Origin of the sequence: Providencia hangzhouensis (genome assembly GCF_029193595.2) — a bacterium.
Lineage (GTDB): Bacteria > Pseudomonadota > Gammaproteobacteria > Enterobacterales > Enterobacteriaceae > Providencia > Providencia hangzhouensis.
Window position 1 is genome coordinate 3,229,603 of record NZ_CP135052.1, and the last position, 115,343, is coordinate 3,344,945.

Annotated in this window: 103 protein-coding genes, 3 tRNA genes and 1 riboswitch (2 of these 107 only partly in view); of the genes, 34 read left to right on the forward strand and 72 right to left on the reverse strand. The window is 39.1% G+C overall.

Translation table 11 applies throughout. The annotated features are described in order from the left end of the window. Nucleotides 1–1,983, reverse strand: partial view of a TonB-dependent receptor gene (locus PZ638_RS14675; protein ID WP_164455852.1) — the 5' portion only. Its footprint begins 195 nt before the window's first position; the window shows 1,983 of its 2,178 coding nt (coding positions 1–1,983); its start codon is at nt 1,981–1,983; its stop codon lies off the left edge, out of view. Nucleotides 1,984–2,335: 352 nt separating this feature from the next. Here PZ638_RS14675 and PZ638_RS14680 point away from each other — a divergent pair, with 352 nt between their 5' ends. Further along, nucleotides 2,336–2,812: a YbaK/prolyl-tRNA synthetase associated domain-containing protein gene (locus PZ638_RS14680; protein ID WP_144141057.1), complete on the forward strand. Its 477-nt coding sequence runs from the start codon at nt 2,336–2,338 to the stop codon at nt 2,810–2,812. Nucleotides 2,813–2,861: 49 nt separating this feature from the next. Here the strand turns inward: PZ638_RS14680 and PZ638_RS14685 are convergent, their stop codons facing one another. Continuing rightward, entirely contained in the window at nt 2,862–3,503 is a 642-nt protein-coding gene (locus tag PZ638_RS14685) for a CatB-related O-acetyltransferase (RefSeq protein ID WP_164455853.1), read from the reverse strand. 301 nt (nt 3,504–3,804) lie between these two features. Between PZ638_RS14685 and PZ638_RS14690 the strand changes: the two genes are divergently transcribed. After that, complete coding sequence (locus tag PZ638_RS14690) at nt 3,805–6,957, forward strand: M66 family metalloprotease (protein ID WP_272674697.1); 3,153 nt, start codon at nt 3,805–3,807, stop codon at nt 6,955–6,957. Between the two features lie 87 nt (nt 6,958–7,044). On the opposite strand, the gene PZ638_RS14695 is transcribed toward PZ638_RS14690, so the two are convergent. Together PZ638_RS14695 and gndA are read right to left on the reverse strand one after the other, a co-directional pair. Further along, complete coding sequence (locus PZ638_RS14695) at nt 7,045–8,226, reverse strand: multidrug effflux MFS transporter (RefSeq protein WP_144141049.1); 1,182 nt, start codon at nt 8,224–8,226, stop codon at nt 7,045–7,047. A gap of 190 nt (nt 8,227–8,416) precedes the next feature. Beyond that, nucleotides 8,417–9,823 carry an NADP-dependent phosphogluconate dehydrogenase gene (gene gndA, locus PZ638_RS14700; protein WP_004256481.1) on the reverse strand — a complete coding sequence of 469 codons (1,407 nt, stop codon included), beginning with the start codon at nt 9,821–9,823 and terminating at the stop codon, nt 8,417–8,419. Nucleotides 9,824–10,065: 242 nt separating this feature from the next. Here gndA and PZ638_RS14705 point away from each other — a divergent pair, with 242 nt between their 5' ends. Next, complete coding sequence (locus PZ638_RS14705; RefSeq protein ID WP_094960641.1) at nt 10,066–11,649, forward strand: TerC family protein; 1,584 nt, start codon at nt 10,066–10,068, stop codon at nt 11,647–11,649. Between the two features lie 183 nt (nt 11,650–11,832). Further along, nucleotides 11,833–12,366, forward strand: a complete 534-nt coding sequence (locus tag PZ638_RS14710) for a hypothetical protein (RefSeq protein ID WP_094960640.1) — start codon at nt 11,833–11,835, stop codon at nt 12,364–12,366. Nucleotides 12,367–12,416: 50 nt separating this feature from the next. Here the strand turns inward: PZ638_RS14710 and asmA are convergent, their stop codons facing one another. From asmA to apbC, 6 genes are all read right to left on the reverse strand, one after another. Beyond that, nucleotides 12,417–14,255, reverse strand: coding sequence for an outer membrane assembly protein AsmA (gene asmA / locus PZ638_RS14715; RefSeq protein ID WP_144141051.1), 1,839 nt, complete (start codon nt 14,253–14,255; stop codon nt 12,417–12,419). A 127-nt stretch (nt 14,256–14,382) separates the two neighbouring features. Then, nucleotides 14,383–14,964: a dCTP deaminase gene (gene dcd / locus PZ638_RS14720; RefSeq protein ID WP_004909269.1), complete on the reverse strand. Its 582-nt coding sequence runs from the start codon at nt 14,962–14,964 to the stop codon at nt 14,383–14,385. A gap of 38 nt (nt 14,965–15,002) precedes the next feature. Then, nucleotides 15,003–15,647 carry a uridine kinase gene (gene udk, locus PZ638_RS14725; RefSeq protein WP_004256495.1) on the reverse strand — a complete coding sequence of 215 codons (645 nt, stop codon included), beginning with the start codon at nt 15,645–15,647 and terminating at the stop codon, nt 15,003–15,005. Nucleotides 15,648–15,825: 178 nt separating this feature from the next. After that, nucleotides 15,826–16,782 (reverse strand): zinc metalloprotease HtpX, encoded by a 957-nt coding sequence (gene htpX / locus PZ638_RS14730; protein WP_136134429.1) that lies wholly within the window; start codon nt 16,780–16,782, stop codon nt 15,826–15,828. An 86-nt stretch (nt 16,783–16,868) separates the two neighbouring features. Beyond that, complete coding sequence (locus PZ638_RS14735) at nt 16,869–17,429, reverse strand: LemA family protein (RefSeq protein WP_004256501.1); 561 nt, start codon at nt 17,427–17,429, stop codon at nt 16,869–16,871. A gap of 207 nt (nt 17,430–17,636) precedes the next feature. Then, nucleotides 17,637–18,749 (reverse strand): iron-sulfur cluster carrier protein ApbC, encoded by a 1,113-nt coding sequence (gene apbC, locus PZ638_RS14740; RefSeq protein ID WP_004256506.1) that lies wholly within the window; start codon nt 18,747–18,749, stop codon nt 17,637–17,639. Between the two features lie 259 nt (nt 18,750–19,008). Between apbC and metG the strand changes: the two genes are divergently transcribed. The 4 genes from metG (at nt 19,009) to cdd (ending at nt 23,436) form a co-directional block, all read left to right on the forward strand. Further along, a complete protein-coding gene (gene metG / locus PZ638_RS14745) occupies nt 19,009–21,036 on the forward strand; it encodes a methionine--tRNA ligase (protein ID WP_144141053.1) in 2,028 nt (675 codons plus the stop codon). 143 nt (nt 21,037–21,179) lie between these two features. Next, nucleotides 21,180–21,647 carry a CidA/LrgA family protein gene (locus PZ638_RS14750; RefSeq protein WP_004256512.1) on the forward strand — a complete coding sequence of 156 codons (468 nt, stop codon included), beginning with the start codon at nt 21,180–21,182 and terminating at the stop codon, nt 21,645–21,647. Further along, nucleotides 21,647–22,342, forward strand: a complete 696-nt coding sequence (locus PZ638_RS14755; RefSeq protein WP_004256514.1) for a CidB/LrgB family autolysis modulator — start codon at nt 21,647–21,649, stop codon at nt 22,340–22,342. The genes PZ638_RS14750 and PZ638_RS14755 overlap by 1 nt, the downstream gene beginning before the upstream one ends. 206 nt (nt 22,343–22,548) lie before the next feature. After that, on the forward strand, nt 22,549–23,436 hold the full coding sequence (cdd, locus tag PZ638_RS14760) for a cytidine deaminase (protein ID WP_096864137.1): 888 nt from the start codon (nt 22,549–22,551) through the stop codon (nt 23,434–23,436). 157 nt (nt 23,437–23,593) lie between these two features. Here the strand turns inward: cdd and PZ638_RS14765 are convergent, their stop codons facing one another. The 9 genes from PZ638_RS14765 to PZ638_RS14805 all read right to left on the reverse strand — a co-directional run bounded on the left by PZ638_RS14765 (nt 23,594) and on the right by PZ638_RS14805 (nt 29,618). Beyond that, nucleotides 23,594–24,250, reverse strand: a complete 657-nt coding sequence (locus tag PZ638_RS14765; protein ID WP_272674695.1) for a hypothetical protein — start codon at nt 24,248–24,250, stop codon at nt 23,594–23,596. Next, on the reverse strand, nt 24,237–24,905 hold the full coding sequence (locus PZ638_RS14770; RefSeq protein ID WP_272674692.1) for a hypothetical protein: 669 nt from the start codon (nt 24,903–24,905) through the stop codon (nt 24,237–24,239). The genes PZ638_RS14765 and PZ638_RS14770 overlap by 14 nt, the downstream gene beginning before the upstream one ends. Nucleotides 24,906–25,060: 155 nt before the next feature. After that, on the reverse strand, nt 25,061–26,017 hold the full coding sequence (locus PZ638_RS14775; RefSeq protein ID WP_272674690.1) for a hypothetical protein: 957 nt from the start codon (nt 26,015–26,017) through the stop codon (nt 25,061–25,063). Between the two features lie 14 nt (nt 26,018–26,031). After that, nucleotides 26,032–26,445 carry a hypothetical protein gene (locus PZ638_RS14780; protein ID WP_272674688.1) on the reverse strand — a complete coding sequence of 138 codons (414 nt, stop codon included), beginning with the start codon at nt 26,443–26,445 and terminating at the stop codon, nt 26,032–26,034. An 8-nt stretch (nt 26,446–26,453) separates the two neighbouring features. Next, the gene (locus PZ638_RS14785) at nt 26,454–27,176 is read right to left on the reverse strand and encodes a hypothetical protein (protein ID WP_272674687.1); all 723 of its coding nucleotides are present in this window, start codon (nt 27,174–27,176) and stop codon (nt 26,454–26,456) included. Nucleotides 27,177–27,207: 31 nt separating this feature from the next. Then, complete coding sequence (locus PZ638_RS14790; protein WP_153673646.1) at nt 27,208–27,351, reverse strand: hypothetical protein; 144 nt, start codon at nt 27,349–27,351, stop codon at nt 27,208–27,210. Continuing rightward, nucleotides 27,344–28,093 carry a hypothetical protein gene (locus tag PZ638_RS14795; protein WP_180359466.1) on the reverse strand — a complete coding sequence of 250 codons (750 nt, stop codon included), beginning with the start codon at nt 28,091–28,093 and terminating at the stop codon, nt 27,344–27,346. The genes PZ638_RS14790 and PZ638_RS14795 overlap by 8 nt, the downstream gene beginning before the upstream one ends. Before the next feature lie 143 nt (nt 28,094–28,236). Next, a complete protein-coding gene (locus PZ638_RS14800; RefSeq protein ID WP_094960631.1) occupies nt 28,237–28,935 on the reverse strand; it encodes a hypothetical protein in 699 nt (232 codons plus the stop codon). Between the two features lie 59 nt (nt 28,936–28,994). Then, nucleotides 28,995–29,618, reverse strand: coding sequence for a hypothetical protein (locus tag PZ638_RS14805; RefSeq protein ID WP_272674685.1), 624 nt, complete (start codon nt 29,616–29,618; stop codon nt 28,995–28,997). A 425-nt stretch (nt 29,619–30,043) separates the two neighbouring features. On the opposite strand from PZ638_RS14805, the gene PZ638_RS14810 reads away from it, so the two are divergent. Then, the gene (locus PZ638_RS14810; protein ID WP_004256541.1) at nt 30,044–31,741 is read left to right on the forward strand and encodes an NAD-dependent malic enzyme; all 1,698 of its coding nucleotides are present in this window, start codon (nt 30,044–30,046) and stop codon (nt 31,739–31,741) included. Between the two features lie 162 nt (nt 31,742–31,903). Beyond that, nucleotides 31,904–32,785: a rhomboid family intramembrane serine protease gene (locus PZ638_RS14815; RefSeq protein ID WP_196731829.1), complete on the forward strand. Its 882-nt coding sequence runs from the start codon at nt 31,904–31,906 to the stop codon at nt 32,783–32,785. A 65-nt stretch (nt 32,786–32,850) separates the two neighbouring features. Here PZ638_RS14815 and PZ638_RS14820 read toward each other — a convergent pair whose 3' ends face one another. The 5 genes from PZ638_RS14820 to PZ638_RS14840 all read right to left on the reverse strand — a co-directional run bounded on the left by PZ638_RS14820 (nt 32,851) and on the right by PZ638_RS14840 (nt 37,695). Beyond that, nucleotides 32,851–33,633, reverse strand: coding sequence for a sulfite exporter TauE/SafE family protein (locus PZ638_RS14820; protein ID WP_004256546.1), 783 nt, complete (start codon nt 33,631–33,633; stop codon nt 32,851–32,853). Next, nucleotides 33,633–34,478 carry a MurR/RpiR family transcriptional regulator gene (locus PZ638_RS14825; RefSeq protein ID WP_004256548.1) on the reverse strand — a complete coding sequence of 282 codons (846 nt, stop codon included), beginning with the start codon at nt 34,476–34,478 and terminating at the stop codon, nt 33,633–33,635. Before PZ638_RS14825 ends, PZ638_RS14820 begins: the two co-directional genes overlap by 1 nt. A 15-nt stretch (nt 34,479–34,493) precedes the next feature. Further along, a complete protein-coding gene (locus tag PZ638_RS14830; RefSeq protein WP_004256550.1) occupies nt 34,494–35,855 on the reverse strand; it encodes a PTS transporter subunit EIIC in 1,362 nt (453 codons plus the stop codon). A 56-nt stretch (nt 35,856–35,911) separates the two neighbouring features. Then, complete coding sequence (murQ, locus tag PZ638_RS14835) at nt 35,912–36,832, reverse strand: N-acetylmuramic acid 6-phosphate etherase (RefSeq protein ID WP_004256554.1); 921 nt, start codon at nt 36,830–36,832, stop codon at nt 35,912–35,914. Between the two features lie 167 nt (nt 36,833–36,999). Beyond that, nucleotides 37,000–37,695, reverse strand: coding sequence for a sugar-binding protein (locus PZ638_RS14840; RefSeq protein ID WP_144140383.1), 696 nt, complete (start codon nt 37,693–37,695; stop codon nt 37,000–37,002). 367 nt (nt 37,696–38,062) lie between these two features. Here PZ638_RS14840 and sanA point away from each other — a divergent pair, with 367 nt between their 5' ends. Further along, nucleotides 38,063–38,767, forward strand: coding sequence for an outer membrane permeability protein SanA (gene sanA / locus PZ638_RS14845; protein ID WP_094962438.1), 705 nt, complete (start codon nt 38,063–38,065; stop codon nt 38,765–38,767). A gap of 192 nt (nt 38,768–38,959) precedes the next feature. On the opposite strand, the gene yeiB is transcribed toward sanA, so the two are convergent. Both yeiB and folE read right to left on the reverse strand, forming a co-directional pair. Then, nucleotides 38,960–40,105 (reverse strand): DUF418 domain-containing protein YeiB, encoded by a 1,146-nt coding sequence (gene yeiB, locus PZ638_RS14850; RefSeq protein ID WP_165879245.1) that lies wholly within the window; start codon nt 40,103–40,105, stop codon nt 38,960–38,962. 3 nt (nt 40,106–40,108) lie between these two features. Next, on the reverse strand, nt 40,109–40,768 hold the full coding sequence (folE, locus tag PZ638_RS14855; protein ID WP_004256561.1) for a GTP cyclohydrolase I FolE: 660 nt from the start codon (nt 40,766–40,768) through the stop codon (nt 40,109–40,111). 449 nt (nt 40,769–41,217) lie between these two features. Here folE and moeA point away from each other — a divergent pair, with 449 nt between their 5' ends. The 3 genes from moeA to PZ638_RS14870 all read left to right on the forward strand — a co-directional run bounded on the left by moeA (nt 41,218) and on the right by PZ638_RS14870 (nt 43,762). Beyond that, entirely contained in the window at nt 41,218–42,459 is a 1,242-nt protein-coding gene (moeA, locus tag PZ638_RS14860; RefSeq protein WP_094962436.1) for a molybdopterin molybdotransferase MoeA, read from the forward strand. A gap of 29 nt (nt 42,460–42,488) precedes the next feature. Then, entirely contained in the window at nt 42,489–43,217 is a 729-nt protein-coding gene (gene moeB, locus PZ638_RS14865) for a molybdopterin-synthase adenylyltransferase MoeB (protein WP_207951426.1), read from the forward strand. A 209-nt stretch (nt 43,218–43,426) separates the two neighbouring features. Further along, a complete protein-coding gene (locus tag PZ638_RS14870) occupies nt 43,427–43,762 on the forward strand; it encodes a zinc ribbon domain-containing protein YjdM (protein ID WP_004909208.1) in 336 nt (111 codons plus the stop codon). 67 nt (nt 43,763–43,829) lie between these two features. Here PZ638_RS14870 and PZ638_RS14875 read toward each other — a convergent pair whose 3' ends face one another. The 3 genes from PZ638_RS14875 to PZ638_RS14885 all read right to left on the reverse strand — a co-directional run bounded on the left by PZ638_RS14875 (nt 43,830) and on the right by PZ638_RS14885 (nt 46,727). Continuing rightward, nucleotides 43,830–45,404, reverse strand: a complete 1,575-nt coding sequence (locus PZ638_RS14875) for an ABC-F family ATPase (protein WP_004256567.1) — start codon at nt 45,402–45,404, stop codon at nt 43,830–43,832. A 258-nt stretch (nt 45,405–45,662) separates the two neighbouring features. Continuing rightward, a complete protein-coding gene (locus tag PZ638_RS14880; protein ID WP_144140389.1) occupies nt 45,663–46,121 on the reverse strand; it encodes a GNAT family N-acetyltransferase in 459 nt (152 codons plus the stop codon). 30 nt (nt 46,122–46,151) lie between these two features. Next, on the reverse strand, nt 46,152–46,727 hold the full coding sequence (locus PZ638_RS14885; RefSeq protein ID WP_094962433.1) for an LOG family protein: 576 nt from the start codon (nt 46,725–46,727) through the stop codon (nt 46,152–46,154). A gap of 323 nt (nt 46,728–47,050) precedes the next feature. Here PZ638_RS14885 and rhtA point away from each other — a divergent pair, with 323 nt between their 5' ends. Both rhtA and dps read left to right on the forward strand, forming a co-directional pair. Next, the gene (gene rhtA / locus PZ638_RS14890) at nt 47,051–47,938 is read left to right on the forward strand and encodes a threonine/homoserine exporter RhtA (protein ID WP_004256572.1); all 888 of its coding nucleotides are present in this window, start codon (nt 47,051–47,053) and stop codon (nt 47,936–47,938) included. Between the two features lie 338 nt (nt 47,939–48,276). Then, entirely contained in the window at nt 48,277–48,780 is a 504-nt protein-coding gene (dps, locus tag PZ638_RS14895) for a DNA starvation/stationary phase protection protein Dps (protein WP_004256573.1), read from the forward strand. Between the two features lie 123 nt (nt 48,781–48,903). Here dps and dinG read toward each other — a convergent pair whose 3' ends face one another. Beyond that, a complete protein-coding gene (gene dinG, locus PZ638_RS14900) occupies nt 48,904–51,015 on the reverse strand; it encodes an ATP-dependent DNA helicase DinG (protein WP_094962432.1) in 2,112 nt (703 codons plus the stop codon). A gap of 257 nt (nt 51,016–51,272) precedes the next feature. Here dinG and PZ638_RS14905 point away from each other — a divergent pair, with 257 nt between their 5' ends. Together PZ638_RS14905 and sseA are read left to right on the forward strand one after the other, a co-directional pair. Beyond that, nucleotides 51,273–51,434 (forward strand): hypothetical protein, encoded by a 162-nt coding sequence (locus tag PZ638_RS14905; RefSeq protein ID WP_004256593.1) that lies wholly within the window; start codon nt 51,273–51,275, stop codon nt 51,432–51,434. 38 nt (nt 51,435–51,472) lie between these two features. Continuing rightward, the gene (sseA, locus tag PZ638_RS14910) at nt 51,473–52,312 is read left to right on the forward strand and encodes a 3-mercaptopyruvate sulfurtransferase (RefSeq protein ID WP_094962431.1); all 840 of its coding nucleotides are present in this window, start codon (nt 51,473–51,475) and stop codon (nt 52,310–52,312) included. An 80-nt stretch (nt 52,313–52,392) separates the two neighbouring features. Here the strand turns inward: sseA and PZ638_RS14915 are convergent, their stop codons facing one another. The 3 genes from PZ638_RS14915 to rhlE all read right to left on the reverse strand — a co-directional run bounded on the left by PZ638_RS14915 (nt 52,393) and on the right by rhlE (nt 55,239). Then, nucleotides 52,393–52,641: a GlsB/YeaQ/YmgE family stress response membrane protein gene (locus PZ638_RS14915; RefSeq protein ID WP_004256598.1), complete on the reverse strand. Its 249-nt coding sequence runs from the start codon at nt 52,639–52,641 to the stop codon at nt 52,393–52,395. Nucleotides 52,642–52,800: 159 nt separating this feature from the next. Beyond that, complete coding sequence (dusC, locus tag PZ638_RS14920) at nt 52,801–53,742, reverse strand: tRNA dihydrouridine(16) synthase DusC (protein WP_094962430.1); 942 nt, start codon at nt 53,740–53,742, stop codon at nt 52,801–52,803. Nucleotides 53,743–53,910: 168 nt separating this feature from the next. Beyond that, complete coding sequence (gene rhlE, locus PZ638_RS14925; RefSeq protein ID WP_094962429.1) at nt 53,911–55,239, reverse strand: ATP-dependent RNA helicase RhlE; 1,329 nt, start codon at nt 55,237–55,239, stop codon at nt 53,911–53,913. A gap of 285 nt (nt 55,240–55,524) precedes the next feature. Here rhlE and PZ638_RS14930 point away from each other — a divergent pair, with 285 nt between their 5' ends. The 5 genes from PZ638_RS14930 (at nt 55,525) to PZ638_RS14950 (ending at nt 61,373) form a co-directional block, all read left to right on the forward strand. Then, nucleotides 55,525–56,223, forward strand: a complete 699-nt coding sequence (locus PZ638_RS14930) for a CerR family C-terminal domain-containing protein (protein ID WP_004256610.1) — start codon at nt 55,525–55,527, stop codon at nt 56,221–56,223. A 153-nt stretch (nt 56,224–56,376) separates the two neighbouring features. Then, nucleotides 56,377–57,372, forward strand: coding sequence for a secretion protein HlyD (gene hlyD, locus PZ638_RS14935; RefSeq protein ID WP_094962428.1), 996 nt, complete (start codon nt 56,377–56,379; stop codon nt 57,370–57,372). A 9-nt stretch (nt 57,373–57,381) separates the two neighbouring features. Then, nucleotides 57,382–59,121 carry an ATP-binding cassette domain-containing protein gene (locus PZ638_RS14940; protein WP_164455861.1) on the forward strand — a complete coding sequence of 580 codons (1,740 nt, stop codon included), beginning with the start codon at nt 57,382–57,384 and terminating at the stop codon, nt 59,119–59,121. Continuing rightward, nucleotides 59,118–60,257 carry an ABC transporter permease gene (locus PZ638_RS14945; RefSeq protein WP_094962426.1) on the forward strand — a complete coding sequence of 380 codons (1,140 nt, stop codon included), beginning with the start codon at nt 59,118–59,120 and terminating at the stop codon, nt 60,255–60,257. Before PZ638_RS14940 ends, PZ638_RS14945 begins: the two co-directional genes overlap by 4 nt. Before the next feature lie 9 nt (nt 60,258–60,266). Beyond that, nucleotides 60,267–61,373 (forward strand): ABC transporter permease, encoded by a 1,107-nt coding sequence (locus PZ638_RS14950; protein ID WP_112307671.1) that lies wholly within the window; start codon nt 60,267–60,269, stop codon nt 61,371–61,373. Between the two features lie 210 nt (nt 61,374–61,583). On the opposite strand, the gene PZ638_RS14955 is transcribed toward PZ638_RS14950, so the two are convergent. The 5 genes from PZ638_RS14955 to moaA all read right to left on the reverse strand — a co-directional run bounded on the left by PZ638_RS14955 (nt 61,584) and on the right by moaA (nt 64,605). Further along, nucleotides 61,584–62,291 (reverse strand): Bax inhibitor-1/YccA family protein, encoded by a 708-nt coding sequence (locus tag PZ638_RS14955; protein ID WP_004256664.1) that lies wholly within the window; start codon nt 62,289–62,291, stop codon nt 61,584–61,586. A 133-nt stretch (nt 62,292–62,424) separates the two neighbouring features. Beyond that, nucleotides 62,425–62,877, reverse strand: a complete 453-nt coding sequence (gene moaE / locus PZ638_RS14960; RefSeq protein WP_004256668.1) for a molybdopterin synthase catalytic subunit MoaE — start codon at nt 62,875–62,877, stop codon at nt 62,425–62,427. Nucleotide 62,878: 1 nt separating this feature from the next. Beyond that, nucleotides 62,879–63,124 carry a molybdopterin synthase sulfur carrier subunit gene (gene moaD / locus PZ638_RS14965; RefSeq protein WP_004256672.1) on the reverse strand — a complete coding sequence of 82 codons (246 nt, stop codon included), beginning with the start codon at nt 63,122–63,124 and terminating at the stop codon, nt 62,879–62,881. Further along, entirely contained in the window at nt 63,124–63,600 is a 477-nt protein-coding gene (moaC, locus tag PZ638_RS14970; RefSeq protein WP_094962424.1) for a cyclic pyranopterin monophosphate synthase MoaC, read from the reverse strand. Before moaC ends, moaD begins: the two co-directional genes overlap by 1 nt. Nucleotides 63,601–63,624: 24 nt before the next feature. Then, nucleotides 63,625–64,605 carry a GTP 3',8-cyclase MoaA gene (moaA, locus tag PZ638_RS14975; RefSeq protein WP_206277441.1) on the reverse strand — a complete coding sequence of 327 codons (981 nt, stop codon included), beginning with the start codon at nt 64,603–64,605 and terminating at the stop codon, nt 63,625–63,627. Next, nucleotides 64,595–64,734: riboswitch (molybdenum cofactor riboswitch) on the reverse strand. Its footprint overlaps the gene before it by 11 nt. A gap of 657 nt (nt 64,735–65,391) precedes the next feature. Here moaA and PZ638_RS14980 point away from each other — a divergent pair. Continuing rightward, a complete protein-coding gene (locus tag PZ638_RS14980; RefSeq protein ID WP_094962422.1) occupies nt 65,392–66,300 on the forward strand; it encodes a gluconeogenesis factor YvcK family protein in 909 nt (302 codons plus the stop codon). Between the two features lie 208 nt (nt 66,301–66,508). On the opposite strand, the gene uvrB is transcribed toward PZ638_RS14980, so the two are convergent. The 5 genes from uvrB to bioB all read right to left on the reverse strand — a co-directional run bounded on the left by uvrB (nt 66,509) and on the right by bioB (nt 72,782). Continuing rightward, nucleotides 66,509–68,527, reverse strand: coding sequence for an excinuclease ABC subunit UvrB (gene uvrB / locus PZ638_RS14985; RefSeq protein ID WP_004256681.1), 2,019 nt, complete (start codon nt 68,525–68,527; stop codon nt 66,509–66,511). A 627-nt stretch (nt 68,528–69,154) separates the two neighbouring features. Beyond that, nucleotides 69,155–69,832, reverse strand: a complete 678-nt coding sequence (gene bioD / locus PZ638_RS14990) for a dethiobiotin synthase (protein ID WP_272674681.1) — start codon at nt 69,830–69,832, stop codon at nt 69,155–69,157. Then, on the reverse strand, nt 69,825–70,610 hold the full coding sequence (gene bioC, locus PZ638_RS14995) for a malonyl-ACP O-methyltransferase BioC (RefSeq protein WP_094962421.1): 786 nt from the start codon (nt 70,608–70,610) through the stop codon (nt 69,825–69,827). The genes bioD and bioC overlap by 8 nt, the downstream gene beginning before the upstream one ends. Further along, nucleotides 70,588–71,745, reverse strand: a complete 1,158-nt coding sequence (bioF, locus tag PZ638_RS15000) for an 8-amino-7-oxononanoate synthase (protein WP_094962420.1) — start codon at nt 71,743–71,745, stop codon at nt 70,588–70,590. Before bioF ends, bioC begins: the two co-directional genes overlap by 23 nt. Further along, entirely contained in the window at nt 71,745–72,782 is a 1,038-nt protein-coding gene (gene bioB, locus PZ638_RS15005) for a biotin synthase BioB (protein ID WP_180312068.1), read from the reverse strand. Before bioB ends, bioF begins: the two co-directional genes overlap by 1 nt. A gap of 93 nt (nt 72,783–72,875) precedes the next feature. Between bioB and bioA the strand changes: the two genes are divergently transcribed. Continuing rightward, nucleotides 72,876–74,144 (forward strand): adenosylmethionine--8-amino-7-oxononanoate transaminase, encoded by a 1,269-nt coding sequence (gene bioA / locus PZ638_RS15010; protein WP_272674679.1) that lies wholly within the window; start codon nt 72,876–72,878, stop codon nt 74,142–74,144. A gap of 163 nt (nt 74,145–74,307) precedes the next feature. On the opposite strand, the gene pgl is transcribed toward bioA, so the two are convergent. Further along, nucleotides 74,308–75,294, reverse strand: a complete 987-nt coding sequence (gene pgl, locus PZ638_RS15015; RefSeq protein ID WP_094962417.1) for a 6-phosphogluconolactonase — start codon at nt 75,292–75,294, stop codon at nt 74,308–74,310. A 299-nt stretch (nt 75,295–75,593) separates the two neighbouring features. Here pgl and PZ638_RS15020 point away from each other — a divergent pair, with 299 nt between their 5' ends. Beyond that, nucleotides 75,594–76,412 carry a pyridoxal phosphatase gene (locus PZ638_RS15020; RefSeq protein WP_004256692.1) on the forward strand — a complete coding sequence of 273 codons (819 nt, stop codon included), beginning with the start codon at nt 75,594–75,596 and terminating at the stop codon, nt 76,410–76,412. A 121-nt stretch (nt 76,413–76,533) separates the two neighbouring features. On the opposite strand, the gene PZ638_RS15025 is transcribed toward PZ638_RS15020, so the two are convergent. The 4 genes from PZ638_RS15025 to PZ638_RS15040 form a co-directional block, all read right to left on the reverse strand. Beyond that, a complete protein-coding gene (locus tag PZ638_RS15025; protein ID WP_094962416.1) occupies nt 76,534–77,709 on the reverse strand; it encodes an ROK family protein in 1,176 nt (391 codons plus the stop codon). A gap of 229 nt (nt 77,710–77,938) precedes the next feature. Further along, nucleotides 77,939–78,970: an N-acetylglucosamine-6-phosphate deacetylase gene (locus PZ638_RS15030; protein ID WP_004256698.1), complete on the reverse strand. Its 1,032-nt coding sequence runs from the start codon at nt 78,968–78,970 to the stop codon at nt 77,939–77,941. 24 nt (nt 78,971–78,994) lie between these two features. Next, on the reverse strand, nt 78,995–79,738 hold the full coding sequence (locus PZ638_RS15035) for a glucosamine-6-phosphate deaminase (protein WP_004256714.1): 744 nt from the start codon (nt 79,736–79,738) through the stop codon (nt 78,995–78,997). Between the two features lie 40 nt (nt 79,739–79,778). Then, entirely contained in the window at nt 79,779–81,116 is a 1,338-nt protein-coding gene (locus tag PZ638_RS15040; RefSeq protein ID WP_004256715.1) for an MFS transporter, read from the reverse strand. Nucleotides 81,117–81,583: 467 nt separating this feature from the next. Here PZ638_RS15040 and PZ638_RS15045 point away from each other — a divergent pair, with 467 nt between their 5' ends. Next, nucleotides 81,584–83,068 carry a mannitol dehydrogenase family protein gene (locus PZ638_RS15045; protein WP_094962415.1) on the forward strand — a complete coding sequence of 495 codons (1,485 nt, stop codon included), beginning with the start codon at nt 81,584–81,586 and terminating at the stop codon, nt 83,066–83,068. 118 nt (nt 83,069–83,186) lie between these two features. Here the strand turns inward: PZ638_RS15045 and modC are convergent, their stop codons facing one another. Genes modC through modA form a run of 3 tightly spaced genes read right to left on the reverse strand, consistent with a single transcriptional unit; the run spans nt 83,187 to nt 85,747 of the window. Then, nucleotides 83,187–84,254 carry a molybdenum ABC transporter ATP-binding protein ModC gene (gene modC, locus PZ638_RS15050; RefSeq protein WP_094962414.1) on the reverse strand — a complete coding sequence of 356 codons (1,068 nt, stop codon included), beginning with the start codon at nt 84,252–84,254 and terminating at the stop codon, nt 83,187–83,189. 1 nt (nt 84,255) lies between these two features. Continuing rightward, complete coding sequence (modB, locus tag PZ638_RS15055) at nt 84,256–84,945, reverse strand: molybdate ABC transporter permease subunit (protein WP_094962413.1); 690 nt, start codon at nt 84,943–84,945, stop codon at nt 84,256–84,258. 25 nt (nt 84,946–84,970) lie between these two features. Further along, the gene (gene modA / locus PZ638_RS15060) at nt 84,971–85,747 is read right to left on the reverse strand and encodes a molybdate ABC transporter substrate-binding protein (protein ID WP_096864111.1); all 777 of its coding nucleotides are present in this window, start codon (nt 85,745–85,747) and stop codon (nt 84,971–84,973) included. A gap of 276 nt (nt 85,748–86,023) precedes the next feature. Here modA and PZ638_RS15065 point away from each other — a divergent pair, with 276 nt between their 5' ends. After that, complete coding sequence (locus PZ638_RS15065; protein WP_180312070.1) at nt 86,024–87,067, forward strand: ElaD/SseL family deubiquitinase; 1,044 nt, start codon at nt 86,024–86,026, stop codon at nt 87,065–87,067. Nucleotides 87,068–87,151: 84 nt separating this feature from the next. Here the strand turns inward: PZ638_RS15065 and PZ638_RS15070 are convergent, their stop codons facing one another. Further along, nucleotides 87,152–87,304 carry an AcrZ family multidrug efflux pump-associated protein gene (locus PZ638_RS15070; protein WP_004256731.1) on the reverse strand — a complete coding sequence of 51 codons (153 nt, stop codon included), beginning with the start codon at nt 87,302–87,304 and terminating at the stop codon, nt 87,152–87,154. 218 nt (nt 87,305–87,522) lie between these two features. On the opposite strand from PZ638_RS15070, the gene modE reads away from it, so the two are divergent. The 3 genes from modE to PZ638_RS15085 all read left to right on the forward strand — a co-directional run bounded on the left by modE (nt 87,523) and on the right by PZ638_RS15085 (nt 90,958). Further along, nucleotides 87,523–88,311 (forward strand): molybdenum-dependent transcriptional regulator, encoded by a 789-nt coding sequence (gene modE / locus PZ638_RS15075; protein WP_180312071.1) that lies wholly within the window; start codon nt 87,523–87,525, stop codon nt 88,309–88,311. A 146-nt stretch (nt 88,312–88,457) separates the two neighbouring features. Further along, nucleotides 88,458–89,927, forward strand: a complete 1,470-nt coding sequence (gene modF, locus PZ638_RS15080; RefSeq protein ID WP_004256733.1) for a molybdate ABC transporter ATP-binding protein ModF — start codon at nt 88,458–88,460, stop codon at nt 89,925–89,927. Nucleotides 89,928–90,130: 203 nt separating this feature from the next. After that, nucleotides 90,131–90,958: a CPBP family intramembrane glutamic endopeptidase gene (locus PZ638_RS15085; protein WP_180312072.1), complete on the forward strand. Its 828-nt coding sequence runs from the start codon at nt 90,131–90,133 to the stop codon at nt 90,956–90,958. A gap of 120 nt (nt 90,959–91,078) precedes the next feature. Here PZ638_RS15085 and PZ638_RS15090 read toward each other — a convergent pair whose 3' ends face one another. The 7 genes from PZ638_RS15090 to PZ638_RS15120 form a co-directional block, all read right to left on the reverse strand. Continuing rightward, nucleotides 91,079–93,196, reverse strand: coding sequence for a metallophosphoesterase family protein (locus PZ638_RS15090; protein WP_180312073.1), 2,118 nt, complete (start codon nt 93,194–93,196; stop codon nt 91,079–91,081). 32 nt (nt 93,197–93,228) lie between these two features. After that, nucleotides 93,229–93,936: an oligogalacturonate-specific porin KdgM family protein gene (locus PZ638_RS15095; RefSeq protein WP_180312074.1), complete on the reverse strand. Its 708-nt coding sequence runs from the start codon at nt 93,934–93,936 to the stop codon at nt 93,229–93,231. A 176-nt stretch (nt 93,937–94,112) separates the two neighbouring features. Then, on the reverse strand, nt 94,113–95,663 hold the full coding sequence (locus PZ638_RS15100) for a fructose PTS transporter subunit IIA (RefSeq protein ID WP_094962406.1): 1,551 nt from the start codon (nt 95,661–95,663) through the stop codon (nt 94,113–94,115). A gap of 17 nt (nt 95,664–95,680) precedes the next feature. Next, entirely contained in the window at nt 95,681–98,266 is a 2,586-nt protein-coding gene (locus PZ638_RS15105; RefSeq protein ID WP_094962405.1) for a glycoside hydrolase family 38 N-terminal domain-containing protein, read from the reverse strand. A gap of 91 nt (nt 98,267–98,357) precedes the next feature. Then, complete coding sequence (locus PZ638_RS15110) at nt 98,358–99,476, reverse strand: PTS fructose transporter subunit IIC (protein WP_272674673.1); 1,119 nt, start codon at nt 99,474–99,476, stop codon at nt 98,358–98,360. Then, a complete protein-coding gene (locus PZ638_RS15115) occupies nt 99,463–99,783 on the reverse strand; it encodes a PTS fructose transporter subunit IIB (RefSeq protein WP_004256746.1) in 321 nt (106 codons plus the stop codon). The genes PZ638_RS15110 and PZ638_RS15115 overlap by 14 nt, the downstream gene beginning before the upstream one ends. Nucleotides 99,784–99,804: 21 nt before the next feature. Continuing rightward, entirely contained in the window at nt 99,805–100,251 is a 447-nt protein-coding gene (locus PZ638_RS15120) for a hypothetical protein (RefSeq protein ID WP_004256749.1), read from the reverse strand. A 931-nt stretch (nt 100,252–101,182) separates the two neighbouring features. Here PZ638_RS15120 and gpmA point away from each other — a divergent pair. After that, nucleotides 101,183–101,935 (forward strand): 2,3-diphosphoglycerate-dependent phosphoglycerate mutase, encoded by a 753-nt coding sequence (gene gpmA, locus PZ638_RS15125; RefSeq protein WP_004256752.1) that lies wholly within the window; start codon nt 101,183–101,185, stop codon nt 101,933–101,935. Between the two features lie 164 nt (nt 101,936–102,099). Beyond that, nucleotides 102,100–102,846: a hypothetical protein gene (locus PZ638_RS15130; RefSeq protein ID WP_004256754.1), complete on the forward strand. Its 747-nt coding sequence runs from the start codon at nt 102,100–102,102 to the stop codon at nt 102,844–102,846. A gap of 47 nt (nt 102,847–102,893) precedes the next feature. Here PZ638_RS15130 and PZ638_RS15135 read toward each other — a convergent pair whose 3' ends face one another. From PZ638_RS15135 to PZ638_RS15155, 5 genes are all read right to left on the reverse strand, one after another. Beyond that, a complete protein-coding gene (locus PZ638_RS15135) occupies nt 102,894–103,838 on the reverse strand; it encodes a hypothetical protein (RefSeq protein ID WP_144140406.1) in 945 nt (314 codons plus the stop codon). 203 nt (nt 103,839–104,041) lie between these two features. Further along, entirely contained in the window at nt 104,042–105,097 is a 1,056-nt protein-coding gene (gene aroG, locus PZ638_RS15140; RefSeq protein ID WP_036957937.1) for a 3-deoxy-7-phosphoheptulonate synthase AroG, read from the reverse strand. Between the two features lie 353 nt (nt 105,098–105,450). After that, nucleotides 105,451–106,173: a nicotinamide riboside transporter PnuC gene (pnuC, locus tag PZ638_RS15145; RefSeq protein WP_094962402.1), complete on the reverse strand. Its 723-nt coding sequence runs from the start codon at nt 106,171–106,173 to the stop codon at nt 105,451–105,453. Between the two features lie 66 nt (nt 106,174–106,239). Beyond that, on the reverse strand, nt 106,240–107,280 hold the full coding sequence (gene nadA / locus PZ638_RS15150; RefSeq protein ID WP_094962401.1) for a quinolinate synthase NadA: 1,041 nt from the start codon (nt 107,278–107,280) through the stop codon (nt 106,240–106,242). 503 nt (nt 107,281–107,783) lie between these two features. After that, entirely contained in the window at nt 107,784–108,635 is an 852-nt protein-coding gene (locus PZ638_RS15155; RefSeq protein WP_112307260.1) for a hypothetical protein, read from the reverse strand. A gap of 419 nt (nt 108,636–109,054) precedes the next feature. On the opposite strand from PZ638_RS15155, the gene PZ638_RS15160 reads away from it, so the two are divergent. Further along, nucleotides 109,055–109,924 carry an aminoglycoside 6-adenylyltransferase gene (locus PZ638_RS15160; protein WP_094962399.1) on the forward strand — a complete coding sequence of 290 codons (870 nt, stop codon included), beginning with the start codon at nt 109,055–109,057 and terminating at the stop codon, nt 109,922–109,924. Nucleotides 109,925–110,706: 782 nt separating this feature from the next. Here the strand turns inward: PZ638_RS15160 and PZ638_RS15165 are convergent. The 8 genes from PZ638_RS15165 to tolR form a co-directional block, all read right to left on the reverse strand. Beyond that, nucleotides 110,707–110,782: transfer RNA gene (locus PZ638_RS15165), tRNA-Lys, on the reverse strand. Nucleotides 110,783–110,819: 37 nt separating this feature from the next. After that, nucleotides 110,820–110,895: transfer RNA gene (locus PZ638_RS15170), tRNA-Lys, on the reverse strand. A 36-nt stretch (nt 110,896–110,931) separates the two neighbouring features. Beyond that, a tRNA-Lys gene (locus PZ638_RS15175) sits at nt 110,932–111,007 on the reverse strand. A 184-nt stretch (nt 111,008–111,191) separates the two neighbouring features. Further along, nucleotides 111,192–111,983, reverse strand: a complete 792-nt coding sequence (gene cpoB, locus PZ638_RS15180) for a cell division protein CpoB (protein WP_206277827.1) — start codon at nt 111,981–111,983, stop codon at nt 111,192–111,194. A 22-nt stretch (nt 111,984–112,005) separates the two neighbouring features. Next, nucleotides 112,006–112,503, reverse strand: coding sequence for a peptidoglycan-associated lipoprotein Pal (gene pal, locus PZ638_RS15185; protein ID WP_004909091.1), 498 nt, complete (start codon nt 112,501–112,503; stop codon nt 112,006–112,008). 44 nt (nt 112,504–112,547) lie between these two features. After that, nucleotides 112,548–113,840 (reverse strand): Tol-Pal system beta propeller repeat protein TolB, encoded by a 1,293-nt coding sequence (gene tolB, locus PZ638_RS15190; protein WP_004256782.1) that lies wholly within the window; start codon nt 113,838–113,840, stop codon nt 112,548–112,550. A 146-nt stretch (nt 113,841–113,986) separates the two neighbouring features. After that, nucleotides 113,987–115,105, reverse strand: coding sequence for a cell envelope integrity protein TolA (tolA, locus tag PZ638_RS15195; protein WP_004256784.1), 1,119 nt, complete (start codon nt 115,103–115,105; stop codon nt 113,987–113,989). A gap of 51 nt (nt 115,106–115,156) precedes the next feature. Continuing rightward, nucleotides 115,157–115,343 carry the 3' end of a colicin uptake protein TolR gene (tolR, locus tag PZ638_RS15200; protein ID WP_004256786.1) on the reverse strand. It continues 236 nt past the right edge of the window, so the window shows 187 of its 423 coding nt (coding positions 237–423); its start codon lies off the right edge, out of view; the stop codon is at nt 115,157–115,159.

Genomic DNA, 115,343 nt, shown 5'->3' on the forward strand with positions numbered 1-115,343 from the left:
TGTTGTGTAGCTACCTGCCCAACTAGTATTGGTGTCATTAGCAGCTCGTTTTCCTGTATAGTGCACATTAGCGCTGTACACCAGTTCTGGCATTGTCGGTAAACTGTATTCCACTAACATATTGGCTTGAACTTTCGGCACACCAACGACACGTTTATCACGCGTTGTCGTGAACTTGGTATCTTTGAGTTTTGGATCTAAGAAAGTCACGCCGCTATAGACATTTAGCCCTTGCCAAACATGGCCGGTTGCCGTGAGCTCTAGCCCTCGGTTTACTTGTTCACCTTGTTTGCGGAACACGTTGTCATCCCCCGCGTAGGCAAATGGCCGCTCCAAATGGAATACCGCAGCACTAAGGTTTAAATCTGCTACATCGGCTTTAATACCCAATTCATATTGTTTGCTACGATAAGGGTCTAAAGTCTGCCCTTCATTTTTCAGGTTTTGATTCATCGGCGCGGTATCCCCCTCTTCTAACGAATCAGCATAGCTAATATAAGTCATCACCTGAGGGGTAATTTTATACATCAATGCTGCTTGAGGGCTGAGGCCATGGTCATTGGTCTGGCTGGTTTTGTGGTTTTGTTTATCAAAGCTACGGCTTTCAATCCAACTTTGGCTGAGATAAAACATGGCTGACCATTGTGGACCAAATGTGATTGTGTCACCGATAGTGATACTTTGTTGGCTGTTTTCAGCTGATTTATAACGAGAACCTCCCGTATGAATTTTGCCATCAGATGGCTCTTCCATTGGCGAAGGACGGTACATATTGGTTTGCCCTAAATCACGTCTCACACTCTTGTCTTTTGCACTATAAATCGACCAAACATAACCATTCGTCGCTAATGATAAATCATGACCAATAGAGCCCGTGTCTACATGACCATTAATTACCACTGAATTACTCAACACACGAAAACGTCCCGATGCGGGGGAATCACTTAATGAGCGGCTAATGGTTCCATTGTTATCTTGAATGGCACTCGTCACCGTACGCATCGCCCTATCCGCTTGCTGATAACCAATTGCCGCTTTTAGTGTCCAATCCTCATTAAAATCATGAATTAATCGAGTACTAACGGTATCAGTGGTTAAATCATTTCCTGCGGTATGCAATGCTAAATTTTTATCTTGTGGATTAGGTGATTTTGGTAATTTGATAGCAGAGCCATAACTAAAACTACCCACATAACCTTTTTGCACAAAATTATAGTGGCTGGCATTAAACTGAAGCTGTGTACCCGGTTGAATATTCCAATCAAGCGCCACAGAGGCTAACTTACGGCGTAATGTGCTCTCTTTAAGGCTGCCTGTTCCCTCTTCATCCAACAAATTAAGGCGATATCCAAAACGTTTATCAGCATCAAAATAACCACCTAAATCAGCATGGCCACTATAGGCATTACGGCTTTGGTAACCTAAAGAAAAACGCTGAATATCTTCAGGGCGTTTTGTGGTGAAATTAAACTGCCCTGCGGGACTTGCAGGGCCATACAATGCCCCCGTCAAGCTATTAATAATGTCCACTCTATCCAACATTTCCACGGGGAATGCCGTTGTTGACACCATATACAGGTCATCAAGCCGGCTATTCGTCACCACGCCACCTTGCATGCCTCGGCTTTGTGGACGCCCGACATCCATCCCTCCACGGGCTTGCATTTGTGTACTTGGCGCATATTTCAATAACTCACTCAAACTTTTAACTTGTTGATTATTAATTATTTCGCGGCTAATCGTGGTTGTAGAATATGGCGTATCAATCCACTCACGGTTGCCTAATGGACCAATATCAATTTGCGATGTGAAAAAGCCAGCGCCAGCCTGTGCTTCCATGGTTACATCACTTGGCGCTGCGGTGACTAACATTCTATCTTGCTTAGGTTTAGCCAGTTGCTCAGAAACTTGTGCTGCAGCAATAGACGGTGCGATCCCTGCAATAAGCGGCATAATGAGATATAAATTAAATTTACGAGTCATATTATCTTTTCGTTATATAAAATTTTATATTACCGATAATAAAATGCAGCGTAAATGATCAATCTCAACTCTTAACAAGATGCATTCTCAGCCAGAATAAAGAAAATAAAAAAAATAACTCATTGATTTTATTATAGATAACTGACTCACCAGAAGATATGATAATAAAACCCAAAAATAGATTAACAATATAGTTAAAAACCGCATCTGATATGAAATTTATAATATTTCCCAAATTTATAGTTTTTAGTTCGCTATATTTCGCAGTTGTATCTCTTAATTAACTTGTTATCATTCCTTGTCATTGATGTGGTTTTAAAGGGAAAAAACAGTGTCTGAAAATTCTATTTTTATGCAACTCACACAGTTACTTGATAAAAATAATGCAAAATATCGTGTGATGGAGCACCCCACAGCAGGGAAATCGGAAGAAGTGGCAAAAATACGTGGCACGCAGCTTGGGCAAGGGGCAAAAGGACTAGTATGCCATGTAAAAGGAAATGGGATCCGCCAACACGTACTGGCAATTTTACCTGCTGATAAACAGGCTGATTTAAGTAAGGTTGCCATAGCCATTGGTGGAACCCGCGCATCTTTAGCAAGCCCAAAGGAAGTCGATGAGCTCACGCAATGTGTGTTCGGGGCTATTCCGCCTTTTAGTTTTCACCCTAATTTAAAGTTAATTGCTGACCCACTATTATTTGAACGTTTTGAGGAACTCGCCTTTAATGCAGGTACATTAGAGCGCTCTATTATTTTAAATACCGAAGATTATCAAAGAATAGCCGCGCCGACTTTAGTTGAGTTTATTCGCATAGAAGAAAATTAGTTTTGTATTAAAAAAGGGTATTCCACAGAATACCCATCAATAAGTAAAACTAACTCATCAATCGCTGATCATATTCCTGACTGGCATTTTTTAATGCCACAAAATCGGAATCACAAATAAACCGCTTTAGTGCGATAAATTTTTCCTCTGGCCAATCATAAATTTTCAATGCGAGTAGTTCAGTAATAATATCTGGCGGAAAACGATATTTTATTACCTTAGCGGGATTTCCGCCTACAATACAATAAGGCTCAACGTCTTTAATTACCACGCTATTCGTTGCAATAACTGCGCCTTCACCAATTTTAACACCCGGCATGATAAAGGCACGCATGCCAACCCAGGCTCCGTCGCCAATCACTGTGTCGCCTTTTCCTACATAAGCTTCTTCAATAAATTCAAGAAAAGGATATAAGCAAAACCAATCCATTCGGTGAGTATGGTTCCCTCCCATTAATATCACAGCTTCGCTACCAATACAGACATAATCACCGATATAAAGTTGGTCAACATTCCATGCTAGCTGCCAGTCTCGGCTTTGTTCATCACCTTGTAAATAACGCACAACTGACTGCTCAAAACCGTTATCCCAACAGTCGCTGTAATAACTATGCCTACCTTTGATATGGATATTGGGGTTTTGTACAACCTCATGAAGTAGCTCATATTTCGACCAATGCTTTTGATTCATGGCACTAAACCTTTTAATTCGTTTATATTTACCATAGAACGCATTCTATGGTGATGTATCCGCGTTCAAAATACATCACACTAAGTAATCATTGGCTTTTTTAGTAATGAGTTATTCATTTTAACCTCACTAATTCAAATAATATTAATTTCCTCACTCATGGTGAGCACTCCAATACTTAGAGTAGCATTTAGGAGTAACTATTAAACCATTCATCTTTTTTTAAAAGATATTTTATCTTACCATCAAATAAAAATTTGACTAGGATCTACGAAACAACAAATAGAGAAGATGATATTTTATGCCAAATAAAAACTTAAGTACAACTTCACCATCATTATTGATTAACAGCTTCAAAAACCATATTTTATCAATAGGAAACAATGATTATTATATAGATGCTATAAATAAGTCCAACTCCATTCTAGATTATTGGCATTTAATAACAGAAATAAACAAATCCTTCGGTAATCTCTCATTTTTTGAAAATGGGAAAACCAATCATTACTTTAATAACAACCAGCACTCTAGTGATGTAGATGGTGAATTAAAAGGAAATGTATTTTTCGCCCAAGCTAATATTATTCCATCTAAACTCCATATAGATGGAGATAGTAAGCCTAAACTAGTTAAGGAACGTAAGACTTTAATTATGTTTAAACCGCATACTCATATCCCAGAAGAAAATCCAATTCAATTAAACATTTATGATAAAAATCATAATTTAATCATGCAAAAATCGCTATCTCCCGCATCTAAACTACCAAAAATTGCAGATAATAGTATAAGAGAAACTAATTTATTACCTCGTGATTTCAAATCACCGGTAAATTTCGACCTTGTCATGAGATCTAATAGTGAATTAATTGAAATATCCAAAAATCAAAATTACTTACACGAAACAATTTTAGATAATAACAAAATAAATTTAAAACTTAATCATAACAATATAAAAACACCTTTCATTCTAAATAATAGCATCAAATATAAAGGTAAAACTATAAAATTACACAACACTGACAATAACGATATTGAAGTTAATTATGGCAATAACACTTCTATATTACCGTCAAAATCATCCACCCTTTTTATATGTGATGAAAATGGACATTGGCTAACAAAAAATGATGCTAAACAAATAAAATATTACAGCCCCCCTAGAAAAGCACCCTCAAATACTCTTCCAATTATTTATTTTGAAATTGGAAACCTGCCAGATATCGATATAAATAAAATAGACGCAGATTTTTTTGAGAAAAATCTAGAAGAAAACCCCACCTTAAAAATAATGAAAATGGATTATGACAGAGTCAAAAAATTCACGCTAAAAAAAAATAAAAAATTCACATCTAAAAAAATAATTTTCACATCAGAAGCTAAAGAGTCAACATTCATCCACACTACAAATAAAGTTTTCGAGCTAAAAAAAGACAGTGTATTATTATTCCATTGTAATTCAGATGGCAAATGGGAAAACATTCCTATTTCTTCTAGTAACACATCAAAAATCAACAACTCATACCCTAATAAATTTGATCTAACTTTAGATGAAAATGAATTAATCATTGAGGCTTCGAAAAAAAGAAATTATTTAAATAATCTAATAAAGAATAATGACTCAATAAAAATATTGACTAGTGATGGTAATTGGAGTCGTGACTTCACATTAAATAAAAATGATGCATTCCATAATAAGAAAATACTGTTTAGCTCTAATGCATCGTATAACAGTTACATTCATTATGGAAAAAACACTATAAAGTTACAAACAGGTGAAAACGTCCTTTTTGTCTATGATTTAGATAAAAAATGGATCCCTATTAATCAGAATAACAAAGAAAATTTCATTAGCAACTTGGAATATATAGATAAAACATGGTCTACTACAATCCCAAAAGAATATATCCATCCAGAAATAAAACTTGAATTTAATTATCAAGGTCAGAAAAGTACATTATCTAACATTGATGTAGGTGCCCCAAATGAATTACTCATTAATACTTTTGATATCGGGTTACTTACACCACCAAGAAATGAACATCTTTTCCTAAATAAATTCGAACTAAATCGCCAATATTATCAAACGATCCCGGTAAAAAAATTAATTGTCTCCCGCTACGAACCTATCCATTTGTTAAAAGTGGTCATGCCTAATGGCCAAGTATTTACAGATAATGCACCGGATGAAGGAGGAGGCCATAGTGGCAGCATGCGAGAGTGGATCACTAAATCTTTTTATGCTAATGGTGTTAACACCGCAAATTATGGCATAAATAGTTCAGCTCCAGATGCTGATTCCTTTGTTCCAACCTCCCAGATAACTGCCTATAACTCTGTCGGAATGTATAAAAATGGTAGAGTCGTCCACGGCTGGTCTGGTGGTGGAGGTAAAGCAACATTAAATAGGACAGATAGTAATGAGCTTAGCCATGAATTCGGTCACAATTTTGGTTTAGGTGATTATCATGGGGGAGATGAAGGCGGCTCCCATGCAGTTGCAAATAAAAAAAATTCAACCTGGCTATGGGATTCAGATAATAACTATTTTATTCCCAATATATACCAAGATGGTAAATTAAATCATGACGCAATGAGTGGAGGCGAATTTTATGATACTCGTTACAACGCTTATACTGCTTATACGCCTAACTCTTTCATTGCAATTCAAAATAGATTAGAAAGTAAATATGTATTTAGTACAGAATCAAAAACAGGATATAAAAAATGGGATCCAAAAACAAAAGAGATGGTAGATGCATATTTAGAACTATCACAATTCAATACCGTCGAGTTTACTGCAATAAATGGCTCAGATATTACAACTAACGATTTAAATTCACTATTTAAAAAAAATAAAAATATTATTATTTATAATGGAAATGGTTATCACGCCCCAAAAATCAACATTCCATTAGCAAATGAAAATAATAAAAATGCTATTTTAAGAATAGAATCAGTCGCGGATTACAATAGTGAGCTTCATGTTAACAACAAGATTAAATTAATCAAAAAAAATGATTCAATTTGTTATATTTCAGATGGCTACACTTGGAATCGAAAAGATAACAATGAAACAATCCTCTATAAAGTTCCCTATAAACAAGGAGTGCCTGTTGTGACCTTAATGGGGTTCTATGACCCTAAAGACGTAATCGATAGCTATATCTACCCTTCTTTATATGGTTCTTATGGTATGGTTTATAGCCATGATAAAAAAATAGACACTCAAATGCCATATTTAGAGGTTATTTTTGAAGATGGGACAATAAGCCAGTACCAACTTCATAACTTCCGTTCAAATGAAGAGATGATGAATAAATTTCATGTTAATATTGAGCGAAGTTTAAACCCCATAAAAGCTAATCTTTATATTAATAATAAAATTGTCCATTCTAGAGAAGTTGAAATAAAGAAGAATAGACTCCTAACAACGATTAATGGTGATATTGCATAATTTTATCTAAGTTATCACTAATTACTAAATTAATTAGTGATAACTATATACGACATAATGAAAAATAAAATCTTCAAACGGTCTACTCTATATTGATTTAACAAGAGATAAGCTCTTTTTTCTTGCAAGCAATCCAAACAAACAGCCAACTAGCATAACTAATGCTAATGACATTTTTGGTGCGATAGGCAAACCGATTGCACAAAGTCCGAGAGTTGCTCCCCCTGCCATTTGAACAAACCCCACTAAGGCAGATGCGGTGCCTGCTTCATTACCAAAAGGTTCTAAAGCGTAACTGGTTGCCGTTCCCATCATAAAGGCCAGCCCTGTACAAGCACAAGCGACAGGCAACATATAGACTAACCAATGGCTTTGTATTTCTATCGGTAATACGACAAAACCTAGCAATAATCCTAAACAGCCAACTGCCATCATTGAACTACCAACCAATAAACAGGTTGGCCGCCCTATTTTATGAATAAAATAATTAGCGATATAACTGGCAAACATGATCCAAAAACCATTAACACCAAATACTATAGAAAACGCGAGCGGGCTTAATTGGGCATCCCCCATCAGCACAGTTGGTGCAAGTGACACATATGTTAATGCCATACCCATCGTGCCTGCGTTTACTAAGGCAAAAATAATAAATTGAGGATTCCCCAAAATTCGCCAATAAGTTTTCAGCGGAATAACTTTTACTTTAGGTAAATTAGCGGGGCGTGTTTCGGGTAAAAAAACCACAATTAGCACTAATATGACCAATGCATACAAAGCAAGAAACCAAAACGGTGCCCGCCAGCCCCATGCCTCAGCCAGCAAGCCTCCAAGTAATGGCGCTAACGCAGGAACAATATTCAATGTTCCATTTAAAAAACCAAAAGCGCGGGCCGCTTCTGTGCCATTCATTCGGTCACGTACACAGCTAAATGCCACCACCGAAGTACAACAGACTGCAACCCCTTGCAATAAACGCGAGGCAATAAATACTGTGGGTGTTGTTGCTACAATGGCAACACCAGCACCAATGATGTACAACACCATGCCCAAAATCGCGATAGGTTTTCGTCCATATCTATCGACTAATGGGCCCGAAATCAATTGCCCTAGCCCCAGAACAAGAATGAACAATGCTATCGTTGACTGGATCACCGACTCACTGCTTCCTAAATCCTTCGCAATATCAGGTATTGTTGGTAAATATAAATCAATCCCTAATGGACCAAGTAATACCAATAAAAGTAATAAGATAAGAAAATTACGCATAAACCATGCCCAGACTCGATAAAGTTAATTTTTAAAATATGAGATGCAATAAATTATAGAAAAGCTAAAGCCACCGTCGAATTAATGATTTACTTATAATAATAAATTAAATATTTTACGGCTCTTCAAAGTCAAAAAAGGCGCTAAACCTAGCGCCTTTTGTGTTATCAAAAATTAATGATAACGAATTTTATTCCATCCACTCAGTGTGGAAAACACCGTCTTTATCTGTACGTTTATAAGTGTGAGCACCGAAGTAGTCACGTTGCGCTTGGATCAAGTTTGCAGGCAATACTGCTGAACGGTAGCTATCATAATAAGAGATAGCCGCTGAGAATGTCGGTGTTGGGATACCATTTTGTACGCCATAGCAGACAACATCACGCAGTGCTTGCTGATATTCGTCAGCAATTTGCTTGAAATATGGCGCTAGCAGTAAGTTTGCAATTTTCGCATCTTGGTTATACGCATCAGTAATTTTTTGCAGGAACTGCGCACGAATGATACAACCTGCACGGAAGATTTTTGCGATTTCACCATAGTTTAAATCCCAATTATATTCTTCTGATGCTGCTTTCAGTTGTTGGAAGCCTTGCGCATAAGACACAATTTTACCTAAATACAGTGCACGGCGAACTTTTTCAATAAAGTCTTTTTTATCACCTTCAACAGCTTTTAGGGTTGGACCGGTTAATACTTTAGATGCCGCAACGCGCTGGTCTTTTAAGAAAGAAATATAACGCGCAAATACAGATTCAGTAATTAAAGTCAGAGGGATACCTAAATCCAGCGCACTCTGGCTAGTCCATTTACCTGTACCTTTATTAGCCGCTTCATCGAGGATCACATCAACGAGATATTTACCATCTTCATCTTTTTTCTTGAAAATATCAGCTGTAATTTCAATTAAATAGCTGCTCAGCTCACCTTTGTTCCACTCAGCAAAGATACCTGCTAACTCTTCGTTGCTCAGGTTCAAAGAACCTTTTAATAATGAATAGGCTTCTGCGATTAATTGCATATCACCGTATTCAATACCGTTGTGAACCATTTTCACATAGTGGCCCGCACCATCTGCACCAATATAGGTCACACAAGGTTCGCCTTCAGCCTGTGCTGCGATTTCTTTTAAGATTGGCGCAACTAATTCATAAGCTTCTTTTTGCCCGCCCGGCATAATTGAAGGGCCTTTCAGTGCGCCTTCTTCACCACCTGAAACACCAGTACCGATGAAATTAAAACCTTGCTCGGATAATTCACGATTACGACGGATAGTATCAGTGAATAAGGTATTACCGCCGTCAATTAAGATATCCCCTTTGTCCAGATGAGGAGTCAGCGAGGCAATGGTTTTGTCCGTCGCTTCACCCGCTTTAACCATCAACAAGATGCGGCGAGGTTTTTCCAGAGAGTCAACAAACTCTTCAATTGTATAGTTGGGAACTAATTTTTTCCCTGGATTTTCGGCAATCACTTCGTCTGTTTTATCTTTAGAACGGTTAAAGATAGACACTGAGTAACCGCGGCTTTCAATATTGAGCGCAAGGTTACGCCCCATGACTGCCATTCCGACAACACCAATCTGCTGCTTTGACATGAACAACTCCTGTCTGATTAGGACCAAGTCAGCCTCGACCGTGCTGACATTCTGTTAACGGGATCACATATTAACCTAGGATTGGGCAGCATGGTAGTTATTGATGCAATCGATGACGTATACAAGGCCATTTTTGTCAAGAATTGTCCAATTAGCGTGATTTTTTATTGATATTTCATTCAACAAACCGCATTATTCATTCGTCGGTATAAGCCGTCATATCAGAAGGTAAAACAAACTGTATGGAATGGATCGCAGATCCTTCGATTTGGGCGGGCCTCGCTACCCTTATCGTTCTAGAAATCGTTCTTGGTATTGATAACCTCGTTTTCATCGCCATTCTGGCAGATAAGCTCCCGCCAAAGCTGCGTGATAGAGCCCGTGTAACTGGACTTTTATTAGCCCTGATTATGCGTGTTGTGCTTCTATTTAGCTTGTCATGGCTCATTACCCTCACGAAACCAATATTAACCCTCTTTGAGCATCCTTTTAGTGCTCGAGATTTAATCATGTTGGTGGGTGGTCTATTCCTCTTGTTTAAAGCCACAATGGAACTAAACGAGCGGTTGGAGGGGAAAGACGAACACACCAATACTCAAAGAAAGACATCGAATTTCTGGGCTGTTGTTGCACAAATTATTGTTCTTGATGCCGTATTCTCACTGGACTCCGTGATCACCGCTGTCGGCATGGTTGACCATATCGGCGTAATGATTGCCGCTGTAACCATTGCTATGGTATTAATGATTTGGGCAAGTAAACCGTTAACTAGCTTTGTTAACCAGCACCCAACCATTGTCATACTGTGTTTAAGCTTCTTACTGATGATTGGTTTCAGCTTAGTTGCCGAAGGGTTTGGCTATGCCATACCGAAAGGTTACTTATACGCTGCAATTGGCTTCTCTATCATGATTGAAGTCCTAAATCAATTTGCCCAATTTAACCGTCGTAAGTTCCTTAAAGGCTCACGTCCACTACGTGAACGTACGGCAGAAGCGGTCTTACGTATTCTTAGCGGTAATAATGAGCGTGGGGAATTAGACCCGCACACTTCTGACCTTATCGCTGATAATCAATCGGTTTTTGACCCACAAGAGCGCTTGATGATTGCTCGTGTGTTAGGTATGGCACAACGTAACGTAGAAAGCATCATGACATCACGCCATGATGTGGATTACCTTGACATTAATAAGTCTTCTGCGGATTTACTGCAATTAATGGAGAAAAACCCACACTCACGTTTAGTTGTCATTGATGAAACGATTAGTGATGAACCTGTTGGGGTGGTACATGTAATGGATTTGGTTAAACAGCAATTAAAAGGCCAGCCATTAAACTTACGAGCACTGATTACCCAGCCATTGATATTCCCTGAAGGGCTATCTCTGTTAAAAGCGTTAGAGCAGTTCCGTAAGGCGCATACTCACTTTGCCTTTGTTGTGGACGAGTTTGGTTCTATCGAAGGTATAGTGACATTGACCGACGTAATGGAAACCATCGCGGGTAATTTACCCGTTGGTGATGAAGAAAATGACTCTCGCCACGACATTCAAAAACTCGATGATGGTACTTGGATTGCCAACGGCTTTATGCCACTTGAAGACCTGATCATGTTTATCCCTATGGAATTAGACGATAAACGTGAATATGAAACGATTGCAGGCCTTTTAATGGAGCACTTGCAGCGTGTTCCTGAAGTGGGAGAGCAAGTCACTATCAATGGTTGTATTTTCCAACCATTGGAAGTCAATAGCCACCGAGTCAATAAAGTGTTAATCACGCCACCTGCCCCTGAAGGTGATGGCTATGAATTTGAAGATGATTAATTAGTTTTATTTCTTTACTACAATACCGGCCTATAGAGTCGGTATTTTTTTGTCTAAAAACCGCAGATGTTATCTCTTTACCCGTTAACAATAAAAACAGTAGCGTTTTATTAAAGAAAATAGCATTGAAACACTGAATAATTCGACCAATAAAATACAATTAACTTTAATAAAGGTCATATTATGTATATCAATAGCAATCAACCAAATAATACTAGTCAGAATGTAAAAATAAATAACTCATCAAAAGGTGTAAGTGGAAACACGAGTAGCGTTAGTAATCATAATCAAAAATGCCCTGTGGCAACTTCAGAAAAAATAGTCCATAAAAAAGAGATTACTAAGCTGAATAAAGATATTACTACTGGATTAAGTCACATTAAATCGAAGCTAAGTAATATTCTAAGTGACAAAGCATCAGGACCTTTCCAAAATGATTCTATCAAAGAGTTAAAGTCACAGCTAGATAGACTAACGGCATCCGTTAAATCGTATCAGGATAAACTAGATTCCTCATCATATAAACACAATAGTTCAAAGCAAAAAACAATCACTAAGCTAGAGACTAAATTATCAACAATCACTGAAAAGATGAGTAAGGCAGAAAGTAACAATAAGTTTAATGTTAGTAGAGGTAACCAAGCTCATCTTGATAATATGCAAAAAGCGGCTGATTTAAGGAAGGGGAACAAAGCCCCATCCAAATTTGAACCATAAATATTAAGTGGAGTCACCTGTTTTAGGTGGCTCCATGATGACATATATCGTTACAATGCATTCAATAAATCATTAAGCCCTTTATTTTCTTCTTTCTTTAAAAAATTACCAAGGGCTTCTTTGGCTTGAGTCCGTAACTCATCACGCAGTAGTTTTTCCACATCTAATTGGTATTTTAAATTATTCCAACTACCATAAATACGCAGTGGAATAGTCATTGCTTGCAATTGCTGGACTAAACGTGAATCACCGCCCCAGCCGTTAGCAATATTAACCCCTAAATTGACATCAATAGTTTCATTAGGGATATTTATACGACCTTGCCCACTAATGTTAACTAAGGATGACGTTGCATTCATAGAGGAAATATTCAAATTACCTTTATTTAATTTACCTGCCACAATGAAAGAATCAACCTCAGTGACGTTACCCGTATTCACTGGTGCATTAATTTTATTGGTTACTCTGGAAACGGATTGCTGAATTAATAAAGGAATATTCAACCCCTGCAATTTTGCATTTCTTAACTCAAAATTAACAGGCCCCTGCCATTGATTTTTTACTGCATGGTCATCATAACCTACACCCGATAATGTGCTATTTAACGAAATTACCCCACTTAATTTTTGTGGCATATTGAAGGCTTTTAATAGTGGTGTTAGGTCGATATTTTTAAAATCCGGCCTTGCGGAAACGTATGCCGGCGTTGAACTGTAATTAAATGTCACTGGTAATGAGAAGGCACCACCAAATGCCTTACCCTGTAATTTTGAAACCGTCAAACGAGGTGTTTGGTTTTGTGCCTCAAAAACTACGTCACTAACCATCATTCCACGATAGATTAACTGGTTAATGGCTAAATTGATATTGGCGGAAAATGCCTGCAAGCCAGATAAATCATATTGTTGAGGATTTGCACCAGAAATAACCGGTTTAACACCAACACGGTTATTATTCACCTCTGATTCGATATGGGTACTGCTAGGCATAGTCCCCAGTAAGTTATCTAAATCTAATTTTTCGGCCACTAAATTGACCATTACTTTGGGGGTATCGGCTAATTGTATACTGGCATCGCCTGACAGGGCACTTTCATTAGCCGTTATCACCAAATGGCTTAAACTGGCACTTTCTACTTTCCCTTTGGTGTATAGAAAATCACTTGTTATTTGCCCTTCAATTCCACTTTCAGGCAAATCAACACCACTCAATTTATAATCAAATTGCGTTAATTGCCCACTAATCTTTTGATTTACATCCGATAAATCGATATCTGCACGTAAATTAAATACAAACTCTTGTTGGTTTTTATTTAGATTTCCACTGAATTTAACGGCGACCTGTTTTTTATCACTTTTCTTCAGTGATAAATCAATGTTACGTAGGTTAAACTCATCTTTAGATGTTTGCCAAATCACTAAGCTATTGGAAATATTAATTTTTTCTATATCTAATAACCAGCTATTTTTCTCTGGTAAAGGGGAGGATGTAGGCACACCACCTGGCGCGACAGGAGCATTACGGTGAGTTTGGATTTCGCTATCCGGTGTTTTGCGGATAACAGCACCATCAATCACAATTTGCTCAACAGAAAGCTTATGGGAAATAAGTGGCCATAATTCAACATCTAAGCGCATATTATCTGCACTCAGTATGGGTTTAGCGGCATTCGGTGCAGTAAGGGAAACAGGGCCAGTAATAATGCTTAAAGTTGGCCATACATGCCAACGCATATCACCGTTGAATTCAAGTTGATAACCGCTTTTTTTCTCTACCTGTTCAACAATATAATGACGAAAATCATTCGGGTTCACCAACATTACAAGTGTGGTTAACCCTGCAACAATTACCACGAGTAAAATAATCAGTGTCGTCAAAAAACGTTTCATCCTTCCCTCTCTTAAATTCCGCTTGCGCTCGCCACAAAAATGAACTCACACCTATCCCTGAAAATGGGCGGAAATTACCTGTTTAATCTCCATTAAACGCCGCAATTTCCGCAAAGTTCACCGGTTATCAGTCTTCGCTGATACGGCTACCAACAGCACCTTGTTGGTTTTTATATTTAGCGTCTTGTCGGCTATTATAAGGGCGATCAGCACTACCAGATAACGGCTCAAAACTTAATGCGCCAATCACCATGCCAGGACGCAACGCTAACGGTAATTTACCTGAATTGTAGAATTCTAGCACGATTTGCCCATGCCAACCGGGGTCAATTCGATGTGCTGTTACGTGCACCATCAAACCTAACCGCGCTAATGAAGAGCGCCCGTCTAGCCAACCGACAAGGTTATCAGGGAGCGTAACAGACTCAAGCGTCACTGCAAGTGCTAATTCACCTGGATGTAGGAAAAAGGGCTCATCTTCATCAAGCACAATTTCATCACTCATGACGCGATCTAATGCGGCATTAACCTCATCTTTAGGGCCACTAAGGTCAATAAATGCAGCCGTGTGTCCTCGAAAAACACGGAATTGATTTCCTAAACGAACATCTGCAGTTGCACCATTGATTCGTTCAACTGGTGGGCGTGGGCTAATAACTAATTTACCATCATCCATCCATTGAATAATATCGCGGTCACAAAGACGCATGGTTGTTTCCCCCTTCATTATTTTAATTTCTGCGCGGTTTAATCTTGACAGAATTCGCCAATTTTCGCTTTCAAGATATCAATCGCAACACGGTTTTTTCCCCCGCGAGGTACTATAATATCGGCATATTGCTTTGATGGCTCAATAAATTGCAAAAACATTGGGCGAACCGTTTTATTATATTGGTCAATAACGGAGTCGAGCGTTCTGCCCCTTTCATTTACATCACGTTTAATACGGCGCATCAAGCAAATATCAAGTGGCGTATCGACAAAAATAGAAAAATCCATTTCACCACGTAAGCGCTTATCTGTTAATAATAAAATACCTTCAATGATAATAACTTTTTTAGGTTTAAACGTGATGGTTTTCTGTTTACGGGTATGAGCGACATAGTCGTATTGCGGAATTTCTACTGCTTGGCCACTTTTCAGTGATTTGAGATGTTCATAAAGCAAGCTGTGGTCCATCGAGTTAGGATGGTCATAATTTACTTTAAGACGCTCTTCCATTGGGACATCGGCTTGGTCTTTGTAATAACAATCTTCTGGAATAACACCGATATTATGATCACCAACCTGTTCCCTTAATTCACGGTATAACGTGCTGGCAATTAAGCTTTTGCCAGATGCAGAGGCTCCCGATATACCTACAATGGTACAGTGATGCGCTATGTCAGTCATAAAATGATAACCTGGTTAAATATTAGAAATGAAAATACACAACAACAAAATGTTATGTTGGCGGAATTATAGGGGGTAATGGCGTGTTGTTCCAGCATACCTCAACAAAGTTCGCTAAAAAAACACCCATTAGATAGGAAATGCCGTAAATCAAAGCGTACAAAATGTCATTTATACACTAAAACTGTTTTTTTCCTTCTAATACCGCGATGCGATTTTCAATCGAAGGGTGAGTTGAAAACACAGAATCGCCCTTATTAAAAATATAAGCGGCCTTACGGTAAGCTTGGCCTGTACTCGTTTCATCATAATCATGGGTTTCATGCTTCCCTGATATTTTTTTCAATGCGCTGATCATCGCTTGGTTATCAGAAGTCAGATCAACCGCTGCGGCATCCGCCATATATTCACGGGTACGCGATAAATAAAAATAGAGAATTTGTGTTATCCACGGTAAAACAAAATTCAGAACTAATAGGATCATTTGCGCTTTGTTCGCCGCATTATTGCGACTGCGCCCTGCTGTTCGAATAAAAATCTGACTAAATAAATTGGTCACGGTTAAAATCACATTCGCCAAAATCCCCACGTACAGAGTTAATTTTGAATCACCGTGAATAATGTGCCCAACTTCATGAGCAAGAACGGCTTGAACCTCTTGCCGATTAAGTGTCTGTAATAAGCCTCTTGTCACCCCCACAAGTGCATTACGATTATTCCACCCTGCTGCGAAAGCATTAGGCTCGTCCGTTTCTAAAATATATAAGCGAGGAATATAGCCTAAGCTGGCACTTAAACTTAATTCTTCAATAATATTAAAAAGTTGCTTTTCTTGGGGGATATTCGCATTTTCTTGGGTGATTTCTCTGGCATTCATCCCAGCTAACATCATTTTATGGCCTCTAAAATGAATATAAATTAGCCCAAGGAAGGTTAAACCTAAAACAATGAAAGTGGCGATAGGTAATTCATGAAGTGTCACAAACATCATCGCATTGTCGACCAAATCCAATTGTTCATTTGGATGTGTTGCAATATCCGCCAGTAATCCAATGATTAGCATTAAAACAATATAGCTCATCACCACCAAACGTGTGCGAATATTATTTTTACGAATGACGTTTCTAAAATCCATAATGTAACCTGTTATCTACTACTCATAAAATATCGGAACACCATAAGGCATCCCGATGATTTATCACTTCAAAGGTTTAAAGGCTTTTAATCAAAATTAATTCGACGTGATTCCTCAGTCTTAATGGTTTCTTCATCAAGACGCCAATATTCCTTTGAAATTTTTAAGCTAGGAATAATGCCAACAATGAGTGCCGCAGGCATAGAAGCGATATACGCATTATAAGTTTCTAATGAACGGTTATAACCACGTTTAGCAAATGACAATTTATTTTCTGAAGAAACGATTTCTTCTTGTAAATTTGCCATAATTGCATCGGATTTTAGCTCAGGATAAGCTTCAACCGCGACATTAATTGCCCCACTTGTTACCATTTTTGATAACGCATCTTCGGCTTCACGGGCTTTATCCCCAGTCGCCGTTTGTGCTTGCGTCCGTAGCTCAGTAATTTTACTGAACACCTCGCTTTCATGGCTTAAATATTTTTTAACTGTTGCCAATAAGCTATCAAATACTTTTCCACGACGATCTAATTGAACTGAAATTTCTGTTTCACTCGAAATAACAGCTTCTCGCAATGCGACGATACGGTTATAAAAATAAATAACGATCAGCACCACGACAACAATAAAAATTAAAAATTTCATAGTCACCTTTTCGGGTTGCCCGTAGAAAGAAAACTGATTAAATAAAAGATGTGGTTATTCTACGCGAACATGACTCAATAAAGAAATGTTCCGCAAACAATTCAGAAAAATAGAAGATTAAAAAAACACGTTTAGTAAAGAAAAGTATCAACAATAAATAAGGCTATCTAGTGAATAAACTAAATAGCCTTTTTTCTCTATAACCGATTAAACGGCGCGGAAAGAAATCTCTGTTGGGATTTTATCCCCTTCCCAATACATCAAGGCTGAAATACCCGAAGCAATTTCACGGTAGATATCTGCAAATTCACCTTCAGGATCACGCATAACAGTAGGTTGGCCACGGTCAAGGTCTTCACGTAAAGAAATATGCAGAGGAACCTGCCCCAATAATTTAGTATGGTATTTTTCGGCTAATTTCTCAGCACCACCGGTACCGAAAATTGGCTCAACATGGCCACAATTACTGCAAATATGTGCGCTCATGTTTTCAACAACACCCAGTACAGGGACATTGACTTTCTTAAACATCACAATGCCTTTCATGGCATCGACCAAGGCAATATCTTGTGGTGTTGTCACAACCACCGCCCCTGTTACAGGGATATTTTGGGAAAGTGTTAGCTGGATATCACCTGTTCCCGGTGGCATATCGATGACTAAATAATCCAAATCTGGCCATAACGTATCTTGCAACATTTGCATCAACGCTTTGCTTGCCATTGGGCCACGCCAGACCATCGCGTTATCATCAGTCACTAAGTAACCGATTGAGTTTGTCGCCAAGCCATACGCCATAATTGGCGCCATGTGCTGACCATCTGGGGAGGTTGGGCGCTCTAAAGTTGTGCCTAACATATTTGGAATTGATGGGCCGTAAATATCCGCATCAAGGATCCCCACTTTCGCCCCTTCTTGTGCCAGTGCTAGCGCTAAGTTCACAGAAGTACTGGATTTACCGACACCACCTTTACCCGAACTGACGGCTAAGATATTACGAACACCATTAATACCCGGCAAATCATTTGCACGTTTTAATGTAGTGATGTCATGGCGCAGTTTCCATTCAACAGCATGAGCCCCTGTTTGTTGCTTTAATTCAGCAGTTTTTTCGCTAATTAAAGTTTGAAACGGCCCTTTCCAAACGAATGGCATAACTAATTCGACATGCAGCACGTTGTCCAACATTGCACAATGATGTAACGCTTTGATAGAAATCAAATTACGTTGCAGTGTTGGGTGTGTAAATGAAGCCAAAACTTTGGAGACTTGTTCAGTCAGCAGTTCTGGTTTGTTCTGCTCGGGGGATTTATCGTTCATCCCGGCTCCTTTATTTATATTTTTGAACTATGTATATCCTAGAATAAGTTACAGAAAATTGGGCGGATATACTTTGACTGAGATTAATCATAACAGAGAACAGGAAGAAAGTTATTATATCGAGATAGGAAAAGCCACGAAGAGGTAAAAATTCTTTTTCAAACAAATTTCCAATTAATATTTTATACCCCTAGCAGCGATGGTTTTGATCGGTTAACATCAAAGACCCTTTTCAAATAATGGAAGTAAGAAAGTTACTATGTCTCAAGTCGCGAATAAATTACTGGTAACCTGTGCGTTACCCTATGCTAACGGTTCAATCCATCTTGGTCATATCCTGGAACACATTCAGGCTGATATTTGGGTCCGTTATCAGCGAATGCGCGGCAAAGAGGTTCACTTTATCTGTGCCGATGACGCGCACGGAACTCCAATCATGCTTAAAGCTCAACAACTTGGCGTAACGCCAGAAGAGATGATTGCGGCAGTGAACCAAGAGCATCAGAACGATTTTGCTGGTTTCGCCATTAGTTATGATAACTACCACTCCACACACAGTGAAGAAAACAAAGTTTTATCAGAGCTGATTTACGGGAAACTAAAAAATAACGGTTTTATTAAGAACCGTACTATTTCACAGCTTTTCGACCCAGAAAAAGGCATGTTCTTACCGGATCGCTTCGTTAAAGGCACTTGTCCAAAATGTAAAGCCGAAGACCAATATGGTGATAACTGTGAAGTCTGTAGCGCAACCTATAGCCCAACAGAACTGATTAACCCACGTTCAGTGATTTCTGGCGCCACACCTGTAATGCGTGATTCAGAACACTTTTTCTTTGATCTTCCTGCATTTAGCGACATGCTTCAAGCGTGGACTCGCTCTGGCGCATTACAAGAACAAGTCGCCAACAAAATGCAAGAATGGTTCGAATCAGGCCTACAACAATGGGATATTACCCGTGATGCGCCTTATTTCGGTTTTGAAATTCCTGATGCGCCGGGTAAATATTTCTATGTTTGGTTAGATGCGCCTATCGGTTACATGGGCTCCTTTAAAAACCTGTGTGACAAACGCGGTGATCTTGATTTTGATGAGTTTTGGAATAAAGATTCGAAAACCGACCTTTACCACTTCATTGGTAAAGATATCGTCTATTTCCACAGCCTGTTTTGGCCTGCCATGTTAGAAGGTAGCCAGTACCGTAAACCAACAAACCTGTTTGTTCATGGCTATGTCACGGTTAACGGGGCAAAAATGTCTAAGTCGCGCGGAACATTTATTACTGCGCGTTCGTATTTAGATCATTTAGATGCTGACTGCTTGCGCTATTACTATGCAGCAAAACTGTCTTCGCGTATTGATGACATCGATTTTAATTTGGAAGATTTCGTCCAGCGCGTCAACAGCGACATCGTCAATAAAGTGGTTAACTTGGCATCACGTAATGCGGGCTTTATTGCTAAACGCTTTGATGGCAAATTATCAGCAAACCTTGCTGAGCCAGAGTTATACCAACAATTTGTTGATGCCGCTAAAGTTATCGGTGAGGATTATAACAACCGTGAATATAACAAAGCGATCCGTGAAATCATGGCATTAGCCGATATCGCAAACCGCTATGTTGATGAAAAAGCACCTTGGGTTGTCGCCAAACAAGAAGGTAAAGATCAAGAACTGCAAGATATTTGCTCGATGGGCATCAACTTATTCCGCGTTCTGATGACGTACCTGAAACCTGTTTTACCAGGCCTTACTAAGCGTGCTGAAGCCTTCTTAAATAGTGAATTATCATGGGATGCGATTAACACCCCATTACTGAACCACAGCGTCGCACCGTTCAAAGCGCTATTTAACCGCATTGAAATAGCGAAAGTTGATGCAATGGTTGAAGCCTCAAAAGAGAGCATCAAACCCGTTCAGCAACTTACGGGGCCACTTGCCGATGACCCAATTCAAGAAACCATCACTTTTGATGATTTTGCGAAAATTGACCTGCGAATTGCGTTAATCAAGCAAGCTGATTTTGTTGAAGGCTCAGACAAGCTACTGAAATTGCAATTGGATATCGGTGGTGAAACGCGCCAAGTATTTTCTGGTATTCGCTCCGCTTATCCAGACCCTAAAGCTTTAGAAGGCCGTTTGACGGTGATGGTTGCCAACCTCGCGCCACGTAAAATGCGTTTCGGTGTTTCTGAAGGCATGGTAATGGCTGCTGGCCCTGGCGGTAAAGATATCTTCTTACTCAGCCCAGACAGTGGTGCACAACCCGGTATGCAAGTTAAATAACCCATACTTGCTCTAGTCTGTTATTCATCAAAAGTGGGAAGCTAAATACTTCCCACTTTTTTATTGGCTTTTTATTGTGATCGGTAGCACAATAATAAAGTTAATTGTATGATGAATAGATATTACATTACAGGACCAGTCTCATGTCATTTAAACAGGTACTGATAACGGGATGGCAATATTTGCGAGCTTTCGCAATACTCTACCTTTGCCTGATTATTGGAAACCTTATCTCAACACTACTTCCATTCTCCATCCCTGGCAGCATTGTCGGCATGTTAATTTTATTCATATTGCTTGCGTTACAAATTATCCCCGCGAAGTGGGCACAACCCGGTTGCAGCATTTTGTTGAAAAATATGACCATCCTGTTTGTTCCTATTGGTGTTGGCATAATGAATTACTATGAATTACTCAGCCAACAAATGGTTCCTATCATCGTTTCCTGTGTAGTTAGTACCTTAATCGTTATGGTGGTTGTCGCCATCAGTTCCAACTATATTCATAAGGAACGCCCTGTCGTTGGGGCTCAACCTGATGACGTTCCTTTACCCCCCGAAGACCCAATTTCTTCGGTCATTAATAATGATAAAACTAAGGGGAATGAATAATGTTAGAACATATTTGGTGGTCATTACCGCTGACCATTGTGGTGTTTTATTTAGCGCGTAAGTTGTCGACCACATTTAAGTTACCGATTTTAAACCCACTATTAATTACTATTGCGGTATTGATTGCACTACTAGTGATCACGAATACCTCTTATGAGCACTATTTTGCAGGTAGCAAAATACTCAATGATTTACTACAACCCGCAGTCGTTGCGCTCGCTTTTCCACTTTACGAACAAATGCACCAAATTCGTGCCCAGTGGAAATCTTTATTAAGCATTTGTTTTGCAGGTAGTTTAGTGGCCATGTTCAGCGGTGCTGCCATCGCACTATGGTTGGGGGCAACCCCAGATATCGCGGGTTCTATTTTACCTAAATCAGTAACTACTCCTATTGCGATGGCTGTCGCTGATTCTGTTGGTGGGATCCCTGCGATTAGTGCCGCTTGCGTGTTGTTTGTTGGGATCTTAGGCGCCATGTTTGGCCATAGCTTATTTGATGTACTGCGTGTACGAACCCATGCTTCAAGAGGGCTCGCGATGGGAACTGCTTCCCACGCCCTAGGCACTGCCCGCTGTGCCGAAGTGAATTACATTGAAGGTGCTTATAGCTCTCTTGCATTAATGACCTGTGGGGTTATCACCTCGCTTATTGCCCCGTTTATATTCCCTGTCATTTTACATCTTTTTAGCTAAGCTTAATTCATTAAGCCAATAACCAAATATATGAGTAAGAGGAGTTCACTAGCCTCTTGCTCATACGCACACTGATAAAATATGAGATATATCTCACAACAAAAGAATATGTTTCATGTATTACATCCAAAATAGTGATAACTATCACACATAGCTCTACGTATTATTGAATAGAATAAAAACAATTAAAATAGGGAGAGTAACTCATGCATTCAAGATTTAAGGCCGCTTGGGCCGAGCTTCCAGAAAAGTTACAGTCAGTACTTAGACCTATCATTGATAAATCTGATTTTCAAGGCATGTTAACGGCGGAACAAGTTGAACAGATTAAAGCTGAAACAAGTGTAGACGACGCTGAGTTAGCCTTTGCATTATTGCCTTTTGCTGCTGCCTATGCCCTCACTCCTATTTCCCATTTTAACGTGGGTGCAATCGCACGTGGAGCAAGTGGTAACTTGTATTTTGGTGCCAATATGGAATTTAGCCATGTATCAATGGGCCAAGTGATCCATGCAGAACAGTGTGCAGTGACACACTCTTGGATGAAAGGTGAAACGCAGATTACCTCAATTACTGTAAATTACACACCTTGTGGCCACTGCCGCCAATTTATGAATGAATTACGTGAAGGTGGTAAAATTATGGTGAATTTACCAGGTCGCACACCTGCGGTACTACACCACTATTTACCCGACTCATTTGGGCCGTCTGACCTCAATATTACCACTTTACTGCTAGACCCTGTTGACCATGGCTATAAAAACCAAAGCCGTGACCGGTTATTAAGTGCAGCAATTGAGGCTGCAAACCAATCCCATGCACCTTATAGCCAATCCCATTCAGGAATTGCGTTACAATTAAAAGATGGCTCACTGTTTACCGGACGCTACGCAGAAAATGCCGCATTCAACCCAAGTTTACCGCCACTACAAGCCGCTTTAATTATGATTAACCTTGCAGGTAAAGATATTCACGCCATCGACCAAGCTAAGTTTGTTGAAAAGCAAGATGCAATTATCAAACATTGGTATGTTACCGAAAATACATTACAGGCATTGGGTTGCCAAAATATTGAATTAGCTTATTTGGATTAATTTTATATTTATTTAAATATAACGGTTATTGCTGGGAGCTTGAATAAACAGCAATAACCGTATAGTTGCTATTAGAACTTTAATCTTGTTCACAAAACCATTTACCTGCAAAGTGGCCATCCATAATAGAACTCACTAGTTTTGACTAATATATGCCCTAGTAAGTGAATTCATTAAACAATTTTTCTGTTTCATTTATCGTCTCTTCTAATGTAATAACTAAAGGGATCTTTCGCATTTTTTCTAGCCAAGCTTGGCTTTGTTGCTGTTTTATCGATGCAGATTGTGCGGCTTCTTCTTTCATGTCTAGCCAAATGCTAGCAAATAACGCTGATTCACCATTACGTGATTTATTAGAAAAGCTATTTAATAGTTCCCCTATAATTTTATTCTGTTTATCTATAGATAATACTTCAAATACATCTTTAAATAACCAACCTTCATAAGGAATTCCTGTATTTAACATCGCTTCTTTTTTTATTTTAATAAATTCTTGATGTGTAATATCACCAATTGGAATGTTATCACTTTCTTTGCGATTTTTCATAATTCGTCCATATGCTAATTTTACTTCTTTTTGATACCGACTCCGTTTTTCACTGGTAAATGACTCACCCCGTGCCTTCATATGATTATTTAAAAATTCTTTTTCTAGATAAATAAAAATACTAAAATATTTATCATCCGAATTATTAACCTTTTGAATATTGTCTTTATCAGTAAAAGCATAACCTTTATTTAAAAGACTTAAACATGATAAAATTATAAAAATAAAAATTAATGTAATAATAGATTTGTATTTAAATGATATCATTAGAACCCCTTCGATTTTTATTATAAAACTTTGAATCATCAATCATTTCTTCAAACATAAAATCTAACTTTCTCTCTAGCTTATTGACTAAAGCAATCCGCCTCATCTTCTCCAGCCATCTTTTGCTTTTAATTTGCTTGTCTGATGGTAGTTTGGAAGCCTCCCTTACCATTGCATACCAAAGCATCATGAATAATTTAGCTTCCTTCGCAGGATCGTTGTTATTCATCACAAAAACGAACTGTTGCCATAGTGCCTCTCGGTTTCTCTCATTAATAATATCTAAAACATCTGCTAAAATCCAAGCATGATAAGACATTCCCATTTCATTTAAATTCTCACGATAAAAATCCATTGCCTGTTCATGGCTTAATTTTTTAATAAATGCTTCTTTTGGATACTTTAAAAATTCTAACATTGGGTTATTATCTTTTCCCCCCTTGAAAATAACTAATTTTTTTCTATCAAATATTAAATCCTTAGATTCAGAAAAATATAACATCTGTAGCATAAAGAAAAGACGTGGCGTTTTAACACCTTTTTTTTCACAAAAATTAGTTATATTTTTTTTATTATATTTTACATTATTTCCTTGAGGATTTTGGCAAGCACCGAGAAGAAAAACTGAAAGCACAGCTATTAATTTATAATTCATATACATCCTTGTTATTCATAAAGTTAGAAACCAACAATCTTAAAAAGCAATTATGTAAAAAACACATTGCCCACATAAAAACAAACATCAGTAATCACCATTCGTTTACTAATAACTAAAATAATTTATTTTATTATAAGTAGACTTTTTAAATATTAATTAAAACTAAAAGATCCTCCAGAAGAATAACCACTATAACTAAATTCAGGTATACTTGGCATTGAGGGTATTGAGTATTTATCTTCAAATGAGTCCATTGAATTGTTCATTGATGACATATTGTCTCTTAACTGGCCAATCATATTTTCAAAATGAGGGTTATTTCTTATGGTATCTGTAGGGAAGTCTTTAAATCCTGGCGTTTCCGGAAGAACAACACTCGGGCGTTCTAGATAATAATTTGTTGGTGTTTCATTATCCTTAAACCTATCAAGTAGGTTTGTTGTACGAGGTGCTAATTGTCTATTCGGTTCGGATTTTGGATAAGTGCTTTCCAATATCGATTTATCTACCATATTGTGTGGATACTTAATTGGAGGTGTTGACTTGTTGTTTATTGATGGCATATTTCCCCTTAAATCATCAATCATACGATCATAATGAGCAACATCTGGTTGATAATTAACTGATGGTGAATCAAATAAGCCTGTTTCTGGTAATATATAGTCAGGTCTTTCTAAATAATATTCAGACAATAGATTTTTATGTGTAAATTCCGTTTGGCCACGCCAATCTGTTTGTACTTGAAATGATTCTAAATGTTGTGAAGGATAATCCCAAAATGAAAAACGCTCTGTTCCTCTATCAATTAAAGGGTTTCCTGTATTATAAATAATTGTATTTATTCTATCCATATTATCTTCTTCTATATGAGATATAATATTTTGATAAGATTTCTTGGCTGTAACCACCACGCCATCTACTACATTATCAATATCCAGAACTCGTTTAGTCCAACTATGTATTTTAGGCTGCATATGCGCTGGAGCTTCATATAATGCTCTAAACATTATATCTTTAGTATTTATACTTAATAATATTTCACTTTCTATATCACCTACAGAATTTAAAGCTCTCTGCCAATAACTCTCTCTTTGTTCTCTAGGTAACACAAAAAATACAGGTTCTAAAGTCCATGCATCAGAAGGAAGATTATAATAAGAAAATACACTACTATGAAATAATTTAGCTCTATGTGATTTATATCACCATAGATTACATCCTTTCCATCTTCAAATCTATTTTTTAGGGTTTGAACATAAGCTATTGCCATATCATAGCGAATACGCTCAATTATAAACTCATCTTGCACTCCAATATGCTCTAAAATAGCTTCATCTAAATAATTAAGCGCAAAAGCACCTGAAAGAGAATCACCTTTAACCACACTATTAGCTAATTTAGCATATCGGTCTCCTTTACTTTCCAAATATTCATACATCAACTTTGGTTCTTTGGTTACGTATAAAATTTTAATTGCATTAGAAACATCACTACGAGTTAACTTTAAATCACCCTTTCTAATTTCTTGAGTTCTCATATTATCTCCTAATTTTTAACATGGTCGAGTAAAAAAATGCGTATTTCTTCCCTCATTATATTGCTATTAGATAATTCTTTAGCATCAAAATAAAATTTAACCTTAGTTCCTATTTCTGGAATCAAAAAATATTGAAAACATTTATGATACTTCTCATCAATTGGTAACCATTCACACTCAATTAAAAAAATTACTTCATTATTAATTTCCTTCCAATAATATCCTTTTTTATTAAAATACATATCATCTTTATGACCAATACTTCTTCGTATTGTTACAGTCACTTCAGTAAAATAAAGATCCAACTCTTCATCATAATATAACTCCCCCTTTCTTTTGAGGTACCCCATATCTAAATACACGTGTTTTCTATAACTCAAATATTTTTCAGGGTTTCCTTTTAATGGTTCAGCATAAACTTCTATAATTTTAACATCATTACTTACCTCATTAGATGGTTTCAAATCAGACCAAGACATTCGCATTGGCAGCACTCTAAAATTAGCCTCACACCCTTTTTTATTTTCAATAAACCTTGGGTCAAAATAGCTATATCCTTCATATTCAGCAAATGGAAAAACATACTCGCCAGGAACTTCTATAATATTCTTATTAAACTGCCCACAGACAAAACCGGGGCGATTATCAGCGAAACTATTTATGGAAATCAATAACACAAGACAATTAACTGTAAATTTAATTAGATAATTAATTATCATTTCAAATTTCATACTTGCACCTGTTGAAATAAATCAATATGTTTTAAATTATAAAAACATCCTCACTAGGTATACTTGAAAAATTTTCTTCGCCCATAGAATTTGCAAATTTACTTTCTAATAAAATAACATTTAAACTTGCGATATCATTATAATTAATTGAAAAACTAGCCATATCTTTACTCATAATATTCATCCTTAATAAAACCGAAGACAAAAACCTTAGCTTCATTCATTATATCTCTCCATTGATTATACTTATCAAAACTAAATTTAATCTCTGCAAGTATACCTATTTCTGATATTGAAAAAATCATATTACAACTTGAATATTTATTTTCCAATGGTAGCCATAAGCATTCTAAGATAGCAATAACTTCATTTTCATTTTCGAACCAAAAAAAAGTTCTTTTCTTTTGAGTTCTTTTTCCACTATATAGTTTTTCAGATACATTATATTCATCAAAATAGTCAACATATTGAAGTTCGGAATCATCGTCATAAAATATTTGACTTCGCTTTCCTAAATATGATGCATTTAGATAATTTTTCATTTTTTGTGTTAATGAATAATCTTTCTCTCTAATTGGTCTCAATATAATTCTTATCGTTTTTTCATCTATTTCAAGATGAAATTTTTTTTGGGGATCAACACTTGTCATATAAGGCCAATGCGTTATTAATGTTAACTCTCTAAAATTAGCATCACATCCTTCTTTATTTTCAATAAACCTTGGATCAAAATAGCTATACCCTTCATATTCAGCAAATGGAAAAGCATACTTGTCAGGAACTTCTATAACCGTTCCGTTAAACTGCCCACAGACAAAATCGGGACGATTATCAGCGTAACTATTTATTGAGATTAATAGCATAAGACAATTAACTGTAAATTTAATTAGATAACTAATTATTAGTTCAAATCTCATACTTACACCTATTAAAATAAACTAATCATACATAAGCTCTGGATTTTTACTAACTATTAAAATTCGGGTAACATTAGATAAATCTATTGATATTAATTCTAAGTCTCCCTGCCTACGATCACGACCATTCATATTTTTAGCCCCTAATTTTTAATATATTCAGATAAAAATAGCCTTACCTTGTCTTGAATAGCTTCCCAATTAACAAGATTTGAAAATTCAAATGAAACACTATATTTAAGACCAAATTCAGGCATTAATGATAATAATTTACAACGCCGATAACTATCATCTAACTGTCTCCATGAACACTCCATTAAAACATTAACTTCACCATTATCTTCATCCCAATAGTAACCATACTTTATTATATTGACATAAACTTTATTACCATTAATATGTTTAGACTCAATAAAAACCTCATTAAAATACAACTCTAATTCTTCATCATAATATAGTTCACCTTTCCTTTTAATAACCCCCATATTTAGATATATATTTTTCTTATGACTAAAATATTTTTCAGTGTCTCCATTTAATGGCTCAACATAGACTTCTATCATTCTAACATCATGACTGACTTCACTAAATGGTTTTAAGTCTGGCCATGACATCCTCATTGGCAGAATTCTAAAATTAGCCTCACACCCTTTTTTGTTTTCAACAAACCTTGGGTCAAAATAGCTATATCCTTCATATTCAGCAAATGGAAAAACATACTTACTAGGAACTTCGATAATATTCCTATTAAACTGTCCACAAACAAAACCGGGGCGGTTCTCGCCATTAACAATGCAGGAAAATAATAATAACGGTAGAATTAAACAAAAATATAATTTCATAATAATTGACACCTTAATACTTATATAACATTTAGTTTTCAAACTTATTTAAATGAAAACTATGATTTAGCAGAAGCTAATGTTTTACTCATACGTTCATACCATTTATTAATAATGATTTTCTGTTTTTTAGTGGCCTTCTTTTCCTTTTCTAACATCACTTTCATCAAGCTGTATATTACCGATAATTCATGGCCACGGTCTCCGGAAGCTGCCATAATTTTTTGCCAATAAAATTCTTTTTCTTTTTCATCTAATACAGAAAATACCACACCTAAAACCCAATCTTCTTCGGGTATTTTATTACGTAACATGACCAGATAGTGTATTTCATCTGCTTCTTTATAAGTCATATCATGAGAGACTTTTTCACCTGTACTCTGTTTCTTCGCTTTTCGCTTCAATACTTGAAGCATTTCTAATGCATGGTCATAATTTATTTTGTCTATCAATGTTTTATTAATTGTTTTGTTTTTTTCTTTCATCACCAAATAAAAATAATCTGTTATAACTCGACCAAAAATTGATGAACCATATTTGTTTTCATAGAAATAGCTGTCAATATTCCTTAGTGTTTCGATTGGGTTATAGTCTGCTCTTGAATGATTCATTCCTCCTAGAAATGCCATAATAAGTAATATATAAATACGCTTATTTCTTAACACCCCATTAATTAAATTCATAAAACTCCTTAGTGAAAAATGAAATATAAAATAAAATTCAACTTATATAAATTTAAAACTTGCAGCAATATATGATATTTAAAAATATAATTTAACTTTCAGTGAATCCGTTTTTTCTCTCTGTAACTGACTAAAAATAAGAAAAAACATGAAAAAATTGAACCCGCAGCAAAGCTAAACTAACGTTTGAAAACGTAAAAATAACGATGAGACATTCATTATTTGCCTAAGCGTGATCTACCTACCGTAATGCGTATGCCGTTATCGGCTTTCATTCCCTTCCGCGCATAAACTCCTTATCATATGCACAATATTTTTCAGTAAATTTTTTAACGCTTTTTTATCATTATTTACTGTACATATTTGCTGTTTAGCTTAGGATCTACCCTGACTTTGTTGATTAATCGTCCGAAGAGTGATATTTCATGGAACATGAGTACGAAACAAAACGCCCTCTCTATATACCCTACGCTGGCCCAATTTTGCTTGAATTCCCTTTGCTGAATAAAGGAAGCGCCTTCACCGAAGAAGAGCGTGCAAATTTTAACTTGCATGGTTTACTTCCTGAACAAGTAGAAACCATCGAAGAACAAGTTGAACGTGCCTACCGCCAATTAATTGATTTTAAATCAGATATTGATAAACACATTTATCTGCGAAATATTCAAGACACCAACGAAACCTTATTTTATCGCCTTATCGATGCTCACCTCACTGAAGTAATGCCTATTATCTATACCCCAACCGTGGGTGAAGCTTGTGAGCATTTCTCTGACATTTATCGTCGTGCACGTGGTTTATTTATTTCTTATCCAAATCGTGAATACATCGACGACATGCTACAAAACGCCACCAAACAAAATGTGAAAGTGATTGTTGTTACTGATGGCGAACGTATTTTAGGCCTTGGTGACCAAGGTATCGGTGGTATGGGCATCCCAATTGGGAAACTCTCTCTCTATACCGCGTGCGGGGGTATCAGCCCTGCTTATACCTTACCTATTGTTATTGACGTAGGAACCAACAACCCACAGCGTCTGAATGACCCTCTATATATGGGATGGCGTCACCCACGTATTACGGGTGATGAATACAACGAGTTCCTTGATGAATTTGTTCAGGCAGTTAAACGCCGCTGGCCAAATGTATTATTACAATTTGAAGATTTCGCACAGAAAAATGCGATGCCTTTATTAACCCGTTACCGTGATGAGCTATGCTGTTTCAATGATGATATTCAAGGCACCGCATCGGTTGCATTAGGTAGCTTAATTGCCGCCAGCCATGCCGCAGGCAGTAAGCTAAGCGACCAACGCGTGACTTTCTTGGGTGCAGGCTCAGCAGGCTGCGGTATTGCAGAACAAATCATCGCCCAGATGAAATCCGAAGGCTTGAGTGACGAAGAAGCGCGTTCACGTATTTATATGGTTGACCGCTTTGGTTTATTAACCGATAAACTACCTAACTTACTCGATTTCCAAGCCAAATTAACCCAAAACAGTGGGAATTTAACCGACTGGGATGTTAACAGTGACTCAATTTCACTGTTAGATGTGGTACGCAATGCCAAACCAACCATATTGATTGGTGTGTCTGGCCAAGCTGGGTTATTCACAGAAGAAATCATTAAAGAGATGCATAAGCACTGTGAACGCCCTATCGTGATGCCGTTATCTAACCCAACATCACGTGTTGAAGCTCGCCCTGAAGACATTATCAATTGGACTGATGGCAAAGCCTTAGTCGCAACAGGAAGTCCATTTAGCCCAGTATCTTACAAAGACCAAGTGTTCCCAATTGCACAATGTAACAACTCCTATATCTTCCCGGGTATCGGTCTTGGTGTGATTGCCTCTGGTGCTAAACGCGTTACTGATGGCATGTTAATGGCCGCCAGCCGCGCTCTCGCCAGCTGTTCACCTCTTGCTAAAAATGGTGAAGGTGCGCTATTGCCTCTGCTGTCTGATATTCAAGATGTCTCTCGCATTATTGCTAAACAAGTGGCAAAAGAAGCACAAATTCAAGGTGTGGCAACGGTCACCTCTGATAGCGCATTGGATGAAGCCATTGAGCGTAATTTCTGGAAACCAGAGTACCGTACCTATAAACGGACTTCGTTTTAATTTGTCATAACGGTATTGATTGAAAGGGGCTCTTTAGAGCTCCTTTTTTTGTTTTTTATAGATCCGAAAAAACGAATGTCTGTTTTCTCAGATAATGATAAATTGCGCTAAACAAATCACTTATTTAAGATAACAGCCATGACTGATTAATAGGATATTGACATGACTGGCGACCTCAATACTGCTATTCCACAAAAACCTAAGTTTTCCCTATGGGCAATAGCCCTAACGCTTTTTATTGCGGTGCTAAATATTGTTGTTTATTTTTACCAGCTCAATTATGCCGCCCCACTCGGTTCCCAAGAAAATAACTTATTATTATTTGGTGCCAATGTTTACCAACTTTCATTAACGGGGGATTGGTGGCGTTATCCAGTCAGTATGGTATTGCACTCAGGTGGTATGCACCTTGCTTTAAATACATTGGCCTTGTTTGTTATTGGGATTGAATGCGAGCGCACCTATGGAAAATTTAGGATGCTCGCAATATACCTATTTTCAGGTATTGGCGCGGCATTTTTTAGCGCTTATTGGCAATACAGTGAAGCCATTAACGCCGCAGCAAACCGCGCGTCAATGAATGCATGGAATAGTTTATATTTACCTGATAACACGGTATATATTACCGTTGGTATTGGCGCATCTGGAGCCATTATGGGGTTAGCTGCCGCTTCCGTAATTTATTTATTAAAAGGGATAAATAACCCAAACCTCTCTCTTGAAGAGCGCAACCAATTAAAACGCCCGCTATATAATATTATTGGAATGATTGCGCTAACTCTCATCAATGGTTTGCAGTCAGGTATTGATAACGCTGCTCATATTGGTGGCGCAGTACTTGGCGCTGTTATTAGTGGCGCTTTTGTACTTGCGCCCCAAGCAACCGCCCGGGCAAAACTACTCTCTAGCGGTGTCATTGTACTTATAGCTGCCGCCTTACTCGCTATTACACTCAGCCAGTTTTCTTCCTTACAAGACGAAGACTTGAACTATGAACGCCAGTTTATTTACCAAGAAATGGCAAAAGAACTTAATCAGCGATAAAAATACCGTTTTTTCGTAAGAGATTAGTCCTATTATTGATACCGTCAATAATAGGACGCGTAAATCTAGAAAGTGAATAAATTCATTGTCATCATTACTGCACTACAGATAATTAATAACAATGTAATGTATTGGAAAGTACGTTCAGATAAACGGACCAGTAAATATTTAGCTAATGGCATCACAATCAATGCCCCTGCACACAATATCAGCGCCAGTTTTAAATCCGTATAGCCATCTTGCGCATAAGCTAAAGCAGAGGAACCAGACAACACGGTTGTTACAAAAATCGATGTACCAATTGCTTGCTTAATATTCAGTTGCATATAGCGCAGCAACATAGGGAGAACAACCACCCCACCACCAACTCCAGTTGCACCAAGTACAACACCCGCTAGGATAGCCGGCACAGCCATGGATTTTAGCTGATCCCCTTTTGCCGCTTCTTGCTTGATGATCGAAACAAAAAACATTCGCTGAACAAATAAATATAGCGAAAAAATAATGGCAGCAGCCACTAACAGGTTAATACCCCACTCGACTTGTTTTTCATACCCCGGTAATCCCCCCAACCATGTAACAAACAGACTTGAGAGAAATGTGCTCGGCAACATAATCGCTAATACAATCATAGCGCCTTTAAAGGGGATATTGCCTAATCGAAAATGCATATAAGAAGAAGAAACCTTCATTAGCATCGAAAGGAAATTGGCAGTGGCTACTGCCGCTAGTGCATTTAGCCCAAAAAAATAGGTCAGTATCGGTAAGACAATCACACCACCACCGACACCCGTTGTGCTGATAATCAGCCCAATAAGTGCGCCTATCGCTAACTCCGTTACAATCATTAACTCTTGCCTTGTATCAGTGCTCGTCGCCCTTTTTGTAATGCTTCATTTGCATCACTATCTGCTAACGTGAGGTATTTAAAAAATAATGTATCGAAAGTAATCATCTGTAACACTTGGGGGGTGATGATGCCTAATTGGGAATGTTGCTCATCATAAAAATAAGGCAAGGCGAAGTCCGCTAACTTTATCGCTTCATCTTGACCAAAACGTGTCAGTGCGACTGTCGGGCAACCTGTTTCTTTTGCAGCACGAAGCATGCTATTGATTTCTTGAGTGTTTCCACGCGCCGTTACTGCAATAGCAAGGTCCTCCGGCCCTAAGTTTGCCGAGTAACTTAGCTGAACATGCAAATCATAACTAAACAGTGCGTGTTTATTAATGCGAATTAATTTATGGAAAATATCACTGGCAACAATGGCTGAAGACCCGACACCAAACAGCACGATACGTTTGGCCTGAAACATTTTTTGCGCGATGGTATCTACGACAGAGGGCTCAAGTAAATCCAGTGATTTTTCAATAGCCGAAATAAACATTTGCCCTGTTTTGGCGATAATCTGAGAGGTATCATCGTGACGACTCAGATTACCGTATAAACTTTCTGCTTTGTGTTGCTTCTCATCCGACAAATAATCAACTTTAAATTCAGGATAGCCACGGTACCCCATTTGGCGTGAAAAGCGGATAACAGATGCACTACTGACCCCAGCCGCCTGTGCCAATTCCGCTGCATTCATCGCGATAAGACTTTCGCGGTTATCCAGCAAAAATGTGGCAATACGTTGTTCTGTGCCTTTACCGCGTGTCTGCAAGCTTTCCAGTTTTACCGTCAGTGTCGACATGGCTTTTCCTTCTAATTATTTTTCTGGATCAGTGAAGCCTATTATCATACTGGCAATGAACCCGACAATCCATGCACCTGCAACAGCAATTAAGAAATCCAATATTTGGCCATCACCCACTAATGGAATTAATGATAACCCTGCTGTTCCAAAAGGAATGATGATCCCGACATGGAAGAACGCCATTAATGCCCCGCCCGCAGCTCCGCCAATGCAACCTGCAATGAATGGTTTACCTAATGGTAATGACACACCAAATAAAAGCGGTTCACCAACACCAAAAATACCCACAGGTAACGCACCGACTAAGGTTTTCTTCAAGCGTTGGTTTTTGGTTTTTAAATAAACCCAGAAACACGAACCCACTTGCCCCATTCCCCCCATCGCTAAAATTGGGAACAAGTAATTCAGACCAAAAGTTTGTAAAATTTCAGCGTGAATTGGGATCAAACCTTGATGTAAACCCGTTAGTAATAAGAATAAGAAGCTTCCCCCCAAGATACCGCCAGTCGCCACGGCACCACCGCCACTATTTAATAAAGCGACAGAAACACCTTGAGCCAAAATTTGGTTTAAGTAATGTCCTGCGGGTTGGAACACCACAATTGCGACCATCGCAGAGACTAAAATGGTCACAAATGGCGTCACGATAAGGTCTAAGCTTTCTTTAATAATGCTCCTAAACCACACTTCAAATTTAGAAGAGAAAACGACCACCATGAGCACTGCAAAAATACCCCCGCTACCCGGGACTAATTTCGAACCAAATAAGGTGATATCCGCTAACCCCGGCATCGAAAGTAACCCAGCCATGACCGCACCAATTGAGGTAGATGCACCAAGCTCTTTCGCGGTATTCACCCCAATCATAATTGAAAGATAAACAAAGACTGCGCTACCAATCAATTTTAATAACTTAAATAACTCAGGGAATTGGTCGACAACCCCCGGAGCAACCAAGCGGACGATATTGATTAGCCCCATAATTAGACCACAACCAATCAACGCTGGAATAGTAGGAACAAATATAGCGGCTAACGTATTCAACGTACGGCGAATGGAAAACGCTTTTTTCTCCGCCGGTGCTGCATTTTCTGATGTCGTAGAGGTGCTACCTTGCATACGTTTGTTCATCACCGAAAAAACTTTCGCTGCGGTTCCCATCCCAACAATCACTTGTTGCTGTTCACCATTAAAAATAACACCTTTTACGCCCTCAATTTGTTTCAAGGACTCAGCATCAAATTTACTGTTATCTTTTAAAACTAAACGAATACGCGTCATACAATGAGTTAATGTTGCCACGTTCTCAAAGCCGCCCGCATATTTTTCTATTTCTCTGGCGAGTACTTCCAGATGTTCTATCTTATTAGCCATATGATCCCCCTGATGTTGACTGAGCCAATAAACCCGCTCTTCAACATGCTATCCCATTACTTAACGGTAATTGCTAACATGCTATCCAAGGTGGTATTTGGATGTTGTTGAACGATATCCGTCGCTTGCTGTGCATTAATTTGTAGCTCATGCATTAAAATTGCGCGTCGTGGATGATAATCCACTTGCGCTAATAACCCTGCCGCGGTGTGTTCATCAATACCGCAGACTTCACTCACAATCCGTTCTGCGCGGCGCAGTAATTTGATATTACTGGCAACAACATCAACCATTAAATTAGTATGAATACGGCCTAGTCTCCCCATCACACAAGTACTTAGCATGCCTAAAATCATTTTTTGCGCAGTACCACTTTTCATACGAGTCGAACCCGATAACACTTCAGGGCCAACATCGGGGGCAATTGCCAATTTTGCTACGTCACTTAATAACCCTCTTCCTCGCGTGGTGATAGCCACCGTTAACGCACCGATTTCATTAGCGTATTCAATACCCGCTAAGGTAAATGGTGTACGTCCACTCGCGGCAATGCCCACCACGACATCTTTGGCACAAAGTTGGCGTTTTTTTAGCTCAGCAATCGCTGATTCTGCTGAATCCTCAATATTTTCAACCGCTTTTAGCATTGCATCTTGGCCACCCGCAATAATCGATTGCACCATTTCAGGTGAAGTACCAAATGTGGGTGGACATTCTGCACTATCTAATACGGCTAACCTACCGCTAGTACCCGCGCCAATGTAAAACAAACGTCCACCTTGCTTTAAGCACTCAGCAACAGCGTCAACCACTTGAGCAATCGCAGGTAGAACAGCCTGAATGGCACCTGCAACCGTGCTATCAGCTTGGTTAATGACGTTCACCATCGATAGCGTATCCAAACGTGAAAACTGCTGCGTTTCCTGATTGAATTCATTGTGTAGACAGTTACTCAGAGTATTTTCGGCTAGAGACATTCAAATGCCCTCATGAAATTTAATTTCATTAAAAAATACATTAAATGAATTTTAATTTCAATTCAAATCACAGCAATTTCGTACCACTTAATTGCGGGTTATGATCTTTCTCACAATAATAGGTTTGTATTGAAAAATACCGGTGACAAAAGCCACCGGCGATAATGCTATTTTACGAACTTACAGGTTCCGAAGGCTGATGGGATGTGAAAATCAGGTTTAACGGAATCAGGTTTGATCCAGCTAATCCATTTACGCACTTGCTTAGGTTCACCCGCGCTGAACTCTCCACGCAAAATGGCACACATTAGTGTCTGTTTGTCTGCGTCTTGCCATAAATCGAGTTTAGTGAATTCATCTAAATCAATTTTTCCCGTTAATACATAACCATTTGGCGTCATTTCACCCACGGTTTGTAATGTTTCCCAGTTCCAACTTGGGTCAACTTCACGGTAATAATTAGCTTTTGCATCGAAAGTACGCCCTTTCGGGTCCATTTCAGCCGTGTAATAAGGTTTTAATTCAGGGCTAGTCGCGAAAAAGAGTTCGACTCGGTCAGAATCTAACACCGCTTGGTCTTTATCTGGGTTATCACCTAACTGAATATCTTTATCATCTGCAATAAAACGGAAATATAGTGCGTCATCACTCCATAAAGCGCGAAAATCTGTTTTGGGAGCCACTTCCTTTTCCCATGGGTAAGTAAAATCGGTTAATACTTCTGCTTTTTCCCAGACTTCAGTACTTTTAGTCGCATCATTGAGTGATTTTAACTGATCGGTATGATTGATTTGGTACTCTTTTGCCGCCACACTTGCTGTAACAAGCACAGCGCTCGCGGCTAGTAATGTCGTTAATTTCATACTTTCCTCACCTATCGGATTAGAGAACTGTTATTCACAAAAAACCGCCAAAGAAACAATATTTCACAGAACACATAAAATATAGAATTAAAATTTCATAATATATAGCTTCATTCTATAAAAACTATCATGATGTGAAGCCGCTCACTCTTTAATGAGAATGTGATTTATCTTTTTCATCCAATGTCTGATTAATTTTAATTCAATTATTAGGCTTAATATTAGTCAACTTCGATTGGTATTCAGACATTGACATGACTTTACGTTACGCGACTTGCGTCACTAATTTAAGTCAAGTAGCCTAAAGACACAGGCCTATTGGGGCTGACAATTTCGGATTATGACTTTTTATTATCAAGGCTAGGACATGAGGAAACGTCTGTTTTTTGGTCTTATTATTATTGCAGGGATCGCATTTACGACCATAATGTTGCTTGATCGCTGGATAAGCTGGGATACCGCCCCCTATATCTATGAAGATGTAGAAAAATTGCCTGCACGCGATGTTGGGATGGTACTTGGCACATCCAAATATTATGCCTCTGGTGTTAATAACCTCTATTATACCTATCGCATTAAAGGCGCAGCAGAGGCATACCACAGTGGAAAAGTTAAATATTTGCTCCTCAGTGGTGATAATGGCGCTCATAATTACAATGAGCCAATCAACATGCGTAAAGATTTAATTAAAGAAGGGGTTCCAGCCTCTAAAATCGTGCTCGATTTCGCAGGTTTTAGGACATTAGACTCCGTAGTACGCACTAAAAAAGTGTTTGATACCGATAATTTTACGATTATTACCCAGCGTTTTCATTGTGAACGCGCGGTCTTTATCGCCAAACATAAAGGTATTGATGCACAATGTTTAGCAGTTCCGACACCTTCTGGGATGTATAGAGTGAGAGTGCGTGAAGTGTTTGCACGGCTAGGCGCTCTGGCGGATTTATATATCTTAAAACGGGAACCTAAATTTTTAGGTGAACAAGAATCCATCCCAGCCCCCATTAAGATGCCAGCAGGAATTAAAGGCTATCCGGCGGTTTCACCGGATGAAGTCAATAAATTGAAGTAGATATATATAGGTAGATGAATACTCATCTACCTATGAGGTTGTTGACAAAGCGGGATAAAAGCGTGGTTTTTCCCGCTTTGTGTTATCAGCCGAAAATCAATAAATTGATTTTCCTAGTTTATTTTCAATAACCTATTCGACTTGCCGCCAAACATAATATGTTTGTCAGCAGTCTGATAGGTAGATGAATACTCATCTACCTATCAGCTTTCTCGTTAATTTGCGCCAACACCATTCAAGTGGGCCTTGCCTGAAAAACATCAACCAATAATAAGAAAACAATAAATTTGCTCCCCAAATAATGGGAACCAAGACAAGTAATTCAACCCGCGTAAATTGACCAAAATAGCCGAATTGATAAAACAACACGGTACAAATTAGTGTTTGCAAAATATAATTACTCAGCGCCATCCGCCCCACATATTGCAAGCCAAGAGCGACTTTGCTGTTTGCCACTGTCGTCCAAAAGCCATATACCAGAGCTATGTATCCTAAAGATTGAAATGGAATAACTAGCTCATTAATAATATAACCAATGATTGATGTTGAAAAATAACTCCAATTGAATTGGCTTTGCATGTATAGCGAAACTATTTGGACCAATATAGATGGCAAGATAAATATGTAGGCTATTTTGCGGTAGTGTTGAGTGCTAAATTGCCCTCGTAACCAACCATTTTTCATTAGCAGTGCACCAATAACCATCAATGCCGCTAATTGCCAGCCATATTGGATAACCAACATTTCAACCATTTTGAGCATCTCTGACGCTCGATAAAGCACGCCATCCATTCCCCCTGAGGTATGTATCGCATATTCAAATGCCAGTTGCTCATCAGAGGTTTGCCAAAAACCGGAGGGGTCTACACTACTACCCAACACGAGCAAGATAACTAACCCAATCAAATAGATTGATAGTGCTATTTTCAATAAAAAACCATCTTCATATTGATTAAGCAGATAGGTTACCAACAAGCCCGTCAATGCATAAGCCAAAAGAATATCACCATCCCAAAAACCAACCCCATGAATCACCCCAAACAGGGCTAAAACCAATAGACGGCACCGGTTCCAACGAAGAGAACGGGGTTGTAATAAAGCAAGGGTTGCCCCAAATAGGATTGAAAAAATAGCGAGAACTTTGCCTTGAAAAAGGACATTGAAAATCCCCCAGAGGTAAGCCTCTGAGTCGGGTGTTTTATTGGTGTAATAAGGGTTTAAATACGCCGCTTGTGGTAAAGCAAAAGCAAAGATATTCATTAAAAGAATACCTAAAATCGCCATACCACGAACAGCGTCAAGTTGGCCAATGCGACTTGACGGCGTCGTTACTGTCATAAATTATAAGTGACGCACTGCACGTAAAAATTCTTGCCGTGTATTTTGGCTTGATTTAAATAACCCGCCTAATGACGTTGTTGTTGTTGCACTTGTCGCGTCACGAATACCACGTGCTTTCACGCAATAATGCACTGCATCGATACAAACAGCTACATTTGTTGTTCCCAATAATGTTTGCAAAGCAACCAAAATTTGCTGTGTTAAGCGCTCTTGCACTTGTGGACGCTGTGAGAAAAATTGCACAATTCGATTAATTTTCGATAAACCAATGACTTTATCTTTTGGAATATAGGCAACCGTGGCCTTTCCATCAATCGTAACAAAATGGTGTTCACAGGTACTTGTTAACGTAATATCACGCACAGTGACCATTTCATCCACTTTCATTTTATTTTCAATTAAAGTGATTTTTGGAAAGTTTGCGTAATCAAGCCCTGAAAAAATTTCATCAACATACATTTTTGCGATGCGACGAGGGGTATCAGCTAAACTGTCATCGGTTAAATCCAAATTCAGTAGCGTCATGATCTCTGTCATGTGCCCTTCAATCAGTTTCTTACGTTCGTCGCCTGATTTTGGCTGGATACGTAAAGGCGTTTCTAGGCCTCTAGCCTCCAGCGCGGCATGAACTAATTCGGCCTCTTTACTCAGAGATGACATGTGATCCTCCACAAATGGTATAACTATTTTTATAAAATGCAGGTGTGCGGTACTCTAAAACAGCAGGTAGAGATAATCCAGTACAACATCGTTAATCGCTGTGAAATATTTGCATTTAGCCCTGTAATTTATTCACAAGATGAATACATACATTAAAAGGTTTTACACCTTATATAAGGTGATTAGTAGCACATTTTTTATCAATGTTTTAACCTTGAATGGCGATAAATGAATAAACTTGAAATGATTAACGCAATAAATAATCTAAAAATTGGTCATTTCATGTGTAATTTTGTCTGCGTTAATGCCTCCCTATTCGTTAAATCTAACCAAAAGCTATCTGTAATCAATTTCTATTCATTCACGCACTAATGGATTTCTGCCATAATATGCATCACGAACACATTTTAAAGCCTCAAGGCAGATAACAATAATGAGGGTCATTATTTATGGATCAGTGTCATACTAACGATTTGATTTCTCTAGATGTTGCATTGGAAAAATTACTATCTCAAACGAAAACCGTCACAGATACAGAAATCATTCCACTGACCTCCTCTGCACAACGTATCATTGCGACAGACCTGATTTCCCCTATCAATGTTCCACCATTTGATAATTCTGCTATGGATGGTTATGGCTTACGTTTCGCCGATTGGGATGGTAAAACGCCAATGCCTGTAGCAGGTAAATCTTTTGCGGGTAACCCGATGGAAGGTGAACTAAAAGCAGGTTGCTGCGTACGTATTATGACAGGCGCACCAATTCCACAAGGAGTGGATACCGTTGTGATGCAAGAATCTACACAACAAACGGACCAAGGTATTGTATTCACCCAACCAATTAAACAAGGTAGTAATATCCGCAAAGCAGGGGAAGATATTACCCAAGGCAGTGCCGTATTCCCTGCGGGCACCTTACTAACGACCGCTCAGCTACCTTTAATTGCTTCACTGGGTATTGCTGATGTCACCGTATATCGCCGCCTTAAAGTTGCCGTTTTTTCAACGGGAGATGAGCTACAAGCCGTCGGCCTTCCTTTAGCAGATGGGCAAATTTATGATACTAACCGTTTTACCGTTCGTCTGATGCTGGAAAAACTTAATTGTGAAGTGCTTGATTTAGGGGTAATACCGGACTCGCCCGAAAAACTCAAGCAAACCTTTATCGAAGCTAACCAACACGCTGATTTAGTGATCAGTAGTGGCGGTGTTTCCGTAGGTGAAGCCGACTATACCAAACAAATTTTGGATGAATTAGGCACCATTGGTTTTTGGAAGTTAGCCATTAAACCAGGAAAACCCTTTGCTTTTGGTAAGCTGAGCGACGCTTGGTTTTGTGGGCTACCGGGGAACCCTGTTTCCGCCGCACTCACCTTCTATCAATTGGTTCAACCGCTGATTGCCCGCCTTTCAGGGCACAGCCAATGGCGTGCTCCGCTACGCTTCAAGGTTCCAGTGACCACCATGTTGAAGAAAAGCCCGGGCCGTTTAGATTTTCAACGAGGAATTCTAAGCACCAATGAGCAAGGGCAGTTGCAAGTCGCCACGACGGGTCACCAAGGCTCACATGTGTTTAGTTCATTTAGTTTAGCCAACTGTTTTATTGTCCTTGAAAGAGAACGTGGGCGCGTTGAAGCAGGTGAAATGGTTGAAGTCGAAATGTTTAACTATTTATTAAAAAGTGAATAATAACAGTGCAAGAGCTTAGCGATCCGGAAATGTTGCGGTACAACCGCCAAATTATCCTCCGTGGGTTTGATTTCGATGGGCAGGAAAAACTTAAAGCTGGCAAAGTACTGGTTATTGGCCTTGGCGGTTTAGGCTGTGCCGCAACTCAATACCTTGCTGCTGCTGGTGTCGGTCATCTGACATTGGTGGATTTCGATACCGTGTCATTGTCTAACTTGCAACGGCAAATTTTGCACCGTGACGTCACCATTGGTACACCGAAAGTTGATTCAGCTAAAGCGCAACTTGCTGCCATTAACCCATATATTCAAATTGACACCGTCAATGCACAACTTGATGATGCACAACTTGATGAATTAATTATGCATCATGATGTGATCTTAGACTGCACAGATAACGTTGCCATTCGTGAACAGCTCAACCGCTTGTGTTTACCACGAAAAAAACCACTGGTTTCAGGTGCTGCTATTCGCATGGAAGGGCAATTATCTGTTTTCACTTATGAAGAAAACACCCCTTGCTATCACTGTTTAAGCCGTTTATTTGGTGAAAATAACTTAACTTGTGTGGAAGCAGGGGTTATGTCCCCTTTAGTCGGTACCATTGGTACGCTAGAAGCGATGGAAACCATTAAATTATTAGCTAATTATGGGAAAGTTAATTCAGGAAAAGTATTGCTATTTGATGCAATGACCATGGATTTTCGCCAATTTAAACTTAGCAAAGACCCGCATTGTGAAGTCTGTGCTAAAAGCTAACTGCTAAATTTTCGGGCAAGTTGGCTTTTCTCATCATTCAGGCGAGGCTTTTCTCGCCTTTTTCCTATTTTTATTACATCAAAATTAAGAATAATCCGAAAAAATAATTTAATTGCCCTTTCACCTTATACTATCTCTCTTTTGTGGTGCTTGATGGTTTAAATATCACCACTGTTTATTCTTTTGATAAAGTTACTGAGAGTATGAATATGCAATTCCCTCCTTGCCCGAAATGCCAGTCTGAATACACCTATACTGATAACGATATGTATATCTGCCCTGAGTGCGCGCATGAATGGAATGATGCCGAACCTGTAGCTGATATTGATGAATTGATTGTAAAAGATGCCAATGGCAACCTGTTAGCTGATGGTGATACCATCACGGTTATTAAAGATCTCAAAGTCAAAGGCAGCTCTTCTATGCTAAAAATTGGTACCCGCGTTAAAGGTATCCGTTTGGTCGAAGGCGACCACAATATCGATTGTAAAATTGATGGTTTCGGTCAAATGAAATTGAAATCTGAGTTTGTGAAGAAAAACTAAGTTTACTTCACCCATTAAAAAGCCCTCAAAATTTGAGGGCTTTTTGTTTCTAATCTAAAAACTCTATTTAGATAACCACACCTTGGCTTGTCAGGTATTCGTCATAAGTACCTTTGAAATCAATTACTTTATCTTCTTTGATTTCTAAAATACGGCTCGCTAACGAGCTAACAAACTCACGGTCATGAGAAACGAAAATTAACGTACCTTTGTATAATTCGAGGGCTAAGTTTAATGACTCGATAGATTCCATATCCAAGTGATTGGTTGGCTCATCCATAATCAAAATATTTGGCTGTTGCATCATTAACTTACCAAATAACATACGCCCTTGTTCACCACCGGATAACACTTTAACTTTCTTTTTAATGTCATCTTGAGAAAACAGTAAACGGCCTAAAATACTGCGCACCGCTTGCTCGTCATCCCCTTCACTTTTCCACTGACTCATCCAGTCAAACACAGTTAAATCCGTTTCAAAATCTTCTGCGTGGTCTTGGGCATAATACCCAATGCTGCTGTTTTCTGACCATTTAACCATTCCACTCGTTGCAGGCTGTTCGCCCACCAGCGTTTTTAAGAATGTGGTTTTACCGATACCATTAGCACCAATAACTGCCATTTTTTCGCCAACTTCCAGTAATAAATTGACGTTTTTGAATAATGGCCCTTGGTCATAACCGTTCGTTACAGCTTCTAATTCAAGCGCATTTCGGAACAATTTTTTCTCTTGTTCAAAACGAATAAATGGATTTTGTCGGCTAGAAGCTTTCACTTCATCCAATTGAATTTTATCAATTTGACGTGCGCGTGAAGTCGCTTGTTTCGATTTAGATGCGTTAGCGCTAAAGCGGCTAACAAAAGATTGCAGTTCTGCAATTTGTGCTTTTTTCTTCGCGTTATCTGCCAGTAAACGCTCACGTGCTTGAGTTGCCGCGATCATATATTCATCATAGTTACCAGTGAATAAACGCAATTCACCGTAATCTAGATCAGCCATATGGGTACATACGGTATTTAAAAAGTGCCTATCATGGGAAATAATGATCATAGTACAGTTACGATCGTTCAGCACTTGCTCTAACCAACGAATCGTATCGATATCCAAGTTATTCGTCGGCTCATCGAGTAATAAGATATCAGGGTCAGAAAATAGGGCTTGAGCCAACAGTACCCGCAGCTTCCAGCCTGGCGCGACTTCACTCATCGGCCCATAGTGTTGTTCAACAGGAATACCCACACCCAGTAATAATTCACCTGCGCGCGCTTCCGCACTATAACCGTCCATTTCACCATAAGCGACTTCTAGGTCAGCCACACGGTAGCCGTCTTCTTCGCTCATTTCAGGTAAAGCATAGATTCTATCGCGCTCTTGTTTGACGTCCCACAGCTCGCTATGGCCCATGATCACGGTATCAAGTACGGTAAATTCTTCAAATGCGAACTGATCTTGGCGAAGTTTACCAATACGCTCATTTGGATCAGTCGTGCTCACATTTCCAGCTGTAGGGGTTAAATCTCCCCCTAAAATCTTCATAAACGTGGATTTACCCGCGCCATTTGCGCCGATCAAACCATAACGGTTGCCTGTGCCAAATTTAACTGAAATGTTTTCAAACAGTGGCTTACTGCCAAACTGCATAGTGATATTGTTCGTTGTTAACACTGCTATGCCTTAAATTAAACGGTGTAAAATAGCCTGCGATGATTAGGGGTCTATGACTACAGCGTGCAAAACAACCCAAAATAGTGATTTGAGCAGCAAAATACACTCCATGTATGGTCATTAGAGTATGGCAGGTATAAATAGCGGCGCATTATGCCATATTACACCGCTTAGATCTTGTGCTGTTTTCAGCAAATTGATTAACACGAAAGGAAAGGCTGACTAAATGCCAAACTAAAGAGTGATCCCCATAGTACGGCTGATTTCAGTTAGCCCTTCTCGCTCATAAAATTTAATCGCTTTATGGTTTTGCGCTAACACTGACAACTCCAAGTGGCTTAGTTGTCGACTTTTCGCCCAGGCTTTCATCGCATTTAGTAATTTTTGCCCTGCTTTTTCACCACGGAAATTAGGAGCAACAACTAGGTCAAAGATATAACCAAAATTTCGAGGAACAACACAGTTATAAGGGTCAGCAGCTTGTTGTTGTGCAATACAAAACCCTTTAATCTCACTGTTAAATTCAGCAACTAATAAACAAAATTTATCGTCAATAATCGCATTTTCAATAAATTCCCTAGTCTGCTCCGCTGGTTGTAAACGTTCAGGGTCGAATAATGCCATTTCCGAAAACAAAATTTGGTAAAGCGATAAAATGGATTCTACATCACTTTTAATAGCTTCCCTTATCATGCATTCCTCTCTGTGATTTTAATATTAACGCTAGTCGTAGGTTTTAATTGGTGGGGCGACATAAGATTCAAAACTTTCTAATAACTCAGCGGGAGAATCATTCACAATCGCCATATGACGGTATTTTTCATGGAGGAAACCTTCATCTGCCATCTTATTTGTCATATCAATCAATGGTTGCCAATAATTATTAATATTAAATAAAGCGCATGGCTTAGCATGTAAACCAATTTGGCTCCAAGTAAATACTTCTGCGTACTCTTCAAGTGTGCCATAACCGCCAGGCAAAGCGACAAAGGCATCCGCAAGCTCAATCATTTTACTTTTACGCTGATGCATCGTTTCAACTTTATACAACTCAGTTAAATTCTTATGAGAAATTTCACGTTCTTCTAGCAATAATGGGATCACCCCAATCGCTTTTCCCCCTAATGACAATACGGTATCAGCAACTGTCCCCATAATTCCCACGCTCGCTCCACCATAGACTAACGTGATATCACGTTTAACCATTTCTTTAGCAAACTCAATGGCTTTTTGCTGATAGACCTCATTTTTTCCCATACTGGAACCACAATACACTGCAATACTTTTAATTTTTCCCATTTGTTCCTCATTTTCCATTTTTATTGTGACTTTTTAGTTAAAGCACTGAATTATACGAGCCTAATACAGAAGCTCAAGCTTCACTCTTCGCCATAATAAAATGAGACTTACTCATGTTTATAGCACTGCTATTCACCTAAACCAACATGTTGACAACCAATAGAGCACATTTACCCCCTTATTCTCTATAGCTAAACCATAAACAAATATAAAGCCGTGCTGTTTTATGAGATAATCTTTAAGAAATTATTTTTCATCACTGAATACTTATTTTCTAAATATTTATTATCAATTAAGTTACGTTTTCCGAGGTTTACTTATTTATGTCTGCCGACACTAAAAAGAGCGCATTTCCGCTATTACCTATAGGGTTATTACTGCTTGCAATGACCTCTATTCAAAGCGGAGCTTCTTTAGCTAAAACTTTATTTCCTGTTATCGGCGCTCCCGGTGTTACTGGTTTACGTTTATTGCTTGCTACTATTATTTTGTTCGTTATTTTTAAGCCTTGGCGTTTAAAATTCAGAAAAAATTCGCTAGTTCCATTGCTTGCTTATGGGTTATCCCTAGGTACGATGAATTATTTGTTTTACCTATCTCTTGAACGAATTCCATTAGGGATAGCTGTTGCTTTAGAATTTACTGGTCCTTTAGCCGTTGCGATGTTTTCTTCTCGCCGTCCGATTGATTTTTTATGGATAGCCCTTGTTATTGTTGGGTTATTATTCTTACTTCCAATCGGCGATAATATTGATTCCATTGATACACTCGGTGCTCTCTATGCTCTCGGAGCCGGTGTCTGCTGGGGGTTATATATTATATTCGGGCAACGTGCAGGAGCGGGTTACGGTGCAGCAACCGTTGCAATAGGTTCATTTATTTCTGCCATGATCTTCTTCCCTATCGGCTTAATGCAAACAGGTGTCGAGGTGATGTTCGACCCCTCAATTTTACCTATTGCACTAGCAGTCGCGATTTTATCAACCGCATTTCCTTATACATTAGAAATGATCGCGCTAACGCGTTTACCAGCCCGAACTTTTGGTACATTGATGAGCCTTGAACCTTGTATGGGCGCATTTTTAGGAATTGTTTTCCTAAATGAGCACTTAACGATGACTCAATGGTTGGCATTATTATGTATTGTCTGTGCTTCTATTGGCTCCACCTCAACAGCAGTACCAAAGTCAAAAATCGAAAAAGTGTCCTAGCCACTAAAAGCTCGAAGCAAACAAAGACAATCAAGGTTAATAAATTCGATATATAGATATTTATTAACCTTTTTTCGTGTAAAGTTTTATTCATCAATTTGAAATAATCTATTTTTATTTCTAGTTTATGCTTTAAATAAAAAATTATTATCTCTATCGCACTTATTGTCAAAAACGATTAGTACCGAAGATCCACAATTAATTAACGGTTAATAAAGTATATCGAATAGACCTATTAAATTAATCGTTTATTACATTATGACAAATTAGTTTGGTTATTTTATATTTATTGACAGATGAGGTTACTAAACAAATTCATATTTAAGAGAGGATGAATCATGAGCACAGCTAAATTATTTAAAGCATCTTCAAATGAACTTTTATATACACGTAATGATATGGAAGACAGCGTAAAATTGGAAACCATTGGAATTCTTAATGTTATGGTGGTCCATTTTACCGATCTCTCTCTAATGACTAAACAAGCCCACTGGAATATGCGTGGCCGTAATTTTATTGCTATCCATGAAATGCTAGATGGCTTTAGAACCACGTTAGTTGAACATTTAGATGAATTCGCAGAGCGCGCGGTTCAATTGGGAGGTGTTGCTATTGGTACAACGCAAGAAGTTAACCGCTTCACCTCGTTAGAAGCTTACCCAATTAATATCCATAGCGTACAAGACCACTTAAAAGCGTTAGCCGACCGCTATGCTATTGTCGCGAATGATATCCGTAAAGCCATTGATGAAGTGGAAGACGAAGACACTGCGGATATGTTTACCGCAGCTTCCCGCGATATGGATAAATTCCTCTGGTTCTTAGAAGCAAATATTGAGTAATGTCGTAAATAGAGTCAATTAAAATTGACCAATGGCCACTGTAGAGTGGCCATTTTATTTGCGAGTCATTAACTATAATCAAACTGTTATTCAAATACCTAAAAATAAAATAAGTTAACTTAGTTATTTACTGTTTTTAGGTATTTCAGGTTGTTCTATAGGAAATACAGGTAATGCATTTAATAGCCTTTTACCATAATTTTTAGTTAGCAAACGTTTATCATAAATAATAATTTCACCATAGCACTCATGACTACGAATCAACCTACCTGCTTGCTGTATCAAGTTAAATGAGGCGCTAGGTAAACTTTGTACTTCAAATGGGTATCGCTTCAATGATTTCAACCAATCCCCTTCGGTGATAATCACAGGGTTTGTTACTGGTGGAAATGCAATTTTATGGATATGGACCTGAGTTAAATATTCCCCTTTTAGGTCTAACCCCTCAGCAAACGATTGTAAGCCAATTAAGGCACTAGATTGCCCTTGGTTAATTCTTTCGCAATGTGTTTCGACTAACCGGTAACGTGGTTGATCTCCTTGAACTAAAAGCTGCAAACGCAAATCCTTTACGTGCTCAAGAAAACCTTCCATCGCTCTTTGGCTACTAAATAAAACCAGTACTCCACGGTGAGTATTTTTAGTGAATTGTTCACGGAAAAATACTGCCATTTCCGCTAAGTGTTCAGCTTCAGTGTTTATCGTTGGCTCATATTCCATTTTAGGAATAATAATTTTTCCTTGCTCAACATGGTTAAAAGGAGAAGACAATGTCACGAAGCGGTCATCACTTTTTTCGGATAACCCAGTAAGTTCCATAAAACGTGAATAACTGTTCAATGACCTCAGTGTTGCCGAGGTAATCACAATATGAGGAACATTTCGCCATAACAAATGTTGTAATTGTTCGCTGACTCGGATCCCTGCACAATGCATAAAGAAGCGAGATTGGTTTTTCTCATAACGCCGACTTAACCATTTTGATACAGGGGCACCTGAACTTTGTTCTAATGCCGCCAACCGCCAAAGCTTCGACATATTTTCAAAGTACCCCATAGCCCTACTAGTCACAATAATGGAGCGATGTAAGCGGACAATATCTTGCTTCGCGGTTTGTTCCGTCAAATCATTTAAGATAGCTTCCGCCAGCCCCTGTAATGCATCAGTTTGCTTAAACAAGGCCTGACAGCTCAGTTGCATAGCTTCAGGCAATACACCAAGCGGAAATAAATATTCAGTTTCTTTTGATGTTTCTGGTAATAATGCATTCGCTAATAATGAGAAATCACGAAATGTTTCACGTAATTTTTCTGCATGTTGCTGTAACCGTTCGGGGTTAGCTAACTTTGGTGGCTTCGCCGGACGAAATTGCCCCATGTACTGCCCAACATGCTGAATAAAGCTATCAAGCTGTGCCGTTAGTTGAACTAACGTAATTTCGCCTTCAACTTCAAGGGCATCCCTTGCTACATCCGGAACATGATGGCCTTCATCAAGCACTAATAATAAATTTTTCGGGTCAGGTAATACCGATTCACTTTCCATTGCAGCCATAACTAACGCATGATTAGCAACCACCACATCGGCATCTTCGATTTCTCGCCTAGCAATAAAAAATGGGCAACGCTGATAAAATTGACAATTACGACCTAAACAATTCATTTTATCTGTGCTGACTTTGCGCCATAAGCTATCACTAAATGCACGTTTGTGGTGATCCCTTAGCCCATCCCATGCAAAACTCTGAAAGTCATGCCGCAGTTGCTGACAAATAGCCCGCTCTTCACTATTCGCAATTTCTGTTTTATCTTCCACCAATAACATTAAATCAATTTGTTCGCCTTCCGCGGCACAAATAGCTTCTAAATTACGAGGGCAAACATAACGAGCACGCCCAAACGCCCCTGTATATTTTAAATCAGGAATAATTTTGCTTAATAAGGGTAAATCTTTACTATAAATTTGATCTTGTAATGCCACATTCGCTGTACTAACCACTAAGGTTTTACCTTCTTCCCTACCAACCGCTATCCCCGGTATTAAATAAGATAGCGTTTTACCCACCCCAGTAGGTGCTTCTATGACCAAATGGCGGCCGTCATCATCTGCTAAATTTTTTGCAACTTGCGCGATCATCTGCCGCTGCGGGGCTCGGGAAACAAACCCGTCAATTTGTACGGACAACCCTTTATACCACTGAGTTATTTGTTCTTTAGTTTTATTCGACAGGGACATAAATTATGCAGGTGACCAAAGTTAAAATGAAAGATAACGAAACTGACAACAATACGGAATATGTAAAAAACGCTTTTGCCAACCGCTTCGCAAAACTACTGTATTAATACCCATTATACATAAAAATTGGGAAGCTTTTTGCAAAACGCCCATTCTGCAACAGAAAAAATAGCTTTTAACTTGTTTGCAACACTCATCCGGTTATACTTTGAGTTCTTATATCATTTGGATTTTTATCACTAGGCAGGCTATAGAAAATGAAAAAGGTTGTTATCGCACTTTGCGCATTATGCGCTTTTGGTTCTGTAGGCGGTATTGTTTTAGCGGGTATGAACATTTATACACGTTCAACCACACCACTTGAGCAAGGGCAACCGCAATCCCCTTCAGCACTGCCAGCACCCAATCAAATTCAGTAATTTTAAAATAATTTATCAGCCCAGGATGGAGATAGCTTATGTACAACGATTATTTCGTAACCCCACAATGGTTAAATTCACATCTATTTGATGATAACATCATTGTACTCGATGCTTCTTCTCCGCCACCGACCGCACCTTATGATTGCCGCCAACAATATTTAGAAGAACATATTCCTAACGCTCAGTTCTTTCATCAAGATGAAATTGCAGACAAAAGCTGTGATTTACCCCATATGCTGCCAAGTGCCGATGTTTTTAGCCAAGCAGTTAGTGCCATGGGCATAGGTAATGACACCCAAGTTATTATTTATTCGCAGAATAACTTATTTTCGTCCCCAAGAGCATGGTGGACTTTCACCACTATGGGCTGCAAAAACGTTAAAATTTTAGCCGGTGGCATCGATGCTTGGAAAGCAGCAGGGTTTGATGTTCAGTCCGGGGAAGTTACTCCGCCAGCTGCGAAACAATTCCATGCCATACGTAAAGACAGTAACGCACTGAATCAAGAGCACATGCTTGATATTGTAAATCAAGGAAAAATTCAAATTATTGATGCTCGTGCAGAACCACGCTTTCTTGCCAAAGCGCCAGAACCACGTCCGGGTCTACGTATGGGGCATATTCCTGGGAGCAAAAACGTCCCATGGGATCTTCTCGTTGAAAAGGGTGAATTCAAATCACCGGAGCAACTTAAAGCTATTTTTACTAAACAAGGTGTGGATATCCATGCACCTTCAGTGATGACCTGTGGTTCAGGAATGACCGCAGCTGTGGTATTAATGGCATTAACATTATTAGGTAACCAAAACGTGCGTTTGTATGATGGTTCATGGGCCCAATGGGGGCAAGATAACGGCCTGCCAATCGAGTCGTAATCCTCTTCTTCCATAAAAATATAAGCCACTTGATATTTAAGTGGCTTATAGAATGAAGATTTACCAAGTAGAGGAAATGGTTATTTGGCAAATATCCCGGCTAAGAACAGTACGACAATCGCCCCGATAACCGCGACAACAAAACTCCCAAAGTTGAAACCATCAACTTTTCCTTTACCAAAGAAAGTACTGATGTAACCACCCACAACGGCACCAACAATCCCCAGCACGGTGGTCATAATGAACCCCATGTGATAAGTACCTGGCATCAGCCACTTAGCTAAAACACCTGCAATTAGACCAAAAATAATCCAAGCAATTACACCCATCTTACGCCTCCCAGACTAGGTAATTTCACTATAATGTCAAAATGTTCTCATATAATAGTAGAGCTTTAAATAAATTAAATCGCTCTCCTACCAATTAAGTAAAGACCCTATAAGTTAATTTCGCAACTATAAAATTTTGCCAATCAACATTATTCATAACTAATTGCTCACAATTTCAGTTATCACTTGCGCAATCTGTTGGGCATTTTTTAACGACCTAACCTGAGAAAAAAGTTCATCTGCTTGATGATATTCTTTACGTAAATAGCCTAGCCATTGCTTAATCCGAGCTGCATGGTAATGGCCGGTATCCCCTTGTTTTTCAAGTTCTGTATACTTTAATAACAACCTGCCAACTTGCTCCCAAGGCATTTTAGATTCATTAAATTTGACCACTCGACTTAGGTTTGGGGTGTTTAGTGCTCCACGACCAATCATCACGGCATCACAACCTGTGATTTCAAGGCAGCGCTGTGCACTTGCATAGTCCCAAATTTCACCATTAGCAATCACTGGGATCGATAATTTACGGCGGATCTCTCCAATGGCAGACCAATTAATACTCTCTGCTTTATAACCGTCTTCTTTGGTTCTACCATGGACAGTAAGTTCTGTTGCCCCCGCCTGTTGAACCGCATCTGCAATTTCATAAGCAAATTCGGAACTATCCCACCCCAAACGAACCTTAACCGAAATAGGTAATTCTTTTGGAACTGCTTCACGCATTGATTTCGCAGCTTGATAAATCAAATCAGGTTGCTTCAATAACGTCGCACCACCACCGTGGCCATTAACTGTTTTTGATGGACACCCGCAATTTAAATCAACCCCCCAAGATCCTAACTCGACCGCTCGGTTTGCGTTCTCTGCCAACCACTGAGGGTGTTGCCCTAATAACTGCACGCGAACTGATGTCCCTGAAGGGGTACGACTGCCATGTTTTAGTTCAGGGCATAAACGGTAAAAAGTTTTTGCCGGTAAAAGAGTATCAACCACGCGAACAAACTCTGTTATGCACAAGTCATAGTTATTAACTTCGCTTAATAGACAACGTACTAAAGGGTCTAAAACTCCTTCCATAGGAGCTAATAAAACGCGCATAAATGGCTCACAAAAAACGTAATAACACCTGCTTATCATACCGTTTATTCAATAGATGAGCAGGAAAATTCTAAGATGGGGGTGACCAGTGACAGGCTTGAAATAGTTTCACAGGTAGCTCTAGTTAATGCCATTAACATTAAAAAGAGCTACAAGCTTTATGGAAGATTAACTGTCACTTCGCCCTTGTTTGACTTTTTTCTGGGCGTTTTTCCATGGGGAACTTGCCCCCTTCCCTGAACTAGGCTTTGACGATGGCGAATTACTGCGACGTGGTGGTTTACCTTGGTTTCTATCACCTGAACGACGTTCATTGCGTTGTGGTGTTTTTTGAATAGGCTCCGCCTTTATGGAGGGGTCGGGCTCATAGCCTTCAATCGCCATCAATGGAATCGATTTTTTCAATAATTTTTCAATATCCTTGAGTAACTTAGCCTCATCGATACATACTAAGGAAACTGCCATCCCAGTTGCTTCTGCACGGCCTGTACGACCGATACGGTGAACATAGTCTTCTGCAACATTAGGAAGCTCAAAATTCACCACATAAGGAAGCTGTTCAATATCAAGGCCACGAGCTGCGATATCCGTTGCCACTAACACACGAATATCCCCAGATTTAAAATCAGCTAATGCACGAGTACGAGCCCCTTGGCTCTTGTTACCATGGATAGCAGCAGCTTTGACACCATCTTTATTTAAATGCTCAGCGAGACGGTTTGCACCATGTTTTGTACGTGTAAAAACAAGAACTTGTTGCCAGTTTTCACGGCCAATCATAAACGAAAGTAATTCCGCTTTTCGTTTTTTATCAACCAGATGAACATATTGAGTCACTTGCTCAGAAGCTGAGTTTCGCGGAGCAACCTCAATAGTTACAGGGTTATTGAGTAATTTATTCGCCAATTGTTTGATTTCGTCAGAAAACGTCGCTGAGAACAATAAGTTTTGACGTTTTTTAGGTAATTTATTAATCACCCTACGAATATCATGAATGAACCCCATATCTAACATACGGTCAGCTTCATCCAGAACAAAAACTTCGACTTGGGAAAGATCTACTGCATTTTGGTGTTCTAAATCTAATAAGCGCCCCGGAGTTGCAATTAAGATATCAACCCCGCCACGTAACTTCATCATTTGTGGGTTAATACTTACCCCACCAAAGACGACAAAAGAACGAATACGCAGGTGACGGCTATATTCTTTTACATTTTCAGCAACTTGCGCTGCAAGCTCCCTTGTTGGCGTCAAAATTAACGCACGAATAGGCTTGCGATCCTTTCCTGATCGAGGAGTTGTAATAAGCTTCTGTAAAATTGGCAATGTAAAACCCGCTGTTTTACCTGTACCAGTTTGGGCGCTAGCTAAAAGGTCGTTTCCTGCAAGCACGGCTGGGATAGCTTGTTGTTGAATAGGCGTAGGGCTTTCATAACCTAATTCATTAATGGCAAGCAAAATTTCCTCGTTTAACGCGAGGTCTGAAAAAGTAGTCAAATTAAATTACTCCGGGCTTCACCGCTTCAAATTGAATGTGGCAGTTATGGGGGAAGTGAGTCAGAAGAAAAAGCGCAAACTGCCGTGCGACACTGTGTAAAATTCTAACATTATTTACAGATGATAAATATATTAATTTAGTTTGGTTAATAAATTAATATAAAATCCGACCCACATAGTATATATACTTACATTGTACTATGAGATGTCGTTTTTTACTTTTTATAAAAATGAAAAGCCATTAAGAGCTAATTAGGTGTTATTTAATTCTGAATTTTTAAAGGAATGGTTATGAATACAGGTTCATCGTCAACGTTGCGAGGAGAAAATGCGAAAATGCAATTGCTTCTCACTGCTGCTGATGTATATGGAGAACAAGGGCTTGATGGCGCTACTACACGCAAGATCGCACAGGCATCAGGGCAAAATATTGCCGCAATTTCTTATTATTTTGGCTCAAAAGAAGGTCTTTACTTAGCGGTAGCTCAGCTTATCGCAAAAACTATTCGGGACGATTTCCATGATGTTTTTCAAGCAATTGACAACTTTCTAAATCAACCTTTGTCAGTACAAGTAACTGATGATGCACTTGATTTACTACAAAAAACAGTCATTGCCTATAATCATTTTCAGTTGGAAAAGAAAAATTTAAGTTTTTCTCGGATATTAGCACGTGAACAACTCAACCCGACCGAAGCCTATACGGTAATCCATGAACAGGCTTTAGGCCCAATACATTCGCGCCTAAACCGCTTGATTGCGATTTACATTGGTGCTGACCCCAATCATTTAACAACGCTAATCCACACACACGCAATCCTTGGCGAAACACTTTCATTTCGAATTGCTCGAGAAACTTTGTTACGCCAAACGGGTTGGAAACATATCAATGAAAATGAATTTAAAATTATTAATCAAGTTCTTATTGAACATACAAATATATTATTAGCAGGCTTACGCCATCGCAAACAATATGAAAAGTGATATGATAAAATAATTAAAGTGATTCATTCACATTGATAATAACTAGAGGCTGGTGATTTTATTGCAGCTGGTGCCACATTTCTCCATTAAAAACAGCGGCCTCTAACAACAAAGTTTGTTTTCATATCGTTGATTCTTTAAGTAAGGTTAGCTATGAGCAATAAAAACCGTTCTGTTGTTGTTTTCATTATTCTCATATTAATCGGTGCTGCAATTGGTGGTTATTACTACTATCAATCACAGCAAGACAAAATATTAACACTCTACGGCAATGTTGATGTCCGAACGGTAAATCTTGGTTTTCGAGTGTCAGGTAAGCTCAAATCCCTAAGCGTTGATGAAGGTGCAAAAATTATTGCAGGCGAGCAACTTGGCCTACTGGATGATGCCCCCTACATTAACGCGTTAAATAAAGCCAAAGGGGTGCGTGACAGCGCCAAAGCCCAACTTGCTTTAAAAGAAAGTGGTTACCGTACTCAAGAGGTTGCACAAGTTGAAGCTGAAGTGGCTCAAAAACAAGCGGCTTGGCAATATGCCGATAACTTCTATAAACGTCAGCAAGGGCTTGCTGCCTCCCGCGTTATTTCAGCTAATGATTTAGATAACGCGAAGAACAATCGAAACCAAGCATTTGCCGCCCTTCAAGCGGCACAAGATAAACTAAATCAATACCAAAGCGGTTTTCGCCAAGAAGAGATAGCTGCCGCTCGAGGCGAATGGTTACAAGCCGAAGCGGCTGTCGCTCAAGCTGAACTCGACTTACAAGACACCGTTTTAACTGCACCTTCCTCTGGGACTATTTTAACCCGAGCAATCGAACCTGGCACAATCATCGGTGCAGGTAATACCGTATTTAGCGTCACTTTAACAAGTCCTGTTTGGGTCAGAGCCTATGTTAGCGAACCGCACCTCGGTGATGCCATCCCCGGTAGAGAAGTCTTGCTGTATACGGATAGCCGCCCAAATCAGCCTTACCATGGTACCATCGGGTTTGTTTCCCCTACCGCCGAGTTTACCCCTAAAAGCGTACAAACACCGGATTTACGAACCGATTTAGTCTATCGACTACGTATCGTCGTCAATGATGCAGATGATGCTTTACGCCAAGGTATGCCTGTGACTATTCAATTTGCTGATAATAAACAGTAAGAGTTTGCTATGAGTGATGATTACAGTATCCACCTATCCAATGTCGAGAAAACATTTGTTGGCTTGGATACTCCAGCCGTTGAAAGCTTAACAATCGATATTCATGGGGGCTCTGTAACAGGCCTTGTCGGCCCTGATGGTGCAGGAAAAACAACTTTAATGCGCATGATTGCAGGGTTATTAAAGCCAGATGCAGGGAAAATTAGCGTGATGGGGCTCGACCCTATCGACGACAGCATTGCTATGCGAGCTGGCCTTGGCTATATGCCCCAAAAATTTGGTTTATATGAAGACCTGACCGTACAAGAAAATTTAAATTTGTACGCAGATTTGCGTGGCGTACTCGGCGAAGAGCGCCAAAAAACCTATCAGCAACTGCTTTCTTTCACCAGCCTAGCCCCTTTTACCAATAGGCTAGCCGGTAAATTATCGGGGGGGATGAAGCAAAAACTCGGGTTAGCCTGTACATTATTAGGAAAACCCAAGGTCCTTTTACTCGACGAACCCGGTGTTGGTGTTGACCCCATAGCTCGACGCGAACTATGGCAAATGGTTCATACTCTTGCCGATGATGGAATGCTCATTCTTTGGAGTACTTCCTATTTAGATGAAGCTCAGCAATGTAAAAATGTGCTGCTATTAAATAAAGGCAAACAGCTTTATGCAGGCAAGCCCGAGTTATTAACTGAAAAAATGGTGGGACGCTCGTTTTTACTTGATGTACCAGCCACACAAAAACGCACTGTATTACAAAACGCACTCGTATTACCAGAAACCACCGATGGTGTAATCCAAGGCCGCTATATTCGCTTAATTTTGAAGCCTAATGCATCACAGACAAATTTATTAACCGCATTAAATATGGCAGATGGAAAACTCATTGAAGCACAGCCACGTTTTGAAGATGCGTTTATTGACTTATTAGGAGGGGGCCCATCTCATCGTTCGGAATTAGCCGCTATCGTACCGCAAATTCCGCCTAATCCTGAAGAAACCGTCATAGAAGCGCGTAACTTAACCAAAAAATTTGGTCAATTTGCGGCAACTGATACCGTAAATTTCCAAGTTAAACGTGGAGAAATTTTTGGTTTATTGGGGCCAAATGGCGCAGGGAAATCGACGACTTTTAAAATGATGTGTGCGTTAATGAAGCCAACAGATGGGCAAGCACTCGTTCTTGGAATGGATTTAAAAACGAGTTCAAACAAAGTCAGGCAGCACCTTGGCTATATGGCACAAAAGTTCTCGCTGTACGGTAACCTAAAAGTGGGGCAAAACCTGAAATTCTTTTCGGGTGTTTATGGTTTACATCATCAACAACAAACCCAAAAAATCCAAGAAATGGTTGAGGCCTTTAATTTCAAACCGATTATCAATCAGGTGACTGAATCCCTCCCTCTGGGGTACAAGCAGCGTTTAGCCCTCGCCTGCTCATTAATGCATGAGCCTGATATCTTATTTTTAGATGAGCCAACCTCAGGTGTTGACCCACTAACTCGTAGAGAATTTTGGTTACATATCAATGGAATGGTTGATAAAGGCGTTACCGTTATGGTCACGACTCACTTTATGGATGAGGCAGAGTATTGTGACCGTATCGGGCTGGTTTACCATGGAAAAATTATTGCGGCAGGAACCCCTGATGAACTGAAACAGCAAGTCGCAAGTGCTGAAAACCCTGACCCATCCATGGAAGATGCATTCATCGAGCTAATCATGAATTATGATAAGCAACAGGAGGCACTATGACTCACACCGCTTCTCATTTTTCATGGCGTAGGCTTAAAGCACTATGCTGGAAAGAAAGTAAACAAATTGTGCGGGATCCTAGCAGCGCTCTTATAGCTGTGCTTATTCCATTGATGTTACTATTTATTTTTGGTTATGGTATCAATTTAGACTCAAGTAAATTACGTGTCGGTATTTTACTTGAGCAACAAAGTTCGCAAGCTCGTGAATTGGTTGATACCTTCACAGGTTCACCATTTATCGATGCGACTATTAGTAGTAACCGCCATTTATTAATCGATAAAATGCAAGCGGGTGAAATTCGCGGCATTATCGTCATTCCTGTAAATTTTTCAGCCCAATTGCTGCAAAAACAAGGTCATGCAGCAATTCAAGTCATTACTGATGGCAGCGAACCGAATACGGCTAACTTTGTGCAAGCTTATACCCAAGGTGTGTGGCAAACGTGGCTGGTGCAGCAAGGGGAAAATAAAGGCTACCCAACAGACCCACTAATTGAGCTCAATATGCGCTATTGGTTTAATGAAGCGGCAATTAGTCAGCATTTTATTATTCCAGGGGCAATTAGCATCATTATTACCGTAGTTGGTGCTATTTTGACCTCTTTAGTTATTGCAAGAGAATGGGAACGTGGCACGATGGAAGCATTGCTTTCAACCCAAATCACTAAAACTGAGTTATTGCTTTCAAAATTATTGCCTTACCAAGTGCTTGGTACTTTTGTGATGGTGTTATGCATGTTTGTCACCACATTTGTCTTAGGAGTACCTTATCGCGGCTCTCTATTGGTATTATTTGTCATTACCAGCCTTTATTTGGCAACGGCATTAGGGATGGGGTTATTGATTTCAACAATTACTCGTAACCAATTTAATGCAGCGATGGTTGCTCTGAATGCCGCTTTCTTACCTGCTATCATGTTATCTGGGTTTATTTTTGAAATTGATAGTATGCCAGCCATTATTCAAGCTGTGACTTATTTTATCCCTGCTCGGTACTTTGTCAGCAGCTTACAAACTCTCTTTCTTGCGGGTGATATCTATATTGTTTTATTGATAGATTTCCTGCTACTCATCGCTTCTGCAATACTTTTTATTGGACTGACGGCGCTAAAAACTCGCCGTCGTTTGGATTGAGGTGAAGTTATGTTTTATCGCCTATACACCTTAATTATGAAAGAGCTTCAATCATTACTTCAAGAACCACAAACACGGGCTATTTTGATTTTACCCGTGATATTTCAGATGATTTTATTTCCTCTGGCTGCCACTCTTGAGGTCACTAACACCACCATTGCAATTTTTGACCAAGACAGTGGTGAGCATTCTATCGAGTTGACTCAACGTCTCGCCAAAGCCAGTGCGTTTTCTCAAGTTTTATTATTGAAGAATGAACATGAAATTCGTGAAACGCTCGATAACCGCAAGGCTCTGCTGGTTGTCCGTTTTGGGCAAAACTTTAGTGCTGATATTGCAAGCCACCATAACGCTAATATGCTGTTACTCCTTGATGGACGTAATTCAAATAGTGCGCAAATTGCAGCAAATTATGTTGCACAAATTGTCACTCAATACCAACATGAGCTAACGCAATCACAGACTCTGCCGAACAACAGTGAATTAATCGTTCGTAATTGGTACAACCCCAATTTAGATTATAAATGGTTTATTGTGCCTTCATTAGTAGCTTTAATAACTACGATCGGGGTACTGATTGTGACATCTCTTTCTATCGCGAGGGAAAGAGAACAAGGCACCCTGGACCAATTGCTCGTTTCTCCCCTTACCACTTGGCAAATATTTATTGGTAAGGCGGTGCCTGCATTGATAGTAGCGACTGCACAGGCAACTTTGGTCCTAGTTATTGGGATCTTTTGCTATCAAATTCCTTTTGCTGGCTCCCTACTCCTCTTTTATGCCACCATGTTATTCTATGGGTTGTCCTTGGTGGGGTTTGGTTTACTTATTTCAGCACTGTGTTCAACTCAGCAACAAGCGTTCATTGGGGTATTTGTATTTATGATGCCAGCAGTGCTGCTATCAGGTTATATTTCCCCAGTCGAAAACATGCCAATTTGGCTGCAACAAATCACTTGGATTAACCCAATTCGTCATTTCACTGAAATCACCAAACAGATATACCTAAAAAATGCTGATTTTTCAGTTATCTTCCATAGTTTATGGCCATTATTCATCATTGCGATAATCACCAGTTCAGTGGCCTATTACTTATTTAGAAAGAAAATAGCGTGATCAAAAGAAATAATATTACGCTTTGGAAGAGCGATTAAACGCATTGAAACTATCATTAACACTTTGAATTACAAAGAAGTTAATAATATTCAAATCATATTTTACGGTAGTATTTAGATAAAAAACCCTTGTTACCGAAGTAACAAGGGTTTTCAATTTTAACGACTTCTATCCCCTCATTTCACTGAGTAATGAGGAGAACCACTCAAATTAGCGACGGTCGCCAAAGATACGCAGCAACATTAAGAACAGGTTAATGAAGTCTAAATACAGAGATAACGCACCCATAATAGAGTATTTACGCATTGTTTCTCTGTCGTCTTCATCAATTTGTGAACCCATTTCTTTCAGTTTTTGAGTGTCATAAGCAGTTAAAGCAGCAAACAGTAAAACACCACCGTAAGTGATCACCCAATACATCATGGTGCTTTGCAGCCAGATGTTAACCAAAGAAGCGACAACAATACCAATCAGCGCCATAAACAGGAAGTTACCCATACCTGTTAAGCTACGTTTAGTGGTATAGCCGTAGAAACTTAATGCACCAAACATTACCGCAGTAATGACAAATGTGCCCGCAACGGACTCACCAGTATATGCGGCAAGTATAACTGAAATCGTTAAGCCGGTGAGCAATGAATAGAGCATAAACATGCCCGTTGCTGCCATGCCACTAATTTTTTGCAGCAGGAATGAAATGCCCATCACTAAACCAAGTTCAGCAATTATCATTCCAAAAAAGAGAATCTTATTGGTTGCAATGGTGTAGTACAAACCACTGCTTACAGAATACCATGCCACAAAAGCTGTCAGCAGTAGACCGACTGTCATCCAGCCGTATACTTGCGACATAAATGCCTGAACGCCAGTATTGGCACCCTGGACAAGAGAATCATTACGTTGATCAAACTGACCCATGATGGTTACCCTTTCGCTAAAAGAAAAATCGACCCAGTAAAAATACTGCAATCGGAGAAATTAACCAAAGTCTAACACATTCTTTTGACAATACCATTCAGCAAATTCGTATTTTTTAGCGGAAAAAATGCGATTACCAGCGGTTTGCAGACGCCTCGTCGGTTTCTTTCGCTTCCACCCAACGTTCATTTTCAGGTAAGGTTTCTTTTTTCCAAAATGGGGCTTTGGTCTTTAAGTAATCCATAATAAATTCAGCCGCTTGAAATGCAGCATTACGATGAGCACTCGTGACCCCAACAAAAACAATTTCTTCGCCGGGTTGTAAGGTGCCAATGCGGTGGATCACACTAACTCTCTGCAATGGCCAACGCTCTTTTGCTTCTATGACTATATTCGCTAACGCTTTTTCAGTCATTCCTGGGTAGTGTTCGAGTGTTAATGCCGCAACGCTGTCACCTAAATTATGGTTACGCACTTTCCCCGTAAAAGTCACCACTGCGCCATCACTATCACACTGTGCAAGCCATTGATATTGCTCACCAACACTAAAATTTTCAGTTTGTACTGCAATATGGGTGTTTTCCATATTACCCCCCAGTGACAGGTGGGAAAAATGCCACTTCGTCCCCTTCTGAGAGAGGGTGGTCTAGTGAAACAAATGATTGATTAACAGCGGCAAGTAATTTGCCATCTTCAAGTGCCAACGCCCAACGATCCCCTTTTTGTGAAAGTGCTTGGCGCAAGTCTTCCACTTTTTGGTACGAGTCTGTAAGTTCTAAACGTTCCGTTCCAACTAGCTCACGTACCTGAGCAAAAAATAATACTGTGATCATTATTCCACCTTAAAATGTCCAGATTTGCCGCCTGTTTTCTCTAATAAACGAACAGGGCCAATCACCATATCTTTTTGCACGGCTTTACACATGTCATAAATCGTTAACGCAGCAACGGATGCGGCTGTTAACGCTTCCATTTCTACCCCTGTTTTCCCTGTTAACCGGCAACAAGTTTCAATACGGACGCGGTTATGTTCAGGTTCCGCTTTCAAGGTCACTTCAACTTTGGTTAACAACAATGGGTGGCATAATGGGATAAGCTGCCAAGTGTTTTTTGCCGCTTGAATACCCGCAATACGTGCCGTGGCGAACACATCCCCTTTATGATGGCTACCATCGACAATCATCGTTAAGGTTGCTGGGTTCATGGTGACATAAGCTTCTGCGCGAGCTTCACGGACAGTTTCAGCTTTGGCTGAAACATCAACCATATGCGCCTCGCCCGACGCATTGAGGTGAGTCAGTTGGGACATATTTTCTCCTGAAATAAAAAAGAGTTAACCGCCGATTACGGATAAATTTGGTGTAATTCCGCTATCGCCCATATGCAGAAAATGGGTTTCTCGTTTATGGTGTAAGCCCCGTTGAATACGCGCTTTTAACGCTTCGTTTTGGTCATCTGCGCCCAATAAATCACGAAGTGGAATACCATTTTCACCAAATAAACATAAATGGAGATTTCCTAGTGAGGAAACACGTAAGCGGTTACAGCTTTGGCAAAAATCTTTTTCGTAAGGCATGATAAGCCCAATTTCGCCTTGGTAATCTGGATGACTAAAGACTTGAGCTGGCCCATCACTACGAGAACGAGGAAGCATATACCAGCCTTCTTCGATTAAACGTTCGCGAATAGTTTCGCCTGAAATATGAAAGCGTTGGAAGATATCACTTCCATCACCGGTTTCCATGAGTTCAATAAAACGTAATTGAATTGGTCGGTGCTTGATCCAATTTAGGAATGACTTCAACGCAATATCATTGACATTTTTCATGAGCACTGCATTGACTTTTACTTTTTCGAAGCCTGCTTCAAAGGCGGCATCAATGCCTTTCATCACCTGAAAGAATTTATCTTGCCCTGTGATGGCCGCAAATTGGCGTGGATCTAAGCTGTCAACGCTCACATTGATCGCGTTCAACCCTGCGGCTTTCCATTCATGCACATCTCGCTCCATACGGTAGCCGTTGGTTGTTACGGCTATTTTTTTGATTGATTCATTTTCATTGATGGCAGCAATAATATCACTGAAATCTTTGCGCATAGTCGGCTCACCGCCCGTAATACGCACTTTTTCTGTGCCTAATTCTGCAAATGCCGTACTGATACGACGAATTTCATCTAATGTTAAGAATTCATGGCGACCGCTTGGCTTGTAGCCATCGGGTAGGCAGTATGTGCAACGAAAGTTGCAAACATCTGTTATAGAAAGCCGAAGATAATAAAATTTCCGGTCAAATTGATCGACAAGTTGCTGCATAATCACACCTTTCCAAGTACGGGAGATGCAGACATTTCTATCTTGCACCCTGGTGGCTCTAGGCCACGGCCAGTGCATCATATTCAGTCGTTCAAACTTAGACGCAAAGGCTAGGAGTTTTATCTGGAACCGAGTCACTGATTTTAAACTGTAAAATGCGTCACTCTGTTCACTTAATTTATGTAAGGATTCTAGCCGATAGAAATTGAAAAAGCGAATTGCAATTCGATATATATCATTATATACAACGACTTACAAAAGACATAGTTGAATCACCGAAGCTATTATTATCAATGACAATTTTCCATTTTGAGTGGTTTCAAACCGTATAATTTCATACTAATTGATTAACATCTCTAACTATTTAATTAAACATTTATTGATATAGATCTAAAATGGGGAGCAAGCTCCCCATCTGATTGTTTACGTTATAAATATCAGCACTTAACGCTTATCAAAACCGATATTTCAAATTGAATAATTGGCATATCAATTAAAAATAAATAGTGAAGCACAGAATTCATTAATCAAAACGCTAAATAATTTGCGTTGTTAGTTGTGATTAGGCGACAGATGAGGATACCTTGGAAGTACACACCAATACAGAATCGTCTCTTTTATTGTTTTTTGTCACGGTACTTAAGCCAAGAATGATGTTTTATGGTAGATTAACGCCCAATTTATTTTAGTCGCCATAAAACGGGCATTAGCGTAAAAAACGTATTTCGTAACTCGCTGGTTTACTTGCTTTTATAAGTACTGAAAATTAACTGATATAGGAACACTATGCCGAATTGTAGTCTGGCGGATCTCAAACATGTTGTCGCTTTAGGTGGCGGCCATGGGCTTGGTCGCGTGATGTCTTCACTTTCTTCTTTAGGTTCTCGTTTAACGGGTATTGTCACCACAACCGATAATGGGGGCTCGACTGGTCGTATTCGTCGCTCTGAAGGTGGGATAGCTTGGGGAGACATGCGTAACTGTTTAAATCAGCTAATTACTGAGCCGTCCATTGCTTCAGCGATGTTTGAATACCGTTTTAGCGGAAATGGTGAGCTTTCAGGCCATAATTTAGGTAATTTAATGTTAAAATCATTAGATCACTTAAGTGTGCGCCCACTAGAAGCCATAAATCTTATCCGTAATATGCTAAAAGTCGATGCGCAATTGATCCCGATGTCGGAATCTCCTGTTGATTTAATGGCTGTCGATGAAATGGGTAATGAAGTGTACGGTGAGGTGAATGTTGATGCCTTACATGAAATCCCACAAGAGTTACGTTTGTATCCAACAGTCAAGGCAACTAAAGAAGCCTTGCAGGCTATCCACCAAGCAGACTTAATTATTATCGGCCCTGGCAGTTTTTTTACTAGTTTAATGCCATTATTACTTTTGGATGAAATTGCGGCTGCACTACGCGAATGTAAAGCCCCGATGATTTATATTGGCAATTTAGCGAAAGAAATTAGCTCCCCTGCTGCAAACCTGTCTTTACCTGACAAACTAAAAATGATGGAACAGTATATTGGCTGCCAAAAAATTGATGCGTTAATCCTTGGCCCACGCACACAAACCAATAATATCAGCCCTGACCGCAAAATAATCCAACGGGTACTCGAAGCTGACGATATTCCATATCGCCATGATAGAAAGCTGTTACTACAAGCCATCGAAGAAACCATCAACTTGCTATAATTTTTCCTATTCCGCTGCTGAATACCCGCAGCGGAAAACCTTCCCTAAAATTAGCCCTTTGTTTCCCGTATTTCCACAAAATCTATTTTCAAAATACTTTGCGTTGTGGGTAGGCGGCAAGTGAAGGCAGCTCGGGGAGCATACATAAATATGTGACCCGAGTGACTGAACGAAGCCAACCCCCCCACAACGCGAAGTATGAAGGAAATTAGGAATTAGCGATAAACTGGGAGCGTATCTCCTGCAATTCGTCTCTGACTCGCGCAGCCGCTTCAAATTCAAGATCTTGAGCATGCTTATACATTTGCGCTTCAAGTTGCGAAATCCGTTGCTCCAACTCTTTTGTTGACATTGATTGAATATCAACCGAATTATTATTTTTGGTATTGTCTTTCGTGCGGCTTTTTCCTTTGCCACCCACTTTGTGGCCAATTTGCAGAATATCACCGATTTTCTTATTCAACCCTTGTGGAACGATGCCATGTTCTTCGTTGAACGCCATTTGTTTAGCACGGCGACGCTCTGTTTCTGCAATCGCTTTTTGCATGGAGTTGGTGATCCTGTCTCCATAGAGGATTGCCTTACCATTTAAGTTACGAGCCGCACGCCCTATGGTTTGAATAAGCGAACGTTCCGAACGCAAGAAACCTTCTTTGTCCGCGTCTAAAATAGCCACCAGAGATACCTCTGGCATATCCAAGCCTTCTCTTAATAAGTTGATCCCAACCAGCACATCAAACTCACCAAGCCGCAAGTCGCGAATAATTTCCACGCGCTCGACTGTATCGATATCTGAGTGAAGATAACGAACTCGCTCCCCGTGTTCTTCGAGATATTCCGTTAAATCCTCGGCCATACGTTTAGTTAATGTGGTGACTAACACACGTTCATTTTTCTGCACACGTATACGAATTTCAGACAGTAAATCATCTACTTGGGTAGAAACTGGGCGAACTTCAATTATCGGGTCAAGTAGGCCTGTAGGCCTAACAACTTGCTCAATCACCTCATTGCCTGATTTATCAAGCTCATAGTTACCCGGTGTTGCTGAAACATAAATAGTTTGCGGCGCTAAAGCTTCGAATTCTTCAAAACGCATTGGCCGGTTATCTAATGCAGAAGGAAGACGAAAACCATATTCAACTAAGGTCTCTTTTCTTGAGCGGTCCCCTTTGTACATCGCGCCTATTTGTGGGATGGTAACGTGAGACTCATCAACCACTAGCAAGCCATCTGCAGGCAAGTAATCGAATAATGTCGGAGGTGGTTCACCGGGCGCACGACCCGATAAGTAGCGCGAATAGTTTTCAATACCTGAACAATAACCGAGCTCATTCATCATTTCTAAGTCGAATTGTGTTCGTTGGGTAATACGCTGTTCTTCAAGTAGTTTATTGTTTTCCAGTAATACTTTTCGCCTATCCGCTAATTCAACCTTAATTTGTTCCATTGCTTCAAGGATACGTTCTCTCGGTGTGACATAGTGCGTTTTTGGATAAACGGTAAAGCGAGGAACACGATGTTGTATTTGACCTGTCAATGGGTCAAATAATGATAACCGTTCAACTTCGTCATCAAATAGCTCAACGCGTAAGGCATATTCGTCTGATTCCGCTGGGAAAATATCGATAACTTCGCCGCGAACACGGAAAGTCCCTCGCGTGAAGGCTTGGTCATTACGCGTATATTGTAAGTCCGCTAAACGCCTTAAAATTGAGCGCTGGTCGATGATCATGCCATCCGTTAGGTGCAACATCATTTTTAAATAGCTGTCAGGGTCACCCAAACCATAAATAGCTGACACAGAAGCCACCACAATTACATCGCGGCGTTCGAGTAAGGCCTTAGTCGCAGATAGACGCATTTGCTCAATATGTTCGTTTACAGAGGCGTCTTTTTCAATGAAAGTATCTGAGCTTGGGACGTAAGCTTCAGGCTGATAATAGTCATAGTAAGAAACGAAATATTCCACAGCGTTATCTGGGAAGAAGGCTTTCATTTCACTATAAAGCTGTGCCGCTAAGGTTTTATTATGCGCCATTAGCATGGTGGGCCGGTTCTCTTGCGCAATGACGTTGGCAATAGTGAACGTTTTACCGGACCCCGTTACGCCTAATAGAGTTTGATGAGCAAGTCCATCTTGTAGCCCTTCCCTTAATTTATGGATAGCTTCGGGTTGGTCCCCTCCCGGCTGAAAATCAGAATACAGCTTAAAATCCTTACTCATATTAACGCCCCTTAACAAGTTTCTTCCAATATAATACTGGATAAAAAACCAGCTTCAAGTATTGAAGCTAAATTTTCTGTTAATCTCCGCTCTGATATGTTTATAAAAATGTTATCCCCAAAAAAGTACTTGACCTTTTTGAAACTTTATATTTTATGCTATTGCATTTTTATGCCATACCTCAAATACAAATTGAAGGCTTGATTTTATTTAACCATTTGTATTTATTATAGATTAATTTAAAGTCCAGAATCACATCAAATAAACCCAAAGCCGCTTGTCACCTAGCGTAGAACTTGTTTTATAACGTTAATACACAAGGTTATCCACAGAAATGGTGGATAACTCTTGAAGCCCTTAGAGCTCATGGATTCACAGGATCTCTAAGATTTGCTCAATGGAGGCAAAATGACAAAAAGATGGCAGTTTAATGAAAAAATTTTTAAGTAGTAACTGCTATGAAAAACAGATTTTATATTTTTTATTAAGATCTGAGTGGTATTTTTACTGAAATACTTGACAGTATTTTAGTTGAGAACGTTAAAAAAGATCGGCTCCCTATTTAACAATTGATCAGCCCCAAGCATTGAGTATGGCTTGGGGAAAAGTATTGATATTTTTATATAATCAAATAGTTAATAAAGAAAGATCCAAATAGCTTCCTAATTTACCGTTGAGTGTTTTTTGGTGTGGGATCACCCCTAAACAAGGTGTTTTGATCATTCGGTTAAGTGTTGACAAATATTGCTCTTGGAAAATACCTGCGGGTTCAACTTCATTGGCAACCCAGCCGGCTACGGGTAAACCTGCAGCTTCGATAGATTCCATGGTTAACAATGCATGGTTTATACAGCCTAACTTAACACCAACAACTAAAATAACGGGGAGTTGCTGTTCAATCACCCAATCTGCATAAGTTTTTTCTACAGATAACGGGGTATACCATCCACCAGCCCCCTCGACTAATAACCAATCCGCTTGGGACTTCAAATAAGCCAACCCTTTATTTATCACTGAAAATTCAATGGGTTGATTTAATTTCTCACTGATAATGTGCGGTGAAGTTGGCGCTTCAAATACAATAGGATTAATCGCCTCATAGGGTAATTTTACTCGGCTATTGGCTTGTAATAACAACGCATCGCTATTACGTAGGCCATCCGCCGTGAGCTCACTCCCAGATGCGACAGGCTTATAGCCCACCGTATTCAAACCTTGATAACCCGCAGCTTGCAATAAAGCACAACTTACAACGGTTTTCCCTACTTCTGTATCCGTTCCTGTTACAAAATACATTTTAGTCACGGTAAATCGCTCCAAACACCGTATGATAAGTTAGAGGTAAGCCTTGCTCTGTCATTGGATAGAGCAAAGCAAGTTGCTGCAAATGCTGGCGGGTCATTAACCCTGCTTTACGCCCAGCAGTCAAATGTGTCGCCCCAATGCCTTTCAATGAATGAAGCAACGCTATTAATTCAGGAAAATAGACGGTATCCTTCTGAAAAATAAGTTTATGTCTCCATGACTGACAACTATTTTGTATCTGCTGAACACTGAGAAAGGAATTCACATGTGAATAGCCGTCAAGTGAATGCCAAGCTGAAGACAATTCTGCGAGAGAATGCTCTGCAAGTGTGGTGAACACCACAACTCCCCCCGGTTTTGTCACTCGATATAATTCACTTAATGCTTTGCTGAGATCTTGGCACCATTGGACCGATAAATTGGAAAAAACCACATCAAAGGTTTGTGAATCTAACGGAATGGATTCTATGTCAGCACATAAATAATGATCAGCCACAGCTTTCGTTTGCGCCATTTCGAGCATACCAGCAGAAAGATCTAAAGCCGTGATGTGATATCCTTGATTTTTCAGTTTATGGCTAAAATACCCCGTACCGCACCCTGCATCTAAAATATGTAATGGTACTGTGAGTTCTGAACTGTTTAAGACTGAAGTCAGTTGACCAAGCAGTTGTGTTCCTGTTGATCGTTGATAACTTGCCACTGAGTCATAACTTTTAGCCGCACGGCCAAATGCCGCTGCAATTTTATGCTTTTCACGACTGAGCGATAAAGTCATGTAAAGCCTCCAATAATTGATCGATATCTTGACGTTGATGCGCAGCGCTTAATGTGACTCGTAACCTAGCACTCCCAGGCGGAACCGTTGGCGGCCTGATCGCTTGCACCCAAATATTTTTTTTGCGTAAGAAATTGGCTAACTGTTGGCTAGCTTGGTTTTCCCCGATAATTAATGGTTGAATAGCCGTCATTGAATTAGCCAGCTGCATGCCATTAAAATCAGCATTATTTCTAAAATACGCAATATGTTGGTTAAGGTCTTCTCGTGCTTGATCTGCGAGCTGAATTTGCTCAACTGCCGCTAGAAGCGCGACAGCCTGAGCCGGAGGCATTGAAGTGCTATAAATTAAATGGCGTGCGGATTGGACAAAAAATTCAGCCGTTGACTCATCACACAATACCGCTGCGCCGCTTAAACCAAACGCTTTACCAAATGTCACGACTAAAATTTCAGGTTTAACCCCATTCGCGAAGCAACTACCACGGCCTTGTTCTCCGATAACACCAATACCGTGTGCATCATCAACCATCAGCCAAGCATGCTGATTTCTAGCGATTTCCTGCAATTGTTGAAGTGGAGCACTATCGCCATCCATACTAAAAACGCCTTCTGTGACGACAAGCGTTTTTCCCGAAACGGGTTTTTGGATTAAGTTATCAAGTGATAGAGGGTTATTATGCTTAAAGCGCCTTAATTGAGCCCCTGAATGAATCGAGGCCTCCATTATCGATGCATGACTAAGTTTATCCGCTAAAATACGATCATTTTCCGACATTAATGCCGTGATCACCGCATGGTTCGCGGCAAAACCTGAAATAAACAATAAAGCTTTTGGGTAGCCGAGCCAATCAGCGAGAGCTTGCTCTAATTTATCATGTGCTTTGGTGAACCCTGTAATATGGCCCGATCCTCCACTACCCACACCATATTCATCAGCCCCACGTTGCCACGCGGCAACCACTTGAGGATGATGGGCTAATCCCAAATAATCATTGGATGAGAAATTAAGAAATTCTTTTCCAGCCAGAAAAAGCGAACGACCATTGGCACTATCAATACACTGCCGTTGACGCCAGATAGAAGCCTGCTTACGCTGCTCTATCTGGTTTTGTATAAATGATTGCCAAGTCATTATACTGCTGCGTTATAAAATTGAGGGTTATCGGCGGTTAACAACGTTTCGGCTAACTTAGCGGCTTGATGGTTATCCCCTTCGTCAGTTTCAATTCGCTCAGGGTTAATATCCAGTTTTCTAAATAGTGCTAAATCTTTGTTTTCATCAGGATTTGGCGTCGTTAATAATTTACACCCATAGAATACTGAGTTCGCACCGGCCATAAAACATAATGCCTGAGTTTGCTCATTCATGTATTCACGGCCTGCCGACAGCCTAACGTATGACGTTGGCATCATGATACGTGCAACGGCAATAGTACGAATAAAATCAAACGCATCGACATCTTCGTTATCTGCCATCGGGGTTCCTTCAACCTTCATCAACATGTTGATCGGCACACTTTCTGGCGGTTTAGGTAAATTTGCCAGTTGCACCAATAAGGCCGCTCGGTCACTGACTTTTTCGCCTAAGCCTAAAATCCCACCAGAGCAGACTTTGATCCCTGCGTCTCGGACATTTTCGAGTGTATTTAAGCGGTCTTGATAACTGCGAGTCGTAATAATATTGCCATAGTATTCAGGAGAGGTATCAAGGTTATGATTATAATAATCTAACCCGGCTTCTGCTAAGCGTTGAGCTTGAGAATTATCAATCATCCCTAAAGTCATACAGGTTTCCATCCCTAATAACTTCACTTCTTTTACCATCATTTCAAGATAAGGCATATCGCGTTCTTTCGGATTCCGCCATGCCGCGCCCATACAAAAACGCGTTGAACCTGCTTGCTTAGCTTTTTTCGCAGACTCCAGAACTTGCTGAACTTCCATTAGTTTTTCAGTTTCTAGTCCTGTTTTATAGCGCGCGCTTTGCGCACAATACTTACAATCTTCTGGGCAAGCCCCAGTTTTAATCGATAGCAAAGTACTGACTTGCACTTGCTGGGGGTCGAAATGTTGGCGATGAATTTGCTGTGCCTGAAATAATAATTCAAAAAAAGGCATTGAAAACAGTTCATTAGCTTGTTTTATTGTCCACTGTTTTAATTGGCTCACGGAAACTCTCCAGTTGAAAAAGTTGTTGCCAGTTTAAATATTGCGATTATCATGTCAACTAAAATGATCTAAAAAAGTTGACGATGATAGCAAATGGATAACGTAGATATTCAGTTTGATGCCAAACATATTTGGCACCCTTATACCTCGATGAGCCAGCCAATTCCGGCTTATCCGATTATTGAAGCCCATGGAGCCGAGCTAGTCATGGCCGATGGAGAAAAATTAATTGATGGTATGTCTTCATGGTGGGCAGCCATTCATGGTTACAATCACCCTGTATTAAACCAAGCGGTAATAACGCAATTAGCGAAAATGTCCCATGTGATGTTTGGCGGGATTACGCACCCACCCGCAGTGAATCTATGTAAACAGTTGGTTGCCATCACACCAGAGCCGCTGGAATGTGTGTTTCTCGCTGACTCAGGCTCCGTGGCAGTTGAAGTTGCTCTGAAAATGGCATTGCAATATTGGCAAGCAAAAGGGGAAAAGCGTCAGCGCATCCTGACATTACGCCATGGATATCATGGTGATACTTTCGGTGCGATGGCCGTTTGTGACCCAGATAATTCAATGCATGGCCTGTATAAGGGGTATTTACCTCCGCATATTTTTGTGGAAGCCCCTCAATGCGGTTTTTACGACGAATGGGACAGCGCCGATTTGCATCCTCTTGAAGTTCAACTTGCCGAAAATAGCGATAAAATTGCGGCGATCATCCTTGAACCGATCGTTCAAGGGGCTGGTGGAATGCGTATCTATCACCCTGAATATTTAAAGGGAGTCCGCCATTTGTGTGATCAATATGGTCTACTGTTGATCGCTGATGAAATTGCGACTGGTTTTGGTCGTACGGGTAAATTGTTTGCTTGCCATCATGCTGATATATCACCCGATATTATGTGTTTAGGTAAAGCACTAACTGGGGGCTATATGACACTTTCTGCCACTCTCACAACTCGCCATGTGGCAGAAACCATTAGCAATGGTGAAGCAGGTTGCTTTATGCATGGACCAACCTTTATGGGTAACCCTCTTGCCTGTGCGGTGGCGGATGCCAGCCTGAGTTTGTTACTCAATAGTCCTTGGCAGAAAATAATTGCCACTATCGAACAACAACTTAAGGCTGAACTGATGCCTTTAATATCCCACCCTAGTGTTGCAGATGTACGTGTTCTTGGTGCAATTGGCGTGATTGAAATGAAGCAGCCAGTCAATACAGCCGCTTTACAAAAAGTATTCGTGGAAAATGGTGTTTGGGTTCGCCCATTCTGCAAACTTATTTATGTTATGCCACCGTATATCATCACCCCCGAGCAACTCAGTAAAGTAACAAATGCAATGGCAAAAGTGTTGGGATAGCACAATAAATTCAATGGTAATCGAAGTGATTGTTACTGAATTTTTAATCTAGAGTATTTCATAAATCATTTGAGCTGTAACAAGGCGGCAAGTGAAACTAAGCCCTAGGAGCATACACCAGTATGTGACTAGGGTTAGTAAACGTAGCCAACACAGTTACGGCTCAAAGGATGACTGAAATAACCCACATAGGACCTTTCCCGACCATATACCGTCCTATTTGTGTCAATTTCCCTGTAATCGGGTCAATTTCAGAAACTGAAATATGGTCTGATTTTTGCCCACTCGAAATTAAAAAGCGCCCTGTTGCATCGATATTAAAGCCCCTTGGGTGCGTCTCTGTTGGGTAACGTGCTTCTAATGTTAGCTCGCAACCGTCATCAGAAACCAGATAGTGGCTGAGGTAACTTTCAGAACGTTCACTAACATACAAATGGCGGCCATCTGGCGTAATGTGGATATCTGCAGCCCAGCGCTGACTTTCGTTACCTAATGGGTAATTTGCCAAAGTTTGCATGTTACGATAGCGAGTAAATTTACGATACACGCCTACCGTTGAGTCTAACTCATTCACACAATAAATGACTTTTTCAGTAGGATGGAAAGCCAGATGACGGGGGCCGGATTTCGCAGCTGTGGTAATTTGATCTGCGGTTGCTTCGGTTAAATAACCATTTTCATGTAAATCGAATAAACGGATATGATCTTCGCCTAAACAAGGAACCCAAAGCTGTTGGTTATCAACATCAACATGGGAAGAATGTGGATTACGCAAGCCTTCAATCACTTGAACAACGCGATCTGGGACGCCTTCTTCATTAATGGTTAACACTGACAAGTTATGTTGATGATATGAAGGAACAAATAGATATTTGCCATTGTTATCAAGGGATAAATGAACCGGTGTACCTGGAATTGATGTCTCCGCTTTTAAACGTAGTAACCCTTTCTCTTCAATTTCATAGGTTACGACACGGAAATTCGGGCGCACACCAATATAAAGGTGTTTTTTATCATGGCTTAATACCATAGGTTGCACTTGGCCCGGTGTTTTTACCGTTTGCAGAAGAGTAAGCTCCCCAACCTCATTCATCGACCACACGTGAATTTGCTGACTCTCGGGGCTCGCAATATAAACAACCTGATTCATCCTGACTCCTTAATTCATGATAAAAATACAAAACCGCATCTATAATCCACTATATTGGCTTCACTATACTTTATATTATGCAAATTACACTGGGTAAATAGCACTGACGCGGCTGTTACATATCGTACCAAGAACAAATAATAATGATACTAAAACGGTTCAGTTAACGTTATGATGATAAAACATATCAAGTTGACTATTTTTATAGCAATAATTTCTCGTTATTCGTTAAATTCATCATCTCCCTATCTCTACCCCTTTAGTAAGATAGGTAACAACTAAATCACGTGGAGCCGTTTATGTCATACCGCGTTATTGCGCTCGATCTTGATGGAACACTGCTTGATCACCAAAAGAAAATTCTGCCTGAATCTTTAGCAGCCTTACAAGAAGCACGCCGCCAAGGCGTCAAAGTGATCATTGTCACAGGCCGCCATCATGTTGCGATTCATCCGTTTTATCAAACTTTAGATCTCGATACTCCAGCCATTTGTTGTAATGGAACCTACCTATACGACTATTTAGGCAAAAAAGTTCTAAAATCAGATCCTATGACCCTCGATTCTGTCACACAAATGATAGACAAACTGCGTGGAACAGATATTCAGCATTTAATGTATGTTGATAATGCAATGCTCTATAACGCACAAACAGAAGGCATTAAACGTACATTGAATTGGGCCGAATCCTTACCTGTTGCACAGCGCCCAACCATTGAATTTGTTGAAGATTACGCTGATGTGATGCATAACTATGATTCTATTTGGAAATTTGCTGTTAGCTCGCCAAATACGGAGCAACTTCATCGAGTCGTTAGCGAAATTGAAAATGATTTTGGTTTGGACTGTGAATGGTCTTGGATGGATCAGGTTGATGTCGGCCGCAAAGGCAATAGCAAAGGCCAACGCTTAAAAGAGTGGGTCGAATCCCAAGGGATGACGATGAATGATGTTGTGGCTTTCGGTGACAATTTTAATGACTTAAGTATGCTGACAACCGCAGGTTTAGGTGTCGCAATGGGCAATGCCGTTGATGAAATCAAGCAACAAGCCAAGCTAGTCACTCGCATCAACACGGAGCCGGGTATTGCTGAAGTTATCCGTAAATACGTTCTCTAACGGGGTTATGAAATAACAAGAAAACTTAGTTCAATTCAGGTTACTGACACTCTCCATACTTTTCGGTTAAAGATTGTCAGTAACCGGAAAAAACTCTACATAATTGATGAATCAATACAACTTATTGGGTAAGTAATTCGATTAACGCTTGCTCTAATACAGGTAAGGCCGCGCCATAAATTCGTGAGTTTCGGCTCATCTGACTCATTGAGAGTTCCGGTAATGATTGGCCAAAAAAACGATTTTGCTGTTGGAAGCTCTCACAAAACGCAGCCCAAATTTGCGGGTTTTTCACAAAAGGCCCCGACACAATTAAACGTGAAGGGAAAAATACACGACAAATATTTGATGCTGCATTTGCCATATGAGAAACAGCTTGCTGCATCGTTGCATTATTAACTAGATCATGAGTAGCCAAAATTTCTGCCACATTTTCTTCATCATCATGGGCTTTAAATTTACCAGCAAGCACATCTGGACCAATTGCCCATAATGCAGTAACCGTTTCTAAGCACCCAACTTGCCCACACTGACACGGCTTATTTTGCCCTGGGATATGCCAATGCCCTATTTCACCAAAAGCATGTCCACCTATATTGATGTAATTATCTGCGGTACTAAAGGCAACCCCGACACCGTACCCCCAATGCAGTAATAACGTACTTTTGCGACGCTCAAGTACATGTAGCATTAACTCGTCGTCCAAAGTTCTTGATAAAACAACACGATACTCAGGGGGAAATAAACTTTTGATATCTAAATTATTCATTCTAGGCCAACGAGATGCATGTATCCAATGATAAGTTTTGCGATCAAATAACCCCCCTAAAGAGAAGACACACCCCGAAACTTCCGCTGTTCTCGGTATTTTTTGCAGAATATTTTTGTGAAGTTGGCTAATTTTGCTGGCTAATGCTTGGCTATCACACTCAGGTGATGCTTCAAGCTGCTCATGCGCAATGACATTAGAAACTAAATTGATAGCAAAAACATGTAATGACAAACTAATGACTTGGAAAACTAATGTTACTAAACGATTAGGATTCACTACCAGTATCATTGATGGCCGACCTCGCCCTGAATGTTGGCTGATTGTTTCGGTCAATAAACGGTTATCTAAAAGCTCAGTAACATGTTCTGATACGGTAGTTGAGCGGATATTCAGAAATTTTACTGCTTCACGACGTGTCGTGATTTGGCCATTTAAAATGGCAAAAAAAATACGTTCCTTATCATTTGTAATAGACTGAGTGATCGGTAAATGTGATAAAAAGCCAGTCGTTGTTTTTAATATCATAATAATTCGATATAAAGCCGTTTAATCTAGGTCCCTGCACCATTCATCAAATAGGAATAGGCAACCTACCTACAGCTTACCCCTTCTCAAGTCAGAAAAATGGTAAATAACTATCGATAAAGTATGCCTCAAGGGTCTATCGTCAATCAATCCTTATTAATAAAAGAAAAAAGCCAGAACGCGGTAAGGCAGCCTGGCTTTTGCTGGTTAAAACAATACGCTAAAGTAATTAATATGTATATTCACGCACAACTTCACGATTGATAGTGCTCTTTACAATATTTAGTTGATCATCCCAGGTAATTGCTGATACTGGAGGGGTTATTCCACACCTCATCAATGCGGGCTGTAAATAATGGCGTGGATTAGTGGTCGCCATCATAATAGCTTCATCAAAGCTTGCTATCTTATTGTTCACTATATTACGTACCGCTTGGTCTAATGTCAGGCTAGACCCCGCTAAATTAGCTTCCCCGGGAACCCGCACGGTGCCATCATCAGTACGTTCAATTGACATCGCTGCAAATTGGTAATTCCCTGCTTTATTACAACCTGCAGCGCTGACAGCGTCTGTCACTAAAATTGACCTAGCGACCGTCTTAGTTCGTAATAAATTTTTTAATGCGGGAAATGGAATATGTATTCCATCAGCAATAAAACTGGCACCAATAGCATCGCAACTTAATTGAGCTTGAAGCGTATTTTCCAATTTATGTAAATATTGAGGAATACCATTTCCTAAGTGTGTACTCATGCAAACACCCTCTTTGGCCGCTTCCTCCATTTGGCTAAAATTGATATTAGAGTGCCCTACCGCCACACACTTCCCCATGGCAACTAACTGTTTTACAAATTGAAATTGCCGGTCAAACTCTGGAGCATAAGTCACTAGCAGTATCGGCTTGCTAACCTTTCTTTCTAAACTAGCAACCAAATTAATATCTGGTTTAATAATATCGCAGGGAGGATGACATCCCGCATACCCCACTTCTGGATTAATAAATGGCCCCTCCAAATGGTAACCAGGAACCATAAGTTTACCAAGATGGCTTTTCGATACGGCCTTATCTAATGCCCGAAAACGCTCTATAAGAGAAGACTCCGATGCTGTAATTAACGTTGGTAAACAAAATGTTACTCCTGTTTTTAACATTTTATCTAGTGCATAATCTAATGCTTCTGCAGTAATATTTTCATCATTAAAATCAATACCTGCAAAACCATTTACCTGAATATCAAATAGTCCACTGGTTACCTTCATCGTTTGATCCCTCAATACTTTTCCTTAATAGCGCCCTGTTAACAAGGAAGCAGAATCTTTATCCAAGAATATTCGGCAATCTTGATGTTGTTGAATAATTGACGCAGGAACTTGGTTGGTTATTTCACCTTCTATTGTATTTTTTACTGCAATAGATTTACGTAAGTCAGGTACGCTAAGTATTAAAGTTTTTGAACTTAAAATATGCGAAATACTCATAGAAATAGCTTGCTTAGGTACTTCATTCAAATGGGCAAACCACTTTTCGCCCAATTGCTGTTTTCTACATGCTTCATCAAGGTTAACCACAAGATAAGGCGAGCTCACGTTAAAGTCTGCAGGTGGGTCATTAAACGCTAAATGAGCATTTTCTCCTATTCCTGCAAAACAGACATCAATGTCATACTGGCGAATAATATGATTTAGCCTCTGAATTTCTTTTTCTATATTCTCAGCAGAACCATTTACCCCAATAAATTGCTTCAGTGATGGCAATTTATTGACAAGTCGTTCTTGTAAGTAACGGCGAAAACTAGCCGGATGTCCTTCATTCAGGCCAATATACTCGTCTAAATGAAAAATAGTAATACGAGACCAATCAATATCTTCATTAATTAAATTTTCCAGCATTTCAAATTGGCTAGCTCCTGTTGCGACGATAATGGCGACATCTGCTTTTTTACTAAGCGCCTGTTTAATCGCAAGTGCTCCCGCTTGGCTGGCCTTTTTACCTAACATTTGTTTATCTTCAGAAACAATAATATCCATATGAACCTCATACTAAATAAGTAAAAATTTAATCTGTATCTTATTGGTGTTGTTTTAATTTTCTGGCCATTTGCACGGCGATTAATGTCAGCACACAGCAGAAAATCAAGTAGTAAACAACATAAGTCGGTTTTCCATCTCCAACAGAAACTAAAGCAGCTGCAATAACTGGGGTTGAGCCTGCAAAAATAACACTGTTTAGTTCACGAGAAAGTGCAATACCTGAATAACGATATTGTGTTGGGAATAGATTAGCTAAGAATGCGCCTTGAGCTCCTGATGTCGCGCCATGGCCAATACCATAAGCAATACACATACCCAGTGTTGCCAGTACTAAACTACCACTGCCAAGGAACCAAAATAATGGGAACGCAAAAGCCCCTAAGAAAATAGCGCCGAATGAGAAGATTGTAGTTGTGCCATATTTATCAGTTAATTTCCCCATAACAGGCGTCATGACTGTATTAACAAGTACAGCGACCATTAATGCCATCAATCCATCAGATTTTTCCATTCCTAACGTATTAGTGAGGTAGCTAATACTGAATACACTAAGTACATAACCATTTGCTTGATGCCCCGCCAAACTAAAAAAACCACAGAGTAAATTTTTTCGACTATGAATAAATAATTCTTTAATCGGAATTTTTTGCTCTTTTTTATCTTTCTCTGCTTTTTCGACTGATTTAACATATTCAGGGGTTTCATCCAATTGCTTGCGAATATAAATAGCGACAATAAATAAAACGATAGATAGCAAGAAAGGAACACGCCAACCCCAGCTCATAAAGGCATCATCAGGGAGTTGTGATACAGCAAAAAAAGCGGCAGTCGACAATAGAATGGCGATCCCTGTAGATGCATTAATTAACGAGGTATAAAACCCCCGCTGCTTCATAGGGACATATTCCGCAACAAAAGTTTGGGCACCTGCTAGCTCAGCGCCTGAACCAAAACCTTGCATTAATCTGATTACAACTAATGCAATCGTGGCCCAAATGCCAATGTGGTAATAAGTCGGAAGTAATCCAAGAGCGAGTGTTGCGATCCCCATTAAAACAATGGCAAAAATAAGAGCTGGTTTGCGCCCGTATCTATCTCCTATATGAGCTATTATTACCCCCCCTAAAGGACGTGAAATAAAGCCTACAGCAAAGGTAAGAAACGCTGCTAATGTTGCAATTGTGGGTGATAGATTCGGAAAGTAAAGTTTATTGATCACTAGCCCTGCTGCTGCACCATACAATGAATAGTCGTACCACTCTATGACCGTTCCTGACACGCTAGCCATCATCACTTTTCTAATCGTTTTTTTATCTGCAGCTGGCTTATCAGCTGCAGTATCGGTAGCTAATTGTTCTGAAATAGTGTCACTCATACTGCCCCCTACATTTATTTTAGGAATACATTATTTGAGGTATGTTTTGTTCAAACAAAACGGACAAAAAGCGCGCACTATTGAAATTAGCACTATTAAACTGAATTTAGAACATGATCGTTCTTAAATTATTTAGAAATGAGATCGAAATCATATTTCAATGAGAAAACATATACTTTTATTTAAAATAATTTATTTTAATTTTATTTTAATTTTTTATTAAAAACACAAACAAACAATTAACATTATAAGCAAAATCAAATATATACAACAAAGAAGACATTGTAACCATTAAAATAACCCCTGCTCAATTAAAAATATATTTATAATATAAAAGATATTTGATTATAAATAATCTCTCTATAACCGCCAATCAATTTAAAAACAGATTTGTTTTTTAATTATTAATTTGCCATATTGAGATGTCTTTACTCTACATTGATTGCTTCTATTATAAGGACCGAGTTATGCCACATACCCCTCACTTAAATAATCAAACTTTCCAGCCCGTTCAAGAAGTTAAACCATTGCTCATTCCCCGTATCGTTCACCTTGGTTGTGGTGCATTTCATCGAGCTCATCAAGCTCTTTACACTCACTTATTATTTGAACAATTTCTCTCTAATTGGGGATATTGTGAAATTAATTTGATGTCCGATAGCGGAGCTGTGTTAATTAATCAATTAAATAAATATAACGGCCATTACACTTTACTTGAAAAAGACGAAGAAAAATCGACCGTTAGAACGATTAAGGTGATAAAAGAAGCAATGCATCCACGCATTGATGGCATAGATGCTGTGGTAGAAAAGATGGCTTCCCCTGATACAGCAATTATTTCATTAACGGTCACAGAAAAAGGCTATTGCCTTTCTCCTGCAACAGACCTGTTGAATTTGTCACACCCCAACATACAACATGACATCGCACACCCAACAAAACCACGATCGGTTTTAGGTTATATCGTCGCGTCACTTCGTTTACGTTTTCAACGACAACAACCCCCTATTACCATTCTTTCTTGTGATAATATTCGTAAAAACGGTGAGGCCGCACGGCGTGCTATTGTTGGTTTAGCCGCTCAACAAGATAAACAACTAGCGCAATGGATTGATCAACACATTTCATTCCCAAGTACAATGGTTGATCGAATTGTCCCAGCCATGACTCAAGAATCATATGCAGAAATTAAACAATTAATTGGCAGAGATGACCCATGTGCCATCATTTGTGAATCATTTCGCCAGTGGGTTATTGAAGATAATTTTGTGAATGGTAGACCAGACTGGCAGCATGTCGGTGCTCAATTTGTGCCTGATGTCACACCCTATGAAATGATGAAATTACGTATGCTAAACGGAAGCCACTCTTTTCTTGCTTATCTAGGTTACTTAGGTGGCTATGAATTTATTTCCGATGCTATGCAAAACTCTGATTACAGTAGAGCGGCGTACAGCTTAATAATAAACGAACAAGCACCTACACTTTTCATCCCTGACAATACAACCCTATTACAATATACACAAACTTTAATAAAGCGTTTTTCTAACAAGACAATCAAACATAAAACTGCACAAATTGCGGCTGATGGGAGCCAAAAATTACCTCAACGCTTACTAGACTCAATAATGTGGCATCAAAAGCACGGCTCAGACTATACATTTCTCGCTCTCGGAGTTGCTGCCTGGATGAAATATGTCAGTGGACAAGATGAGCAAGGTAATGCAATAGATATTAAGGATCCTTTACAACATAAATTTGCTGAAATCTATCACCTATGTGGGGTTGGTTTGGAAGCTGTTGATAGGCTTTTAGCGATTAACGCTATCTTTCCACTTGAGTTTTCTCAAAATCAAGATATCGTCAAAAATGTAAAAACAGCCTATCAGCAGCTAATCTCTGTTGGCGCTCGTGAAACAGTTAAGCACTATCTACAGCAAACAGTAAAGTAGAGATTAACTTTATTTATACATAAAAATTAATCTATGAAAGGAGATATCGTATTTTATACGTAAGCTGCGATATCTCTTATTGATTACTTTTTGGATAGAAGAGAAAAATATGTCCTTGCTATAAATGGCGGGAAAGTGACACCGACTTCACTTGCGCATAAACTTTACGCCCTTTGCGAATAGAAAGCTCATCCCTTGCCCAGCGAGTGATCCGCGCCCATAAATAATGTTCTTCGCCTAAATCTAGCTTCACATCTACTTGCTCGCCATCTTCAATCCATTCAACCACTTCTGCGGCTAAAATATTGCGAATGCTGCTCACTTGTGGTTTTTCGAGTACCAAGGAAACATCTGCAGCGTCAATACGTATCCGCACATCAACACCTTGTTGGGCTTCAACTCGAGGGATCCACAGTTTTTGGCTACCAACAATCACCGCTGTCATCTCATAATCAGGGTGTTGGCTATGCACCGTTGCACTTACCACACTGCTTAACGTTTCTTGCTGTAACCAAGGGCGCAAAGCACTGCTTGCCCAAACATCTTCCAAAGCGCCAAAAGCTTTAACTTTTCCTTGCGCCATGACAATCACTTTGTCAGCCAGACGCAAAATTTCATCCAAACTATGGCTAACATATAAAATGGGAATTTTAACGTCTTGAGAAAGTTTCTCTAAATACGGCAGCAATTCACGCTTTCGAGGTAAATCCAAAGAGGCTAACGGCTCATCCATTAGGAGAATTTCAGGGGCTGTTAATAGCGCCCGTCCGATAGCGACACGTTGTTTTTCACCACCAGAAAGGGTTATCGGGTAGCGATTGAGTAATTTTTCAATCCCTAATAATTCAACAATATCATCGAAGCGATCTTTCATTACGGGTGACATGCCATAACGCAAATTGCTTTTCACCCGATAATGGGGAAATAGCCGTGCATCTTGAAATACATAACCGATATGGCGTTGTTCAGGTGGTAAGCAAATACCTTTTTCCATATCCACCAATGTGCGGCCATTTAATACAACACGCCCTGTATTAGGTTTAGTTAACCCACCTATCACATTGATAAGCGAGGTTTTACCAGCGCCTGAAAGCCCAAAAACGGCAGTAATACTTTCCGTTGGCAATTGCGTTGTGACTTCAAGCTGTAAGTCCCCTAGTTTTTGAGAAAAGTCGAGTTCTAACATGCTAAGCCACCCCCAAACGCTTTTTACCCCAACGGGTGAGCCACTCTGAAATCAGTAATGAAATCAAGGCTAAAATAATCGCAATCACACATAATCGCGCAGCGTCTACTTCCGCCCCTGGCGTTTCAATTAAGGTGTACATCGCTAATGGGATGGTTTGTGTTTCACCTGGTATATTCGAAACAAAAGTAATTGTGGCGCCAAATTCACCAAGTGAACGTGCAAATGCTAATACTGTTCCGACAATAATACCGGGAAGAGAAAGCGGAATGGTGATCGTGAAAAAGACACGTAACGGTGTTGCGCCTAATGTCCTCGCGGCTAATTCCAATTTTTGGTCAACCGCTTCAAGCGCTAAACGGATCGCACGTACCATCAGTGGAAACGCAACCACGGCAGACGCAAGCGCAGCCCCCCGCCAACTAAAGGTAAAACTAAATCCAAACCAGTTATATAGCCATTCACCGATAAAACCGCGTTTACCCATACTGATCAATAATAAATACCCCACTACCACTGGCGGCAATACCAGTGGTAGATGAATAATACTATCGAGCAGTGTTTTTCCAGGAAAATTACAGCGAACCAATACCCATGCCATTAAAATACCCAATGGCAAACTGAAAATTACAGCCACACTGGATACTTTTAGACTTAGATAAATCGCTTCCCATTCATAAGGACTTAACATCTGCAAAAAAATACTCTCTTAACATTTATTTAGTACGAGGTTCAAAACCATAACGTTTGAATACTTCTGAAGCCGCTGGGGTTTTCAAGTATTCATAATAATCACGGGTTGCTTTGTTATCTTGATCTTTAACAATTGCCATTGGGTATTCAACAGGTTTATGGGTATCAGCAGGGAAGACACCTACCACTTTGACTTTTTGGCTAGCGACAGCATCAGAGCCATATACAATGCCTAAAGGCGCTTCTTGGCGCTCAACCAATGCCATACCACTACGCACGTTATTTGTACGTGCTAACAGCGGGTCAACCGTTTCCCATGCACCTAAGTTGCTTAATGCTTCTTTGGCATAAATACCAACAGGGACATGGTCAGGGTCACCAACGGCTAAACGGCCACCATCTAACAGTTTTTTCCAATCAGTTTGTTTATTAATTTCAACTTTATCAATTTTGGCATCTTTCGGTGCAATTAACACCAATTCATTACCTAATAATGTATAGCGCGTATCTTCTACCATCAATTTTTTATCGATGGCGTAATCCATCCATTGCTGGTCAGCAGAAATAAATAAATTAGCGGGTGCACCTTGCTCAATTTGACGAGCCAGCGTTGAAGAAGACGCATAGGATGCAACAACCTCTACTTTAGTGTCTTTCTTATATTGCTCAGAAATTTCATTCAGTGCATTAGTTAGAGAAGCCGCTGCAAAAACCGTAATTTTATCAGCTGCAAAGCTATTGCTAGCCATCGTTAACGTTAATGTTGCGCCAGCGAGAAGTGATACCAAACCTTTTTTCATTTTTATCTACCCTAGTATTAATCGACACGTTATATATAACAGGACACAGCGATAACTTAAAGTCAAACTCGTGATAAAAGTGTGCTGGCGCAAGAAATGATGCAATTTTGTTGCATGTTTTCTCTAAAACCCCACTAACGATGAAAAATTCCTCAGCCGTAAAATCGTTTTTATATAGAGAACAATTTATATCCTTTGTAACTTTATCGGCACAAATCGTACACAATTGAATATTTTATCCAACTTTTGCAGATAGATAAAAACAGAGGAGATAATATGGCTATTCAACCGACAGCGCTTTCTCCAACCCAAGCTCACTATATGAGTGGATTAACCATTGAGCAATTTAATGGGTTATTTGAAAAAAATATTTCCCCTGAAGCTTTAGCTTCCTTAGCAGAATCAGCGGGTAATGGGAACTTAGAGAGTATCGATTTATTACACAATATCGCTCTACGGCAAGACAACGAAGGAAGAAAAGCAGAAAATATTCTGTTTGATTTATTTAGTGGAAAGCTGCCTGCAAAGAAAGGTATAGATAAAGAAATACAAGAAACTAGCAAAAAATTATATCAATTACACCTTAATACAAAAATCAAAAAACACCTAAAAGATTCGAAACTAACGACCCCTTCTAAGCTCCTTTATATTGTCGGATCTGCAATAGAAAAAGTTATTGATAAAATTAGTTTAACTAAACTATTGATGAAAAATGAACCCGCGGAATCTACTCTTTGGGATAATAACAGGATGACAACAAGTGATGAGATTGATGCAAGCAATAAAAATAACCCAACTTTGCCATCAAACATGACCATCAATTGCTCAATAGGACTCATGCAAAATGGCTACAACTTATTAGCCGATGTAATTGAACAAAAAATTTTAAATAATAAAACATTAGATAAATGTGAGTTATTTCCTATCAATATCAATGAGAACCATTGGGTCTTAGCTGTGTTCTATCAGCCGGAACATAAGCAAGATATGAAATGTGTCGTCTTTAATTCATACCAAAATGTCAGCCCTGAAATTACTAATGAAATAGCAAAAGCCGCAGAAAAGGCAGGTATCATAGAAAAAGATATAACCTATATTGAAGGGAATATCCAACAACAAGTCCCTAACGGATGTGGATTATTCGTTGTTGAAGCTATTAAGCAACTCACTGAAAATACTCAGCAAGATCCTTATGATACATTAAAAGCATTTCAAGAAAGTTTTATAAAAAAGACAATGGCTGAACAAAAAGAGTTTAATATTCAAAACCGCAGACAGCTATATTCAAATTACCATGATAGCAAATATCCATCATTATAATGCCCACTGCTATATGAAAAACCCCCTGACTGCATTTACAATCAGGGGGTCTATAATCAGTCAGACAAGAAATTTTGTTAAAAATTACTTGTTTTCAGTATTATGATGATGAGGTACGTGTGCTTTAGACAGTAAGTTAAAGAACGCGCCCAAACCATAGATCAAACCCATGATCAAAAACATAACAACTGGAACCATCATCAGGGCAAAACCCAAACTTTTAATTAGTTCTAACATAGGAAAAAGCCTCTTCAGTGATACTGTACCCACCAGCCTACAAGATACGCTGACGAGGGAAAACTTGACTCTCAGTATATTGAGTATAAATCAAATCAAAATAATAACGCACAATTACGTTATAATGGAGACTATTTTAGACAAAATATTATACTAACGACATACTAAACGTGCTTTTTACCTCTGTCATCACCAGCCACGCCGGAAGGGAGAAATTTATGCAGGCCGAAATTTTACTCACACTGAAACTACAGGGCAGTTTATTTGCTGATCCTCGCCGTATCGCGCTACTAAAACAAATTAAAGCGACAGGGTCAATCAGCCAAGGCGCTAAACTCGCAGGGATCAGCTATAAAAGTGCTTGGGATGCCATCAACGAAATGAATCAACTCACTGATGATATCCTTGTTGATAGGGCGACAGGTGGTAAAGGCGGTGGCGGCACAACACTGACTCACTATGGTGAGCGATTACTTCAACTATATGATTTACTAGCACAAATTCAGCAAAAAGCCTTTGATGTACTCAAAGAAGATAATCTCCCTTTAGACAGCTTATTAGCAGCTATTTCGCGTTTTTCACTGCAAACCAGTGCCCGTAACCAATTTTTTGGGACGTTAATTGCACGCGACCACATGCAAGTTCAGCAACATGTACAAATTCGTTTAGCAGACAACAGAACGGTGATCAACGCCGCATTGACAGAGCAAAGCGCTAACCGTTTAGGGTTAGCCGAAGGAAAAGAAGTGCTTGCATTGATTAAAGCACCTTGGGTAAAAATTACTAAACAATCCAATCCAACAGGCTTTGATAACCGCCTTGAAGGCAAAATTACCGCTTTAGAGCGGGGTGATGAGAACAGTGAAGTGATTGTGACACTCACAGGCGGTGAAACTTTATGTTCAACTATGCCAAATAGCGAAATCGATGCCCAATCTTTGAAAGTGAATAATAGCGTTATGGCATTATTCAATGCGGACCAAGTGATTGTTGCCACACTTTGCTAATTTGCTAGTTTGCCCTGCTTACTTACAATAAAAGTAAGTAAGCATTCACCTTTTTTCCTTATCATATCGTTCTGTTGTTGACTTTAGCTTCAATCCTGATTATTTGTGATAGATGACAAGGTAAATAATCATGATAAGGAAGCTTGATGAGCACAATAACAATACAACATGGCAACTTTAAGCTCAGCGAAATTCAGACTTTAGACATTCAGCAACTTAACATCGAAAAAGGGGAAAATTGGGCTTTTATTGGTGCCAATGGTAGTGGTAAATCATCACTTGCTCGAGTACTTTCCAATGAGCTCCCTCCTCTTTCTGGTGTCGTAAAAAATACATTCACCTCTCCTGTTCGTCTATCATTTGAACAATTACAAAAAATCATTAATGAAGAGTGGCAGCGCAATAATACAGATATGCTCAGTGATGATGAAGATGACACGGGATATACAGCAGCTGAAATCATTCAATTTAACCATAAGGACAATGAATACTGCCTTGAGCTTGCCGCTCGCTTCGGTATCAGTGACTTGTTGTCTCGTCGGTTTAAGTACCTTTCTACGGGTGAAACTCGCAAAGTACTGTTATGCCAAACATTGATGGGTAATCCTGACTTACTGATCCTTGATGAGCCATTTGATGGCCTAGATGTTTATTCAAGAAGTCAGCTCAGCGAACTACTATCAAGTTTGTCTGAAAAAGGCTTAACTTTAGTGTTAGTGTTGAACCGCTTTGATGAACTCCCTGATTTTATTGAAAACATAGGTGTTGTCGCTGATTGCAAACTAGCAATGGTGGGAAATAGGGAGTCAGTACTTGCTAACACGCTAATAACGCAATTACAGCATAGTGAGAAAATTAAACAGCTTTCTATCCCTGAAACTGAGGCTCCAACCGCAGATGAAAAACTGGATGACACGACACCTCGTATTATTTTGAAAAATGGAACTGTTAGCTACAATGACAAACCGATCTTGCACGGTTTAAATTGGCAGGTAAACCCAAACGAACACTGGCAAATTATCGGTGAAAATGGCGCTGGAAAATCCACCTTATTGAGCTTGATTACAGGAGATCACCCTCAAGGGTATAGTAATGACTTAACCTTATTTGGTCACCGTCGTGGGTCAGGAGAAACCATATGGGATATTAAGCGCCATATTGGTTACGTCAGCAATAGCATTCACCAAGAATACCGTGTCGCAACCAGTGTACTCAATGTCATTATTTCCGGTTTTCATGATTCTATTGGCTTGTACCAAACCCCCTCTGATCGTCAAATACAATTAGCGTATGAATGGCTAGCGCTGTTAGGTTTTTCTACGCAAACAGCTCAACAACCTTTCCACAGTCTTTCGTGGGGGCAGCAGCGCTTAGTCTTGATAGCTCGAGCACTAGTTAAACACCCTGCTATGCTTATTCTAGATGAGCCATTGCAAGGGCTTGATGGCCTTAACAGGTTGTTAGTTCTGCGGTTTATTGATGTAATGCTAAGACAAGGTAACACACAACTCTTATTCGTCAGCCATCATCAAGAAGACGCCCCTGCTTGTATTACACATCGGCTCACTTTTGTCCCTGATAATGGGAAATACCGTTACGATATTGAAAAACTTTAATTTTTGACTTATTTGCCAATAGACACGATGAAACTGTTGGCAAATTAATCTAATGTTTAATAGATGGTAACTAAGTTATACACAAATAACTCTTTGATTTTATTTTATTTATATTTTTTAGGTTATTTTAAATTAGAAAATTCACATAAAATCATTACACTGCGCCTATTCTAATAATTTAGACATCATAATGGATATTTTTTATGGCTTGGTTAATGTTAGCCTCTTCACTTGCAGTACTTGCAACACACCGTTTAATTGCTCTTTTTTTACTCGCTTGCACAATTATTACCGCAGCACTTACACACGTTATTGATTGGCAAGCGGTTCTACTATTGGTTTGTATTACAATAATTGCCATTATTCGTTTGCGTTTCCAACACTATCTATCCACCAAAATTATTAGTGAAATCATCTTACTAATCTGTACGATTGGGTTATTTATTCACTTATTCCCTGGGTTTAATAACCTGAGATATCTCGATAACGTTACCGTAGGGGAACATAGCGCCCCTTTCACAATGTATTTTAATTTTGATAAGGCACTCGTCCCTTTTATTTTACTCGCCTGCTTACCAACGTTATTTGTCTGTCGGCCAACCAAGCATGCAACTAAAGTTCAATGGGCACTGCTGGTTATTTCTATGCCACTTTTATTGCTGGTCGCAACTGCTGCTGGCGGATTAGCCTTTGAATGGCATTTTCCTAGTTGGTTACCTGCTTTTGTGCTCTGTAACTTACTTTTTGTTTCATTAGCTGAAGAAGCGCTATTTCGTGGTTATTTACAGCAACGTCTAACCCTTTGGTTGAGGTCTCCTTACCTCGCACTAGTGATTACCTCACTGTTATTTGGCGCTGTGCATTTTGCAGGTGGACCACTATTAATTCTCTTTGCTACATTAGCGGGTTTGATTTATGGCCTAGCTTGGATGTGGAGTGGTAAATTATGGCTGGCTGTATCGATTCACTTCGGGTTAAATTTGGGACATCTGTTATTTTTTACTTATCCAATTAAGTTGGTTTCTAATTAATGTTAACTAATTAAAAATTCATAATCACTCAAAAATTGGATGATCTTCACCGTAAAAAATCACTAACACGAATAATGTTAGTGATTTTTCATTATTATAGCCATGTTATCTATCGTTAATCTAATGACTAGTTTGATTAACATTCATTGGCTTAATTTCCCCAGACTCAATATTAAGATAAAAATCTCGACTTGGATTTCCTTGTAGATATTTATCAATTACAGTGAAAATACTGCCAAAGCGTAATTTAAAAATATTCTCAAATGAACTATCCGCGTTAATTTTATCAGTCTCATTTGGTAATGACGATAACAAGGTTCCTGTGAGGAATCGATATTGGTTTAATCTTTCTACAGGTATATCTTGCAACGCAAGCTCGTCTGCATTACGTAAACGATAAAAATCCACAGCAAGGTCAAAACCATTCCATTTTGCAAAATCATTTAACTGATACCCTGTATTTTTAGCAAGAATAGCAGCTTTATCACTGGCTTTTTTCCATGCATCGGAGTCTTTATTCAAGTAGATTTCGGTGACATTGACAGTTCCCGGGTCTTTAGCGCAAATTTCATGATTTTGACTCAATGGTGCCGTTAATACTTCATTATAAGCTTTCTTAGTATCTAACTGGCTTAAAACAAGCATCTCTTCGCCATTCAAACTAAATAACATTTGACGAATTTCACATGGCCATTCCTCTGGAATAAAACGTAAACGTGTCAGTTCAGTAATATGCCAGTTAGTGAAGTCATAATAATTATTTGCGCTTAAGATATCTTTATTCCAAAGATGCGACGAATTAGTATTTTTGAGGTGTTCCCACTCTTGCTGATAGTGCTCAAATAACTCATCAAACCGAGGAACATCTTCTATTACAATGGTTTGTACATCAATTTCATTCGCATTTCTAAAATTCAATATTTTATAAGCAGGAACATATGCGGCCATTGAAGGAGCTTGAATATTAAAAAGTAAGCTGCCATCCGAATACTTACGTACACCTGTATCATTAAAATGCATATGACCGCCAACATGAACACCGATACCTGTTTTTGCCATTGCATGGCTAGTGTCTTCTTTTGGTGCCCTTTCTAACTGAAATTTACCTTTGCCAAAAATGGTTTCAAGGTCATCTGCTGCACCATTATCAAATTCAACCATCGGGAAATGGCTAAACGTGATTAATGTTTTATTTTGCTCTTTCGCGCGCTTTGCAACATCCGCCATCCACTCAACAGTCTGTTGTTTATGTGTCAACATTTTGTTGTAACCCGCATTCCCCGACCCTGCAAAGTTTTTAGCTGCTTTAGGGTGATTAATATCTGCTTTTTCAGAAGGAACATAGACATTGGCATCAACGGCCATTAACCACAAATCAGGAATAGGCTCAACAAGGTAACTGCTGTCTGCAACATTAAAACAAGGCCCATATCCCTCTTGTTTATATTTACCGCCTGTTCCTTGAGTACAAATTTCATACTGCCTTTGGTTAAAATCACTGGCTTTTAAGGCTGCTTCATAGTTGTAACCTTGAGAACCATAGTTTGAGTATGGTGTTTCCCAATAAATATCTTCTGGTAACGGATTAATACCAAATGATTTCATTGCATCCATCACTCGACCATAACCACTATATACCATCTCTTCAGAGCAAATTGTTGGCAGCTCAGCTCCCGTTTCTATAACGGCAGTCTTTCCTTTATATCCCGTACACTCACTTGCCCCTAAACTAAAGATACGCTGCGTTTTACCATCAGTTCCAAGAAAATCTTCTTTTCCTGCTGGCATATCAAATGGACGGTTCGGATCATGATTCCCTGGTGTAGCAAAGAAACGCATACCATATTTTTGCTCATACTCTTGCAATACTTTTACTAACCCACGTAAGTGAATAGGTTGGCCGTCATCAGTAAAATCACCAGGTAATGCAATAAGTTTAATACCTTTCTTACCTGCATCATCTAGTGCAGCACGTAGAGCAAAATAGTTTTCATTAAATAAACGCGTAGATGTTAATTGCGCATACATAGAACGAATAACGGCATTTTGACCACTTTTACTATTTTTTAATCCTTCAAATGCATTATCAGCAAACTGCCCATATACATCATGAAAATGGATATCTGGCATAAACGCGACGCGATAATTATAAGGTTGAGCCGTAGGGGCATTTGCCATTGCGACAGTTCCAATGGACATTAATGCAAGGGCAAAACTATATTTTAATTTATTGTTCATATTTGTTCCCTTTAGATAATTAACTATTTCTATCAGAAGTTATATGCAATGCCAACGCGATAACGCCACTGCCATGCATCACGGTAAGTTTGTCCATTTTTGACATATGAACCATCATCATAGGACACATACCCTAATTCAACATAAGGAACCCATGTCTTATTACCAACCCAAGACACATTCAGATTATGTGCATAATCCTTTTCTTTACCTTTATATGCAGGATAATCAGTATTAAATTTATATTCAAAGTCATAACTTAATGAAAAATCTTGCAGCTTATAACCTAAATAAAAATTACTCTGCCAATAATGCTGATTATCTTTTTTAGGCTTATTAGAGTTATCATAATGCCTTACGCCATAACGTAAACGAGTTCCAATATTAAAATCATCCGTTAAATTATAGGCAGCTTTGACACTGAATTTATAAGCCGTATCTTTATCTCCTGAATCTAAAGCAAAAGAAGGTGTTAAAACAAAATCTTTTGTGGCTTTATATTTATAACCAACTTCAACCTCATTTCCTTTTGATGATAGGTTTTCACCAAAACCACCATCTCGACTTCTCCATTTTCCTTCAAGGCTAAAATAAGTTCCATTTTGCATGCTATGGCCAATTTTGACACGGTCTTCATGGCGATGTTCATTCCCTAACCATTCATGACGATAGTCAATATATGTCGCATTCGCTGCTGTGCAAAATAATAATGTAGAGATACCTAGAGTTAAGTTTTTCATAAACTGATTCCTATAATTAACATTTATTTTTTATTTAATCGTTAAAACAATGATTCATTATTTATCTTTTATTTATAGATATACCCCTTCTATTTTTAGAAAAAAACCATCCCATCCTTTTAAATAACTTAAAAGAAAATTAACTTATTAAAATTTTAATTTTTTACATTCTTATCTCATAACTCTAATTCCAGTTTCAATAATTCAACAATACCCTCTGATTTTTTAGCATTTAACATTTCATTTCTAAAAGACTCATGCATTAATTTACGTGCGAGAACAGAAAAGATTCGCATATGCTGATTTTCATCTGAATCATTAATTGTTAGCATAATTACTAATTTAACATTAACATTATCTCCCCACGCTAACTCATTCGGTAAACGTAATACAGAAATACTACTGTGTTTAACAAAAGGTGATTTACAGTGCGGTATTGCAATTGAGAAACCTAATGCCGTACTAAAAATCTCTTCTCTTTGCCATATTGCTTGTTCAACTTGTGCTCCAGAGTCAGTTCGGTGATTAACTTCTAAATTATCAGTTAATCGTTTAATGACTTCCTCTTTACATTCCATTCTTTCATCAAGAAAAATTAAAGACGGATCCAATACTGAATAATCATTTTTTGGCGTATTAGCAGAGATAAACAAACGAGATAATTTATCTTTTTCAAGCTTGAACCAATTATCTGCATATGTATCAGGCTCAATAATTAATAAATCGTATTGCGTATCTAATAATAAAACATGAGCAGATTGAATTGATTCAATCATGGAAGATGAAAGACATATTAAAGGAAGAGAGAAAGATTGTGCTAAAATAGCGGTATGTGATGTTTCTGCCCCTGAAGCCATCACAATACCTTGCAAATACTCCCCTCTCAATGCCAATAATTCGCTTGGTGTCAGTAATCCTTGGCAAATAATAATCGAATCTTCTGTTAATTTAGGAAGTTGTATTTTAGATTCGATACCAAGATGCCTTGCTATACGCAATCCCAGATCCTTAATATCTAACTCACGTTGGCGTAAATATTCATTACTACTGCTTCGAAATGGTAAGCTGAGCTCTTCAATTGCCATTGATAACGCAGCAATCGCATTATTTGCCTCTCTTGGTTCAAGTAAGCACGCTTCAATATCCTCATCATCCAATAATTGGCTTTGTGCCTCTAAAATATCAACCGCTGTTTTATCAGCTTGCTGAATGTCTAGACTAAATTGTTGACGAGCACTTTGTAACGCACGTTTTAGTATTTCACATTGTTCTGATTGTGAATTTGATGGCTCTAATAATGAAATCTTTTGTAAATCAAAAGATTTCATATAGATAGCCCTACCTTTTGCAATCCCTTGGCTAACACCATAACCCTGAATAATTTGAGATGATGTCCGACTCAGATATATAGGGATCATTCCTTGCTCTGGTTTATCTTTTTTTGGCATTAATCCATCACAATGAATAAATTCTTGTTCAATAAATACCTTTAGTTTTTCATAAGCCAGATTTTCATCATCTCCACTGATTGTAAAATAACATTCATCACCAACAGCGACATCTGCCCCAACAAGAGCCAAAACACTTTTTGCATTGGCTTGGCGTAGTTTGCTTTTATTAAAAAGTAAAATATCTGATTGAAAACAAGCTGTTTTTTGCTCAATTGCACTCGCTGGTCTTGCATGAATACCATTAGGTAACTCACAACGAAATGGAAGTATTTGCATAATTTTTCCTTTATTAATTAGTCAATTAACCAAGACACAGGTGTACAAGGAGCTGCTTTATCTGTGTTTATGCATATAGACTCCGATAAAGTAACTTGATGTATCAACGTATTCGACTTAGGTTCTGTATAGGTTTTGGTTTCACTACTTGGGTTCCACCCACGTAAAATCAGTGACTCTTGATTCTGTGCTTTTTTCAACGTGCTGAAGTGCAGCTCACTATCCCACGTCAATAAACTATAATTATCAGGAAAAACAATATAATGAGGATTCGTTTTAAATTGAGACCAACCGGAATCTAGGTAACCAAATGCAGGTAAACGCCAATGCTCAATATCACGCCATAGTTGAGCGCTTTGGCCATTTTCTATCGGCAATATAGCAAAATGGAAATGATGAAGCCCCTGAATTTGTGATTCCGGTGACGGCAAAACCATACCTGATGCACGCCCTGGCCGCCAAGTTAGTTCTGCTTGGCCTAGCCAACCCACACTGCGCAAAAGTGTTATTCTTATCATGTCAGGTTGATTGGCTGGGATTTCATACTCTCTTAGTCCTTCAGTAACGATACAAATACCTTTTTTATCATCATGTTGCATTACCAGACTTTGCATTGGATAAAGCGCTGTTGGTGCCTCTACCCAATTTTCACTTTGCCAAATATCCATATTGGCTGGATTATTTTCTCGCTGAATCAAACCAAAAGGTTGGTCTGCAAAGTGAAATGTCTGTTGAATTTCCGTAGGAATTTCAACCTGAATTCGATGGTCTTCAATGGTATTATCAATTGTGATTTCAACATCTAGCCATGCCTTATCATGAGGTAAAGAAACCTGCATTGTGGCAGATAAACGCGCATTAACCTGTTTGGTTTGGCGAGCAATTGCATTCTGTGGTACTGGAATTCGCCAATTTAGAATAAATGAATCCATTAACGATGCTCTTACACAGTTAAATTGCTGTAAGTGTCCATCACTACTAATTAACCAATCATCTTCAGGTGGCGAATAGTTATAATTATCTCCTTCGTCTCCACCATCAATTAATCTAAGAATATTTGGGTATTGTTGTTGATTACGTTTATCAGTTAATAACAATCGCCCTTGGTGCAGTTCAAGTTTCAGCCATTCATTCTCTAATGTATTTTCAGTTTGAATGTTTTGTTGAATTTCAAAACCTGAATTTTCCCCTTCAACCAAATAAAAAGTCTGATAACCACATGAAGGTAACTCTTTCACTTCAAGCAAGACTTCGCATTTCCGGTACCATGTCGTTGTCGTACTATTCGCCAATTCTTGTACAATCAAAGACATATCTTGTTTTTCTTCATGAATAAGTTGCCAGCGGCAAGGTTTTCCTGCATCGTCTTTAATACAAAAATCATTTTCAGGTGTATAAAGTGTAATACGAACTTGAGCATCTCTTTTATGTGGCAACGAATTGAAAATGATAATTTTTTTACCATCTTGTTTTGCTTCAATCCCGCGAGCAAGCATCTTCATATTAAGGTCAAACAGTTGATTTGCACTTTCTAAACCATCTTGTAAGCGTGCTTTCACCATGCTATTAACACGATCAGAATTACATCCGCCGATACTATCATGAGCGTGTGACTGCATAGCTTTACGCCAAATATTGTCAATCGCAGTTTGTGGATAAGGTAAACCAAGCCGCCAGTTAATGGATAGAAGAGGCTCAAGTTGTTGACTAACAAATTGTTCTAATTTTGCATTTAATAATTTAATGTCCATTCGTGTAGAAAAAATACCACGATGTACACGCATATATTTCGGGCTCAGCAATTCACCATTAAATTCAGGTAGTTCAGTGCTATTTGCTTGTAAAGCATCAAAAAATGCACTGAAACTACTTTTGACAAAATAATATTCCTTTTGAGCTTTATTTAATTGCTCAAGCATCGCAGGTACGGCATATTCAAAAGGGGATTGGTCATTACCATTAGGTAGTAATATTTGGTCTGAGTGAGCAAAACGGGCTTGTTTTTCCAAGATAGCAGGTAAAACGGCAGAGGCTTTTTCTGGATTATCAGGTAACCATTTCGCGCAGCCGTAGCCCCAAGGTAATACAGCAGTAGCCACACTATGACCTGACTGCGATTTCCAAATAAATTCACTACTTGCGACATCATGTTCACACCATCCACGCCATACGACCGCATGTTTGATACCAAACTCTTGCAAAAACATAGGTAGCTGTGCACTTTGTCCAAATGAATCAGGCACATAGCCTATTGGCATATAACCGCCCCATTGCTCACAATCTACTTTTCCCAACAGTAAGTTTCGCGTGATAGATTCCGCTCCAACGACTAAAAAATCAGTTTGTGTGTACCAAGGGCCAATAAGAATTCGGCCTTGTTTAATTAATTTCTGTAAGCAATCACGCCTTTCTGGTGCAACCTGTAAATAATCTTCCAGCACCACGGTTTGCCCATCTAAAACAAAGGGGCCAAGAGAAGGATCTTCTTCTAAATGTTTAATTAAATCATTCATGAAATAATAAAGAACAATTTTTGAATCATTCTCAGTGAAATACCATTCACGATCCCAGTGCGTATGTTGAATTAAATGTACCGTTTTCATTTTATGACCTTAAAATATTTTTAGCAGAACAGCCCCGTCACGTTATTCACGCTAATTAACACTGTACGACATTATTAAAATAACTCTCTAATTAACGACCGACTTTAAATTTAGGAATAGCTGTTTCTGTTTTTTTAGTTTCTATCGTTTCATTACCACGAAATATTAATAAAGAGCCAATAGTAATAATTGCAGATCCCACAGCAACCGATAATATATATATCGGCCATTTATCTACGGCTAACCACCCATAAAATCCCGAAATAGGAGCATGATTTATCGCACCTAGACCGACCGCCATAGCTGCACCTGTTGCTGCACCAATAATGTTAATGATAATAATCTTTGGATTAGCAAGAGCAAATGGGATCGCGCCCTCAGAAACGCCAATTAACCCCATTAGCGTAGAAGCTTTTCCTGCTTCTCTTAATGATTCAGGAAAACGTTTTGACCAAATTAGCGTTGCTAAACCGATCCCAATTGGGGGAATAATAATAGCAACTTGAGCTGCTGTATTTGGCTCGTAAATTTCCGATGCTAATAATGCCATTGCAGTGGTTACTGCGGCTTTATTAACCGGGCCACCAAGGTCAAATCCAACCATTGCGCCAATAACGGCAGCAAGAATTACTTTATTAGATCCCGACATTGATAAAAGCCATTGCTCCATACCATGATTAAGTGCCGCTAAAGGTGCACCAATCACAAATGCCATAATAATACAGGTGAGTAATGTACCACCTACTGGCAAAATAAAAATCGGTCCTGCTGATGCAAGTGATTTTGGTAATTTCGTATATTTAGCTAACAAACGTACAATATAACCAGCAATAAACCCTGCTGCTAAGGCCCCTAAAAACCCGGTACCTAAATTACTTGCCAACAAACCACCGACCATTCCAGGCGCTAAACCAGGCTTATTCGCGATAGCAAAGCTGATATACCCCGCGACGATAGGTAACATAAGAGAGAGTGCTAACCCTCCAAAACCATCAAATTTATGAAGCACTTGGACGACGAAATTTGTAGCTTCCAGATGGCTAGAATCCCAAATATTATCAATACCATATAAAGATGCACCAATACGAGATATCCCCATAATCACTGCACCTGTGATAACAAATGGCAGCATCCATGACACACCCGTCATAATGGCATTTTTTATTTCCGTACCAATGCCTAGTTTCGATGTTCCATTAGACTGCCCCATTTTTCATTTCCTCCTCAATTGCATCAATAATTGCATCGCCATACTTGATTGGGTCTGCAACACTGCATTCAAGCTTAATCATCCCATTAAATCGCTCCTTATTAATAACAGCGACATCAGCAGCCAAAATGACCGCATCTGCTCTTGCTAAATCGTCACTGGTAATCTCATTTTCAATTCCCATACTCCCTTGAGTTTCAACTTTAATTTCATGGCCTCTTTTTTTTCCTATGATATCCAACGATTCAGCAGCCATATATGTATGAGCAACACCAGTAGGACAAGCCGCAACACAAACAATAAACATAACAACTCCTTAAAATTTAATTCAGACAATAAAAAAAGCACAATGGCATAAATGCGCATTGTGCTTTTTAAAGGCAGCTAAAGGTAAAGAAATAATATTTCCAGGTGCACCACTAGAATGACGACAAATCATTATGTGGCGCAAACTGGACACAAGGAATAAAAAGATCAATTCGTGACGTTTACGAATATTTAATGATATTAAAGGATTAACATAAGCATTTCTTTCTAATTTAGTTAAATCGCTATCAAATACAGAAATATAAAGCTTCTGTGCACTCTGCCATAACTGCGACCAATTAACTGAGAAATCATTTTCAGATTGATTAGAATTCTCAGATTCATCTTTTTCAAGGGAAGCAATTGGTACAAACCAGCAAATTTTGCTTAATAAAGCTTTCATTTTGCTATCAAGTGATAGCAAAAATAAAATGCAGCCTTTAAAAAATAAAGCAAAATGTAAAGACATAGTGTCCCCCTTTAGAAACTAGTACCATTCTAAACGTATAAAATAGAAAATTACTGTGATTCCACCCTCATTTATTAAATTAAATAAAAATTAAAATGCTAAAAATATTAATGGCTATTTTCATTTTTCAATAAAAACCTGATTATCAAAGATTTATCTAAAATAAATTTTTTAGATAAATAATAACCTCACTGAAAACCTAAAAGTATAATAATCTAAGAATTTCGCAATACTATTAATTATTAATCTGAGCTTTTTATATTAATCCAATAGAAGCTATTTTTATATGTTTTTATATAGAATGCCATTTTTCTTATTGGCTAAATTTAAAGAGATACAATGAAACAAAAAAATCAAAAAACAATTAATTTAGGATAGGGTAACATAATAATTCGATTGATACCCCTAAAGCACCTAAATGATATTACTCAATATGAGATTATAAAATAACGCATAAATAAACATTAAAAAATTCAACTTTATCAATCCATTAGTCACTTTTACGCTCATTTTGCTTAGCTATATCGTTAAAAAATCTAGAGTGAATGCATCATTGAACAAAAAGCATACAAAAAGAGAATGTAATACTGCAAAATTATAGATAAAAGCAACAATCTCCAATAATTCGTAAAAAATAGCCATTACCGGTTCTTCTTGTTAGAAGTAATTGAGTGCTTAGATTGATATCTATCATGGGAATGCACAAACAATCATTTTACCACTTGCTGTATCGATTCAATTCGAGTTAAATTTAGAGTATCCACAGGATCTATGAACCTAGAAAACAAGTCATCACTCTCGTGTAAAATTTGTTTTTCGCATTGATAGGGAGAAAATGCAAGTTGCTACTAGCGTTCGAGTTGACTATCCCTATAATGTAGGTCAGCAATAATTCATTTTTAATTTGAGTGTACTGATAGGAGTTTTAGCTATGGCTGTAACTAAACTGGTTTTAGTAAGACACGGTGAAAGTGAGTGGAACAAAGAAAACCGCTTCACAGGTTGGACTGATGTAGAACTGTCCGATAAAGGCCGCGAAGAAGCAAAAATTGCAGGCCAACTGCTAAAAGACGAAGGTTTTGTGTTTGATTTTGCTTACACTTCCGTTCTGAAACGCGCTATTCATACTTTATGGAATATCCTTGATCAAGTTGAACAATCATGGCTACCCGTTGAAAAAAGCTGGAAATTAAATGAACGCCACTACGGTGCTCTGCAAGGTTTAGACAAATCAGAAACCGCGGCAAAATACGGTGACGAGCAAGTTAAATTATGGCGCCGTGGTTTTGCTATCACACCTCCAGACCTAGAAAAAGATGATGAGCGTTACCCAGGGCACGATCCTCGCTACGCGAAACTGTCAGATAAAGAATTACCCGTTACTGAAAGCTTAGCAACCACTATTGAGCGTGTCGTTCCTTACTGGGAAGAAGTCATCAAGCCTCGCGTTACTAGTGGCGAGAAAGTCATTATTGCCGCTCATGGTAACTCTCTGCGTGCTTTAGTGAAACACTTAGACAACTTAAGTGAAGATGAAATTTTGGAATTAAACATCCCAACTGCGGTACCAATGGTTTATGAGTTCGATGAAAACATGAAACCAATCAAACGTTACTATTTAGGTAACCAAGATGAAATTGCTGCAAAACAAGCCGCAGTAGCAAACCAAGGTAAAGCGAAGTAATTATTAACTTTATCTCTAAATATTGAAGGGCTAAGCCATATGCTTAGCCCTTTTTTCTTATCCATTTACTTCTATTCCTCAAAAAAACTTAACTCACAGTGTAAGAAATCCCAATAACCGATTATTATAGGGAAAACACATTGAAAGGTTGATAAAACAATAAAATGAACAAATTTAATATGTATGTTTGGGTTGGCCTTGTACTTAGCGCCAGTATCTTGGGTTCCCTGCTGTATATGATCCAAGGTGGCGAATTAGTCGTTGATGGTTCAAATGGTGCTGCTAATGCCGAGCTGATGAAAACCTTAATGATCATTGCTTGTATTAGCTTCCCAGTACAAATTATTAGTATGATGGTGATGACTTATAAACCTCGGTTATCCATTGTCCTTGCGGTACTCAGTAGCCTAGCATTAATGCCAATCACCATTGTATTTACCATGGGAATGATTTTCTCTGCGATCCGCTGGCGTTACCATCAGTTAACCCAATTTGATACCTCTTTAAATGTTCAATTTGACCAACGCGTTGAGTTCAACAAACGCAATAACCGTATTTTAGTTGTTGCTCTTGGCTTAATCAGTATCACCTTTATTATATTAAGCCAAAGCTTAGGGATGTTCCTGTTTGTTTTCACCATTTTCCTTGGTTACTTTGGCAAAAAAGCGGGTGATGGTGTCTATTTAGCGATTAAAGACTCATATTTCTATATTCGCCCAAACATTTTCGCTTACTGTTATCGTATTCCATTAAAAGAGGTGGAATATACAAAAGGCGAGAAAGGCAAAGTACATTTTGATGTCCAGACCGATACTGAACGATTGCAATTAACGGCAACTCCGGCGAATGCAACACCTGAAGAACAGTCAAAATTGAATACCTTCATTAACCAAATTCAAAAAAAACAGTAAGTGGGCGACACAATGACTGCCGCTTGACAAGCCGGCAGTCGTTACGATTAATTTGCGTTAGGTATCATAGGCATTACAGGTGGAGTCAAGTTAATAATATTCACTTCATTAGGAGAACCTATACTAATAAAGTGATTATCTATGAACGAAACAGTCCATTCTCCCAAAATATCTACTGGAGAAAAACCACTATTCCCACTTAAATGAAGTGTACTATTAGGATTTTTAATTGCATACTCTTTAATAGTTTCATTAATAATAGAAACTATTCTTTTATCTTCTTTAACTTTATCTTTTAAACTTGATATAAATTCATTGTAATATTCAGTGCTAGGAAATGATTCTTTGTCCGATACATAGTCTGCCTCATATTCTAAAATTGATTTCTCAATGCGGGGGATTCCTTCCCGAATATATTTAACATCCTCCATATAATTATAGACATTATTGGAAATATATCCATTATCGTTATCTATTTCTGCATTCATTAAATTAAATATATATTCAACTTCATACTTGAAATCATTATTTAATTTAGGTCCAGAAATATTCGCTTTCAAATCATACCAAATTGCTGAATTCATTGAAGGATAATTTTTGCGAGACAAAATAGGCACTTCATCTAATTGACTTACCTTTTCAGCGAGAGGGCGGATTTGTTCTAAGATAGCCGTTCTTTTATCTGGGTTTTCAATGTACTCATTCATTAACTCAGATACCTTAATATTATCCTTATATTCACTTGCTCTTATGTTAAGATAATCATTTAACGAATCAATATATTTAAATGAATCGGTTTTATCTTTATCATTCCCCCAGCCTCCTCTAATGCTAATATCAATATCATTATTCAGCCTTACACGATCTTCCTCTAACTCTTTCCTAGCATTCATAATACTTTCTTGCATTATTTCTGCACTCTCTTTCAATTTATTAGAAAGCACTCTAAGATTGATTTCATAATTAATTCTTGATTTATCAGTTAATGCCATTTTATATACTCCTTTATATGAAAACTTAACTAACTTTAAAGAATGCCATTAATAAAATGACAAAAAAAAATAATAATGCAGCTTAGAATAAAAAACTAATTTATTTTTTGTATAATAAAAAATATAAAATTCCATCGTGCTGTATATATATAAAAAAAGCCAGATATTAAAATATCTGGCTTGATGTACTTATTATTCTTAAATTATTTATTTCGACGAGCGATCACCGCATCTGATAACTGACGCAATACTTTTTCAGTATCACTCCAACCAATACACGCATCCGTCACACTTTTACCGTAAACTAATGGCTCATCAGATTCGAGATTCTGGTTACCTTCAACAAGATTACTTTCAATCATAATCCCTGTAATCGAACGGTCACCTTGGCGGATTTGCTCGCTAACGTCCGTCGCCACTTCCATTTGTTTCTCGAATTTTTTGCAGCTATTTGCATGGCTAAAATCAATCATGATACTAGGCACAAGCCCCGCTTTCTCTAGCCCTTCACGGACTTCTTGCACATGCTTAGCACTGTAATTTGGTTCTTTACCACCACGTAAAATAATATGGCAATCTGGGTTTCCGCTAGTGTTCACTATCGCAGAGTGGCCCCACTTGGTCACTGACAAGAAACAGTGGGCTGAACGCGCTGAGTTAATTGCATCAATGGCAATTTTAATTGTGCCATCTGTACCATTTTTAAAACCAACAGGGCAAGATAAACCAGACGCTAGCTCACGGTGAATTTGTGATTCAGTGGTTCGAGCACCAATAGCTCCCCAACTCATCAAATCTGCCACGTATTGTGGGCTAATGACATCTAAGAACTCACCCGCAGTTGGTAAGCCTTGGTTATTGATTGTCAGCAATAATTCACGAGCAATACGTAAACCTTCGTTAATATCAAAGCTACAATCCATTTTAGGGTCATTAATTAGCCCTTTCCAACCCACCGTTGTGCGTGGCTTTTCAAAATACACGCGCATCACAATTTCCAGTGAACCTTTTAATTCCTCACGTAATTTACCCAAGCGCTCTGCGTATTCTAAAGCCGCTTTAGTATCATGAATCGAGCAAGGGCCAATAACTACCACTAAACGGTCATCTTTACCGGCTAAAATATTGTGGATTGCCAGGCGTGCTTCATGAACGGTAAACGCAGCTTTGTCGGTTGCTGGAAATTTTTCAAGTAGAGCAATTGGTGGTAATAATTCTTTTATTTGTTTTATTCTGACGTCATCGTTCTGATAATTCATACCTGTATATCCAATGTTTATTATTTTTACTGTAGTTGATTTACATGCCAAATTTATCCAAGTTGGTTTCGCCCGAACAAAGCGCAGAGTAGACAGCTGAATTCCTTCACTGTACTCGAAAGGATAAAAGATAATTAGCATCGAAATTTTAATCTAACCGTTCAACAGACATCTGTAAACAGGCAAGCGCACGATAAAACTAGGACTTTATTAGTAGCCAATTATAAAATGAGGTGAAATGTTGAAATTTAGCATGATAAGTAGGCAGAACTGGCATTTTTCAGAGCAAATAATAACTAAAACAGCTAAATGACGATAATGCCACTTTAGCTGTTTTAGATGATTTTTTCTGTCTAAGTACGAGAAATGGGCATGGAGCCGTTTTCTTTTGCTGATTTTATCCAAAGCCTAGAGCCATTTAGGGCGATACCTAATAAAATTAAGTATTCTAAGGACATGGCATAAACACCTTGAATAAAGAAAATCACAATACTGATGACGTTAATAATGACCCACAACAACCAGTTTTCTACATATTTACGTGTCATTAAAATCATCGCGACAACGGAAAGAATGGTCATCGTCGAATCCCAGAATGGGAAGGCATCAGGTTCTATTGCAGGCATTGCGAGGTTAGCGCCAAATAGATTTAATAACTCGACGGCCCATCTCGCCAGCACACTAAATACCGAATCAATATTAAATGTCAGATAAATAATAGCGATAACTGAAATAACCAATGTTATAGCTGCTTTTGGTAAGCTCAACCAACGAATTTTTAGCTCTGCTTGCTGCGAACTAGTAACTCTGCTCCATGCGTACCAGCCATAGATATTAGCGACAAAGAAAAATATCTGTAACAATAGATTTGCATATAGCTGAATTTGAAAGAAAATAACTGCAAACAGAGAAACGTTAATTAACCCAAATAGATAATTAATCGTTTTTTCTAGACTCGCAAGTAGAATACAAAGTAAGCCAGCAATGGTCCCCACGGCTTCAATGTAAGATAAATCATAAACTGATCCCCAAAGCGGGATCTGCACTAACGTATTGGCTGTACTAAAGAAATCCATCCCAAAATCCTTTATAAGTGATCGTTAATGTTGTATTGCTCAGTATTTCATTCAAATTATATTTTATTATTTTAGACTCTCTGCAAAATCTAGCATTTTATTTAATGGTCGTAATGCTTTTTCTCGTAATATCTCACTGACATGAATTTGATGGTCTTGCGAATTCCCTTCCAAAGCATCAGCAATCGCTTTTAAGCCATTCATTGCCATCCAAGGGCAATGTGCGCAAGTTCGACATGTTGCGCCCTCACCCGCTGTTGGAGCGATGTAAAGCGTCTTCTCCGGGCAAGCTTGCTGCATTTTGTAAAAAATACCTTTATCCGTCGCCACTATCATCAATGGGTTAGGCAAATTTTGTGCTGCTTTAATTAACTGACTTGTAGAACCGACCGCATCTGCAAGGTCGACTATCGCTTGTGGTGACTCAGGGTGAACCAATACCGCAGCTTCAGGGTATAGAGCTTTCATTTTTTCTAATGATTGTGTTTTAAATTCATCATGAACGATGCAAGCCCCTTGCCAACACAGAATATCAGCCCCAGTTTGTTGTTGGACATAACGCCCAAGATGGCGGTCTGGGGCCCAAATTATTTTTTCACCTAAGCTATCAAGGTGCTCTATTAATTCAACAGCAATACTGGATGTGACTACCCAATCAGCCCGAGCCTTTACCGCTGCGGAAGTATTAGCATACACCACCACAGTTCTATCTGGATGCTCATCACAAAAATGGATAAATTCTTCTTCAGGGCAACCTATATCAAGGGAACATTGGGCTTCTAATGTTGGCATTAAGACTTGTTTTTCTGGGCTGAGAATTTTTGCGGTTTCGCCCATAAATTTCACTCCAGCAACAACTAAGGTAGATGCCGAATGTTTAGCCCCAAAACGCGCCATTTCAAGTGAATCTGCAACACAGCCCCCAGTTTCTTCTGCAAGTGCTTGAATTTCAGGATCAGTATAGTAGTGTGCAACGATTACCGCATTTTTCTCCACCAATAGCGACTTAATCTTCTGCCGATAAAATTCTTTTTCATCCGAGCTTAATCGTGCTGGTTTTGCTGGGAACGGATAAACTGACTGGTCAAAATCGATAAACACGCTCATTGGTTGCCTCTGTTTAGCAAAAAGCGATTTTATTACCTTATGCAAGTTTAAAACCGCAAGTTTACACACATTTTGTTTTATATACTAAACACGATACGCTAGTTTGCTCAATAAGTCTTCACTATTTTTACTTATCTAGCATCATTTCCTCCCTATTACCGATTTACCTCAAAGGATATACCAGACATCAAAGTAAAAGTTGATTGATCTTTGATTTATCAATAAATGGTGTTTAATTAGAAGGTTAATTTGTATATGTAATAGGGAGCGTACAAGTTAATTTTACATAACCAAAATAATTCGAACTGTGATATGCGACAAGGGAAATAGACGGGATGCATAGATAAACTCTGTGACTCGGCGAGCGTAGCCCAGTCACTTATACCTCAACTAAAAGCGCTGCAACTTGAAGAATTACGGTTATAAATGTCATGAAATGAAAAAGTAACAACCTACCTACTTGCATTGTAGGCAGGTATGATGAATCAAAGGAAGATATGCAACTAATATATTGGTATAGGTAGAAGAATGGATTCTACAATATTATCATGACTTACTACATTAGATAGAATTTGCTCTCTGCTATAAAGTCCTGCAATATTATCTGTTAAATTACCACCATCAATATGCCATTCTGATTTTATTTTATTTTTATTACTAATAACCTCACCTTCTTTAGTATTATCTTGTATTAATTTATCACTCGACATGTCCATTTCTTGTCTACATTCATCAACAATTTTAAGTTCATCATTCTCAGAATTACTAGTATTTAAACTCTCATCTAATTGGTTATTATAATGTAAATATCCTACCATATAAGATATATCATTTGCAGTGTATCTTACTTTAGCCAAGGAACCGTGAAAAGCTAAAGTATCCCCTTTAGCATCAATGACCAACTGGCTAACCCTGGCATCAGACTTGGATAACAGTCGGTGTAATCTAGAGCCAATATATGGATAATTACGAATTTTTTCTGTCACATTATCATAATCCTCAGCGATGTTTGGTGTAATGTTTTTTTTCTCTGCTGGGTTTTTAATATAAAAACTTAAGTTATCTTGCAGTTTCTGATAGCTATTTAGAGCATCCTTAACGGTATCGATATAATCTTTAATTCTATAAATATATTTTTTAGATTGAACATATTCAGAGTATGTTAGTTTACTTTCAAACAGGTCACTTTCGGCATCGAATATACTCTTACGTTTAGTTTCTGTTTTTAATATTTTTTCAGCTAACTCACCTAGTTCTGCATGAAGTTCTTGTATAATTCCATTCATATATTCATAATGTTTTTTTAATTCCAAAAAACATTCATCTCCGTTTAGTTCCTTTGTTCTCATTCCCATTTTAATTCCCTCTTAAAAAAACAAATAATAATTTGTTAAGCAATTAAATACAAATTTCATATTAATATATAACAGAGGAAATAATACCTTATAAATATAGTTACAAATAATAAAATACAGAGTAATTTCAGAGTGCTTTCAAAAAGTAAAACTTAAAGTAAATTCAGATTAGCTATATCATCATTGTAATCTTTTTCATCCCCATGTTTAATGTAATATACTTTTAGCGATTAAGGCAATTTTGGTACTAACACAGCCGAATTTCTGATACCTCTCCTATAAATGTTAACGACTTTCCCTCACTTTAGAAAAAACTTAGTCATTTAAGTACTCTTTTCATACTTTTTACGTTTGAACCTTCGCTTTTCTACCTCTTTATCGGTATCGTAGCCATCCTTACTTAATTCATTAGGTCAGTTATGGAATCACCTGCATTATTAATAAATAAAATTATTTCAGTTTCATTGCTCGATCCAAGAATTGAAGCCGTGGTATTAACCGGCTCTCGAGGGCGAGAACAACATATCGATAGTTATTCTGATATTGATATCGAATTGATTGGCCACGGGGTGACAGAGCTATTCCAACAAACACATTGGATTAATAACTTTGGTACCCCCTTGGCTGCTCTTCATTTACTTAACGAAGAAAATGATGCGCCAGACTGGCCTACTTGCTTGGTGATCTATGAAGAAGGCCGCAAAGTTGATTTCACTTTTGCAGAACCTGAGCGTCTCGAAAAAATGAAGTGTGAAGGTTTAGATGCGACATTTTCACGGGGCTTTACTGTTTTATTGGATAAAACAGGGATCGCTAATGGACTACCTGAAAATGCCAACTCAACATCTTTACAGCCAAAGCCTGTTAGTGCCTCTGAATTTGCCGAGATAATCACCGATTTTTGGCATGAGGCTCATCAAGTCGCCATCGCACTCACACGAAATGAGTTATGGGTGGCATGGTCGCGAAGTGCAGATATGAAGCAGTATTTTCTCACACTAGTTGAAAACCTAGTTTCTCTGCAAGGTAAGCATGTTTGGTATAAAGGCCGTCAATATCACGAATGGATGCCTAAACCCTATATCGAGGCATTGGAGGTTATTTTTAATTGTGGAACGGCTCACAGCGCTTCATTGTCTCTTCAGTGTTTGATGCGCTGCTTTAATGAAGTAGCTACCGAGCTCGCTAGCCTTCAAGGCTTCAATGATATGCAGCTTATGGCAGAAAAAATGCAAGAACTGCTTATTGGCATTTTGCAGGATAACGCCCTACTCCCTGAAACACTGTAAAATAAGATAAATATAAATGAAGCACAGCAAAGGAATGCGGTGCTTTTATTGTTGTGAGCGATTAGACAACTAAGTACTTACTTAGGTAAATATTACTTGGATTGCTTGCTTGATAATGGCTTGAAATGGTGGGTCGTGCAGGATTGAAATCCTTCGGATTTGCCCTACGGGCTGAACCTGCAACCAGCTTGTCGAGGTCTGGCTTAACGACTGAATGTTTACTTAGGTGATTGTTAAATTGGATTATTTGCTTAGGAATGCCTTGAGATGGTGGGTCGTGCAGGATTGAAATCCTTCGGATTTGCCCTACGGGCTGAACCTGCAACCAGCTTGTCGAGGTATGGCTTAACGACTGAGTGTTTACTTAGGTGAGTATTGGCTTGGATCGTTTGTTTAGGAATAGCTTTGAGATGGTGGGTCGTGCAGGATTGAAATCCTTCGGATTTGCCCTACGAGCTGAACCTGCAACCAGCTTGTCGAGGTATGGCTTAACGACTGAGTGTTTACTTAGGTGAGTATTGGCTTGGATCGTTTGTTTAGGAATAGCTTTGAGATGGTGGGTCGTGCAGGATTGAAATCCTTCGGATGTTTACTTAGGTGAGTATTGGCTTGGATCGTTTGTTTAGGAATAGCTTTGAGATGGTGGGCCGTGCAGGATTTAAATCCTTCGGATTTACCCTACGGGCTGAACCTGCAACCAGCTTGTCGAGGTATGGCTTAACGACTGAGTGTTTACTTAGGTGATTGTTAAATTGGATTATTTGCTTAGGAATGCCTTGAGATGGTGGGTCGTGCAGGATTCGAACCTGCGACCAATTGATTAAAAGTCAACTGCTCTACCGACTGAGCTAACGACCCATCTAAATTGCTTTTTTTTACTACAATAGGTTTTAGATGGTGGGTCGTGCAGGATTCGAACCTGCGACCAATTGATTAAAAGTCAACTGCTCTACCGACTGAGCTAACGACCCATCTAAATTGTTTTTTTTACTACTATAGGTTTTAGATGGTGGGTCGTGCAGGATTCGAACCTGCGACCAATTGATTAAAAGTCAACTGCTCTACCGACTGAGCTAACGACCCATCTAAAACTAAATTTCTTTCTGTTTTTCGAGATTTTCGGCTAACCGTATTCTCGTATCAACGGCGGCTTATATTACTGATTTCTGACGAGGGTGCAATGATTTTTTTTTAAAAAAAGTTTAAATGCGCACTTATCATACTGATAACCCCGAAATATTCGGTAATATTGCTTCGGGGCTATAAATTAAAGTGTACTCAGCTTTTTTTCGGCTAATTTTGAACCAGCACTGTTTGGATATTGTTTCAATACCTGTTGGTAAACAGCTTTCGCTTTATCTTTTTGTCCCTTATCTTGCATGATCAGCCCAACTTTATATAAGGCTTCGCTGCTTTTTTGGGATTTAGGGTACTGCTTAACTACAGTGGCGAAATAAAAAGCAGCATCGTCTTTGCTACCTTTATTGTAGTTTAACTGCCCCAGCCAATAGTTGGCGTTAGATTGATACCCAGACTTAGGGTAGGCTTTAATAAAACCTTGTAATGCACCTATTGCTTGGTCAATTTGAGCTTTGGATTTGCTTTCCATCGCTAATTTGACTGCAGCATTGTAATCATCTTTCTCATTTCCACTTGTATTGGCCGCTGCCGTAGGTGTCGCTGAGGAAGATGATCCATTTGATGCGCTAGTGTCAGGTGTTGCTGTATCGCCTGAGGTTGCTGAATTACCACCGCCCGCATTGTCTAATTGCATGTATAAATCTTTCTGACGCTCAATGACTTGATTCAATTTGTATTCACTTTCTTGAATCTGACCACGTAACATGTCGATGTCGCGTTGATTGTCAGCGAGTTGCTGTTGAATTTGATACAGAATTTGACCTTGAGAGCTAACTGCTGTCTCAAGTTGGGTAAGGCGGTCTGCTGTTGAACCAGATCCGACATTGTTGATTGGCGCTTGGGCAATAGCGACCCAAGGGGCCGCTACGCCAACCAATAACGACAGACCGACTAGTAAGTGTCTGAAGTTACTGTTCATAATAGATAATTTCGCTTATCTATTAGTATGCAATGACTGCACGACGGTTTTTCGCGTAGTCTGCTTCAGTGTGACCTAACACAGCTGGTTTTTCTTTACCGTAAGAAACCAGTGAAACTTGGTCACCAGAAACACCTTTGCTTTGCAGGTACATTTTAACTGCATTAGCACGACGCTCGCCCAGCGCGATGTTATATTCTGGAGTACCACGCTCATCCGCATGACCTTCAACAACAACACGTACAGATGGGTTGCTACGCAGGAATGCTGCGTGTGCATCTAACATTTCAGCGTATTCTGGAGATACGTTGTATTTGTCAAAGCCAAAGTAAACAGTGTTGTTTTGTTGCAGCTGTTCCATTTGCTGACGTGCCAGCTCTTCCGCAGACAGACCAGTATTAGTTTGGTTAGTAGAAGTATCTACGCCATCTTGGTCATTGTTTTTGTTAGAGCTACAAGCTGCGACTGCCATGATTGGTAACGCGATCATCAGCCCTTTAAGCACTTTATTCAGTTGCATCGTTTTGATCCTTAATATTTTTTGCCACACATTATTATTATGCATCACAGATACGGCGACCAGGCAGGAAATTTAACCTGTCCATCGGTAGCCGGAAGACGCGCTTTGAAACGCCCGTCGGTCGAAACTAGCTGCAATATAGTCCCCAAGCCTTGAGAGGAGCTATAAATTACCATAGTGCCGTTAGGTGCGATACTCGGCGTTTCATCTAGGAACGTTTTCGTTAAAAATTCAACGTTATTCGTTGCCAGATCTTGTTTGGCGACATGTTGCTGACCGCCACCGGAGCTGACCATCACTAAGAAAGTACCATCCGGGCTAACATCAGCGTCCTGATTTTGTGTTCCTTCCCAGGACACACGCTCAGGGCTGCCACCATTAATATTCATTTTATAAATCTGCGGACGTCCTGCCTGATCTGAAGTATAGACTAAAGTTTGGCTATCTGGCATCCAACTTGGCTCGGTATTGTTACTACGACCATCGGTTACCTGACGAATTTGCCCACTCGCTAAGTCCATTACATATAAATTCAAGCTGCCTGTTTTAGACAATGCAAATGCCAGTTTAGTCCCATCCGGAGAGAATGCAGGTGCCCCATTGTGACGAGGGAATGATGCTACCTGACGAACCGCTCCTGTCGATAAGGTTTGAATGACAAGTGCTGAACTGCCGCTTTCAAATGTAACATAAGCCAGTTTTTCACCATCTGGTGACCATGCTGGCGACATCAAAGGTTCTGGTGAACGGTGAACCGTAAACTGGTTAAAACCGTCGTAATCAGAAACACGTAATTCATATGGATACTGACCGCCTTTGTTGACAACAATATAAGCAATACGTGTACGGAATGCACCACGAATACCTGTCAATTTTTCAAAGACTTCATCACTTGCAGTATGCGCTGCATAACGTAACCATTCTTTTGTTACTTTATATTGGTTCTGAGATAAAACAGCACCTGGATTAGCCGCGACATCGACTAACTGATAGCTAACAACAAAGCTACCATCTGCTGCAGGCTGTACTTGCCCCACAACAACTGCGTTAATACCTAACGCTGTCCACGCTTCAGGAATCACTTCAGAAGCGGTACCTGGTTGTTGAGGCATACGGCTTGGTTCGATAGGGTTAAATTTCCCGCTATTGCGTAAATCAGCACCGACTATTTGGCCGACTTCTTGTGGTGGTGCGCCGGCACCTGACCATTTAAACGGCACAACACCAATAGGTTGAGCTGAGTTAACACCTTCAGTGATCTCAATACGTATTTCAGCCTGAGCCACTGTCGCCCATAGCATTAGGAACCCTAAAACTACTTTAAAAGCCTGCTTCATTCTTATCTCCCTTACTGCGGATTATTTACTACCGCAATAATTCGCTGAATTTTAACAAAGGTATAATAACAAAACTAGATACCACACAAACTATTTATGCTATTGCCTTAATAATATCAATACAGACTGCTCTGAGTTATTGAATATTAAGGTTTAAACACAACCGTGCTACCTGCTTTATTAAACGTATCATAGACTTCTCTGCTAGGTGGTTTAGGCATCGTTGCAAGTTTTGCTGCTCGGATTGCTGCATCACAGAGTGCCGCGTCATTGGCCGGGCTATTTTTTGGTGTAATACTCACCAATAACCCATCTGGCGCGAGCTTCAATTGAAGTTCACAAGTACGCCCACGGAAAGTATCTGAATCATAAAACTTACTTTGGATAGCCGCTTTGACTTTACCAGCATAGCTGTCCACATCAGCATTGGATGCCCCTGATTTTTTACCGCCACCTTTTCCAGCTGCAGCTTCGCCACCTTGTTTGCTAGGGCCTGATGCCGTTAAATCACCAAGTAAATCGTCAACGGAAGCGGCATTTTTTGCAGCCTCAGCCTTAGCTTTTGCCGCTTTGGCTTTAGCTTCTTTATCTGCTTTTTCTTTGGCTTCCTTATCGGCTTTAGCTTTAGCTTCTTTCTCAGCTTTTACTTTAGCGTCCTTTTCTGCTTTTTCCTTGGCTTCTTTTTCGGCTTTCTCTTTAGCTTCTTTTTCAGCTTTGGCTTTCGCCGCTTCTGCTTCTTTCTGAGCTTGTGCCTCAGCTTTCGCCTTTTCAGCAGCTTGCTCTTTAATTAATTTTTCTTTTTCTGCTTTCGCTTTCGCGGCAGCTTCTTCAGCTATTTTTTGCTCTTCCTTCGCTTTTTTAGCCGCTTCTAACGCTTTTTTCTGTTGTTCTTCGGCTTGCTTTTGTTGCTCCGCCGTTGCACGCTCAGTTTTAATACGCTCTTCTTCAAGCTGCTGAAGACGCTTTTGTTCCTTTTCTTGCTGCTCTCTAAGCTCAGCCTCTTGCTTTTGTTCTTGCTCTTTACGCTCTTTCGCCGCTTGTCTGACGTTATTTTGCTGCCTTTGCATTTCTTCATATTGCTCAACAACCACGCCAGGGTCAACCATCACCGCATCGATGACAGTTCCCTCTTCTCCGCCACCACCAAGTTTGACGACGGAAACTAAAGAGCCTATAACAATCAAGCCGATCAATAGGACGTGCAATACAATTGACATCACTAATGATCGATTTAAGTTATCTTTTTTCTCTTTTGTCTTTCCCACTCTGGTATCCAAAAAAAGAATTGTGACTTATTCAAACGACAATAACCCAGCCTAAATAGGCTGAGTCATCAAGCCAACCGATTTTATCCCTGCGCTGTGTAATATATTCAGCGCCTTAATCACTTCTTCATAAGGGACTTCTTTTGCTCCACCAATCAAGAAAATCGCTTTTGGATTTTTCTCTAATTGAGATTTTGCTTCTGCCGCAATTTGCTCTGGTGGTAACAATTCTAGAACC

Excerpts from the sequence above, each read along its gene's own strand:
- PZ638_RS14680 (WP_144141057.1), top strand. The coding sequence starts at position 2,336 with ATGCAACTCACACAGTTACTTGATAAAAATAATGCAAAATATCGTGTG.
- PZ638_RS14685 (WP_164455853.1), bottom strand. The coding sequence starts at position 3,503 with ATGAATCAAAAGCATTGGTCGAAATATGAGCTACTTCATGAGGTTGTA.
- PZ638_RS14690 (WP_272674697.1), top strand. The coding sequence starts at position 3,805 with ATGCCAAATAAAAACTTAAGTACAACTTCACCATCATTATTGATTAAC.
- PZ638_RS14695 (WP_144141049.1), bottom strand. The coding sequence starts at position 8,226 with ATGCGTAATTTTCTTATCTTATTACTTTTATTGGTATTACTTGGTCCA.
- gndA (WP_004256481.1), bottom strand. The coding sequence starts at position 9,823 with ATGTCAAAGCAGCAGATTGGTGTTGTCGGAATGGCAGTCATGGGGCGT.
- PZ638_RS14705 (WP_094960641.1), top strand. The coding sequence starts at position 10,066 with ATGGAATGGATCGCAGATCCTTCGATTTGGGCGGGCCTCGCTACCCTT.
- PZ638_RS14710 (WP_094960640.1), top strand. The coding sequence starts at position 11,833 with ATGTATATCAATAGCAATCAACCAAATAATACTAGTCAGAATGTAAAA.
- asmA (WP_144141051.1), bottom strand. The coding sequence starts at position 14,255 with ATGAAACGTTTTTTGACGACACTGATTATTTTACTCGTGGTAATTGTT.
- dcd (WP_004909269.1), bottom strand. The coding sequence starts at position 14,964 with ATGCGTCTTTGTGACCGCGATATTATTCAATGGATGGATGATGGTAAA.
- udk (WP_004256495.1), bottom strand. The coding sequence starts at position 15,647 with ATGACTGACATAGCGCATCACTGTACCATTGTAGGTATATCGGGAGCC.
- htpX (WP_136134429.1), bottom strand. The coding sequence starts at position 16,782 with ATGGATTTTAGAAACGTCATTCGTAAAAATAATATTCGCACACGTTTG.
- PZ638_RS14735 (WP_004256501.1), bottom strand. The coding sequence starts at position 17,429 with ATGAAATTTTTAATTTTTATTGTTGTCGTGGTGCTGATCGTTATTTAT.
- apbC (WP_004256506.1), bottom strand. The coding sequence starts at position 18,749 with ATGAACGATAAATCCCCCGAGCAGAACAAACCAGAACTGCTGACTGAA.
- metG (WP_144141053.1), top strand. The coding sequence starts at position 19,009 with ATGTCTCAAGTCGCGAATAAATTACTGGTAACCTGTGCGTTACCCTAT.
- PZ638_RS14750 (WP_004256512.1), top strand. The coding sequence starts at position 21,180 with ATGTCATTTAAACAGGTACTGATAACGGGATGGCAATATTTGCGAGCT.
- PZ638_RS14755 (WP_004256514.1), top strand. The coding sequence starts at position 21,647 with ATGTTAGAACATATTTGGTGGTCATTACCGCTGACCATTGTGGTGTTT.
- cdd (WP_096864137.1), top strand. The coding sequence starts at position 22,549 with ATGCATTCAAGATTTAAGGCCGCTTGGGCCGAGCTTCCAGAAAAGTTA.
- PZ638_RS14765 (WP_272674695.1), bottom strand. The coding sequence starts at position 24,250 with ATGATATCATTTAAATACAAATCTATTATTACATTAATTTTTATTTTT.
- PZ638_RS14770 (WP_272674692.1), bottom strand. The coding sequence starts at position 24,905 with ATGAATTATAAATTAATAGCTGTGCTTTCAGTTTTTCTTCTCGGTGCT.
- PZ638_RS14780 (WP_272674688.1), bottom strand. The coding sequence starts at position 26,445 with ATGAGAACTCAAGAAATTAGAAAGGGTGATTTAAAGTTAACTCGTAGT.
- PZ638_RS14785 (WP_272674687.1), bottom strand. The coding sequence starts at position 27,176 with ATGAAATTTGAAATGATAATTAATTATCTAATTAAATTTACAGTTAAT.
- PZ638_RS14790 (WP_153673646.1), bottom strand. The coding sequence starts at position 27,351 with ATGAGTAAAGATATGGCTAGTTTTTCAATTAATTATAATGATATCGCA.
- PZ638_RS14795 (WP_180359466.1), bottom strand. The coding sequence starts at position 28,093 with ATGAGATTTGAACTAATAATTAGTTATCTAATTAAATTTACAGTTAAT.
- PZ638_RS14800 (WP_094960631.1), bottom strand. The coding sequence starts at position 28,935 with ATGAAATTATATTTTTGTTTAATTCTACCGTTATTATTATTTTCCTGC.
- PZ638_RS14805 (WP_272674685.1), bottom strand. The coding sequence starts at position 29,618 with ATGAATTTAATTAATGGGGTGTTAAGAAATAAGCGTATTTATATATTA.
- PZ638_RS14810 (WP_004256541.1), top strand. The coding sequence starts at position 30,044 with ATGGAACATGAGTACGAAACAAAACGCCCTCTCTATATACCCTACGCT.
- PZ638_RS14815 (WP_196731829.1), top strand. The coding sequence starts at position 31,904 with ATGACTGGCGACCTCAATACTGCTATTCCACAAAAACCTAAGTTTTCC.
- PZ638_RS14820 (WP_004256546.1), bottom strand. The coding sequence starts at position 33,633 with ATGATTGTAACGGAGTTAGCGATAGGCGCACTTATTGGGCTGATTATC.
- PZ638_RS14825 (WP_004256548.1), bottom strand. The coding sequence starts at position 34,478 with ATGTCGACACTGACGGTAAAACTGGAAAGCTTGCAGACACGCGGTAAA.
- PZ638_RS14830 (WP_004256550.1), bottom strand. The coding sequence starts at position 35,855 with ATGGCTAATAAGATAGAACATCTGGAAGTACTCGCCAGAGAAATAGAA.
- murQ (WP_004256554.1), bottom strand. The coding sequence starts at position 36,832 with ATGTCTCTAGCCGAAAATACTCTGAGTAACTGTCTACACAATGAATTC.
- PZ638_RS14840 (WP_144140383.1), bottom strand. The coding sequence starts at position 37,695 with ATGAAATTAACGACATTACTAGCCGCGAGCGCTGTGCTTGTTACAGCA.
- sanA (WP_094962438.1), top strand. The coding sequence starts at position 38,063 with ATGAGGAAACGTCTGTTTTTTGGTCTTATTATTATTGCAGGGATCGCA.
- yeiB (WP_165879245.1), bottom strand. The coding sequence starts at position 40,105 with ATGACAGTAACGACGCCGTCAAGTCGCATTGGCCAACTTGACGCTGTT.
- folE (WP_004256561.1), bottom strand. The coding sequence starts at position 40,768 with ATGTCATCTCTGAGTAAAGAGGCCGAATTAGTTCATGCCGCGCTGGAG.
- moeA (WP_094962436.1), top strand. The coding sequence starts at position 41,218 with ATGGATCAGTGTCATACTAACGATTTGATTTCTCTAGATGTTGCATTG.
- moeB (WP_207951426.1), top strand. The coding sequence starts at position 42,489 with ATGTTGCGGTACAACCGCCAAATTATCCTCCGTGGGTTTGATTTCGAT.
- PZ638_RS14870 (WP_004909208.1), top strand. The coding sequence starts at position 43,427 with ATGCAATTCCCTCCTTGCCCGAAATGCCAGTCTGAATACACCTATACT.
- PZ638_RS14875 (WP_004256567.1), bottom strand. The coding sequence starts at position 45,404 with ATGCAGTTTGGCAGTAAGCCACTGTTTGAAAACATTTCAGTTAAATTT.
- PZ638_RS14880 (WP_144140389.1), bottom strand. The coding sequence starts at position 46,121 with ATGATAAGGGAAGCTATTAAAAGTGATGTAGAATCCATTTTATCGCTT.
- PZ638_RS14885 (WP_094962433.1), bottom strand. The coding sequence starts at position 46,727 with ATGGGAAAAATTAAAAGTATTGCAGTGTATTGTGGTTCCAGTATGGGA.
- rhtA (WP_004256572.1), top strand. The coding sequence starts at position 47,051 with ATGTCTGCCGACACTAAAAAGAGCGCATTTCCGCTATTACCTATAGGG.
- dps (WP_004256573.1), top strand. The coding sequence starts at position 48,277 with ATGAGCACAGCTAAATTATTTAAAGCATCTTCAAATGAACTTTTATAT.
- dinG (WP_094962432.1), bottom strand. The coding sequence starts at position 51,015 with ATGTCCCTGTCGAATAAAACTAAAGAACAAATAACTCAGTGGTATAAA.
- PZ638_RS14905 (WP_004256593.1), top strand. The coding sequence starts at position 51,273 with ATGAAAAAGGTTGTTATCGCACTTTGCGCATTATGCGCTTTTGGTTCT.
- sseA (WP_094962431.1), top strand. The coding sequence starts at position 51,473 with ATGTACAACGATTATTTCGTAACCCCACAATGGTTAAATTCACATCTA.
- PZ638_RS14915 (WP_004256598.1), bottom strand. The coding sequence starts at position 52,641 with ATGGGTGTAATTGCTTGGATTATTTTTGGTCTAATTGCAGGTGTTTTA.
- dusC (WP_094962430.1), bottom strand. The coding sequence starts at position 53,742 with ATGCGCGTTTTATTAGCTCCTATGGAAGGAGTTTTAGACCCTTTAGTA.
- PZ638_RS14930 (WP_004256610.1), top strand. The coding sequence starts at position 55,525 with ATGGTTATGAATACAGGTTCATCGTCAACGTTGCGAGGAGAAAATGCG.
- hlyD (WP_094962428.1), top strand. The coding sequence starts at position 56,377 with ATGAGCAATAAAAACCGTTCTGTTGTTGTTTTCATTATTCTCATATTA.
- PZ638_RS14940 (WP_164455861.1), top strand. The coding sequence starts at position 57,382 with ATGAGTGATGATTACAGTATCCACCTATCCAATGTCGAGAAAACATTT.
- PZ638_RS14945 (WP_094962426.1), top strand. The coding sequence starts at position 59,118 with ATGACTCACACCGCTTCTCATTTTTCATGGCGTAGGCTTAAAGCACTA.
- PZ638_RS14950 (WP_112307671.1), top strand. The coding sequence starts at position 60,267 with ATGTTTTATCGCCTATACACCTTAATTATGAAAGAGCTTCAATCATTA.
- PZ638_RS14955 (WP_004256664.1), bottom strand. The coding sequence starts at position 62,291 with ATGGGTCAGTTTGATCAACGTAATGATTCTCTTGTCCAGGGTGCCAAT.
- moaE (WP_004256668.1), bottom strand. The coding sequence starts at position 62,877 with ATGGAAAACACCCATATTGCAGTACAAACTGAAAATTTTAGTGTTGGT.
- moaD (WP_004256672.1), bottom strand. The coding sequence starts at position 63,124 with ATGATCACAGTATTATTTTTTGCTCAGGTACGTGAGCTAGTTGGAACG.
- moaC (WP_094962424.1), bottom strand. The coding sequence starts at position 63,600 with ATGTCCCAACTGACTCACCTCAATGCGTCGGGCGAGGCGCATATGGTT.
- moaA (WP_206277441.1), bottom strand. The coding sequence starts at position 64,605 with ATGCAGCAACTTGTCGATCAATTTGACCGGAAATTTTATTATCTTCGG.
- PZ638_RS14980 (WP_094962422.1), top strand. The coding sequence starts at position 65,392 with ATGCCGAATTGTAGTCTGGCGGATCTCAAACATGTTGTCGCTTTAGGT.
- uvrB (WP_004256681.1), bottom strand. The coding sequence starts at position 68,527 with ATGAGTAAGGATTTTAAGCTGTATTCTGATTTTCAGCCGGGAGGGGAC.
- bioC (WP_094962421.1), bottom strand. The coding sequence starts at position 70,610 with ATGACTTTATCGCTCAGTCGTGAAAAGCATAAAATTGCAGCGGCATTT.
- bioF (WP_094962420.1), bottom strand. The coding sequence starts at position 71,745 with ATGACTTGGCAATCATTTATACAAAACCAGATAGAGCAGCGTAAGCAG.
- bioA (WP_272674679.1), top strand. The coding sequence starts at position 72,876 with ATGGATAACGTAGATATTCAGTTTGATGCCAAACATATTTGGCACCCT.
- pgl (WP_094962417.1), bottom strand. The coding sequence starts at position 75,294 with ATGAATCAGGTTGTTTATATTGCGAGCCCCGAGAGTCAGCAAATTCAC.
- PZ638_RS15020 (WP_004256692.1), top strand. The coding sequence starts at position 75,594 with ATGTCATACCGCGTTATTGCGCTCGATCTTGATGGAACACTGCTTGAT.
- PZ638_RS15025 (WP_094962416.1), bottom strand. The coding sequence starts at position 77,709 with ATGATATTAAAAACAACGACTGGCTTTTTATCACATTTACCGATCACT.
- PZ638_RS15030 (WP_004256698.1), bottom strand. The coding sequence starts at position 78,970 with ATGAAGGTAACCAGTGGACTATTTGATATTCAGGTAAATGGTTTTGCA.
- PZ638_RS15035 (WP_004256714.1), bottom strand. The coding sequence starts at position 79,738 with ATGGATATTATTGTTTCTGAAGATAAACAAATGTTAGGTAAAAAGGCC.
- PZ638_RS15040 (WP_004256715.1), bottom strand. The coding sequence starts at position 81,116 with ATGAGTGACACTATTTCAGAACAATTAGCTACCGATACTGCAGCTGAT.
- PZ638_RS15045 (WP_094962415.1), top strand. The coding sequence starts at position 81,584 with ATGCCACATACCCCTCACTTAAATAATCAAACTTTCCAGCCCGTTCAA.
- modC (WP_094962414.1), bottom strand. The coding sequence starts at position 84,254 with ATGTTAGAACTCGACTTTTCTCAAAAACTAGGGGACTTACAGCTTGAA.
- modB (WP_094962413.1), bottom strand. The coding sequence starts at position 84,945 with ATGTTAAGTCCTTATGAATGGGAAGCGATTTATCTAAGTCTAAAAGTA.
- modA (WP_096864111.1), bottom strand. The coding sequence starts at position 85,747 with ATGAAAAAAGGTTTGGTATCACTTCTCGCTGGCGCAACATTAACGTTA.
- PZ638_RS15065 (WP_180312070.1), top strand. The coding sequence starts at position 86,024 with ATGGCTATTCAACCGACAGCGCTTTCTCCAACCCAAGCTCACTATATG.
- PZ638_RS15070 (WP_004256731.1), bottom strand. The coding sequence starts at position 87,304 with ATGTTAGAACTAATTAAAAGTTTGGGTTTTGCCCTGATGATGGTTCCA.
- modE (WP_180312071.1), top strand. The coding sequence starts at position 87,523 with ATGCAGGCCGAAATTTTACTCACACTGAAACTACAGGGCAGTTTATTT.
- modF (WP_004256733.1), top strand. The coding sequence starts at position 88,458 with ATGAGCACAATAACAATACAACATGGCAACTTTAAGCTCAGCGAAATT.
- PZ638_RS15085 (WP_180312072.1), top strand. The coding sequence starts at position 90,131 with ATGGCTTGGTTAATGTTAGCCTCTTCACTTGCAGTACTTGCAACACAC.
- PZ638_RS15090 (WP_180312073.1), bottom strand. The coding sequence starts at position 93,196 with ATGAACAATAAATTAAAATATAGTTTTGCCCTTGCATTAATGTCCATT.
- PZ638_RS15095 (WP_180312074.1), bottom strand. The coding sequence starts at position 93,936 with ATGAAAAACTTAACTCTAGGTATCTCTACATTATTATTTTGCACAGCA.
- PZ638_RS15100 (WP_094962406.1), bottom strand. The coding sequence starts at position 95,663 with ATGCAAATACTTCCATTTCGTTGTGAGTTACCTAATGGTATTCATGCA.
- PZ638_RS15105 (WP_094962405.1), bottom strand. The coding sequence starts at position 98,266 with ATGAAAACGGTACATTTAATTCAACATACGCACTGGGATCGTGAATGG.
- PZ638_RS15110 (WP_272674673.1), bottom strand. The coding sequence starts at position 99,476 with ATGGGGCAGTCTAATGGAACATCGAAACTAGGCATTGGTACGGAAATA.
- PZ638_RS15115 (WP_004256746.1), bottom strand. The coding sequence starts at position 99,783 with ATGTTTATTGTTTGTGTTGCGGCTTGTCCTACTGGTGTTGCTCATACA.
- PZ638_RS15120 (WP_004256749.1), bottom strand. The coding sequence starts at position 100,251 with ATGTCTTTACATTTTGCTTTATTTTTTAAAGGCTGCATTTTATTTTTG.
- gpmA (WP_004256752.1), top strand. The coding sequence starts at position 101,183 with ATGGCTGTAACTAAACTGGTTTTAGTAAGACACGGTGAAAGTGAGTGG.
- PZ638_RS15130 (WP_004256754.1), top strand. The coding sequence starts at position 102,100 with ATGAACAAATTTAATATGTATGTTTGGGTTGGCCTTGTACTTAGCGCC.
- PZ638_RS15135 (WP_144140406.1), bottom strand. The coding sequence starts at position 103,838 with ATGGCATTAACTGATAAATCAAGAATTAATTATGAAATCAATCTTAGA.
- aroG (WP_036957937.1), bottom strand. The coding sequence starts at position 105,097 with ATGAATTATCAGAACGATGACGTCAGAATAAAACAAATAAAAGAATTA.
- pnuC (WP_094962402.1), bottom strand. The coding sequence starts at position 106,173 with ATGGATTTCTTTAGTACAGCCAATACGTTAGTGCAGATCCCGCTTTGG.
- nadA (WP_094962401.1), bottom strand. The coding sequence starts at position 107,280 with ATGAGCGTGTTTATCGATTTTGACCAGTCAGTTTATCCGTTCCCAGCA.
- PZ638_RS15155 (WP_112307260.1), bottom strand. The coding sequence starts at position 108,635 with ATGGGAATGAGAACAAAGGAACTAAACGGAGATGAATGTTTTTTGGAA.
- PZ638_RS15160 (WP_094962399.1), top strand. The coding sequence starts at position 109,055 with ATGGAATCACCTGCATTATTAATAAATAAAATTATTTCAGTTTCATTG.
- cpoB (WP_206277827.1), bottom strand. The coding sequence starts at position 111,983 with ATGAACAGTAACTTCAGACACTTACTAGTCGGTCTGTCGTTATTGGTT.
- pal (WP_004909091.1), bottom strand. The coding sequence starts at position 112,503 with ATGCAACTGAATAAAGTGCTTAAAGGGCTGATGATCGCGTTACCAATC.
- tolB (WP_004256782.1), bottom strand. The coding sequence starts at position 113,840 with ATGAAGCAGGCTTTTAAAGTAGTTTTAGGGTTCCTAATGCTATGGGCG.